Source organism: Clostridium sp. HGF2, from assembly GCF_964240115.1.
Classification (GTDB): domain Bacteria; phylum Bacillota_I; class Bacilli_A; order Erysipelotrichales; family Erysipelotrichaceae; genus Clostridium_AQ; species Clostridium_AQ innocuum.
The window spans coordinates 461,371-570,663 of the sequence record NZ_CAXSSO010000002.1; the positions used below are offsets into that span (position 1 = coordinate 461,371).

Sequence of the window (109,293 nt, forward strand, 5' to 3'; positions counted from 1 at the left end):
GAGGTACGCTGTCCTACGGTAATTCCGTGAAGCTTAAACATATCATGAAAATGGTAAAGCAAAAAGATTAGAGGCGTTGTCATTGGAATTCATCATGTATGCCTTTCTGGCGATGGTGCTTTTGATGCTGCTGTGGGCACTGCGCCTTTGGTACCGTATGCATCAGGAAGAGACAGTGTATGCTGTTTATAAGAAATTGAATTATATTTTCTGTGCTGCCTTTCTGTTACTTGGCATTTTAAATCTGTACGATGAGAGGCGGCTGCAGTATGGGATCATCCTGATGGCACTTGGTATTCTGTATGGAATGAGAAGAAGCGGCATCTCACAGCACAACCTGTATGTGGACGGAAGAAGAATTCCTTTGCAGCCGGGGAAGCTCATCACACAGAAGGAACAAGATGGCTGTCTGCAGCTGTATTATGAGCTGGGTGTTCATTACGGCACACTGAATTTTTCAATCGATAAAAAAGAACAGATAACTCAGATTCTGAAGAATCAGGGATATTGAACATCATTGTATAGCGGCTGTGAACAGGAGGTTTCTCTTTCTATCATATAGGAAGAAGGCCTCTTTTTTCTGTTTGTATCTATAGAGCACATTCCGGCTTGAAATAGGAGCTTTTAGAGTTCGTAATCAGACTTATCAAAGCATTTTGTTTTTCTTCTGTTTGCATAGGGTTAAGATTTTGTAAAATGATGATGTTTGCACTGATGCCATGATAAACTATCAGGGAGGTGAAGTTATGATGACAAGCTGGGAACCGGTGGTGGATTACCTTCTGGAGAACATGCAGAAGCAGACATATAAAAAGGATGAGCGTCTTCCAAGCGAGCATGAGCTGGCACAGCGTTTTGAGCTGACAAGAATCGAAGTGCGAAAGGCCTATGACCGCTTAAAGGAAATGGGCTATGTATACTCTCGGCAGGGAAAGGGCAATTACTATGCGGGATATCTGGAGAAGGTGGAGCTTGTACTGTCCTCCACAGACAGCTTTTCCATGAAGATGAGTCCATTGGCAGGCCGCTTTTCTACACGCCTGCTAAGCTGTGAGCGCATCGCCTGGCACAAGGATATTCATGAGCGCTTAGCGGTGGTGCAGGGAGAGCCTGTCCTCTGTGTGAAACGGCTTAGATATCTGGATCATATGCCAGCGGCAATGCATATTTCCTATGTGCGGGAAAAAAGCTTTCCAAACATCAGGGAATGTCTTCAGAAAAATCCGAGCCTGTATGCGTATTTTCAAGGCAGGGGTATTCAGGATATCGCCACTGAGGATACACAGCTAACCATTTCCACACTGAATACGGATGAGCGTCTCTACATGAAGGTCAGTGGAATCGTACCCTGTCTCATGCTGAAGGGCGTAAGCAGAGATTGTAAAACAAAGGAGATACTGGAGCTATCCACCATTATCTATCGGGGAGATAAGTTCATTTTCCGTCTGTGATTGTTGGAAATATAACAATTTGTTTACCCGGCATTCACAAATTTACCGCAAAAAAGCCTTATCATATGCATGTGCTGAGAAAGCATGAACAAATGATAAAAGGAGAAGAATCAGTGATGAAAAAGATGGTGAATCTATGCATGGCAGCGCTCTTATCCTGCAGTATGCTGGCTGGCTGCAGCTCTGGAAAGGATAACAGCGGTACCGGGGAGAAAAAGGATATTACAATTGCCTTTTTGCCGAATGAGGATGAAAATGCAGAACGCAGCAGTGAGGCTTTTCATATGCTGAAGGAAGAGGTACAGGCGGCTTTGGGCGATAACTACAATGTGAAAATCGCAAAGCTGGACAATTACAATGCGGTTATGGAGGCAATGGTATCCGGAACTGCACAGATTGCATGGGAAAGCGGGGCAACGTTTGCGGCTTCCTATATGAAGGATGATAAGATCCAGCCGATACTGTCCTATGGACCAAACGGCGATCCGGAAAAGAGTGGTTATAATGCCTATATTGCGACAAACAAAAAGCATGCGGCTGATTTTCAGGGAATGAGTCGGGATGAAAAGCTGAAATCACTGAAGGGAAAATCCTTCGGATTTGTATCTCCGACCTCTACCTCCGGATGTCTGGTACCAACAACGGCGTTCTGGAAGCTGTTTGGCCCGGATGGTGATAAAACCGTGTCCAAAAAAGAACAGATCAATATTAAGAATGCGGCTGATGGAGGTGTTTTCTCCGAGGTGCAAAACGGAGGAGATCATCAGGGGGCAGTTCAGCTGCTGGTGAATGACAAGGTATATGCCGGTGCTTTCTGCTGTACGTATGGCGACAGCTTTAAGGATCAGCTGGATATACTGGATACGACCTTTGTTCCAAACGGACCGCTCTGGGTAAATACCTCGGCACTGAATAAAGAGGAAATCAGTAAGCTGACGGATCACTTTGTAAACCTGACAGCGGATACCGCAAAAAACAAGGATTTCTTCGATCAGGAAAAGGGCTTCTTCTTTGAGGCAGAAGAGGATCCTGCGACCTTCAAATTCTTCAAAACCGATGTTTCCCGCTATCAGTTTATTCTGGATATGTATAAGGATCAGTAGGCGTACACAAAAGGTATGCTCCTTATGGGGGATATGAAATCAAATTGAAAAAAGGGAATCCAATGCTATTGTATACATCAATCGCGCCGGATTCTCTTTTTCATAAACCGCAGATGTCAATGCTGTTTTACAGATGAAGGGAATGCATACAACAGACAGTATGGGAAAAGGAAACACGATGCCTTTCTTCGTTAAAGGAAGGATTACGAAGGCTTAACAGCCGCTTAACACACAACAGGCAAACCCGGGGTACAATAACCATGTGGTATAAAAAAGAAAAGGTGGTATCGTGAATGAGTGATATATTACGTGTTCAAAATGTTTCAAAGACATATGAAGACAATGCGGTTCAGGCCCTGCGTTATGCCAGCTTTGAAGTGCATGAGGGTGAGCTGATCTCGGTGATCGGACCAAGCGGCTCAGGGAAAAGTACATTGCTGCGCTGTATCAACCGGATGATTGATGTGAGCGAGGGCAGCATTCAGTTTCTCAATTATGAGGTAACGTGTGCAAATAAACGGCAGATCAAGGATATCCGCCGGAATATCGGTATGATTTTTCAGCACTACAATCTGGTCTATCGGTTGAATGTTCTGGAGAATGTACTTCATGGAAGACTTGGCTATTATCCGACATGGAAAAGTACGCTGGGAATGTATTCGCAAAAGGATATCGAGCAGGCCGCAAAGCTCTTGGAAATGCTGGGACTGGGAGATAAGCTGTATGATAAATGCTGTGATCTTTCCGGCGGACAGAAGCAGCGTGTCGGAATTGCGCGGGCTTTGCTTCAGAATCCGAAAATAATGCTTTGCGATGAACCGATTGCTTCTCTGGACCCGCAGTCAAGCAAGGTGATTATGGAGCATTTAAAGGCGATTACCACAAACATGAGGATTCCCTGCATTGTGAATCTGCATCAGGTGGATGTTGCCCTGCATTATTCGGACCGCATTATCGGTATGCATCAGGGAAGCATTGTTTTCAATGGAAAACCGCAGGAGCTGGGAAGTGATGTAATTGAAAAGATTTACGGAGTCCCTATGAATGAGCTGATCAGTAAGGTGGAGGAGGTGAAGGCATGAGCTATTTTACGAAAAAAAGACGGTCCCTGGGCATGTATGCTGCTGTCACCATTGCTCTGCTGGCACTGTGTACCTGGCGTCTGGAAATTGACTGGGGTCTCATTCTTGCGAACTTTCAGGTATCCGTTGTGCGCTTTACAAAAACGTATCTTCCAATGGACTTTTCACAGTTGCGGGAACAGCTGTATCAGCTTTGGATTACCGTTGTGATATCCATTGCCGGAGCGTTTGTCGGCATGCTTCTTGCCTTCTTCTCCTCTCTGGCTATCTCCAGCAAAACCTCCCGTTACCGGGTTCTGAAATATCTGGTCCGCGCTCTTGCGTCATTGACCAGAAATATTCCGGAGGCTGTCTGGGCGGTTCTGCTTCTGCCACTGCTGTGGTACGGTGATTTTCTCGGCTTCCTCGTCTTGTGTATTATCTCCTATGGCTTTTTAACCCGTTCCTTTGCGGATTCCATCGACGAAACAAATGCCAGCTGTATCAAGGCTCTGGAGGCAACCGGTGCCAATTACTGGCAGATTGTCGTTCATGCTGTGATTCCGGAAACCATGCCGTCTCTGATTTCCTGGACACTGTACGCGGCGGAAAACAATATCCGAAGTGCTACGGTCGTCGGAATGCTTGCGGGGGGCGGTATCGGGTATCTGATGAGTATTTATCAGGGAGGACTGTATATCGGCTATACGGGGTATCAGCTGATGGCATCCTGCATTCTGCTGATTATAATCACGGTGATTATCACGGATCAAATATCTGCACAGATTAGAAAGAGGATTATCTAATGGAAACATATACGCTGACCTCTCCTGCCGCCCCGACGCTGAAAAAAAAGAAAAAGGGACGCTATATCCTGCGCAGAAAAGATACCTCGCGCCTGTTGTCACGGAGTGTGGTGCTTGTCTTTGCTTTTGTCTTTCTCTATTTTATCCTGTTCATCTGCCCCTATCAATGGGATCAGGTACGGCCGCAGCTGATTGCCACGTATCTAAGCAGCTTTCTGGATTTCACTGCCGTTACACAGAAAACGGCGATTGAGGTATTCACCAGTCTGATCAATACAATAGCACTTGCCTTTGTCACGACGATTATCGGAGCATGTATCGGATTCCTGCTGGGACTTATGGCAGCCCGGAATCTTTCACATCCATGGGTGTGCAGTATGGTACGCGGTTTTGCAGGGCTGATTCGTGCCGTGCCGACAATTATCTGGGTGCTGATCTTTATTTCCGGCTTCGGGTTAACAGCTACCACAGCCATTGTGGGGATGAGTTTTCACAGTGTCGCCTACTTCATCAAATCGTATTCCGAAGCCTTTGAGGAGGTAGATCCTGGTGCGATGGAGGCGATGAAGGCAAGTGGAGGAAGCTGGTGGCAGATCGTATGGAGTGCTGTCATCCCGGTATCCTTTACAAAGCTTTTATCCTGGATTGCCATGCGCAGTGAAATGAATTTCGCAGCTGCGGTGATCATCGGTCCTGCTGTAGGTGTTCCGGGGACGATTGGCTCCATTTTGAATTCCTATCAACGAAGCGGCGGTTATGGTACCGTGGGGCTGTGTGTACTGGCAATCTTTATGACAGCGCTGCTGTTTGAAATCATCATCACCCTGTATAAACAGAAAAGTATCGTAAACGACTAGAAGCCGATACGTTCTGCAGAAGCATTATCAGGAAAAAAAATAAATCTGTATAGAAAAAAAGAAGCTCTTTCGCTGCAGATTGCGATGCAGCTGAAAGCTTCTGATTTCAGAAAATCATGGCAGCACCACACCGATTGCATGTCGGACAGGCTACCATTCTTTTTGTGTGATTGTACAATGCTCAGAGTCAGTCCTGCACTGCCTGCGGATGCTTTTTGATCCAGCGGCGATGGGAGGTATTTCGCTTGACCTCCAGAAATTTTTCTCCGGGGAAATGCAGTGGATTCTCTTTTGTTTCGGCATAGATTTTCAGAATATCCTCTGCATCCTCACGCAGGTATTCCAAATTCATGGAACCATACAGACGTGCAGGGATTACATACATGGGAAGCTGAATTTCATTTTTTCTTGCCATTTCCTGAGCATGGTGCATGGTATGCGGACAGAGCATCGCAATATCAAATTCCTCCTGATGCTTTACGAGAAACAAGAGTGGCATGAAGGCCACCGATATTTCATCCTCCCACCCCTTGTCCTCAATGGCTTTTTTGATTTGTACAGAAATTACACTGGAAGACATGCCCCCACCGCAACAGATAACCATTCGTAACATAAGCTCCTCCTTTGTGTCGCTATCTAGCGACATTATTGTATCACGATATTTGAAAAAAGGAAAGCGTATTCAGTCAATATATACAAGCCCCTGAATTTATCGTATAATAGGAAAAGACAAAGATGAAGACGGATATTTCTGTAGCAAAGTAAGCGGGCAGTGTAGATATGCAAGTTGATAGGAGTGAATGTATGATCAATCTGGATGAGGTGCTGACATTTACAGAGGCAGCGGACAAATGGGGACTGGCGGATGGAAAAACCATTCGCAAGGCAGTGGAGCGCGGACGGTTTGAGCCGCACGAAATTAAAAAGAGCGGGAATGTCTGGCTGACAACCTATGCGGCCATGCAGCGTGTGTTTGGAAGTCCGAGAACCTCTCCCTCCGTGTTGTATTATACAGAGCTTTACGAGAATACAAGAGAGCGTCTGGAGCGTTTTTTTGAAGAAGCTGGTCTTGCCCTGCAAAGAGGGGATATGATTTCCATCGTGGAAAGCAGGGAGCATCCCGAGCGGATATTCTGTATTTTAAAGACAGAAGAGGAGCTGGAGGGCTTGCAGCGGCGATTGAAGTATTTTATGAAGTCGTAGTGCTGATAGGTGAGAAAGAAAGGAAGGTCTGCAAGTGAGGATTCTTTCTCGATTGTGGATAAACATAAAACAGGGAGATTCAACATGATGGGTTTTATCAATAGAAACTGAATTCTCCCTTTTTCATATACCCTAAAGTAAGAAAGAGACCAAGTGAGCCTTTCTTTTTTTTGAATCAGCTTTGAAAATATCTGGTAATAAAGCAAGGTTTTATCCGAATTTTCGTTTCATAAGTATTCGTACCTGCACGATTGCATAAACAGCAGCATAAAGCAGCATCTGCAATGTGTATATGCCTGTTTCCCTCATGGGCACCTGTGTCCATTTTGCACTTTGGATACTGATATCGGAAACCGGAGGAAATACACAGGCAAATATTTCTGGCAGCTGCATATCCTGCAGCAGTGCGGAAAACGTCATGGCTGCTATGATGAGCATACAGGCAAGGGGCAGCGCCAGCTTCTGGTTGGAAACAATACGCGGGTGCAGCAGCGAAATCATCATCCCACCGCACAGGCCGGCACTGACATGCAGGTCGAAATATCCGAACAGCATATCCGCCCGGATGGGATACAGTGTAAAGGCTGCCCCGTTGATCAGATAAAACAGACAGGGGATAAGGAGGATGAGGAAGCTGAAAAACAAATCGCACAGCAAAAAGAAAAACAGACGGCTGACGTAATACAGCAGTTCATTTCCCCTGCTTTGTAAAATCAATATCTGTTCCTCCAGGGCTTCCTGCTTCTGCAGGGAATGTACGATCCAGCCCATGATGGCGAAGGTCAGCATGATGGTTGCCGCAAAGCTGCTGTAGGGATTGATTCCGTTCTCATTATAAAAGATACCGCAGAAGACAACGGTAACCACCAGCGGCATAACCAGCCTGGTTGAGGTCAGGGTTCTGCGTATATAGTATCGGTTTAATTCAAAGATTGTTTTCATGCCGAAGCTCCTCCAGATGCCAGCCCTGCATCAGATACCGCTGAATGCAGGCATCGCTTTCCTCTCTTGCACACACAAGCTTCTTTTCCTCCTGCTGTCTGCTGAAACGCACATAGACCTGTTCCATGACAGGAAGTGAAGCCATCAAACGCAACACACCATCATGCAGCTCATATACGATATCTGCCACCTCCTTGATCAGGCGCTGCTCATGCACGGCCATTAGGATACATACGTCTTTTTTCTTCAGTGCCTCCATCAGTTCGACGAAGACCCTCTGGGAAGCGATATCCTGTCCGTTAAGTGGTTCATCCATCAACAGAATATCAGGGGTCTGCAGCAGTGCCTGTATCACTGCCACCTTTTGCAGGCTTCCCTTTGAAAGATAGTGCATCGGTGTTTTCAACAGGTCATCCATAAAAAATTTATGCGTATATTCCCGAATGACAGCCAGTGCTGCATCAGCATCCATTCCCTGTATGGCACCCATATGCATCAGAAAATCACGGGCATTCATGCGGGTCGTGAAAAAATGATCCGGTATATACTGCAGAACAGCGTTTTTAAGCTGCAGCTCTCCGCTGTCGATTCGTAAAAAGCCTGCCACAGCATTCAAAAGGGTGCTTTTTCCGCAGCCGTTGTGTCCGCAGATTGCAATGCATTTTCCGGGTATCAGCTGCAGCGAAACGTCCTGCAGAACCACATTGCTTCCAAAGGACTTGCTTATATGTATTATCTCCATCGTATCACTCTTTTCCATATACTGTTATGATAGCACAAAGGATAGGACTTGTCTGAAAAATACAGAAGCAATATAAAAAAGAACAGCAGCTGCTGTCCTGTATAAGCTTATTTCTCACTGATATCCTTCATTTTCTGAAGTCCGAAGATGATGGCACCGCCGATAATGAACCAGAGAATTTCAAAGGTTTCAAGGCTGAGTGGGGCCTGTGGAGTTTCCAGTGTCTGCGGTCCCATGATAATTGCATAGAAAGAGCCGAGCATCATACCGATAATCAGAAAGACCATGATACTGCGGTGCTTATCCAGTGCAAACTTAATCAGCCGTACAACGGTAATCACACCGGTTATGATTCCCAATCCAAAGACAAACAAAATCGGTACATAGGAGAAATCAAATCCCATCAATGCCTTGATTGCAGAGATAATCGGTACATACAGCCCAAAAATCAGCAGCAGAGTGGAACCGCTGATTCCCGGCAGAACCATTGCGGAAATCGCAAACATTGCAGAAATAAAGACATAGACGATCAAACCGATATCCAGCTGAGCCAGATTGACACTGGAGCCGCTGCCTGCGACCGGATTGAAATAGGTGATCAATGCAACGACGGCGATACCGACAAGAAGCGCTATCATGCTTGCTGCATTGAGTCTCATGTTTTTCTTTTCTTCCCGAATCACGATTGGAATCGCGAACAGAATAAATCCCATAAACAGAGAGGATATGGCATAGATCTGTGTATGAAAGATGCTGGCGAGCACAGATACCGCCATCAGGAAGCCGACGATCCAGCCGATTCCCAGCTTCAGCAGAAAGATGACCGCCTCTTTTTTCTGCTGCATATTACCGCTCATCAGTGCATCCAGTGAACCGATGAATTTATCATAAAAGCCGAGCAGAAATGCAATCGTTCCTCCGGAAACTCCGGGAACACTATCTGCCAGCGCCATACAGAAGCCTCGAATAAAGTTTAATACCACTATGAAGTACCTTCCTTTCGTATCAAGGTTTATTATACTGTATATTTTGTAAAAGCCAACCGCTTTTTTATTAAATTTTCCTAAACAAAGGAAGGGAAAATATTTACCTGTGAGGAACCCTGTACGTTTTTTTACATAGTATGTCCAAAAAGGAGGTAGTTTCATGGCGGTAAGAATCTATGTGGATCAGGGGCATAACCCGGGGAATATCAATGCGGGGGCTAGTGGTAACGGGGTTGTGGAATCGGAGGTCACCTATTGGGTGGGAATCTATCTTGCAGGCTTTCTCTATGCAGATCAGCGCTTTGAAGTAAAGGTATCCAGACCATTTCCGGATACAGTGCTTGGCTATGATCAGGCGAGCAGTCTGCGAGCAAGAGTAGATGAGGCGAATGCATGGCCGGCAGATTATTTTGTCAGTATTCATGTCAACTCCAATCCGAATCCTGCAATCAACGGCTCGGAGGTGTATGTATACCGGGAGAATTCCACTGCTTACGATCTGGGCGTCAATGTTTTGGAATCCATTGTCGATCTGGTGGGAACACGCTACAATCAGGTGCGGACCAATCCATCCCTTTATGTTCTGCGGCGTACAAGCATGCCGGCAATTCTGGTGGAGCTGGCGTATCTTTCCAATCTTCAGGATGCCGAAAAGCTGTTGAATGACCAGTATCTGTTTGCTTTTTCCATCTATATCGGAATTCTGAATTATCTGGGTTATTCCTATGATCCCTTTCCCAGACGCTGATGGAAGGAATTGGAAAAAAGAGTGCATTTCTCTTGCATAAAAGTGGAGTTTCTGCTCCCTGTGGAGTGTAAGAGGTTACAAGGTAAATAATGTAAATAAAGTAGGAAAAAGTTTTAAAAAGGTTAGTATTTGGGGAGAATTTAAGGTATAATTATGAATCGTTGAGAAGTGAGTGGTGAATGTATGGATATGAATGAATTACTGAAGGAATATAACGTAGAACTGGATGAAAAAAAGCGGGAGCTGTGTTGTGAGCTGCAGCATCCTCTTCTGATTAATGGAACAACAGGGAGTGGTAAAACATTCCTTTTATTAGCCCGTAATGCGTATCTAATGAAGGTTGAAGAGGTGGAACCGTCAGCTATTTTGAATATTGTGCATGATCCTGCCATTGCAAAGAGAATGGCGAAGGATTACCGCTATCTATACTGTGATGATGAACGCATGCCTTCCTTTGTGGATATGCACAGCTTTGCTTATCGGATTATCCGCTTCCATGATAAAATGATACAGCGGGAATCCTGTAAGGCGTATCGTGATATGGAGAAGGTGGTTCGCCGTCTGATCAAGGATATGTTTGCAATGGAGCTTACCGGTGTACAGCTGCGCCGTTTGATGCGGCAGATCAGCACCTGCCGTACTATGATGATGAGTGAGCGTGAAATTGCTTCTATCAGCTTTGAGGGAATTGATTTTCCGGCTTTTCTAAAGGCTTATGATAAATTTAAGAATGAGCGTAATATTTATGATCAGGATGATATTCTGTGTGAATGCGCCCGTATTTTAATGAGTACACCGGCCGTTTTGCAGACCTTTTCCTCCCGGTATCAGTATGTGCATATCGATGATGCACAGGAGCTCTCCTTTGTTGCCCATGTCATCATCAAGCTGCTGTTTTCATCGGATTGTCAGATGATGATGCTGGCAGATCGTGATCAGTGTCTGGATTTTGATAAGGCGGCGTATCCGCAGGCACTGGACAGCTTTTCGGAAGCATATGTGCAGGCGCGCATTGAACAGCTGGAGGGAAACTGGCGCAATAATCAGACCATCAACGCTCTGGCAAATGAGTTTTATTATAAGAATGAGGCAGCTATGAGCTGCAGCAGTGAGGAAACCTGCGAGGTGAAATTCAAGGGCTTTGCACAGCTGGAGCGGATGTATGAGTATGCGATGCGCATGGTGGTAGAGGATGAAAGTGATATTGCCTTCCTGTATCGTGACGGCGCAATGGCGATGCCTCTTGTGGAGCTGTTCATGCAGCATCAGGTGCCGTTTCACCTGCATGGAAGCGTAAAAAAGTTTTTGCAGGAGCCGGTTGTCAAGGATCTATGTAATATCATTGAGCTTCTGATCGATCCAAAGGATATGCGTGCCTTTTATGAGGTATATGAGAAGCTTGGCTTTGATATTTCAAAAAAGGTGTTGCTGGAGGTTGCGCAGCGTCTGCGGGATGATGAGCATGTGGATGTCTACCAGGCGATGATGGAAAGCAGCTATCGAGCTGCCGGAAAGAAAAAGCTGGCGGCTTCCATGGAGAATATTCGAACTGCCTCCACATTGGAAACACACACGATGATTACCTTTATTCTGGACAAGCTGGGGTATCGGGCACGTCTGCTGAAGGCGAATATCCTGATGAATGATTCCAATCTGCTGGCCCTGCGCGTGATTGCTGCTCGCTACAGTGATCCGGCACAGTTCCTGAATCGTCTGCGGGAAATGGGGGAATTCCTGTGTGAGCCAATCAGCCGTATCCAGATTCGCAGTGTAGCTTCTGCCAGAGGTATGGAATTCAGTCGTGTGGCACTGCTGGATTGTCTGGGATCGACTTTTCCAAAAGCCGGTCTGCAGGAGGAAGAGCTTCAACTGGAACGCCGTTTGTTTTTTACTGGGATCACCAGAGCCAAGCATCAGCTGGAGTTTTTTACAAGCAAGCGCTGTGATGTAACACGTCTGGAAATATCTCCATTCATATATGAGCTGCATGCGCCAAAGGAAGAAGAAGCAAAGGTGGCAGGGGAGCGACCTGTAGCACAGCCGAAAAAGCTGCGAGAGGGTGGCTTGCGTCGCGGTATGCGGATTACACATGCCACGCTTGGAGAAGGCCGCATTATGAAAATCAGCGAAGGCATGATGCAGGTACAATTTCAAACAGAAAGCAAAACACTGAATATTCACCACTGTATCATGAATGAGCTGATTGATCTGGTATAGAAGAAGTGCTGCTTAGCAGCTATGTTGGAAGCTAAAATAGGGAAGTCCTGCAAATGTCGTTGACAGTAACGCGGGTCTTCCCTTTTCTGTACTTTTTACTCCAGATATTCAGAATAAGAATGTATATGCATGTGAGGGTCCTGCTGTTTTGAACAAAGGATTCTGCATACTGTAAAGGAATGGCTGTTTAAGCTTATAAGTAGGCGGTAACATGACCTTTTTTCAGCCTCTGCAGAAGAAAGATATACACTTTCAATGTGATATTTGTTCATGATTTGAGGCATTATAAAACATTCATTTCTTACAGGCAATCATCGATTGTGAAGATGCAGAGAGCTGTTTAGTTATCGTATCCAATAGGAATATGGAAACTATTGTCAGGAAAGAACAGCCCTTTTTAGGTCAACAGGGTGTTGTATGCAAGAGGAAGCTGACAAAAAAGGGTTGTCAGTTATTACTGAAAGTAAAAAAAACCCCATTATTCATGGGGTTACCTGTTATCATGGCGCCTTAAACAGGACTTGAACCTGTGACCTGCCGGTTAACAGCCGGATGCTCTACCAACTGAGCTATTAAGGCATTTCTTAAATGCTTAATTATAATACCATAGGTGTTTTGTTTTTGCAAGCTATAAAATCAATTTTCATGCAATTAAAGTCATAAAAAAGGATGGAAACCGAAAATAATATTTCGGTTTCCAGTAACAGAAAGTCCTAACCCTTCAAGCCTCTGGACTGACGATCCATGTCCTCAATTACAATATCATAGATTTCTCCAAGGGTAGCGCAATATTTTAGCACATCCCAAGGTGCATTTGTATGAAAATGGATTTTGATGAGCTCAGCATCTCCAACAGCAAGCAGGCAATCTCCCTGAAAATTCTCCATGAAATAATCGTGTATGGAATCCTCACATAAATCATTTCCTTCAATCAGCAGCTGAGTGTCATAACGGTATTCCAGCATATGCAAATCTCCTTTCCTAAGCATGATTATATCATATCATAATGAGATGCAAAGCTGTGTAGTTTTTATTTTGAATGCAACAGGTGCTTCAAAATTCTTGGTATTTATGTTTAAAATATAATATTTAACGATAAACGATAAAAATCTATTGTAAAATATAAAAAGTATGCTAGAATGTAATTAGATGGAGGTGTTCCTATGAAACTGAAACAACCTGTAAACTGGAAGCATACGACGTTTCTCTGGATACTTAGATTCATGCTGAGTGGTGTGGCTGTATCCATTGTTTTTCAATGCCTGAAGATAATTGAACTCTTTCAAATGCCGGAGCAAAGTCTGCAGTTTATTCCATGGGAGGTCAACAATGTTGTGACGCTGGCTCGTCTATTGGCAGAAAGCGGACTCTTTTCCAGCAGATTTTATGCCGTTTTTGACTCCCTGCTTGCAATTACAAATGCCAGCATATATGCTCTTTTGCTTCTGTGGGGCATACAGGCAGTAAAGGAAGCCGCAAAGACAACACCGTTTTTAACAGATATATTGAAAAAATTAAAGATCAGTATACTGCTGCTGGCAGGCTTTCGTTTCCTTTTAGTCTTCCTGGAATTTCTTCTGGCTCTGATATACCAGCCGCCAATTGATTGGTCTAGCCTATTTTTCGATGTTGTTCGTAATCTTTTTGAAAGCCTGATCATGCTGGGAGCATTATGGTGTCTGATACATGTCTGGATGTATGGGGCAGCTTTGCAGCATGAGCTTGATGAAACAATATAAGGGGACAGGACTATGAGAAAAAATAAGAATAGACTTATGAAGGTATTGCTGTACTGTCTCGTCGTATGCGGAATCATCATAATCAGCTTAAGACTATATACAATTTATACCATCTGCATATCTCCGGAATCCTGCTTCGAGCCAAACCTGCCGCGGGAGCAAATTATTCAGGTTACCGGGAAAAGCTTGAGCAATGTGCTCATGAGCGTAGGGCTTATTTCAGATAAAGCGGCAGCTCTGATGGAAGTTGCTGTCGGTTTACTAGCTGAGCTTATACAAATTGTTATTTTAATTCTTGCCGTATACATCTTTCAGAGAAACTCTATTCATCGACCTTTTCAGGTGAATATGATAAACTGGTTACAGGGCTTCGCTATTCTCCATTGTATTCTTCCTATTGTACAGGGACTGTTTATCATCTGCGTTCTGGGTTTGAATCAGGTTAATTTATATCCAAGGCTTATACTGTTTCAAATTTTCGATATCGGTGTACAGGTGTTACCGGGTTTAGCGATTATTGGTATTGCAAAGGTGTTCCGGTATGGATATAGCTTACAAAATGAAGTGGATCAGATTCTCTAGGAGGTGAATTATGGCTATCATATTAAGACTCGATCGTGTCATGGCAGATCGTAAGATATCGCTGAATGAGCTGGCAGATCAGGTAGGCATCTCCAATGTTAATCTTTCAAATTTAAAGCGCGGAAAGGTAAAAGCCATACGGTTTTCAACCCTCGATAAAATATGTGAGGTACTGGATTGCCAGCCAAGTGATATTCTGGAATATCAGCGAACAGAAGAGCAATAAATACAGATATGAAAAAGGAAATCCATCATGTCACCTTCTCAGCATCTGCGAATGTATGTGAATCGCAGATACTGTACCTGATAATGTGGACTTCCTTTTTTATTATTTCGTAGGCAGTTTGTGCATATGCCTGCTTTTATCGTGAGCAAGCAACAACAGCACCATGCTCACCTCGAACAGTGTCATGAGGATATAAGGAAATTCATTTCCTGCATTATCCGCAGGATTGATGGCAAACAGGTGGATGCAGAGATTCCATGAGAAATGATATGTCATCGAGGATAAAAGATTTCCCTCACTCCACTGAAGCAGATACTCATATACAAAGCTTTCTGCGATACAGCCGATGAAGAAGGAAAGCAGAGGGACCTCTATGCCATTTTGATAGAAATAATGATAATGCCAGAGAAACCAGATGATACCGATACTGACAGGGACATGCCATTCCTTTTCCATACGTTCTCTCAAATAAGATCGTAAGTATCCACGCCATCCGATTTCCTCTGCAAAAAATGCCCATACAATGACAATAAACTGCAGATCATAATTCAGAAAATGTCCAGATGAAGAAGAACCTGCGAACAGCCTTGCGAGCAGCATGGGGGCAAGGGAAAACACGCAGGGGAATAGGAGTGCGGTGCCAGATTTCCAGCCTTTGAAATTCTTCTTAAAAAAACTCAGGAGCTGTCTGTTCTTCGATAGAACGAGAAGAGCGGCGATACTGGGAGAGGCTGCTTCCAGTCCGTAAAACAGAAGCTGTAATACAGGAAGCCCGGTATATCGCTGACACAATACAAAAAAGAAGGGCATGAGAAAAGTCAGTAAGAGAAACATGCATATGTCGTTTGTTTTCGTCTTCATCAGCACTCAGCCCTTCATGTTCGAATATCAGTAACTATTTTTAAACAATCTGGAAAATATAAAACTTCAGATACGAGGTTTCTTCCATTGTCCATAGGATAGGATGGTCATGATTCTGCTGTGTAACGGATACCTGCTTCAGGGTGACTCCTGCTTCCTGTGCAGATTCACGCAGCATCTTTTCAAAATTTTCTATTTCCATAAAACGGGAACAGCTGCAGGTGATGAGATAGCCGCCTCTTCCCAACAGCATCATAGCCTGTTTGTTAATGCGTTTATAGCCGCTGTAAGCATGGTCAATCGTTCTTCTGGATTTTGTGAAGGCAGGGGGATCCAGCACAATAATGTCGAACTGTCCCTCTTTACAGGTATCCAGGTATTTGAACACATCCGCTTTCACAAAAGAAATCCTGTTTTCAAGATGATTCAGCTTTGCATTGGCATATGCCTGATCCAATGCAGTCTGCGATACATCGACAGCGACAACCTGACTGGCATTTCCATACGCCGCATTTAATGCAAAGCCGCCGGTATGCGAAAAGCAATCCATGACACGTTTTCCATGTGCCATTTCACGAAGCAGAACACGGTTGGCTTTCTGATCCAGAAAATATCCGGTCTTCTGTCCGTTTTCAACATCCACATGAAGCTTTAATCCGTTTTCATCAATGATGGTTGTGGTTGGCAGCTTCATCTGCTTCCAGTATCCCTTTTCCAGAGGCAGACCTTCCTTGGCACGCACCCTGATATCATTGCGTTCGTAAATTCCTTTTACATCCTGTCCGTCTTCTCTTAATACTTCCAGCAGCACCTCATACAGCATATCCTTTCGCTGTTCCAGTCCATAGGAGCTGATCTGTGATACCAGAATATCATTATAGCGATCCACTGTAAGACCGGGAAGCTGATCGGCTTCTCCGAAAATCAGGCGGCAGTTGGTTATATTCTTACTTTCCAGCGTTTTGCGAAACGCATACGCAAATTGGATTCTTTCTTTGAAAAATGCTCTGTCAAATGTATCTGCTGTATCCTTTGACAGTATTCTTACAGTGATATGACTGTTTCTGGACAGAAAGCCGGTTCCAAGATAGCGATCCTTGGTTGTTACGATGTCAACAAGTGCACCGTTTTCTATTTCCTCAGAAAGCTTAACAACATTATTCTTATACATCCACATCTGTCCGTTGTCCAGCCACTTTTCTCCTTCTTCGCTTATTGTAATCTTTGGATAATTTCTATTCATATAAATACCTCACTATTTCAATTCCCCTGTATTATATCATATATTCCGTTTCTGCTGTATGCTAAGCCGGCAGGTATTACCGTGTATGGTCATTTCTCTGTTTAAAAAGCCAGAGAGACATTAGAGGTTTCCGTATCATAAGATAACAGCATCCTCTTGCATGCTTTATTTGAAGGGAAAAGGATATAATCCTTGCAATTGAAAGGTAAAAACATTTAATCATGCTCGTTATGGATAAAACCATTTTTTATATAACGATCCTTGTTCTGCTTTTTGCAATACACAAAATAACTGCTTACAATGAAAAATATCTGTGCAAGGGTCATTGTAATACCGGTTCTTAAAATGTTGGATGGATGAAACATACTGCATAGTACAATACCGGTCACAAGCAGCCCCACGTATGCAACATAATCCTTTAAGACAATCTTTCTTTTCATGAGCAAATAGTAGAAAAGACATATGATAAATAAATCCATCAGACCGAATGAAGCTTTTACATCATACAGCAGCATATATATTTGTGAACATATTAAAATCACAGCGCATATAAATTTTTGATAGACATTTTTCATGCACAACTCCCTCGCTTTTCACTCATTCATATCGTATTCAGGTAATTATAAGGATACTTCTTTGTGTATCTTTATTATAGCATAGCTATGATAAGGTATAGAAGGCAAATAAGCTTCACTTTTATTATTTGATTGAGATAGATAATTCATGACAGCTTAAAGGTATTATTAACGCTTAGAAAAATATGCAAATTTATGCGTGATATAGGGTACATTGATGACGCGTGCGGGAATCAAAGCTACATGCATCACCGACTAATAAACTCTGCCCTAATTGATGCTTAACGTACTAAGACACCATTGGTTTGTCCCTATTGACATAAGTAATGTACCTTTCTTCAGGTATGCTTAAATATCTTAAATAAACTCTAACAAGCGATATAAATCAGTATACCTCATCATATTTATTTTCAACACAAGAGATAACTCTTATATTGTGAGCTATATTTGACTATGAACGAGCTTCACAACCTTGTGATTTATGATAATACCATTGAATCTAAAGAAAAATGATGATTTACATATGAACAGGTTATAAAAATAATAGCTGATAATGCAAAACTCAATGATAAGCAACAGCTAAGTGAACCAGATGATTACAATAGCATTTTAATAAAATAAAAATGACCTTTGTTTGCGAGGTCATTTTTCTGGTCTAAAGGTTACTATATCCTGTATATCACAATCGAGTATCTTACAAAGGTCATGTAATGTATTTATTGTCACACTGTTTCCTTTACGAAATGCATCTAATGTTCCAGTGCTTACATGATACTTATTTATTAAGGTAAGGTGTATTGCGATATATGCTTTTCTTTAAGTGTATTCCACAGTGGCTCATAACTTATCATGTAATCACCTCATTCCAATATAGATTATAATGCAGATCATCATATCAAATATTGCCGAAAATTAGGCTATATAGTAAATGAATTATAATAATTCATTTACAAGGAGGTAGGACATATCATGAACAGAGAAAGCTTGCATATTGACGCTGTCAATAGAGATGCTTAAATCAAGTTTTATAACGCTTTATCGAACGAAAGAAAGGATAAATTTATGGGCTTGGTAGAAACACTTTCAGGACTTCTGACAAAAATAAAGATACTGAAATTTCAAAACCATCGTCAAAAACTCGTCAATCGTGTTATAAGCAGTAAAAAAGCCCTTGTTTAGGGCTTTATCTGTCTATTGGTGACGCGTACGGGATTCGAACCCGTGAATGCTTGCGTGAAAGGCAAGTGAGTTAACCGTTTCTCCAACGCGCCATCATTTAATCGCGAATGCCAGTTAATAATACCACAAGAAGAATTAGTACGCAAGTCTTTTTTTTGAAAAAAACAAAAAAATGAATGCTTACATAAAAAGCAGAATATCGCAGAAACTAATCTGGTAAGGAATAAGAATTATAAAGAAATAAAGCTTTTCAATATATCGAAATAGCGCGTATAATATATGCGGTTAGATAAATGAGGTAGGAAGATGAAAAAGATATTATTTTTAACAACCGGTGGAACCATCGCATCCAGCTCCAGTGAAGAAGGTCTGGTGCCATCCCTGACAAGCGAGGAAATTTTGCATTATCTCGGTGAGCATCATGGTGATATTGAAATAACCTGTGAGGATTTGCTGCGGCTGGACTCCAGTAACATGCAGCCGGAGGAATGGCAGCTGATTGCAAGGCGTATTGCAGAGGCGAAAAGCGGATATGACGGTATTGTTCTGAGTCATGGTACAGATACGATGGCCTATACAGCCGGGGCGCTTTCCTTCATGCTGCGCAATCTGGACATACCCCTGATCATAACAGGAAGTCAGCTGCCGCTGCTTCATCCGCTGAGTGACGGTGTGGAAAATATTCGTGTGGCATTTACCGCTGTATGTGAGGATATGCAAGGTGTTTATGTATGCTTTAACAGAAAAATTATGCTGGCAACACGTGTTGTTAAGGTTCGAACGATGAATTTCGACGCCTTTGAGAGTGTAAACATAGAGCCGTGCGGACTGGTGGATGCCAGAGGTCTGCGTATAAACAGGCAGCTGCTGATTCATCCAACGAATGCGTTTGCTTTAGAGGATGATCTGTGTAAGGAGGTCGTGCTGATTAAGCTGATACCGGGCATGAACCCGCTGCTGTTCGACAAGCTGGCGGAAATGGATATCCGCGGTATCGTCATCGAAGCCTTTGGTGCCGGTGGAATCAATTTTGTGCGTCGTGATTTGATCAGCAAGCTGGAAGAAATCGTCGCCCGCGGAATCAGTGTAGTCGTATGCAGTCAGTGTCTTTACGAATACAGTGACTTCTCTATCTATCAGACTGGTCAGAAGGTATTGCAGCACGGCGTGATTCAGGGCTATGATATGACAAGCGAGGCCTGTGTTACCAAGCTGATGTGGGCATTGGGAAAAAGTACGGATACAAAGGAAGTAAAGCGGATATTTGAAACCAATTATGTCAATGAGATAACATTGCCATAGGCCTGTGTGCTGTTTTGCTTAAGGATTCATGTTAAACAGAAGCTGTTATCAATCGATGACCCGTAGCTGGTTGAAGGCTTCTGTTTTTTATGTCTGGCAAACAACATGAAAGCAGAGACCGGCCTTTTATATTGCTTCTTTCTGTTTGATAAAAGGATGGCTGTCGCAGGGGAGTATGAGCTGAATTTCCCTTATTTTATCGGTTTTCAGCTATAGTAAGCTAAAATATAAGGATTGGTATCATTTAGTATTGAAAAACATATAAACTGGTACAATATATTAGTTGACAATTCATTGACAGAATGCTACGATATGCTTGGTGATAATGATGATAGAGAAAAGAAAAGCACCGGCGTTTCATTGCCCCCGCTGGGAAGAACTGCCGGATATGGATTTATATATGGATCAGGTCGTAACCCTGTTAAATGAATATCTGAAGCCGTTTCATGCGAAGGATCAGGAAAAGATGGTAACCTCCACCATGATCAATAATTATGTGAAGCACGGAATCGTTTCCCCGCCCGTCAAAAAGAAATATACGAAGAACCACGTTGCCTATCTGATGGTGGTCTGTATCTTAAAGATGGTGTATCGCATGGATGAAATCAGCAAGCTGATTCGTGTGCAGATTTACAAATATCCCATTGATCAGGCTTATAACTATTTCTGTGCTGAGCTGGAATGCTGTCTGAAATGCATTTTCGCCCATAAAAAAGTGCATCATGCGCCAAGTGATGATGAGGGAAGTCTTGTGGTCGACCTGATTCGTAATACCGTGCAGGCTGTGGCGTACACGATTTATGTACGGCACGAGCTGGAGCATCCCCAGATTATGATACAGGAGGAATCCGATACATAGGCGGCTTTCACAGTAACATGTGGAAGCTTTTTTATTTTTTGTTTATTTCCTTCCATCAGCCGCATATAGTATAGCAAGAGGGATACCAAATGAACGAACTGCTTGTGATTGCCTGGCTGCTGCTTCCTGCTTCCGCTTTGCTGATACAATATTATCTGATACAAAAACGACAGAATTTGCTGTGGATCCTGCCGCTTTTGAGTCTGGCCGTCACCTTTTTTATCGGACTGGCGGCTGTATTGTATGCTTTTTTCCTGATTATATTTACAAAGGTTCTGATGGCAGAAGATCCGCATCAAAGCTGATGACCTCACTCGTTTTCATATCGAGAATATATTCATGGGAAACGATCCAGCACCGGGTTTTATAATTCCGTGTCCGCAGATACAGAAAATCCGCATAAAAACGAAGCTGGAAACCGATCTGATCCTGTGAATCCCCGTGCTCTATACGTACGAAGGAAGGCAGATTGATCAAAAACAGATTGCGTCTTGCCAGAACCTCGCATAGGGCGAAGCTGTTGTGCAGATGTCCGCTGATGAAAATGATATGAGGATGTACATCCTTCAGCATGTCCACCTGCAGGTGCTGCTGCGTACCGGTATGATCTTCACTCATAACATGGGTATCCTGCAGCGGCTGGTGTGCGATGATGCATACCGGCTTGTTTTTATCATCCTGCTTTAATCCGTTTAACAGCCAGTCCACCTGCTTTTTGGTGAGAATCATATCGTTCTTGCTTGGCCGCTCACTATTCAAAATATAAAAATGGACGCCTTCTACATACCGGTCAAAATAAATACTTTCCGCATGTCGTGGCAGCAGCTTCCGGTATTCCGGATGAATGCGGTTTTGTGTGCGTGAAAACAGATTATAGAGATCGTGGTTACCCAATGCAGGCAGAATATGAATCGGGAATTCCTGCAGCTGCGTAAGCACCTGTTTCATCTGAAACGGATAGCCGTTATTTGTCAGATCACCGCAAATTGCCACATGGCGAACCTTGCGCTTCCATATATCCTCCAATGCGGCTTCCAGCTTTTCATTCTGTCTGGGGAAAGCGATGTGCAAATCTGACAGCAGCTCCATTTGCAGATAGCTTTTTTCGTTGCAGATCCGATTGGCAAAGGCCGTTCTTTTTTTATCCATAGCAAATCTCCTCCTGCTGTATATTGTGGACAGAAAACGCTCTTCTATAACGCATAGAGAAAAAGAATTACAGCTGTCGAACAGCTTTTCCACCGCTGAAAATCACAATTTCTGTTTATATCTTTTTTCGCTTGTGATACTATAATACTGAACGAAAAAGAAAGTTGAGGTATGCGAAGATGGATTATGCAAAAGAAGCGCTGCGTCTGCATGCAGAGTGGAAAGGAAAGCTGGATGTCAATCCCAAAATGGAAATCAACACCAAGGATGATCTGAGTCTGGCGTATACACCGGGAGTTGCTGCTCCCTGTCTGGAAATCGAAAAGGACATCAACAAAAGCTATGAGCTGACCGGACGTGGAAATCTGGTAGCGGTTGTAACTGACGGGACGGCGGTTCTCGGCTTGGGAGATATCGGACCGGAGGCAGGGATGCCGGTCATGGAGGGGAAATGTGTTCTGTTTAAGGAGTTTGGCGGTGTGAACGCAATCCCTTTATGCATCAAAAGCAAGGATGTGGATGAAATCGTACATACAATTGCCCTTTTATCCGGCAGCTTTGGCGGCATCAATCTGGAAGATATCGCAGCACCGCGCTGTTTTGAAATCGAGGCGAAGCTGAAGGAGCTGTGTGATATTCCGGTATTCCATGATGATCAGCATGGAACTGCCATCGTTACCGCAGCTGCTTTGTTGAATGCAGTGAAGCTGACAGGTAAAAACATGGGGGATTTACGTATCGTCATTAACGGTGCAGGCTCTGCCGGTATCGCGATTGCCAGACTGCTGCTGAATATGAAGTTCGGTGACGTTATTTTGTGTGATTCCAAGGGTAGTGTTTATAAGGGAAGAGAAGGCATGAATGCGGGCAAGAAGGAGATTGCCGAGCTGACGAACAAGGGAATGCTGAAGGGAAGTCTTGCGGATGCCATGAAGGGGAGCGATATCTTTATCGGTGTATCTGCCCCGGATGTGGTGAGTGAGGCTATGGTAGCCAGCATGAATGAGAAATCCATTGTCCTGCCGATGGCAAATCCGGTACCGGAAATCATGCCGGATAAGGCAAAGCATGCCGGAGCCTTCGTCGTGGGAACAGGCCGCAGTGACTTTGCTAATCAGATCAATAACGTTCTGGCATTCCCCGGCATTTTCCGCGGTGCTCTGGATGTTCGTGCAAGCGATATCAATGAGGAAATGAAGGTTGCTGCTGCATATGCAATCGCTTCCTTGGTAAGTGATGAAGAGCTGAGCGTAGATTATATTATCCCAAGCGCTTTGAATAAAGAGGTGGGTGCTGTTATAGCCGAAGCTGTTGCACAGGCGGCAAGGGAAAGCGGTGTAGCGCGCATATAATTGAATAGAGAATACGGTGACCAGTATGAAGTATAGAAATCGCCGTATTTTTCTTTGGTAAGCAGGTGGAGGGAGCGTGCCGTCCGACGGATATGGGAGAATAAGCCTTCATCTGTAAAGCTCAGCCTGCGTTTTCTATTTCTATCATAAAAAAAGAGCTCCTATCAGCCTGATTGCGGAGTTCTTTTTCTATCTGTATGTTATGTAAAAAATATTATACCATGTTTTCTGCTATGACATAGGCATCAAATTCTTCCGCACTCAAAAAGCCGAGTGCCACACAGGCTTCTTTTAAGGATATCCCATCCTGATAGGCTTTTTTTGCTGTTTTTGCGGCATTCTCATAGCCAATATGCGGATTCAGAGCAGTAACGAGCATCAGTGAATGCTGCAGATATTCCGCCATTTTTTCTTCGTTTGCCCGGATACCCTCTACACAGTGGATGCGGAAGCTGCGCAGACCGTCACTGAGCAGGGTGATGGATTGCAGGAAGTTATAAATGATTACCGGCATGAAGACATTCAGCTCAAAATTTCCCTGACTGGCCGCAAAGCCGATGGCCGCATCATTTCCCATGACCTGTACGGCTACCATGGTCATCGCTTCACATTGTGTCGGATTTACCTTTCCCGGCATAATGCTGCTTCCTGGCTCATTTTCCGGTATCCGAATTTCCTGCAGACCACAACGCGGACCGCTTGCCAGCCAGCGTACATCATTTGCCATCTTCATACAGTTTGCCGCCAGTGCCTTCAGCGCACCATGGGCGAAGCAGATATCATCCTTCGCAGACAGAGCGTGGAATTTGTTCGGGTCGCTGATAAATTGAGTAGCCAGCTGATCGCTCAGCCTTTCACAGACGAGATCGCCGAATCCCTGCGGGGTATTCAGTCCGGTACCGACTGCCGTCCCTCCAATGGCAAGCTTACGCAGGGAATCAATTGCCTTTTGCAGCATATCGATATTGTTCTCCAGCATGCCTCTCCATCCGCTGATTTCCTGTGAAAAGCGCAGTGGTGTCGCATCCTGCAGGTGTGTACGTCCGATTTTGATGATATGCTGATTCTCTTTTTCCAGACGCTTTAAAGCATGAATCATTTCCTCCAGCTGGGGCATTAGCTGTTTACGTAGTGCTTCAATCGCTGCGATATGCATAGCAGTAGGGAACGTGTCATTGGAACTTTGTCCCTTATTCACATCGTCATTTGGATGCAGCAGCTGTTCCCTTGCAATTTCATTTCCGCGATTGGCAATGACCTCATTTACATTCATATTGCTCTGTGTTCCACTTCCTGTCTGCCAGACAGAAAGTGGGAAGTGGGCATCCAGTCTGCCGCATAAAATCTCATCACAGGCAGTGGCAATCGCATCCAGCTTACGCTCCTCCATACGGCCAAGCTCATAGTTGACCTTTGCGCAGGCCAGCTTCAGATGTGCAAAGGCACAGATCATGCTCAGAGGGATTTTCTCATCCCCGATTTTGAAATTCTCATAGCTGCGCTGTGTCTGGGCTCCCCAGTATTTATCTTCCTCCACAGCGATTTCACCCATGGAATCATGTTCCATTCGTGTTTTCATAAGACGCACTCTCCTTTTTATCTCTACACTGATTTTATCATGTTCCGGTATGAAAAAAAAGAGCCGGACAGGAAAGAGCGGCTCAGAAAGCTATGCACAAAAGTAAAAGACAGAGAAGCAGAAGTCCCGAAATACTGGTACCGATGATGCCCAGCACCAGACCGGCAATCGCTCTGCCTGCCGGACGTAGCACCCTGGCTCTGGCTCCCATGACAATAGCCAGAATTCCGCAAGCCAGAGAAACAAGCACAATCAGCATTCCCGGCAGCTACCGGAAAAAGGAAAACAGGATAGCAGGCACACAGAATGATACAGAAACAATGCCGAGAACCATGGATGCAATCGCTGTACGGATTGTCGCGCTGTTCATATCAAATCCATCCTTTCAATATAAAACGGGCCATAGCCCGTTTAACCGCCAATCTGATAATCGTCATCCAGTACCTTGATTTGACTGTCACCGATAATGAAATAATGCGGATAATGATACAGCAGATTCTTATTCACAAAGGAAATGCTGCCCAGCAGAATATCCACAGCCTCAATGGATGTACGTGTCATAAGATCGGAAATAAAATTGAAATCTGTTTTCATGTCCTTGTAATGTGCATCGGAGAATGTGTAGATGGTGTTTTCCGGAATAAAGCCGGTTGCTCTACTCAGCGGTTTCACAATATTTCTTGCATAAGCCGGAGCACTGATTTCATAGCCGTTCATACTCAATGGGGTACCATATTCCACGATAGCCTTTAGAATACGCGCATTACCAATCACCTTTTCCAGAGAATCATCCTTGACATTGATGACAAATTTACGACCTTCGGCAAACTGATTGATATGATATTCGTTCTGAAAGAACAGATACATGTGATGATTCAGTGTCTTTGCGACATCCTCTCTCACCGGCTCATATCCAACCCAGCCTCCAAAATCATTTACATCTGCAATTTCGATTCCATACATAACCTGTTTCATATGAATTCTCCTCTCGTGTGTAGTTCTTATCTATATTATATACTGAAATGAATGTAAAAAACAGATTTTACGCACAAATTCTCCATGCTTTTCCTTATACAGAAGTGTTTACAGTCGCAAAGGTATGCCATCATATGCGAATTCCTTCGAAAAATACTGACTGCGTGGCATACAAAGCAGTATCCTACAGATACCCGGAAGTGGTCTTCCCAAACTGAATGTAACAGGTAGTAAATATTCCGCTAATAGTGCTCTCTGATTTTTTTACAAATTTCTATTATTTCCTATCCACATATGATAAAATTATACAAAGGTTTACCAGTGCTTTTACAGAGTCTGCATGCTGTATGCACAAGCGATAGCATAGGCTTTTGATAGAGAGAGAGGATATCGGGGATGAGTAGAAAACGGATTTGTGAGGATTGCGGAAATAAGTGCAATGATGAATATTGTCCGATTTGCGGAAGGAAAACAAAGGTATACAACGAAGCTTCCCGTCAGGAGGATACGCTGTATGATGCCGCAAAGTATCGTACCACGGCTGATACGAAAAAAGCGGAGAGTGGCGTGTTTGAAGAAAAGAAGGAGCGCATCGATGACAGTGAGCGTGTAAGGGAGCACCGCTATAATCATCCCAATGCGAAGAATTTGCGCCTGCGCATGGAAAAGGGTGGACATCCGTATTATGAGCATATCAAGGGAGGGGGTACGCAGAAAAATATCCGTTTGGTTCAGCTGTTCAGCCTGCTGCTGATTATCGGTATCGTGGTTGCGGTTGCTGTGGTCGCTGTGACCTCCTTTCGCGATGAGCCTTCGACATTCACAGACAATGAGGACATTGGTGACAGCTTTGTGAGTGGAAATATTTCCAAGCATGAGGTGGATGAGAAGGTTTCCCTGACCTGTATGGTAAAGGATTATGAATATGCCGAAGGTGTCCAGACGGTCATTGTGGAAAATAACAGTCCGTATTTTGTGAAAACGGATTTGATAAAGAACGGAGAACCGGTGGGATATTTGAATCTGCCTTCCCATTCAAAAACGGAGAATCTGATTTATGATGAAAATCTGTCCTCCTGTGAGAATAAAATCTACGGGGTGTATGAAATGGATATCGAAAAGCCGCAGGTAGCCTACACATTTACGGATACGTATGTGGAAGACTATACGCTGCAGGCAAGGATGGATGTAAAGGAAGCTATTGATGAAAAGCAGCTTGCCGTTCTCATGCGTTATCTGTATGCACAGGCCAGTGAATCCTTTCTGTATGAGCTGTATGAGGTGAACATCTATCAGGGCGATCGATACCTGTTCGATTCCTGTTTTGACTTTACACGAGGAACCATCAAATTCAATTCCGTGGAGGCATCTTTTACTATGGAGGACATCGTTATCGAAAATTAGGACTTTTTCTAATAATGAAAACGTGGTAAGATAGTAAGGAATATGAAGGAGAAATAGGTTATGAAACATACAGTGCGTTTACAGGAAGAGATTTCAAAACATGTGTCCGCAAGAAAACATATTACAACACAGATCGAATACTTCTGCGACAGCGAAGAGGATACGAAGCATCTGACACAGAATATCACAGAGGTGCTGACAAAGCATCTTGGTGACAGCAGACTTGCCAAAATCACCTACGACTATCATCCGGCTGAGAAAAAAGTGGAAGTTGTGATTATCGAACACCAGTAAGAAGCTTTGCGATGTCTTGATGGCATCGTTTTTTCTTTTCCTGGTGAATGCCATGGAAAGAAAAGGATCAAAAAAGCATTTTTTATGCACATTCCTACACGCAGTGGGATTCAAGCGAAAAGGAAGAGTGAATTCTATGAGGCAGGAGATTTTCCGCTCCTTCATTTTATTGCGGCTTTACGGATTTTCCATTACCATATAGCATCCTTATACGAATTGTGCACCTGTTATCAATGATACACAATGTGCAATCGATGTTCCCTTATAAGCAGGTGGTTATATTGCTGAAATCGGTTGAAAAGGAAGAATCCGGATAGGATGAAAAAAGTCGGTAAACTATACTGTTCCTTCATATCGGGGATGTATAGCTTATTAGCTATAAAAAAGAAGCTGTCATACAATTGAGAACCGATTTGGTCTCTCCTGTATTCCAGCTTTCATGCTGTCGTATATTCCCAACACGGATAAGAAGCAGGAAGGAAAAGAGGCTGTTTCTCTTTTTATACTTTCTGCTTTTTATTACTGTTATTTTTGATAGACGTGCTCAATTTCTGCGACATACATGGTATGATAATCCTTCTGCGGATAATTCTTTTCAATCAAGGCGGCATCCAGGAAGCAGTCCTCCCGCATTTCCTGCGCATACAGCTTGCGGCATACAAGCACCGTGTTTGCTTCTGTGAAATAAGGTGCATCGTTTATGAATGCGGTATGCAGACCGGCTTTTTCTATCTTTTGCTCATCTCTGCCACTGACCGTGCCAAGATAGGAAAGTGTTTTGCGGTATTCCTCATCGTAAAAGGAAAGGGTAAAGCAGTCTTTCTGATCAATAAATTCCTTGGTATAGCGCTGCGGACGCAGAAATACGAAAGCAACCTTCTTGTTCCATAAAATTCCCATGCCTCCCCAGGAGGCTGTCATCGTATTCACAATACCGTCCCTTTCGGCGCTGACCAGCATCCATTCCTTTCCGATCATCGTAAACGCATCACTGTGCAGCTGACTTGTTTGTATCTCTTTAAGCTCCATAATATCAGATCCTTTCTTTTCCATTATTATAGTGTATGCAGATTCCGTTTACAAGTTGAATATAGCGGGTAATCACTTGCAAAGCTGCGCTGTGTGCATTATGATAGCCTTATGAAAAGAGGGAATCTGTTTATGAACATAACCTATATTACACACAGCTGCTTTCTGGTGGAGCTGGATAGCTGTTATCTGCTGTTTGACTATTACAGGGGCACGCTGCCGAGGATGAAAGAGGACAAGCCACTGTATGTGTTTGCCAGTCATGCGCATGCCGATCACTACAGCACCAGGATTTTTAAGCTGAAGCACCCGTCTATTACATGGATTTTATCCAGTGATATCGCAGCTGCGCATCCCCATATACAGGTGGAAGCAGGGAAGTGCTATACAGTGAATGAGCTGCAGCTGCGCACGCTTGCTTCTACGGATGAGGGTGTTGCCTTTCTGGTGACAGCTGAGGACAATTGCATCTATCACGCCGGTGATCTCAACTGGTGGGACTGGGGCGATGAAGATACGCCGCAGGAACATGCAGAGATGAAGGAGCGCTATTTCCGGGAGCTGCAAAGCATCAAAGGGATGCATTTTGACGTTGCCTTTCTACCGGTGGATCCCAGATTGAAGGAGCGTGCGCTGAAAGGAGCCCGGGCTTTTCTTCAATATGCCTCCTGCGATCTTCTGGTACCGATGCATTTCTGGAAGGATACTGCCGTCTTTACATGGCTGCGGCATTCAGAAATCCAGAACATAGAAGCCATGCAGCTCTGGCTGGGATTCCAGGAACTGGAAACGTTTACAAAAGTATAAGGTTTCTTCACCTTCCTGTGGAAGTTTTTTCTGAAGTATGCTACTATTGTACTATATAAACAATAGAAAAGGGAGTATGGATAATGGAAACAAAAGAAATCATCAAACATGCCTTAAAGGATTATCAGAATATTACCGGACTGCGCAGCTATGTGGTATATGACAATACGGTAATTCAGAGTGCTTCGGAGAAAAATTATTTCTGCAAGTGTTTGAAATCCAGCAGTAAGGCTTTGAAAAAGTGTGAGGAATGTACAGAGGAAACATATGAGAATGCGAGAAAAATCGATCATGAATGTGTGTATTCCTGTCATGCAGGTCTCATCAAATGGGCGGTACCGGTACAGCGTGGAGATTTCCACTGTGTTATCGTCAGTGAAGGTGTTCTCGCCATGAAACAGATGGAGGATGCTGATAAATGGGCAAAATATCTAAGCAGGGAGTATCAGCTGGATGAGAGTATGCTGCTGAAGAATTTTAAGGTCATTCAGACGATGGATGAGGATCAGATGAATGCTTCGATTGAGCTGTTAAAGGATTTGTTGTCCTATCACTTTGCCATGGCGGAAAAGCAGGCGTAGCGTTATATTTTCATACAATGGAAGCGTGTATGTTCAGTCAGGGAATCGCTGAAGGGATAAACATACATGCAAAAGGGATCGATACCGTTTCGATGATATCGATTCCTTTTTTGACTTTATGAGATGTATCCTGTCCATTTCTGATAAGAAATTACGCATCCTTCAAGCTTGGCTGTTTTATTGCTTAGTGTCAATTGCTCTATGGAATATATGGGAAATATGGCATAAGAAAGCATTTTGATATGAATCGCAGGATTCCCGAGACATATGAATGGCGAAAAGAAAGTGTATCCTTTATAATAAAGACAGCTACAATAATAGAGAAGAGGGTGATTTTATGACAATTACAAATCCATATATACTGGCAGCGATTGGAACCGGGTTCACATTTTTGATGACTGCCCTGGGCGCTGCGACAATCTTTTTGATCCGCAAGGAGATGAAGAAGGGAATGCAGTCTGCCTTTCTCGGCTTTGCGGCAGGTGTGATGATTGCGGCTTCTGTCTGGAGTCTTTTGATTCCCAGCATGGAACAGGCAAAAGAACTGGGAATACCGGAATGGCTTCCGGCAGGCGGCGGCTTTGTGTTAGGCGGTCTGTTTCTGCTGGCACTGGATAAGGCGCTGCCGCATCTGCATCCGGGAAGCGATGAACCCGAGGGACCGAAAAGCTCCCTGAAGAGGACGACGATGCTGGTATTTGCCGTTACGCTGCATAACATTCCCGAGGGCATGGCAGTCGGTCTGTCCTTTGCCTTATCCACATCGGCGGGGGCCTCTACAACATTGGCTGCCGCTGTCGCATTGGCAATCGGAATCGGCCTGCAGAATTTTCCGGAGGGTGCCGCCATCTCCTTACCGCTGTACAAGGAGGGCTGCTCGCGTGCGAAAGCATTTCTTTACGGCGCATTGAGCGGTATCGTGGAGCCGATTGCAGGAATCGCTACGGTTGCTATCGTCGGCGGGGCCACCATTGCCATGCCATGGCTGCTGTCCTTTGCGGCAGGGGCAATGATTTATGTGGTGGTGGAGGAGCTGATTCCGGAAGCAAATCTGGATGCGCACTCCCATGCCGGGACCTACGGTGTCATGATCGGGTTTCTGATTATGATGATCATGGATGTTGCCTTGGGATAAAACGATTTCTAAATTATCGTAGGGTCCTGAAGAAAAAACAGCAAAAACGGGTCGCACTGACCCGTTTTTCTTTGTACTGTATCAGATATTTCTTGCAAGCTCATAGGCATCCCAGATCGCATACATGATATTATGTACCCGGTTGGAATCTCCGATATTGTATACCTGGATATCCATATCCTTCAGTTCCTCATAAATCCTGTTGTTTGCGATATAGCCGATAGAGGTGATGATGCCGTCCGCAGGCAGCAGCTTTTCACCCTGTGGCGTAGAAATGACAATACCCTCATCGCTAGATTTCACTACGCTGGATTTGGTGTGCACATCGATCCTGTGGTAGGTAATCAGATCCTCCAGCATGAAATGATTCATATGCGGCAGAGCACCGGCTCCTCCCAGAATTTCGTCCGCTATTTCCACAACTGTGACATGGCTGCCCTGCTGTGCCAGCCAGATTCCTGTTTCACAGCCGACAAGTCCGCCGCCGATGATGACAACATTGCCACTGATGTTTTTCTGTCCCAGCAGCACCTCGTCCGCGCTCGCAACTGGCAGAGGTCCTTCAACCTCCATATGTCTCGGTGTTGAACCGCTGGCACATACGATGACATCCGCATGATAACTGTCGATTGTATCTGGAGTAACCTCATGATGATAGCGGACATCAACCTTCAGCAGCTCCAGCTGACGCTTGTAATAGGAAATCAGCTTGCGGTCATAGCGTTTAAAATGCGGAACACCGCCGGGAATCAGGTTACCTCCCAGCTGATCGCTTTTTTCACACAGAATGACAGAATGACCTCTGAGTGAACACACCCGTGCTGTTTCCAGTCCTGCAACACCTCCGCCGATAACGAGTACGGTTTTCTTTGTACAGGCTGCAGTAATGCCGTAAATTTCCTCACGTCCGCACGCCGGATTTACTGCACAGCAAATCGGACCATTGGCAATTCTTCCCAGACAGCCCTCATGACAGCCCAGACATGGCCGGATTTCATCCGTTCTTCCCGTTCTGACCTTTTCTGCGAACTCCGCATCCGCCAGCAGCGGACGTCCGTAGCTGATAATATCACAGCAATCCTTCAATGCCTCCACTGCCATATCCGGATCATCCATCCGCCCGGCTAAGATAATCGGTACGTCGACCTCTTTTTTCAGAATTCTTCCGAATTCGCGGTACATGCCGTCTTCAAAATACATCGGTGGGTGATTCCAGTACCAGGAATCATAGGTTCCAGCATCCACATTCAATGCATCATAGCCGGCATTAACCAGGATCTTCGCAGCTGCAATGCCTTCCTCGATATCCTTTCCGACCTCCGTGTATTCCTCCTGCGGCAGACCTCCCTGCCGAAGACCCTTCATACAGCTTTTCAGACTGTAGCGCAGCGATACAGGAAAGTCAGGTCCGCAGACCTTTTTGATTCCCCTGACAATCTCTGTGGCAACACGCAGACGGTTTTCCAGAGAGCCGCCGAATTCATCGCTGCGTTTATTAAATAAAGCAATGGCGAACTGATCCAGCAGGTAGCCTTCATGCACCGCATGGATTTCCACACCGTCAAAGCCTGACTTTTTCGCAATCGCCGCAGATTCGATGAAGCGCCTGATCAGATTCATGATTTCCTCTTTGGTCATTTCACGATGTGTGATACGCGGATCAAAGCGGTTGGTGTTTTCACTTGGAGCGATATGCTTTGCCGTAAAGCCGGGCAGGGCACTGCGTCCCAGACCGCCGGTCAGCTGAAGAAAAATCTTGGAGCCGTATGCATGAATGCGGTCATTCATGCTATAGGTACTGTGAATGAAAGCAAGCGGATTGCTTGTCGGGCATGGCAGACCGTTTGCGGGGATGCCCTCGATACTCATATCGACGGAGCAGATACCCGTGATGATCAAACCAACGTTGTTTTTTGCGCGCTCTACGTAATAATCCTGCAGGCGCTGGTTGAAGCCGCCGAAGGAATCCGCATACCCGACCGGCCCCATGGGTGCCATGGAAATCCTGTTTTTCAATGTACAGGAGCCAATGCCTGTTGGTTGAAACAACTCTCGATGATGTGTCATAAAGTCCTCCTTACCGAATACGTTCGGTCAATATCTAGTTTCATTCTAACAGGCAATGTAAGCGTTGTCAACACTTGCCGAATACATTCGCTGAAAGGATTTGTATGTCTGTGTCAGGTATGATATAATCAACTGGAAATCGGGTGAAGAGGATACCGGAGAAAGCTTTTGAGGCGAATCGTCATTAGGCAATTTCAGAATCTTGCTTTACCCACAGGAGGTCAGTTGGATGGAAAAAAAACAAACGCGGAAGGAACAGGCATTGCAGACGCGCTCCAATATACTTACTGTATGCACAGGACTGCTGCGTGAGCATACCTTTGATGAGCTCAGCATATCCATGATCTGCAGGGAAGCGGACATATCCGTGGGTGCCTTCTATCATCATTTTAAAACGAAATCCGACATCATTGTGGAGCTGTACCGCGATGTGGATGATGTCTTCGTGAACGATATTCTGCCTGTCTGCAGGCAGCTGCCGCCGCTGGAAGCGATTTTGCAGTACCTGTGTGAGCAATGCGGCTATGCGGAAACGATGGGGATTGACAGTATCAAAAATGTGTACAAGGCGCAAATCGACAATGGAAATACCTTTTTTGCGTCCAATGCACGCGGTCTGCCCGACGGTCTGCGCTGTCTTTTGCAGCGTGCGGTGAGGGAGTGCTGTCTGAAAACGGATACGGATATCGAAAAGCTTTTGGAGGATCTGCTGATTATGAGCAGGGGGGTAATCTATTACTGGTGTATCCGAAACGGAGAAATCAATGTGCGGGACTATATCTATCATATGGCAGAGGGATATTTGCAGGCATATATTGCGAATCCGTCCATTTCTTTGTGATTATCATACAAAACAGGTATACATACAATGCGGATAGCACGAAATTCACAGAAAAATGAATAAAAAGTACAGAAATTTGAAAAAACTGTACTTTTTTTAAATTCTTCACGTATTCCTTAGTGATTTGTGTTAAAATATTGATAAATGATAAACGCTTACATATTTGTGTAAAGGAGGCAATTTATGACGTTCATGAGACAGGAACTGATTCAGGATATACGAAATGCAGCGGGATGCAAGCCAACTGCCGGGACACTTTACAAGGCAATCAACCGTGCGGTGCGCAAGCAGATGGCAAAGCTGGAGCCTGTTGTATCAAAGCGGAAGCTGTACTATATCTCCGCAGAGTTTTTGCTGGGAAAAATGCTGACAAGCAATCTGATTCATCTGCATGCTCTGGAGGATGTAAAGACTCTTGTCGGGGAATATGGCTGGACATGGAAGGAAATACAGGATATTGAGCAGGAGCCAAGTCTTGGTAACGGCGGTCTTGGAAGACTGGCCGCATGCTTTCTGGATTCCATTGCAGAGCTGAATCTGTGCGGGGACGGGATCGGTCTGTATTATCACTTCGGCCTGTTTGAACAGCGCTTTCTAAATCATAAGCAGACAGAGCTGCCAAACGCATGGATCGACACGGTCAGCTGGTTTGATAGGGTGCCGGTTGATTTTCAGGTTAAGCTTCCATGCTGTACCCTGCAGCCGGTGCGCTACGATATGGATGTTATCGGCTTTGACGGGAAAAAGAACCGTCTGCATCTGTTTGATGTGGAAAGTGTTGAGGAGGGCATCGTTAAAGAGGGCATTCAGTTCGATAAAACGGATATCCGACGGAATCTGACGCTGTTTCTGTATCCGGATGACAGTGATGAGCAGGGCAGACTGCTTCGCATTTACCAGCAGTATTTCATGGTAGCCTGCGGTGCGCATATGATTCTGGAGGAACAGAAGCAGCTAGGGCATGATCTGCACAGACTGTATGAGCATGCCGTGATTCAAATCAATGATACCCATCCATCTCTGATCATACCGGAGCTGATATATCAGCTGATGCAGGAGGGTATTCGTATGAAGGAGGCGGTGCGCATTGTTGAAAAAACGTGTGCATACACCAATCATACGATTCTGGCAGAGGCTCTGGAAACCTGGCCGATGTCCTATCTGAAAACCGTAGTTCCGCATTTGTGCGGCATTCTGCAGGCACTGGATACCGCAGCAGATCAGCGCTGCAGTGCAGCTGGTGTGGCATTGATCGATGCGGACAATCGCATGCATATGGCACATATGGATATACATTTTGGAAAAAGCGTCAACGGGGTTGCGGCTTTGCACACAGAGATACTGAAGCAAAGCGAGCTGCATGCCTTTTATGAGCTGTATCCTAAAAAATTTAAAAATAAAACCAATGGTATCACCTTTACCCGCTGGCTGCATGCCTGCAATACACAGCTGTATACGTATCTGATGGAGCTGCTGCATATGGATTCCTGGCAGGATGAGCGCCTTGCAGAGCTGCATGCCTATGCACAGGATGCGGATGTCATTGCACATCTGCAGGCCATTAAACAGGAAAAGAAACGGGAATGGTGTACACATATCCGCAACAAGCAGAGGGTGGCAATCAATCCCAACAGTATCTTCGATACGCAGGTCAAACGGCTGCATGAATACAAGCGCCAGCAGATGAATGCGCTGTGGATTATTTATAAACTGAAGGAAATTCGCAAAGGAAATCTGCCAAAGCGGCCGATCACCTGTATTTTCGGAGCCAAGGCGGCACCTGCATATACGATTGCCAAGGATATCATTCATGTGCTGCTCTGTCTGCAGGATATCATTGAACACGATGCCAGGGTATCTCCGTATCTGCAGGTCTGCTTCATTGAAAATTACAATGTGAGCGAAGCGGAGCTGATCATTCCGGCAAGCGACATATCCGAGCAGATCTCACTGGCAAGCAAGGAAGCCAGCGGGACAGGAAACATGAAGTTTATGCTGAACGGTGCGCTGACGCTGGGAACTCGGGACGGTGCCAATGTGGAGATTGCCGATCTGGTTGAGGAAGACAATATTTATATCTTTGGAAAAAGCAGTGAAGAGGTCATTGCGCATTATGAAAAGGCAGATTACTGTTCACGGGATTATTATGAACAGGATGCTCTGCTGCAGGAGCTGGTGGATTATCTGATCGGTGAGGAAATGCTTGCGACAGGAGATCGAAAATCGCTGCATCGCTTTTATCAGGAGCTGCTGAACAAGGACTGGTTCATGACGCTGCTGGATACCAGAGAGTATATAGCATGTAAGGAACAGATGCTGAAGGATTATGAGAACCGCAAGCTTTGGGGACGGAAAATGCTGCACAATATCGCATGCAGCTCCTTCTTCTCCAGCAAACGTACGATTGAGGATTATGACCGTGACATCTGGAACTTAGGATAGGAGGAATTATGGAGAGACAAACTGGAATTTTAATGCCTATTTCGTCATTGCCTGGAAATCAGGGAATCGGTGATTTCGGCAAACACACCTATCGGCTCATAGATGCCATCAGTAAACAGCATATCCGCATCTGGCAGATTTTGCCACTGAACCCTGTAGGCTATGGGAATTCGCCCTACCAGCCGTTTTCATCGTACGCAGGGGATGAAATCTACATCAGTGTGGATACACTGGCAGATTACGGACTGCTTAAGCAAAGCTCTATCCGCAATTATAATAAATTTTCAGAAAAGGTGGATTATGACGGGGTTCGTGCTTTCAAGGCACCGTATCTGAAAAAGGCATACAAGACCTTTTTGAAGATGCAGGATACCTTTGCTCAGGAATACCAGCTGTTTTGTTCCACTGCTCCATGGCTGTATCCATACGCTGTTTTCATAACGCTGAAAAAGCATAATCAGATGGCAAGCTGGACACAGTGGCCAAAGGAGCAGCGTGAATGGATTCGCAACCGCCGCTTTTCGTTGAAGGAGTTTGAAGAGGAAATCCGTTATGAACAGTTTCTGCAGTTCATCTTCTATAAGCAGTGGAATCAGGTAAAAGCATATGCGAACGCACATGGTGTGGAAATCATGGGCGATCTTCCGTTTTATGTCGGACTGGACAGTGCGGATGTCTGGCAGAATCAGGAGGATTTCCTGCTGGATCCGCAGGGAAATCCAAGTCATATCGCAGGAGTACCGCCGGATTATTTCAGTGACGACGGACAACGCTGGGGAAATCCAATCTATAACTGGAAGCAGATGAAAAAGGATCACTATGATTTCTGGATGGAACGGCTCGCCTGGAATCAGCAGCAGTATGATATCATCCGTCTGGATCATTTCCGTGCCTTTGATACCTATTGGAAAATACCGGCATCCTGTCCGACTGCAAAGGATGGAGAATGGATCATGGGACCTTCCTATGAGTTTTTTGATGAGGTGTTCCGCCGATTCCCGGATATCCGTCTGATTGCAGAGGATTTGGGCGATCTGCGCAGACAGGTTGGCAAGCTGCGTGATCATTACAACCTGATGGGCATGAATGTCATATCCTTTGAGCTGCAGCCTAAGCTTTTGAAGAAGCCGCGGAAAGAGCATATCGTTTTATATACGGGAACGCATGATAATGATACACTGGAGGGCTTTTATCAGCTATTGACACAGAATCGGCGTATCGCCCTGCGCAGATTTTTCCATAACTGCGGCTATGATAACCGAATGTTTCACGAACTGGTGATTCGTTATTGTCTGGATAGTGCCGCCGATGTGGTCATCCTGCCAATGAGTGATATCCTTGGCTTGAAAAGTGAGGGGCGCCTCAATACACCGGGAACGATCGGCAGTCCGAACTGGGAGTGGAAGGTGAAAAACCTCAAGGAATTTTATGCACTGCTGCCAAAGCTGGGAGAATGGATGCAAGCAGGCGGGCGCAGCTGATTGAGATAATCAATATATTGAACATGGAAGCTGAAAAAAGGGTATCCTGTCTGTCGTATGGATAGAACCGGATTGCCCTTTTCGTTATGATGATAGATATCTTCACTGTTTTTCTGTTTTCAATTCGTTTTACATACATACTGAATTCCTTTTACCAGGCTGTAGATCAGGAACCAAAAACGATACAGCATAAAAAGCTTTTTCATACATTTTAGATTTCATGGATGAAAAAGCTTTTTGTTTTATTGCTGCGTTAGGAAAAATATGCGAGCTGATAAGTATCAGCGATTCTGGTTTGGCGTCTGCCGGGAAGTGCCCTCATCCGAGGAGGAAGTGGTATTGTCAGCTTCTCCAAGTGTGACTGTAAAGGTCTTAGTGGAACGATCCCGCAGGACGGTAATTTTCATAGTTTCTCCAGCCTTGTGGGAATTTACCACGGTTTTAACATCGGAAATACTTTCTACATCCTTGTCATCTACTTTTAAAATCTGATCACCGGCCTGCAGTCCTGCTTTATCAGCTGCCTTACCTTCCACGACACTTGCGATATAGACCTGTGTGCTGGTATCGGAGCTGAATGGATTGTTGCTGGTACCCAGGGTCAGTGTAACTCCCAGAGATGCGCGTCCCTTTACATAACCGTTTTCAATTAGATTTGTGATAACATCCTTTGCACGGTCGATAGGAATTGCAAAACCAAGACCTTCGATATTGGAACCACTGGATTTGGCATTAACAATACCGATCAGTTCACCCTGATCATTGAACAAACCGCCACCGGAATTTCCCGGGTTGATAGCAGCATTTGTCTGTAGAAGATGCATTGTCTGATTATCTATCGTCACTTCCCGATCCAGTGCGGAAATGATGCCGCTTGTCACGGTACCGCCAAGTTCACCAAGTGGGTTTCCAATCGCAACTGCGGTATCCCCTACTTCCAGCTTGGAGCTGTTGCCCAGTACAGCAGGCTTTAGGTTGCTTGCCTCGACCTTTATAACAGCCAGATCGGTGGAGGAATCATTGCCTATCAGTTTGGCATCGTAAGACTTTCCATCCTTGGTTGTTACCTTGATTTTGCTTGCACCGTCAATTACATGATTGTTTGTCACGATGTATCCATCCTTGCTAAGAATGACACCGCTGCCGGCACCTGACTGAACTGCCTGTTGGAAAAACTCATTCGTGGAAACTGATTCTGTTTTTATCTCCACAACGCTTTCCATGGCCTCATTCGCGATATCCTTGACTGACATACTGGTCGCGTTTGCTGTATTGCTTTTGGAAGAATTCGTTTTCTCAACTGCCTGATAAAGCACGGTTCCGTTTCCATTCGATTTGCTCAGCTGATATGCCAGTGTTGCTCCTCCAAATCCGCCTCCGATGGAAATCAGCAGACATCCGCTGATGATGCAGGCATTTTTGTGACGCTTCATAAACGATGGCTTTTTTTCCTTCTGCAAAGGTGCCCCTGCAGCTGCATCATCCATGTTCATTTCCGTGTTTTCTGATTTTTCATTGAACGAATTTTTTTTAACATCTTCCTCATTATGTTCTTCATATACTTCAAAGTCTTCCATATGTGTGTCCTCCTTCTATGCATAAGACTACAAGTGACATAGTCATTTTACGAGTCTTATTTTACAAAAACATTATCTCAGAAAAATATAGTAAATGTGTGAATTTCTTATGAATTCTGGATGGAATGTGTGAAAACATGCCGGAAAAAATCGAAAATAAAAGATTTTACAAAGAAAAACACGGAAACTTCCTTAACCATACAGACATGTTGTGCTATAATGAAAAGGGATTTTCTGAAAAGAAATGAATATCGTCTGTATTATGCGATTAACATAAGATAAGAAAAGTGAAAATGTCGGAGGGTAAAAACACATGGCTAAAACTACAAAAAAGAAAACATTAACAAAGAAAACAGCCAAGGCTGCAGCTAAGACAGAATCAAAGACAGCACAGGAACAGCTGAAGCTAACAGCGGAACCGGAAGCGAAGAAAATAACAGCAGAGAAGGAACCGGAAAAACTAACAACGAAAAAGATTGAAAAAATCACGACTGCGAAGGAAGCAGAAAAGCTGACTACAGCACCTGCACCAGAGAAAATCGAAACAAAGGATACCGTGAAGCTGGAAACAAGTGCAGCGAAAACTACAGGGGTAAAGAAGCCGACAGAAGCAAAAGCGGAGACTAAGAAAAAGCCGGTAGCGAAAAAAACTGCGGCAAAGAAAACAACGAAAAAAGAAGAAAGCAAAGAGGAAGCAGTAAAGGCAGAGGATAAACCGGTAAAGAAAGCTGCAAAGAAAACAGCAGCAGCGAAAAAAGCAGAGCCGACAGCGAAAAAGGCTGTGAAGAAGACTGAGGAAAAGAAGGCAGAGAAGAAGCCTGCGGCAAAAAAGGCAGCAGCGAAAAAAGCAGCACCGAAAAAGGCAGATAAGGAAAAGCTGGAGGCTTATGCAGCACTGTCCCTGGATGAAGCAATTCAAAAGGCACAGGCAATGGGTGTGCAGCATGTATACGAGGACTATACAAGATTCCTGCTTGATGAGGCAGACAGTAAACAAATTGCGAAAAACATCATCGATGGAAATGCTCTTTTGGAAAAGGGTTTCACATATGATAAGGACGGCTTTGATACGGATTTGATTTCTGTCGTTCTGGAAAAGGTAGCGGATACCATGGATGTAAAGGCTATGGATTATAAAGAACTGAAAAAGGATATCACGGCATGTCTGAAGGCTGAGATGACAGCAGATGCGGAAGCAAATGCTGCGGAATACCTGAAGGAGTTCAAGGTGTGTGAGAAGCTGCTGATGATCGGGCAGCGCAAAAACATTACAGATGCAGCGATCGTCAGTGATTTGATCGGTGCGGATGTGGATGCGTTTGTAGCACACTTCTTCCAGTTTGCATATGCAATTCTACCAGGCTGGCAGTATGATGATGTAAAATTCTATGAGGACTTTGCATTTGCGGTGCTTTCCCAGTACAGTGATCTGTATGAGAAATATCAGTTGAATATCCTGCTGGATGTTGCAGACCTTTACATCAAGCATGGTGATTTCGGTCATGGTGATGAATGCTATGGCTATATCCTGCGTGACAACCAGATTAAGGACTATATTTATTACCGTTTTGCTTCTGTGTATGAAGACATCGACTTCAACAAGGCGAAGGCACTTGCCTATGAGTCCCTGCAGTATGTTGACGGACGTTATACGTACTACCAGAACATCATGGATATCATTAACAAATAAATGAAAGCTAAGACCGGGAATCGTATGATCTACCGGTCTTTCTTTATGCTGCTTTGCTGAAATCCAATGCAGATAGTGATTGCAGGATTTACGTTACGATATGGAGCTTACAAAACATGATAACATAATAGGTCATTTATAAACTTGGTGGGTGTTTCTCATGAGAGACGTTATACATGGATTTTCTGAGAGAATCCTGATGGGGAATATTTTTTTCTAAAAAATGAAGAAAATGCTTGACGTAAGGGAATATTATTTGTTATACTATACAGGCAGTTAGAAGTATGGCGCGTTGGAGAAACGGTTAACTCACTTGCCTTTCACGCAAGCATTCACGGGTTCGAATCCCGTACGCGTCACCAAATGCAATTTGGACGAACTATGACAAATAGTTCGTTTTTTTATAAATCTGTGGTATCTGACTATAATCTTTCCTTAAAGTTTATAGTTGGGTACCACTTTTTTGTTATTCGGAGGTATGGATATGGCTGACAAAACGGACATTATACGCAATAAAAGAATCGTTTCTAACTTCACTCCGCAAGAAATGAACCAAGTTGAAGAACTTAGAACACGGTTAAATATCAATACTTATGGAAAATTAGTTCGTGTTATCTTACTTGCCGTTGCCAGAAATCCTGAGTTTGCGTTCCTTGCTTCTAAAGATAACACTTGGGATGACTTACCTGAGGATGTCAGAGAAAATATTGCATTGATCAGTAAGGTTGACGACACATTGGATATTCTGAATGATCATGGGTTGTTCAATAGAGATGGAGAGGAGGTAAAGAATGATCCCGGGACTTGAGTTGATAAAAAAGATCCATGCCGGTGCTGATGATACCTGTTATTCATCCATCCTCACCACTTGGGAGGAAAAATCGAGGTATGAACGATTGGAAGAGCTGATGTCTCTTTTATGTAAAGGTATGGATATGCAAACGGCTGTAAATCAGCTACATATCACTCCGGCCGGCGCAAAAGCCTTGCTGAAAGATTGCGAACATATCCGGATGGATAAAGGAAAACGATGTATGTATGATCATATGCTGCAGACCTCTATCTTTCTGGACCAATGTGAAGAAATGATGTTCACTCAAGCGGAAGATGTCTATTATTCACTCAATAGCTTTTATAAGCCTGAGAAAGCAGGCAGTAATGTCAGACATATCAATGCTATGGTATTGGATTTTGACTATTACAAGGATGACAGGTTTATGGACTGGGAAGCTGAAAGATTTTATAAAAAGAAGATTAAGGACAAGCTTCCCTTCCCTCCGACTGCTGTCATGGATTCCGGTCGTGGTCTTTATGTCATCTATGCATTCCAGCACTGTTCCTACCATATGGAAGGTCTCTACAGAGCCATCATGAAGGCGTTCTATATCCGTTTTGAAGAATTATGCATCGATGCCGGTGCGATGCTCATCACGCAGGTGATACGACTACCCGGTACGATCAACAGTAAATCCGGAAGACAGGTAAGGATCCTGCAGTATGAGGATACGGATTACCGTATCCAGGATTTCATTGAAATGCTCCCCTGGTCAGTGGAGGAGGTCAAGCAACATCGGCTGAAAAAGGAAAAAAAGAAAAAGCCGGAGAAGGAAGTGAAAAAGGACATATCGGCAAGGAAACCTTATTTTAAAGATTTCTATGAAGACATGCGAAAGCTGATCATCCTAAGGAATCATAACTGCCAGTATGAAGGATACCGAGAGTTGCTGCTATATCTTGTAAGAGAAAGAGCCGTCTGGTCGGGATATACGATCAAGGAATCGGTCGACCTTGCTATGGAGCTGAATAAGGAGATGCATCAGCCCTTGTCTGAAAAGGAAGTGGAAACTGTTTGCAGACCATCGCCGGGGAGACACAAATGTTCGATTGCGAAGATTATCGAAAAACTGAATATCGCGATGGTTGAGCAAAAAAGGCTAAGAGTGCTTAAGCGGAAGTGGTTGAAGAAATCAGAGTATGCCAAAAGGAAACGCAAGAATACACTGACGAATCTAACACCCAAACAGCAGGAGATCCTGGAAAGGAGAACGAGAGTATGTGAACTGAAGAACGTACATCATCTGAAGAACAAAGATATCGCCGATATCCTTGCGGTCGACAGATCTCTAGTCACGAGGGACCTGCAGCATATCAAGCAGAATCCCTCCAGATTCAAGATCTTATTAAAAGATTACATGGATAGGCTGAAGGAAAGAAGAGAAACAGATGACTATCGACTACGGCTCACCTATCAAAGGCAACAACAGCTTGAAAAATGGATGGGGTATGCACAGACAGCCCTGGATTACCTAGTCCGTGATCTGGATGTGTCCGTGACCTAAACACAAGCGGAAACGAGGGCTATAGAAATACGTTAATTTAGCAGGTATGCCTATAACCTATATCGAAGAAACAACTCCTAAAACGGCTGAAAACAAGCCGTGGTGCATGTACTCAGATGTGCAGAGATAAGGGAGTTGCAAAAAAATAGGCAGCATTGAAAAATCTGTGCAAGGGTGTTTTCGCAGAGATAGAACAACCATAAGTTTCCCCATTGATAGCCTTTTGAGGGGCATCCCCTTGCTGACGAAAACGAAAGAAAGAAGGACAAGAACATGAAAGAATACAGCATAAAACTAAGACTTACGGCAACAGAGGCAGAACAGCTCGTAAAAGCTGCAGCACAGCACGATCAGAAGGTTTCCAAACTCCTGGAATCCTTCATATACGACTTGGTCTCTTCCGATGAGCATCGTGGAGGAGATGAGGAGACGGAAGCAGCACAACAGTGGTATCAGCGACGCAATGAGGCGTTATACCCACATCATACGACCCCATTGACAGAAACGGATGCACTCCAACAGGCGGAATCGGATGCGCAGAAACGCTGTATACAGGAGGCATTCCGCTATACTCCCCTTTACTTCGAATGGATAAAAGCAACAATGGTAGAGAATGGCGTGATCATGGAAGACCAGGATCATGAGTGCGTATACTTTTTTATCAATACATATAATACTGTCGAATTTGACGGTGGATACGGAAACAGCTGTAATGACCTGCAGCGCGTTTGTACATATGAAAAGATCTCGTGGAAGGAAGTGGAAACTCGCCTACGCAGCTATACGAAAGAACATCAACAGGAATTACAGTATCACCTGCGAGAATGTTTCAAACAACTGCCAAAACAAGACGACAGTATCGACTATGTGCGGATAAAGATGACGAGGGATATATATCGTCTGGAAGCTATGCTGCGTGAGATCCTTGGAAATTTCTGTTATGAGTGAGTCACTGTTCGAACTGGATGAAACAGGAGAAGGAGGTAGTGTGACATGAAGAAATCAAAAACTGGAAGGGTCCCTGCATGGGTACTATCACATCTGAAAAGATACGGTAATTGTGCCATCGGAAGGAAGATCGCAAAAGAACTCGGAGATGAATTATTGCCCCTCCTACGAGAAGAGGGTTACGATTGTGAGTTCCTCACGATCGATCATAGCGGGGAAGGAAAAAGCGGAACGACCTACCTCGTCAGATGCCTATGCGGAAACAGAAGATAACAGCTGTACTTCATATGTTGCGCTACTTACATCAAGGCTGTGTCGGATATGCACAACATATTGAAATGCAGAAATGGATTCGACAAAAAGGATTGCATAACGTCTATCACTTCATGTGGGAAACCTTCCAAGATGCTTGGAAGAGGTGAAAGCGTCATGAATAGAAAGGAAAAACGGAAATGATGAAAAAAATCAGATGTATCATCATCGTATCGGCAATCATACTCTCAGCAGCATTACCCGGGTTAAAGAAACTGCAGCCGTTGGAACAGGAAGGCGTGAAGCTGACAAAATGTACGGATGGCGATACCGCACATTTTATGATCGATGGGCAAGATACGAAGGTGCGATTCCTAGCTATCGATACACCGGAGACGAAAAAGCCAAACACGCCGGTACAACCCTATGGCAAAGAAGCAAGCCAATATACATGTGATGCCCTTAGCAGCGCAAAAGAGATCCGTTTGGAATATGAAAAAGAAAAGACCGATACGTACGGAAGGTGCCTGGCGTGGGTGTTCGTAGATGATGAATTACTGCAGGAAAAGCTCATACGAAAGGGATACGCCAAAGTAGCGTACCTATACGATGAGTATACGTATACCGGCAGATTGCAAAAAGCAGAGAAAGAAGCGAAAGAGCGAGAGCCGGGTCTATGGGATAAGGAATAAGGAGAATTTTATGAATGAAAAAGAGAATCCACACGTATAAGTTTACGATTTATTTTGATAGTAATGCAAATTGTGAATGTGAGACTGAAGAAATATCTTACGAGGAACTCACAAAGATGTTGGATATGCCAGTGAAACAGGCATTGAATAAGTTTGGATATATAAATTTAAGAATAGAAGTATTAGACCATGAGGAGATGAAATTATGTCACATACAAAACAATATGAGCTGATCATAGAGCGTGCAAAGGATATGCAGATCATACAGATGGAGGAGGATCTTCTTGGAATCATGATGGATCTTGAAAGTGCAGATGAGACGTTCCACGTACGTTGGGATGACTTATTGGCCGCAGATGATTTCAACTTCGTACATGATGTTTGCGGCATCCGGAATCACATCGTCCGGGATAACTTCCCATCACATGATTTTGGATACTTCGTACCACGTTTTGCGGGAGATAGGACATGATGATCCTACGGTTAGAATTCGTACACGAAAGTGAAAGGACGCAGCTTCTAAAGAAGATCCGGGAGGATTATATCATCGTGGAAGAAAGTAAGGTGACCCCTTCCAAAAAGAAAAACAGCAAGAAGCTGCTGCAATTCATAGAAATAGAGAAACGGATCTAGCGGTACCACTCACTGGTACAACGAAAACGAAAACAAAAACGTAAAGAGGAGAAATAGAAATGAATAAAATCATCGCTATAACAAACAGAAAAGGTGGCAGTGGAAAGACGACAACCGCCAAGAATCTAGCATACGATCTCACACTGAACAGGAAACATGTGCTGCTCATCGATCTGGATCCACAATGCAATGCGACCGAAGGGCTGACGAGTAGAAAGTATAGCCGGACTGTCATCGGGATGCTGGAATGGATGCCGGTACGAAAGTGTATCTACAAAACAAGGTTTAAAGATCTGGATATCCTGCCGGGTAATGATTATCTTGCCAGTACAGAGGTACAGGACGATATCTTGATAAAACAGGTATTACCAATCCGAGAGGATTATGATCACTTCATCATCGACACATCGCCCTATTTCAATAAGCTCACCGCAGAAATACTGAAGATCAGTGACCTGGTCATCATCCCAACCCTGCTGGAAGACGATTCTATGAGAGGCGTCATGACGACAATCCAGGAACTGATGGCATTGTTTGGGGAAAGCATCCGCTGCAGGGTCCTGGCAACGATGGTGGACAGAAGCAAATATGCAGAGAATCTATTTACAGCTTTGAAAGAGGATATCGGAACATTATGCTTCGACACCTATATCCGGGAGAATCGGATACCAGTCCGAAGAGCAAGGCAGCATCATGCGCCGCTCTCTTATCGCTACCGGTATACATCGAAGGCTGCCAGAGACTACGAAAGGCTCACAAAAGAAATACTGGAGGTAATATGATATGGCGAAGAAAAGTATCCTCGGGGAATTCATGCAAAGCTCTGCAGGAAAAAAACTGGGCTTTGACAATCACATCATGAATATCCATTACACGAAGATAAAGCGACCGCAACGGAATCGCGAATTAAGAAGAATCGATGAATTGGCTGAAGATATCCAGGAGGACGGTCTGGAAAACAACCTTCTGGTGCGAAAGATAGAAAATGACAGATACGAAGTAGAACTGATCGGAGGGGAACGCCGATATTCTGCGATCCTGCGGAATATCGAACATGGAGATATGACCTACGAATATATCCCCTGTAAGGTCTTGACGATGAGTGATATAGACGCACGGAAACGGCTGATCCTCAATAATATTGAAAATGATCCGTTGACGAATGCCGAAAAACTGGAAGCTGTCGAGGAACTGAAAGAGATATACAAAGCAAAGAAGGAGGCCGGGGAAAACATCCCGGGGCGTATCCAGACGATCATCGCAAGTGAGATGGGGCTGAAGAAATCCCAGGTAGCCAATTATGAAAAGATCCTGAATCATGCATCAGAGGAAGTCAGAGAGAGCATCCGGAAAGAAGAACTGCCTCTTGATGCCGCTGCGACACTGGTGGATCTGGATGAAGAGGAACAACGCCGATTTCTAAACGAACATGATACCTACAGTAAGAAAGCGGTGGAATCCTACAAAGAAGCAAAGCATGCGCAAGAGCAGCCGATCGAAAAGCAACTCTATTATGATGAACACGATGAGATTCAAGAAATCGATATAGAGGATGTAGATCAAAGGAAGGATACAGAGGATGAGGAAGCCTTAGAAAGTGAAGCATGGGACAGCATAACAGATACGCCCCCTGTAGAAACGATCGAGGATATCATGACGGATATCGTCAATAACATGGAGAAACTGGAGCCGAAACTCCGTGGTGTCGAATTCCGTAATGAATATGCACAGTTTCAAAAGATCCAACGAGAGATCGATACATTGATGGAAGGATTAGGTCTGGTCTGTGAAGAGGCGTAGGTCCTATATCTTTGTACCAGTGACTGGTACAAGGTCGTGCATAACATGGAAACACATAAGGAGGAGAAATGAAAAATCGCAGAACGGATATATCCTGCAGGATAAAAAAATCAATCGTAAGTGTAGCGATCAATGTGACCACGATCGTACAAGAGCTATACGCAGAGGACCGAAAAGAGCTGATCGCTCAGATATCTGAAAGGAAAAGAAGAAAATATAAAGTTGCTTTGCATATGGTCAATATAAGCAAAACGATCACACACCTTGCGATGAATTATCTGCTCATGAAGATCATGTGGCAGATCGTCATGGACCCACCATTCGGCAAAGAAAAATACATGTTCTCATTCGAAGGCTGTCGTGCGTTGTTTGCTTGCTTCACTGTGATCATCGTCGATATTGAATGCACGAGGTGGATGTGTAAAAAGAAATCTATCAATATAGATAAATACCTTCGTATGCTCCCCTACCTGCCGATTAGTGGTGTCATATATCTATTCATAGCAGATATTGGAAACACAGATATCCTTTATCATATATTCCTTATCTTCCTTCTATTTTCGATATGTAAATCTCTGTCGAAAGCTATGGAACCTATCGTTTATCCATATTCCTCTATATCTCAGTAAACAACGAAAGATCAAGTGTACCAGTGAGTGGTACAGCAAAGAAAGGAGTACGTGCATATGATATTCTGGAAAAGATTCTATATCGTAAGGGAAACAAAAAGGCTCATGTCTACTCTGCCGATCACGAAAACACCTGTTTCTTACTTGTATTTTCAAATAGAGAGGATCGATTTCTATCGAATGAAGTATCGCTTCATTCTGGAGACCGATGCAGCCCACGGTCATCGAATCACAACATCCTAGAGAAAAGCAAGCCATCGATATTTGTACTATGATATGCCGGATAGTTTGCAGTATACGAGGACAGAAATTTGGAAATTGAGAATGCAAAAAAACAGTCAGCAAACGGTGAGGATCCCTTTCTACACCGATGCGATGCATTTGTTTGAAAATGAAGATATATGCTTTTTCAGTTGGTGTGATAATGGCATCACACCAACGAAGCCGGGATTGTATATATTGGGATGAATCTGTAGTAACAGGAATGCAAATCAAGGAGTCTTATACATGAAGATAAAAGAGAATCTTGCATACTGTAGAAGAAAAAGGAAATTGAGTTATCGTGAGCTTGGAGAGTTGACGAATATCAACTATGTTACTCTTTACTATATAGAATGTGGTAAAACTCCAAATCATCAGATATTGGTCATCGTTACATTAGCTCAGTTTTTCAATATCAGTCTTGATGAATTTGTAAATGTTGATTTGAAATGTAAAAACAATATAGAGGATAAAGCAAACGATACATAAAACGGAATACATATAGAGCGTCATTATAAATGTACCAGTGAATGGTACAAAAAAAATCTGCTGTTGCAGTCGGCAGAGAATCACCATAGCCTCATCTTCTGTAAAATAAGTGCTATGGAAATGGACAGAGCCTCAACGAGAATCATTACTACCGAGATTATAAATCTTTATAAGATTTATAAATCGCGAGAATACTAGAAACTATTGTTAAGATCTTAATTATGTAATCAAAATATTCCATAATCATCGGCTCCTTTCTACAGGAGACGATATCTGTCCAGATTCCCTGCCGACTGTAACAGCAGAAATGAACAATTACTTGTTCATTATAGAAAGTATATCATGGAAAGTGAGGATTTTAAATGTATTTACAAAAAAACTTCAATTATTTAAAAAAGAAAAATAATCTTACTTATCGAGATATCAGATCATTCCTCAAATGTGGTACAGAAACGATAAATATAGTAAGTAATGGTGATCAAAATAATGTGCGTATCGAGATAGTAGTAAAACTTGCTGAATTGTTAAATGTAAGTCTAGATGAATTGGTTAAAATAGATCTTGAAAATCTAGAGAAAAATACATAATTCAAAATATGTACCAGTGAGTGGTACAAAAATCTGTTGTAGAAGTCGACAGAGTAGCGATTACAGTCTATACATCTCAAGGATTTTTGAGATAAGAACTGTAATTTGAACTGATACTTATGAAAACCAAAAAACTAATATGAATCATATCTTACTTCTTAGAAGTTTTATATAACTCAATAAGAGTCCTGATAATCAATAAAATTATATTTACAAAATTAAAAATTCCATAAACATCATCTCCTTTCTACCAGGAGATGACATCAGTTCCGTTTCTCTGCCGGCTTCTACAACAGATCATAGTCGTGTAATTCGCTACAGCTTTCAAAACAGAAAGGATGAGTATGATGTATCTACAAAAAAATTTCAATTATCTAAAGTTTAGAGAAGATCTATCCTTTAGAAAAATTGCAAAAGAAACAGGTATCAATACAAATACGCTTCAGATATTATCTAAAAAAATGATGGAAATATGAGGATAGAAGTAGTTTTGAAGCTTGCCGATTTCTTTCAGGTATCGTTAGATGAATTCGTAAAAAAGGATCTAACGACGAATTTCTAAGAGGATGTACCACTCACTGGTACAGGAACGTATATCGGTTTTTATAGATGAGGTCACAGTGAGGAGGAATCACATGAAGATTGAAACATATACAGAATTATCAAAAACATTACCAAGCGCAAAGATGTGCTATGAACAACTGCCTAATGAAGAAATCGATAAGGAAATGTTGGCACCATTCGTATGTTTGATACAAGTGTGTGAAAGCGTCTTTGAAGAGGAAACGACACGCAGGGAGAAGCAGCGTATCGGGATACAGAATGCGCAACAGAATGGTGTCCGTATAGGACGCCTTGAGGTTCCTTGTAGTAAGAAATTTTTGAAGCTGGCATATCTGCAATCTAAAAATAAAATAACAGCAGCAGAAGCTGCTGAACAATTGCATAGATCTCTATCTACCTATTATAAGCTACAGAATAAATATTGTAAGGAAATAGAGCAATGGAAGAAGCAAGAAGTCTGATCATATTTCTGATCATCAATCTATCTGCCTTCCTCTGTTATCTGCTAGGAAAAGCAGATACGGAGAAGCGAAAACATCATGAAGAAGAATAAGCAAAAAAAACTCATATAGACTTTGTTATGAAAATGTACCAGTCACTGGTACAAAGGAAGGAGGCTATCGATGGTATGGATCCTTATCATTGGAATCGTATGCATTTCATTCAGCATATTGTCATATGCCCTTTACAAGGTAAGTGATGAAGCTGATAGACGAGCAGGATATGACGAATAAAAAATGTACCAGTCACTGGTACATTCGAGCATTCCTACCAAACATCTTATGAAAAAGATCCGATAAGATGGATATTCATATGAAAAGGTGTCATGAGCCATATCTCGGCATAAACATAGGAGCTTACATACGGAGCGGAGAAAATCATGCTAATGTTCCCGGAATACATCATCGTTCTCGGAAACAGATGAAATTGTGAAAACCAGTCAGTACTGTAAAAAGTTGAGATTCTTTTCCGCAATATCCCATCTTCTGGACGATCGTAGAAACATGAGAGTAAAATGTAATAAAGAAGTTCTTCTGTATGCATGGATCAGGCCTCTACGATCGGCTACAAGCTAGGATATGATCCGCTTATAATTATAACAGATAAGAAAGAAAAAGCCAGAATAATGCAAGGCAATCGTACCAGTCACTGGTACATGTCATGTGCAAGTGGAAATGATACATTTGATCAACAAATAGGAATTTAACATAAAAAGAGATATCGAAGGGTATATGTAATTGTTATCCCCTTACGATAGTGATATACTAAAAATAGATAGAAAAGTGGAGGGAATATATTATGAAGAAATTATTAAGTATCGCTGCAGTGGCAGCGCTCGTATTGACAGGTTGCAGTAAAGAGCTGAAGGTAAAGACGGTTGATAAACTGACTGTGGAGTATGGCGATACATTGGATAACAACAAACTCTTTGACGCAAAAAAATCTGATAAAAATATCAAAGTAGATAAAGTACAGGATTTCAATGCAAAGAAAGTTGGAAATCAGACCTTGAAGGTCACATTTACTGATGGGGACAAGACTATCCAGAAAGATGTGAAGATCACAGTTAAAGATACGAAGAAACCTGAAATTGTACTGAAGAAGGATAAAGTCACGATCACTGCAGGTGATAAACTTAATCTGAAAGACAATGTAAAATCAGTAAAGGATCCCGTAGATGGTGCTTTGAAATACAGTGATAAAGAAATAAAAAAATCCGGCTACTACATTGATAAAGGAAAATTAAACACAAAGAAAGCCGGAACTTATGAAGTCATTGTAAAAGCATTTGATGTGAACGGAAACAAGACGGAGAAGAAATTCAAAGTCATCGTAAAGAAAAAAGAAAAGGCAAAAGCAACTACTGAAGGACAGAAATCTGAAGCAGCCCAGAATAACAATAATGCTGGACAACGATCAGAGACATCCTCTCCATCTACAGGTAATCAAAATGCAGGGACAAGTGGAGGACAAGGAAGCAGCACTGCGAATACCGGAAGCTCCCACGGTTCCAATGGAGCACAGAGTTCCGCTCCTTCCCAGGCAAAGCCATCAACACCTGCTCCAGCACCTTCAGCTCCGCATATCACATATGATGGTAGAAAGCAAGGTTTACCTATTTCTATGCAATCACCTATATTTGATGATCCAAGGGCTGCAGAAGCATGGGCCGATCAATTCTTTGGTACTCTGGATGAAAGTAGTCCATATTATAATTTAGGATATAGCTCTTGTTATATAGGTTACAGTGATGGAACTGAAAAATATTCAATATATTGGTATTAAAATCATTTAACAATAAGGAAGCGAAAATATCGCTTCTTTTTTGTTAATAGAAAATCAAGGCGGACAGAGGTTCGTCTTTTTTTATTGGAGGTGACCATATGAATTACTACAAGGTAAGTTATGACTCGCAGCTGCTCGCAGCGTAAGGCGAATACAAGAAAAGGTTTCATATATGTCATCGTATGAGTAATTCCTACATCAGAAAATATGTAAAAATTTATGGAGGAAAACAAGATGCGGAAGAAATTAAAAAGTATCGTCATGATATTCGCTTCGATCTTGCTATGTGGATCCAATATGTTGTCCACGATAACGATCAAAGCCAATGTCACAAAGTTGGAAGATACCGGATACTGGCATAGTGGACAAGCACATAATCCGGATAATCCTGTACAGACCGCATGGTTCGATCATCAAAAGATTGAAAAGATCCATGTCGAACAAGGTGTCGGTGTATGCAGTGAGCCTTGGGAAGTAATCAATGGTTGGAGCGGATATTCAACATCTTATTCGGATAAAGAACATATCGCTAAAATTTGGTACTATGCCTACGTCAACACTAATCAATCTAAGTGGAATTATGCAGTTGGCCAGCTGATGGTATGGGAATATCTAGGATATAAACCTACAGATCATAATATCTCCAATTATGAGAAACGAAAAGCTGAAGTCAATACAATGATTAAGAATATGAAAAAGCGCCCTAGCTTCAATGGAAAAACAGTTACCTTGAATGCTGGTGAAAGTACTACACTAACAGACACCAATAACGTCCTGCAGGATTTCAAAGGTAAAGAAAGTATTCCGAAAGGACTTAGTGTAAAACGAAGTGGAAATAAGCTAACGATTACTACCAGCTCCAAAGCTAATGATAACAGTACATATAGTTTGGATAAGATCAAGCCGGAAATGATCGGACAATCCATCGTCCATCGAAAACCAGGCGGACAAGATATTATCAAACCCATGCTCTTAGACCCAGGAACATTCAAACTAAAAATTCAGGTCAATAAGTATGGTGCACTAAAGATCACCAAGCAAGACGAAGATGGAAATCTAGTCCCGAACACATCCTTCAAGGTATCAAAAAATGCCGATATGTCTTCCCCGATCGGAACCTACCAAACAGGTTCTGATGGTACTGTTACGGTAAATGATCTTGCCCCTGCGACTTACTATGTCCAGGAGAGCGCTGTACCAAGTCATCTGATTCTGGACAAGACGATCCATACGGTAAGCGTATCTGCCGACAAGACGACCTCTTTCACTGCTCGAAACGAATGGAAGAAAGGTCGTGTCCAGATCCGTAAGGTCGATACGGATTCCAAGAAACAAGTCGCAGGTGCGACGTATGCGATCTTCAACCAACAAGGTCAAGAGCTTCAGCGCCTCGTTACGAAGGCATCCGGGTATTCCATGTCCGGGTATCTGCGTGTCGGAGCGTATTATGTGCAGGAGGTCATTGCGCCGAAAGGATATACGCTCAATAAGACGAAATATCCTGTCACGATCTCCAAGAATAACCAGACAATTACCGTGACAGGCACAGATAAGCGCCAGTCCGGTACATTGAAACTATCCAAGGCAGATAGTAAGACGAATAAAAAACCACAGGGAGACGCAACGCTACAGGGTGCTGTCTATGAGTTGCGGGCGAAGGAGAATATCCTGGATCCTGCTGACAAATCCGTAAAATACAAAAAAGGTGCGCTGGTCGCAACGCTGACCACGGATAAGAATGGTAATGCCACGAAAACAGGTCTCTATCTGGGAAAATACACCATGAAGGAGACGAAGGCCAGTCCGGGATATCGCCTGGATCCTAAGTCATATAATGTGACGATCAATCCTGCAGCACAAACGACCAGCGTTATCACAGTTTCAAAAAATGTCCTTGAGGATATCATCAAGCTGCGGATCCATAAGGTCCAGGAAGAACCGAAGCTGAATATCCCGAATACGCTCTTCACCTTCACAAAACCGAATGGAACTGTCTCAGAAGTAAAAACAGATAAGAACGGCTCCATCCAGTTTGTCGGTCTTCACCCGGGCGTCTATACATTGAAGGAAAAAGCTGTCATGGATGGCTATGATATCAATCCTACCGAAGTACGTTTTGAAGTGGTATCCGGTGGGGGCGTCAAGGTACTGACAGACCTGACGAATACAGGCATCACCTTCCAGAAGACAGATGCATTCGATGGCATCATAACCGTGCGTGATAAGGTATCTCCGTTTACGTTGAAGATCACGAAGCTCAACGACCACAAGCAGCTGCTGGACGGTGCGGAATTTACGCTATACAGCGATAAAGCCTGTACGAAGGTAGTCGCAAAGAGGACCTCATATAACGGTGTATTGAGCTTTGCCGGACTGAAGGATCGAACGAAGTATTACCTCAAAGAAACGAAAGCACCGGATGGATACCGTATCCCACTAGATCCGGATACGAAACAGCCGCATATCTATGAGATCGAGACCGTCTCTTCGCCGGTCAATGACCTGTTCGAGTTATGGGTAGACGGTAAGAAATATACACCGAAAGATACGGTCACGACAGGTGCTATCCGCATCGAGGGTACGAAGAAAGCAAGAGTCGTACATATGGAGATCGTGAATATGGTAGGTATCAAATTACCGGAAACAGGCAGTGATCTCATGTTCCCGATGTTTATCATAGGCATGGGATTGATGTTCTTAGGGAGAAAAAGCTTACGAGGAGGAGTTAGAGAATGAATAAAAAGAACGTAATGAAATATCTGGGGATCCCTGCTTTAGCGACAGGGATGCTGTTATCCGGTGCACTTCCGGCATTGACCATCACTAGTCTGGTAATCCATGCAGCTCAGGAGATCACGACGCCGGGCGGTATCGTAGACCTGAAGAAAGGCGGTGCCGCCATCACCATCGAAGCGAATGAAGGACAATCGCTCATAGGAAAGAAGTTCCGGCTGTATCAGCTGTTTTCTGTAAAGAATGCAGCGCACCTGGAAAGTGTGAACTATACCTGGACACCTGCCTATCAGGATGTCCTGCAGAAGGTCATCGGGAAACGCCTGAACAAACCGGCAAAGGATGTATCGGAATATGAAGCAGTGGATTACATCCAGTCCTTGAATCACCACAAGGTAGAAGGCGCTGCGACAGAACAGAAGTTGGAAGGAAGATACAGCGAGTTTCGTTATTTCATAGAGGAAGTGACGACAGAGCTGCGTGCCCAGAAGAAACAAGGGACCGATATCCATATCACGCAAACGATGGATAACGGCAATATCCGTTTCGACGGTCTGGATTTCGGATACTACATCACCGATGAGATATCCGATAATGCAGGGACGCACTCCGCAAGCTCTCTGTGTATGGTAAACACGGCTAATCCGAATGCTTCGGTACAGATCAAATCCGACTATCCTTCGATCACGAAGAAGATCCTGGAGGATGACCACAAAGAAGAGATCGGTGCAGATGGATGGAACGATATCGCAGATTATGAGATCGGTCAGACTGTTCCGTATCGTTATGATACAGCTGTACCGGATATGAATGGATATCACAGCTATTACTTCGCTTTCCATGACAAGATGGATAGAGCACTGACCTTCGACCCGGATACCGTAAAGATCCAGATCATGGATGGAAAGAAGACCTATGATGTCGATCCAAGCGAATACAACATATTGGAAAATGTAGGAGGAACGACGTTCAAGATAGAGATCGAAGACCTGAAGAAGATCGTAGACCGCGAGTTTCCGGAAGGCATGAACAAAGACAAGGAGAACATCTATGGACAGAAGATCGTCCTTCGCTATGATGCCAAGCTGAACGATGAGGCTGCCAAGGATACCGGAAGACCGGGCTTCGAGAACAGTGTGAAGCTGGAGTTCTCCAATGACCCGGATGTGGATGGTGTCGGAAAGACCGGAGAGACACCGTGGGATACGGTCGTGTGCTTCACCTATAAGCTGAACGTATCGAAGGTCAATGACCATGACGCACCGTTGAAGGACGCAAGATTCCGTCTGTACAGCGATGCGGACTGTACGAAGGAAGTATATCTGAAACGTACTCCTGACGGTTATAACGTGATCAACCGTGATGCTGTAGGCGGTAATGATCATGACGGTGGAACACAGCCGAAGGAAGCCGTCGAGATCGTCACACCTTTGGATGGCAATTTCACGATCTATGGTCTCGATCAGGGGGTGTATTACCTTTCGGAGGTAGAAGCACCGGATGGATATCGCCGTTTATTGGATCCGATCGTATTGACGGTAAGACCGACCTATACGAACGATAGAAACAGCTACGCAGCCGGCGAAGGCGCAACGGATAAGATCCTGCAGAAGCTGGAGGCGACTGCACATTTTAAAGAATTCTATGATGGTGCAACTTCTGAAAAAGATAATAAACTGGAGACAGATGCGACGCAAGGTTCCATGAATCTAACGGTAGTAAACAAAGTAGGAAGTAAGCTGCCGGTCACAGGATCACAGCTGACGATCGTCATGGTCGCTCTTGGGGCAGGGCTGATGATCGCCGGTTATGGTATCCACAGAAAGAGAAGCCATGTGGATGATGGGAAATGAAGAGTAGAAAAAGATCCGGAAGACGATGGTGGAGCATAGCGATCATCCTCGTCGGCTTTCTGATCTGCAGCTATCCCATAGTGAGTGGTCTGTATCAGCGAAGTGTACAGTCCGATTCCCTGAAGACATATTCCAAAGCGCTGCGCCGCAATGAAGATCAGGTGGAAGGTCTGTTGAAGGCGGCAGATACCTATAACGATATGTTGTTTCAAACTCAAGGGAACTATATCCAAGGTATCAGTGACAAGTATCTGACAGAGAAGGCTTATGAAAAACAGCTGCGATTGAAGGACAGCGATGTCATGGCACGCATCGAGATACCGAAGATCAGTGTCGATCTTCCCATCTATCACGGTGTGAGTGAGAGCGTCCTGTCAAAAGGTGTGGGACATCTTCGATCCAGCAGTCTTCCTGTTGGTGGTGAGAGCACACATACGGCATTGAGCGGACATCGTGGTCTTCCATCATCAAAGCTATTTACCAGATTAGATGAATTGGAAAAAGGCGATCTCTTCTACATCGATGTACTCGGCAGGACGCTTGCCTATCAGATCTGCGATATCCAAACGACAGATCCGGATGATATCGATAAACTGAGCATACAAGAAGGAAGAGACCTCGTGACGCTCATCACCTGTACGCCATACGGGATCAATACGAAAAGGCTGCTCATAACAGGAGAACGGGTAGCTTATGAGAAACAGGAAAAGGAATCGATCCAGGGATCGATGATGTCGATACGAGAACTTATCTTTACGGCAGCACCCTTTGTGATCATCACGCTCCTGTTGGGAAAAGAAATCTATCATTATAGAAAAAGGAGGTCAAAAGAACATGAAGAAGCGTAATAAGATAGTTCGCATCATGACATTATCGTTGTTGTCATTATGCTGCATCCGGCCGATAAGCGCACAGGAAGCACTTCCCCAGCCTATGGATCTTTCTACACAGGAGAAAGGCAGTATCCATGTGGAACTGGAGGAAACACAAGACAAGTTATCCAGAGAAGGCGTCGGTCTTTCTCTGGCCTATGTCGCAACGATAAAGGAAGGGAGCTATCAGCTTACCGAGGACTATAGCTCTGCGAATGTGGAACTGAATGCCATCGAAACGGCAGAAGGACTGCAGGAAGCCGCAGATACGTTGCGGCCACTCGTGAAAGACGCGATACAGACGAAACAGACAAATGTGCAGGGTATCGTAGATTTCACAGATCTGGAGGTAGGTGTCTATCTGTTGTATGTGAGTGATCAGGCGGGCTATGAAACGATACAGCCGACACTGATCAGCGTACCGATGTGGGATGAGACCGTCAAACAGATGAACTACCATATCGAAGTATTCCCAAAACATGCGCCTTTACCAGCATTACATGTGCGGAAAGTCGATTATTATGATCATAAGAGCATTTTAAAAGAAGCTGAGTTTACTCTGTATTCGGATGCGGAGTGCACAGAAGTCATCAAAACAGAAAAGACAGATTCGAAGGATGGGGTCGCGTCATTCGATGGACTATTATATCAGACAGTATACATAAAGGAAACGAAGGCTCCTGCCGGTTATCAGCTATCGGATGAGGTCGTGAAGGTCACGATCGATGACGAATGGGTCAATGGTGACGATAATCTTCGTACGATCGTCTATGCGGACAGGCCGCTTGCGACATCCGGCGGTCCTGATACCGGCGATCACACGAGTGTAGTTGGATGGATCTTCCTGCTTGGAGTATCCACATGCACTGCCTTCTTCTTATTGCGTAGAAAGCATGAGGCACAGTGAAAAAAAGCCAGTATATGACATTCATCCTCTGTGTCCTCCTACTCTGCCTGGGATGTTGGTATCTCTTATTTCCGAAATCGGCAGATAAAGATGACCTGTCAATCACATTCAAGGATACGGAAAAGGTGAAACTGAACGAAAAGATCGAACCTGTCGATCTGATCCGTTCCACGACATCTGTGAAGATCCTATATCCGACAATCGACACCTCATCCCCGGGGGTAAAGAAGCTCTTATATATCGCTGTGGGAGAGGATGGAGAACAAAAAGAATTCATGAAGGAGATCCGGGTGGTGGCGCCGACACCACCTGTCCTTGAACTCAAGAAGGATACGGTCGAGATCTATGTGAAGGAAGCATTCGATGCAAGAGGATATGTAAAGAAAGCCTATAGTGATTATGACGGTGATCTGGACGTGTCGATCCGTGGGAGCTTCGATGTGAAGAAAGCCGGTACGTATACGATCACGTATCAGGTCAAAGATTCCAGCGGCCATACTGCCACGAAGGAGCTGCGGCTCATCGTCAAAGATAAAGATAAAGAAGAGGCGCCAAAGGAAAAGGAGCCACAGCATCCACAGAAGACAGAACGGCCATCAACTGCACAGCCGCCGAAAGAACAAGATACGATGACAGGCTCCGCTTTGTCTCCGAAAGCAGAGAAGCCACAGGAACCAGCCTCATCGATTGGCGTACAAACATGGCTGTTTGCCAATGGAGAGAGTTTCTCCTCCGCACTGGAGAAATGTAATGCCGCAGGAGCGGCAAGTGGAAGGAGGTACCAGTGCAATGTGTTACAGGATGATTCCGGTATCTATACAGGCTATCGGCTCGATCTACGATGATGTACTAGTGACTGGTACATCTGCCAATAGAAACGATGTAAGGATGATAGAAAGGAGTGAGGAAGATGCTGTTCAAACGGCTACATAAACAACCGGATAAGGATATACAAGAGCACCCGGAAGGAAATGAGGAACGACAGGTAGAACATACAAAGGAAGAGTTGGAAGCACATCTACAGAAGCTGATGAAGCGACAACGGCGTATCGTGCGATTGAAGAAAGCAGTTCTGTATCTGACCGTAGGCATCGGTCTGCTAGGAGGCTTCCGTTCCCTTGCTCAGGAACGGCCGGACATAACGCCTGCAGTAGCGGTGAACGACTATAGCTTCCTGGAGGATTATATAAAAAACTATTATAAATATCCGCAGGATGAAGAAAGTCAGCAGTTCTTACAGGAATTCACGACCGGAGGAAGCTGGAACGTATCCTATGATCAAAAGATCAAGAGTGCCGAGGTAGGAACCGTAGAAGTATATCAGGTGGAGCCATCCGATACAGAGGAAGGCCGGCTCACATCCTATGCCAGAGTATCTCTCGATCTGAAAGACGACGAAGGCAAGAGTAAACGACAAACGGCATATATCGCGATACGTTCTATTCAAAAAGATGGTCACTATATCGTGGATCGTCCGATCTCGATGATATCAACTGCGCCAGCTGCTATGAATGAAGATATGAAAAAAGGACTGGAGACAGAAAAAGAAGATATCAAGGGAACGGACTGTACGGAACAGGAGAAGCAGGAGATCACGAATACGATCCAGTTGTTCTTTACGACCTATGCCGCTGATCTGGAACAGGCACGGCTCCTGATGCAGGATCCGGAAACGCTGAAACCATTGGATCCGGATACGAAGCCGGTATTCGTCAGTCTACAGTCCGCAATACAGAATGAGGATGAGATACAGGCAGATGTGATCGTCCGCTATGAAACGAAGGAACTATTCCAACAGGAACGTAGCGTGCGTTTCCTGTTCGATAGAAAAACGAACAAGATCATTTCAAAGGAGGAGTATTAGGTATGGATTTTACAAAATTAGAAGGATTCAAGGTCATTTATTATTTGGTATTGCTCATCGTATTCGTGGCGCTCATGGTGTTCCTGTTGCGCAGCGCAAAGGAATCTCTGCGCCGCACCGGTGGGAAATGGCAGTCCGTCATCGATGAGATCGTCATCGGGTTCATCGTATTGATCGCATTCACCATCATCGCGCAGATAGAGCCATCTTCTATCATCTCCTTCCTGACGAAACCTCTCAAGTGGATATGGGACCTCGTCCTGAAAGCATTGCGGTTCGTAGGCGTCAAGATCTAGAGGGCCATCATGAAGAGCGCCTATAATTATACGGCTGTCGAGACACACAAGCAGAAGCTGTATATCCCCTATATCGGGATCGAACTGAATGGCTGGGGGATGGTACTCGTGATGCTGGGGGGTCTGTTGTTTGCACTGATCCCCATCGGTATCCCTGCGTATCATCTGTTCGGATCCTTGGGGATCCTGTTGTCGATCGCGATCGCTGCGGTACTGGAGATCGGCGCTGTGATGTTCCTGACCGAGATAGACCGAGAGAGCCGCAAGAACAAGCTGATCACGTTCTACTATCGGGATGTGAAGAACTATCGCATCCTGTATGATTCCCAAGGACACACACATAGATTATCGAAGGAAAGAGAAGGGAGAGTGCATCGGTGTGTACGTTGAACCTTATTACAGCTATGGAGAAGGAAACATCGTCTACTGTAAGGAATGTATCTGTTATCACTATGAGATCCGTCCGATGAATAGCCTGTATGCATCCGATCATCAGCTGCAGACATTGATCGATAACCTGCATCGTAAGATCCTTTCCGTCAATATGCCGGGAGCGATCTATATCCTGCCACAGCGCATCGATGAACAGGAGATCCTAAAGCATTATAAGACGTTATATGAGACGAATGGTGATCCACAGACAGAGAAGCTGTATCGCTCCTTCATGAAGGATATAAAAGCGCAGCTGACAAATGGTATCAAGTATCGCTATCGGATACATATATGCTTTACAGATAACCGTGACCCATTGAAGAAGAAGTGGTTGAGTGGTTGGTTGAGTAAGAACAACGATCCGTTGGAAAAGCGGATGGTCGATCTGAGCGAGGTCATCGATGAACAGATATACAAGAAATTAAGTATGGATCTGAGTGTGGAACGACCGGACAAGAAAGAGATACAGCGTCTATATGATTATCTGGCGATCCCGATCGAGATACTGATATCCGATTATTACACGATCCCGCAGGCGACAGAGCTGGAATATCATTATCAGACACTGAAGAACAAAGGTGGATTCCGTGAGTTGTATTCTCGAGTGCTCATCGCAGATAAACTCATCCAGGATCGATTGGAGGATGGGTATCGTGCGAATGTGGCGGTCAATGAGATCCAGCTCTATACCTTCCCTGTCGACACGATCATCAAGTTTGATCTGGAACATACGCAGACCTTCAAGAGCAATATGACCGGAAAACGTGAGGAGATCCATAAGAATGCACGCCGTTACTGGCAGAGCAGCGGGCGAAAGGACAAGGAAGCACAGAAAGCCTTCGAGCTTGCGAAGATCGGTGAAGATGTGGATCCATCGATCGAAGATTCCAAGATCCGCTGGCAGATGATGCTGCGCATCCGTGCCAATACGCAGGACATGCTGATGAAGCGCAGCGACAAGCTGCAGAAGAGATTCGAAGGGAAACGGATCCAGTTGACCTATGCGATCGGCGAACAGGAACAGCTTGCGGAACACCTATTTCCATATAAGAATAGCTGTTACCGGTATGTGAATCTGACCGATGTCCTGTACTTTGCGCATTTTAATTTTTTCGGTGGCTTATACATAGGAGAAGCAGACAAAGGAGTCGTGCTCACATATACGAGACCTGCAGACCTGCCGGTACGGATCGATATCGAGGCTCCGATCAAGGGATTGACGCAGACAGGTTCCTCTACGGTGGCCTTTGTCGGAGAGACCGGTTCCGGAAAATCACAGATTGCCAACTACTTTGCACTCCTCTCCATGATCTTCTATGGGCACCGGCTGCTGTTGGTCGATCCGAAAGGTGACCGTCACAAGCTCGTGAAGCTGTTGGATCGATTCGGTGATCTGACCTCTCACCTCATCATCGGAGACCCATCTTGTCCAAACGGTATGTTCGATGCCTTCCTATTACATCCGGATTCTCCCTTAGATGCATTGGCAGCGGCCAAGAATGATATCATCGCCCTGGTGCGTGCCATCAATCCACAGCAGGAGATCGATCTGATGCAGGTCGATGAAGCATATATGGAGCTGAGCGAAGCGCTCAATAGTGGAAAGATCACACGGATCACGATGCGAAGATTGGTCGATGTCATGATGAACAGGGATCCCAAGCTTGCACGCAGTCTGTATTCCCTGCGCAATGATCCGATGGCTCGCCTGTTCTTCGGGGACGACGATACCGATATCTCGAAGGTGTTCCGTCTCGATCGCCCCTTCAATCTGATCACGTTCGCGAAGATGCCGGTGTATTCCAGAGATTCAGGCACCTATAGCTATGATTCCGGAAATCTGGAACATCGGATCTTCTCCCTCATCCTGGGAAAGGTCAATGAGATCACGAACATGTTCCTGCGTATGTATAAAGGACAAGCAAAGACGATGCTGTTCGATGAGGCAAAACTGTATTCGACAGTCCCGGGTGGTATGTCCGTATTAGTGAACAACAATCTGATTGCAAGATCGGAGCTGTGCAATATGCTGATCATCCTGCAGAACTGGAGCGATCTTCCGGATTCCATCATCAATAATACCGGGCAATTTTTCATCGGCAATATGAAGAGCAAGGACGAGATCCAGCGTATCCTGTGCCATTTCGATCTGGATGGCAATTCCACGCTGTCCGCTATCCTGCAGGATCGAACGAAGGAGGAAGGTGTCGACCAGGCAAAGCAGCACAATTTCTTATACTGTGATTACAACAACCGCAAATGCCTGACGAAGATGGCGATCTTGCCGATGTTCTCGGATGCCTTCCGCACCTTCAAGGATATCGATGAACAGGGGGCGAAGTCATGAGATGGCGTAGATGCCTCACCATCCTGAGCTTGCTGTTCCTGCTGCTGGTCCCGACAGGTATCCATGCGGAATCTATGGATGGAGCGATCGGCAACGGTAATTCTCCGGGAGAGACGACAGCACAGAAGAACGATGAAGAAAAGGCAGATACCAATACTTCGGATTTTCTCTCGGATGCGATCCTCAGTTTAGATAAAGATACGAGAAAAAAAGAAATGGACCAGGATTATATCAAGAATCTCTATAATTCCAGTATGACAGCGAAGACCAAAGGGCTCAACCTGCTTGATGGGGATTCCATCGTCACATGTTTCATGAATTTGATCACGCTGCTTCTGGAAATGATCGGGTTCGTGATCTCCTTCTTCGTGTTGACGATCTATAACTTGGTATCCTCCAGCTTTTTGGGGACCGTCATACAGGGGATCTTTGATATGATCGACAAGGTCATTTTCGATTGGAGCGATCCTAATTCCTGGATCAATAAAGTGCTCCTGATCGCTGCATTGTCATCCATCCTGTATAAGCTCATCAAAGACTTTACCAGGATCGTACGATGGCAACAGATCGTACAGATCGTGCTTACCGCCTTCCTATCGATGACCTTCATCACCTTCATCGGCCAAAATGGACGCAAGATCGCAAATGGGTTTGAGGAAGTGACGACACAGATGTTGACGGAAACGTTCGTATTCGGAGAAAAGAAGGAAGATCCGGAGATCATGAACAAGCAGAACATCTTCGATATCTTGCAGAAACAGCCGTTCATGGTACGACATTTCGGTACGACAGATCTTGCGAAGATCGCCGGTTCGGACGATAAGGATGCTATCGAAAAGGTAGAAAAGCGAGTACAGCGCCTCCTGAACGATCCATCACAAGACAATGCGGAGGATGAATATGACAAGTTCGGAAATCATGCGATCACGCATGATGGTGGTTCCGCAATGCGGGTCTTGGGACTCTCCTTCGTCTTGTTAGTACATCGTGGTGCGATCAGTATCGTCATCGCAGCGATCTGTATCGGCTTAGGGGCTGTAAAGGCCGCAAAATATATCGTTCTGGGATTGAGTGTATATCAACTCATTTGGTGGCTGCTCAAGCATGGACGCAAAGCTCGCCAATGGTTCACAGACAGGCTCATGTGGTGCATGGTCACGATCTTTGCGGATATCCTGTTCAGTATGGCACTGTTCTTCCTGGTAGAATTATGCACGAAGATATCCGCTTACAGTGTCCTGCTCATGCTGGCAGTCGATGTGATCCTCATCGTCTTGCTCAGATTCGTGATCAAGAATCTACCGACGATCATGTCGAAACTGATGGAAGATGGAAAGATCGTGGCAGAAGGAATGCTGTTGGGTACCTCTCCGATGTCGACGTACCGACAGTTGAAAGGCTCTGCTTCACAAAGTGATGCGTTTGATGGGGGCGGTGAAGGAAACGGCAGTGGAACAGGTGGCTATGGAGAAAGTGATGATGGTGATCTTCGTGATCATGATGATCCATATGATAGCAGCTATGATGACGACGCCTTGCGAGATGAAAAAGATCCCGATATGTATGCGGACGATATACAGGATGATGTGGACTCTGCGGATCATGAGGAAGCACCTGCAGATGGTGACAGCGAATCGGCTGGTCCTGCCACAAATAGTGAGGGTGCGCCTACAGAAGCAGAGAGTGAAACAGAAGGATCTGATGAAATGACTTCTGAGACACAGGAAGACATCGATGGTGGGGCACAGGAAACGGATCCGGGAGATGATGGTGAACCATTCGATGAAGAACATGCAGCTGACATACAGAACATGAGCGCAGAAACGCAGGAAGAGGAAGACCTGAGCGATGAAGCGGATATAGCGGAAGAAGATATGTCGGATATCGATATGGACGATGACGATGATCTTATCGAGGATGCAGGAGCCCCGGATATCTCAGATGTGGGAGGAGTTCCGGAAACAGTGGATCCTGAAACAGAAGATGATCTGAAAGATCGCTCGGATGATGATCCTATTCCTACAGAAGCTTCGAAACATACGGATTCTGAAGAGGCAACGGAAGAAACATCGTCAGCTTCTACAGAAGACAGCCCAGATGTAGAAATGAACACAGAACCTACACAAGCTACGCAGCAGCCGGATGATCCAAACAGTGTGCCTGCAGGAATGGATGTCGATGAAGGAGGACAAGAGAGCGGACCGATAAACGAACAGGATGTGCCAGCAGAACATGAGGCTTCAACAAAACCGGAAGAGGATACACTGCCGCAGGAAGAGGAGAACCTCCTGAATGAAGGCGATTAAGAAGCTCCTTCTCCTTTTCCTTCCCCTTATCATTATCATGATGATGTTTCTGATGTTCCTTGGCGGTGGTGTGAGAGATGGGAATGAGACGCCCAAAAACAATCTCAGTTCCTCTGTCGAATATTATCGTCCCTATGTGTCCAAGATCGCCAAGCTGGAAGGCATGGAAGATTATGTGGATCTGATCCTGGCAGTGATGCAGGTAGAATCCGGTGGGACAGGCAGTGATCCTATGCAGGCATCGGAAGGGCCGTTCAACAAAAAATATCCGCAGATACCCAATGGGATCAAGGATCCGCATTACTCGATCCGCTGCGGTATCAAAGAGCTGCAGGATTGCCTGAAAAGGGCGAAGGTCAAGGATGCATCCGATGAAGGTCGCATCCGGGTGGCATTAGGCGGATATAATTTCGGAAATGGATTCATCGAATGGATCGATCGTGAAAAAGGTGGAAGATGGACACTGGAAGCAGCACAGGAATTTTCCGATATCATGAAGGGAAAGACCGGATGGAGCGTCTACGGAGATCCTCCTTATGCCGATAAGGTGATGTCCTACTATGACGCATTGGATTTTATCAGCGGGGACGGTATCCTGATCCCGCCATTGAAGGGCTACACGCTCACCAGTGGGTATGGGAATCGACCATCGATCGGTGACTTCCATTATGGTGTCGATTTGGATGGCTCCTATGGTGCATCGATCTACGCTCCCGGTGATGCGAAGGTATATCAGGCATCCTCGAGCTGTCCTGCAGATGGAGGATACCTTGGGAATATGTGTCCGGGTGGTGCTTATGCAGGTGCCGGAAACTTTATCCAGCTGAAGATGAAGTATAAAGGAAAAGAACTCTATATCCTGTTTTGCCATATGAAGGATGTGGACGTCAAGACAGGACAGACCGTAAAGAAAGGACAGCGGATCGGCAGCCAGGGACATTCGGGTAATTCGACAGCATCCCATGTACATATGGAGATGCATTTCTCAACCCCTGTGATTGCAACGACAGAAGGCAGTGTGGATCCGGAAACATACATCAAATTCAAATAATGGAGGCTACATATGGAAAAGAAAACGATCGTGTCTATGGGGATCCTCATAGCTGTGACGGCAGCATTCCTATGGATGAATCAGCCATCGGAAACGAAGGTGAACTCGCAGCAGAGCAGTACCACGATACAGAAAAAGCCAACAACGGAGCCATCTCCTCAGTCGGATGTTCCCAATGATGTGGAAGAGGCCTGTAAGAGCGCAGCAGAACGCTTCGTGAGAGTGAAGAGCGAAGGCCGCAGCAGTGATATCTTCCTGGATCGTATCGAACCGGTCAAGGAACTTCTCAGCGATGACTTGTACCAGTCACTGGTACCGGATCTGAGTAAGGATGAGCTTGCGGCCATGCGAAGAGAGAGCAAACGTATCAAAAAAGAAGAAACGACAGAAACACAGGTCATATCGATGGACAGCGCTATCGACAGGATAGCGGATGATGACTTTGAAGTTTATGTCATCTACACTGCACAGACACAGCATGCGGACAGGAACGATACGAGCCGGTATCTGGTCCGGATGCGTGTACAGTGGGTCGATGGGAAAGCGAGGATCTATAAGATGGTAGAAGAGAGCAGCCTGGGAAACGGCTTCTATGAAAAGTAAGAGGAGGATCCGATATGATAGGAAGGAAAGCAGACATCATCCATCGCTTATATGAACTACAGGAAAAGATGGAAGAGAGCGAAGGATATTGGAAAGATGCCCTGGAAAGTGATGCCCTTATGGAAAGTGAGGGATACGAGGAACAACATCAGGTCCTATATCAGGAATATTGGGACATCATGATGAAGGAAGTAGAAGAAAGGTGGCGCAAGTATGTGGAGGGGATCCTTGGTGATGGCCATTTTACAGAAAAGATATATGTGGAAGAATTGGAGATGATCATGGAGGCAGACGGTAAGCTCGTGGATGAATATCAGGGATACATCCTGCGCTCCGGCATGGATCCATTCGGTACGCTGACCTATTGGATCAAATCTCCGGATGGTGAACCGGTAGAAGAAAGTTTCGACTTCGTAAGCGATGCAGATGCGATCATATCGTTTCGTGACATGGTCGATCGAAACGAGTTTTATTGAGATGAGGTGAAGATATGGTACTAGAAGAAATATTGAAACATGATGAGACGTTCCGCTATCAGCTCCTCTCCCGGATGGTGGAGGACTGTAACTATTATCTGGGATATGGCAACCGAAATGCCAAGGACCTTTGGGCCAATGATGAATGGGAGCAGATTGAGATCATGCAGGCCTTGTATGAGAGTTTTCCTCCCGAAAAGAAACCGGAATGGCTCACACCGGACGATATCCTGGGATATGGAGAACGGATGCTTACTCCTCTTGGAGAGATATAGGTGTTAGGAGGAAGGCGGAATGTTATATCAGATATTACCAAGATATGATCATCAGTTCCAGGCAGATACGATGCGGATGTTTTTAAAGACATTGTCCGGAACGAAAAGGCGTCGATCGTTGCGAGATCGTCTATCGAAGCTCTTCGATCCAAACTGTATCCTGGATTATCGTTTCATCATCGATTGCGACGGTAAGGATCAAACGGATGGGATGATCTCTTTCTACTTACAGGTGAGTGATGAAAGAGAGAATGGGCTCGTCCTGAACAGTCTGCAGAACATGTTCCAGGATAAGGCGAACGTATTCGAAGCGGTGAGACCGCTCACGCCGTATACGACAGTACATACCTTGTTTACGGATGATGTGCTGGATCATGCGAAAGATACGAAAAAGAGCCTTGCGACCTTCCGGGATGATCAGATCTTCCTGTTCATCCTGGGGACGATGCGCAACAAGACGAGGATCACGATCGATTTCAGTGTCGAAAAGAATTACAGTGCAACGAAGAGCATGTTACGAGGTGTGAGTACGGATGTCGATGTGCAGGTGATGATCAAGGTATCCGGAAAGACGAGATACCAGAGAAACCAGATCCTGGAGATCACGAATACGATCATCAATCTGACAGCAGGAGAAAAGGAGCTTCGGGCGATCTATCGGGATACTTATAAATTTTCCAAACTGACAGGAAACGAACTGATGAACCTGTTTCAGATCCCGACCTTCTACAATAAGAAGGATCTTGAGATCCTGAAACGGATACACAAACTTGAGATCGGTCAGCGGACATTGAAGGAGGAAGAATTTGCGTCCGGGATCAAATGCGGACATGTCTATCATCCGATGCAGGATCGTGTGGTCTTCCTGAAGCAGCTCCAGCTGCGGAAACATATGGTCATTTCCGGACAGACCGGTTCCGGAAAATCGAGCTTTGCGGAGGAGATGATGCGCGATATCCTGACATCCATCGTGCAGGGGAAAAAGAACATACCGGGATTCACGTTCTTCGATCCTGCAGAGACCAGTGTGCTGGGGGTCATCGATATGATGCTGAAGCTGCAGGCGGATGGTCATGATATCACGAAGCTACGTGAAAAGATCCATTATATCGATTTTGGGTATGAGGATTGTATCTTTCCTATCTCCTTATTGAATAAGGATGTCCCCTCTACCGAGATACTGGACTATTTCCGGATGTTATTCGGTTCCGCAGTCACTGTCCAGGTAGACCGTATGATCACCAGTGCGATCAATACGATCCTACTGGATGAAGATGAGCATACGATCATGGATATCCCAAAGATGTTTCAGGATGAAACGATGCGTGAGCGACTGTATGAGCGACTGAAGGATAATGTATATGCGGATGATGCATGTGCCTTCCTAAAAGGGCGCTTCGATAAACAGCAGGTAGATCCCATCCTGAACCGTACCGATCCTTTCATCAATACGCCGAAGAAGAAGCTCATGTTCGGTATGCATAGTAAGTATGATGGGTTGCGGAAGATTTCAGAGTGGATCGAAAAAGGTGACATCATCTTATTCAATCTGAAAGGTCTCAATGACAATGACCTACGGATCATCGTCGGATATATCTCTTTAAAATATTATCTGATCGGTCTGAAGCGGCCGGATACTTCACGGCTGCATCTGACCTTTATCGATGAATGTCACAAGGTGCAATTCGATATCTACGAGCGCTGGCTGGCGGAGCTGAGGAAAGGCGGTATGGCACTGATCCCGATGACGCAATATCTGGAACAGTTCCAGCAAGGCTTCCTGAAGGCCGTCCTTGGGAATGCCGGTACGAAGGTGACCTTCCGACAGGGGCGTGATGGAGCCGTCCGTATGTCCGCAAACCTTCCCGGCCATCCGGATATCGATGGTCTGCAGGGACTTCCCGATCGGATCGGATATGTATCTACAGAAGATAACCGTATTGCGAAAACGGTACTCGTAGAAGTAGATCCACCATATCGGTATAATGCCGGAAAAGTAGTACCACACAAGGAAGGAGAGAATGTGCAGGCGGAAATGAATACAGAGAAGAACCGTAACGAAGCACGCAGCTTGATGCGGCGTGACTTCCTGTCGAAAGAAGAGGCAGAAAAGATCGTATTCCGTAAAATAAAAAGACGAAAGAAAGGTGATGGAGAATGGGACGGATAAGATTTCTGCTGTATAAGATATCGCAGCTCCTCCCAAAGGGACAACGCCGACCGGTGATCCTGATCTCATCGATTCTTGGGTTGTTCGTCTTCTTTCAGTTCATGACAAGGATCAGTGATTCCTACCTGCTGTTGAGTGTGCAGCAGGTATTCCGGGATACATGGAAAGCATTGCAGGATGAGCAGGTCGGAGGACTTACGATCGTATTCATCTGTGCTATCCTGGGATATGGTGGATATCGATACTACGGTAAGATACAGACGGCCATTACCGTCTGTTATTTAATCATCTTCATCCTTGGGATCTTGCCGTTCATCATGTCGATGTAGGATGAAAAACTATGGTATTTATTATGGTATCTGCTATGGTAAATACTATAACACATACACCATTGATTTTTGTCTTGAAACCCTTTATTTAAAGGCTTATTTAGACTTCAAAATTCTGGACAATTACCTTATTTTACCTTATAAAATAATATAAACTATAACAACCTTATGGGACGCGACTTTATGCCTTAAATCAGAGTCTATATTGGCCTGATTTCATATGCTTATATCTAATGATATAACTATTTATAATATGTGATACTACTGTATAGATATAGTAACTATTACTTTAATATAAACTATTTATTATGATAACTAAAGGAGGTGTCTTTTATGGGAAACAAAAACAAACCAAGGATCTTAGATGATGATATCGACCTGATGATTCGCATAGCAAGGCATGGATTTGTGGATATGGACTATATACAGTTATTTGTTTATAAAGGTAGAAAAACACGGACGATCAAAGAAAGATTAAAACAGTTAGCGCTACATGATTATTTAATTGTAGAACGGACATTCATACCTGCGAACCATACAGCAAGTTTCCGGACCGGATACAAGATCGTTACTTTAGGGAAACGAGGTCTCCAGTACATGGAAGATATGGGATATGAGGCCAAGGACAATACAAAAGCATTTTTAAACTACAGTCCTTATTACATGTATCATCAAGTGCAAGTGGCCACTGTTTGTGACATCTTACAACAGGCATACGAACAAGGTGTATCGAACTGGTATGTGGATGAAATACTTAATGAAAGAGAAGCATATCTGGAAAAGGCTTCCAATCGGCCGGATGCTGTCTTGATATTCAAACACAAGGATAGGACAAAGACATCTGCGGTATTGGTGTATTTAGAGATGGAAAGATCGTATCCAAAGCAGGAACGACTGGAAAGAAAAATCAGAGCGTACAATCGCTTGGTCAACGAGGAGTTATACGCAAACACATTATCTCTGACTGTCATAGATCATCGTGTCTTATTTGTCAGCAAGGTAAGAAATGACCGACAGCTCCTGACCCGTAAGATACAGGAATATAAAGGCAAGATCGATTTTAATCTGTTGGTGGCAGGATATGAAGATGTCACAAAAGATCCTTTGAACGATATATACGAGATGCCTTTACATGTAGAGGAAACATATAAACTCATGGGGCAGCTGCCATGATGAAGGAACTATATGAACGCCGTCGATAAGTATTATAGAACGAAGCATGAACTGCTTCAAGAAGGTTCTTATGCAGTAAAGATATTCTGTGATGCCAGCTTAAAGGATGGTGTCCTCGTCAGCGCGATCTATATCGATGATCATATCCGAATACATACCAAAACTAAATACCTAAAGAATGAAAAGAATATTCAGAAAGGAGAAGCCTATGCGATCAAGATGGCATTGGATCATATAGCTAAACATTTTTATAAAGAAGCCGTCATATATACAGAGATCGATTCTATCATACATACACATCTATTCAGTGTCGTATTAGGGAAGACAAAGATTCAAGAGATTCCTAAGCAGCTCTGCCCTACTGCCCGGATGCATCAAAAACTCTGGTCGCAGTTTCGCTATGTGTACCGGATGAATAAAAGGATCGTACTGCAGAAAATAGATAGCAACAAAAATCTTGCACATGCGATTGCTTGTCAAAAACGTGAAGAATTCTTGCATCCGCAGGTACGACCTGCATGGAAACGTTGGATGATATTCTTATGTAACCGATTGATAGCGCAGCTCAGTAAATAAGTAGATATAAGTAACAAAAGTCACAGTTGAGATAAACATTACATTTTATGTATCTCAACTACGAAATATATGATATAATTTTGTACGAAGATAGATTATTCCACTTCGACTGTGAACCCTTTCCAGTGAATAGTTCGGAGGTGGTCATTTTGAATATTGACTTATATATCAGCTTTCTGATCATACTAGTTATATTGGAAACTGTGAAGCTAATAAAAAAGTGATCGCCCTCTAAACACTAGCACCGTTTAGGGCGATCGCTTTTGAACCAGGAATAATCTATCTTCACTATTGTGGAGGAGATCATCTTCATTTATATTATACACGATATTTAAGAGGATTCAATACAAAAAGCCTAAATAATAAAAACTTAATTACACCTATCAGGTGTTTTTTGTGCTAGATAACGAAGCAGCTATATCGTAATAATCTTTCATTTTATCCGGAAAAGACATATACATAAACAGGAGTCTATCATACAGTGAACAGGCAAAATAACAATACTACACTTTCCCACAATTAAGAGCTATAATGCATATCCGTAAAGGATGTGATCAAAATAGAAGATATGAGGTTGATCCTTGGGAATGCGTACGAGGAGATTAAGAAGCTACCTGATAAAAGTGTGGATCTGATCATCACAGATCCACCTTATGACATCGATACAAAATATACATCTTGTATGAGAAATGATATCGGAAAAAGTTATCATTCTGTGATAAGAGAGCTATCTGCGGATGATCTTACTTCAGGAATAGAGCTATCCATATTGGATGACTTTCTTCGTGTGCTGAAGACAGTTAATATTTATATATGGTGCAATCGCCGACAGATCATCCCCTATCTTGATTTTTTCGTGAAAGAACACGGATGTAATTATGATATCCTGGTGTGGATCAAAACGAACCCGATTCCGGGGTGTGGCAGAAATTATCTAAACGATAAAGAATATTGCTTATATTTTCGGAAATCCGCACGATTACATACTACATACCAAAGAGGTCACACATACTGGATCACACCTACGAATAAAAAAGATAAGACGCTATATGGCCATCCAACTGTAAAACCACAAGCAATCATAGAGGACCTAGTGCTCAACTCTTCTGAAGAAGGTGATGTGATTTTGGATCCTTTCAGTGGTTCCGGTACAACAGGAGCAGCTGCGGTTAAATATCATCGCTCTTTCATAGGGATCGAAAAAGAGAAAAAGTATCTGAATATTTCACAACAGAGGATACATGAAATGAGACTATTCAGTTAATGTACTCCAGCATTATTCCAAAGTCACACTTTCATAGCTTATACATTGACAATGGGATAAAAGCCGGCTATATGCCGGCTTTTAAAATATGATAAACAAATGAAAAACTAATGTGATTAGATGAAGAAACTTCTTGTAGTGAAGTAACACTACAAGAATAGTATGACTATGTAATCACGTATTATTCACTATTTTTTTGATTGTCTTTTCTATTTGAAGCAGGATAATCTGTTTGAAATAGGATAATGCTTATAAAGAAAAGAGCTACCATGAGCAGCTCTTTTCAAGAATTAAGAAATTGAGGTGTGAGTAATAACTATCACTCAATATAATATATGTATGATCACAAAAAAAGTGCAGATAAAATAAAGCACTGGAAATTTGATAAAAAATATATGATAAAACAGCGAACGGACTTTAATTTTGAATACCTCACATAATTTCACATAAAATTATTACAGGTAGATATTGAAAAAATATTTTTCTATGAATATAATATAGTTTCTTATATTCTTATCTGATCTAAGCGTTTATCGACAGAAAGAGATACCAATCATCGATATGATGAGGGCATCTCTTTTTTTCTGTCTCTTTTATCCAAAAGGAGGAACATAAACAAAATGCTAAATGCAGGGATTATTAGAAAGACAGAATTAAAAGGAAATTTCATGATGGGAACAGATAACCAAAATAGAAAAGCCATCGTTGTCATGGAGGATACATTAGAAAAACTAAGCTGCAATCTTATCTGCAAATGAATAATTATCAAACACATAATGTATGTTTTATACAGAAGGAGAATACCTACCCTATATTCTTATTGCGATGATCCACAGCTTCTGCCCGGATGATCTAATCGTTTTACGTGCGGATGAGCTATCGTCGGATCCTGCAACTGTGCAGGACATTCTCGACATATCGTTCCGTATGAAAATAAGAGTCATTTCTATCCTAGATCGCATTACGGTCAAGGCTCAAGGTGCTTATCTACGCAAGATGGAACATATGACTTTCACAAGTGTTGTCAGACAGAGGACCGGCTATTTCTAGAGAGCCGACATTTATGATAAATTAGGTATAGAAAGTAAAGAGATAAAAAAGAAAAAGCGGATCAGCATATATTGTCGTGTATCCACTAGAAAACAGACGCTCGGCTTGGAAAAATAAAGATCGTAAATGGTCATAACTGGAATGAGCTGACTGACGGAGAAAAACGAGGATTTGTCGAACAGTCCTTTCAAGAAACCTTTGAAGTGGACGAGTATATACCCCTGTTGCTTCATAAACGGCACATACTTCACTACCTATTTCTTGTTCAATATAGTCTCGTTGTACATACTGACAGAATCATGAATAATCGTCATTTTAGATATAAGCGCATTCATATACAAGAATAGAGAGAATGACGTTTCTTTTATACTAACTAAAAGGTTTATAAAGCAGTCACATCATTCCTTCTCTTTCGGCTTTATTCTAAATTGTATGCCTACAAAAAGAGAAAGCTAGAAATAATGGATATCTAAATTATCATAGGGATAAGTTACCCCTCTAAATTATCAGAGGGTCAAGACGAAGGTTAGCTCTAAATTAGATAGGGTCAATCTTTTTGTTCATTTATAAAAAAAACTTTCGCTGTATGATGTAATTGTCAAATAACATATCCAACGAAAGGAGTGGTTTTCCACTATGGACATTATAACAGATTTACTCAATCTTCCTCAAGAATCAACTTTAGATGTCTCCTCACGTATTGAGAATGATATTCTCATTATCCAGCTTACCTTAAAGCCATTTCCCTGTAATTGCCCTATTTGTGGTACACCTGCTTCACGCATAAAAGAATACAAAATCAAACGTATTAAGCACTCCGCATTAAATCATAAAAAGTGTGTGATCGAATACCATGCAAGACGTCTTGTCTGTAATCAGTGTGGGAAAACTTTTTATGAGGATAACCCTTTTGTACCTCCTGGTCACTCTTTAAGTAATTTAACTATTATCAATACTTTACAGGAGCTTAAGGAATCTAATGCAACTTTTGCCAGTGTAGCCAGACATAATATCATATCGCCCACAAAAGTACAGGAGATATTTGATCTATATGTACGGATACCCAAAAGCACTTTGCCAGAAATCATCTGTATTGATGAGGTTTATGCAATGAAGGATAACCACAGTAAGTATGTTATAGTGTTTATCGTGATATTGTCCATATAAAATTCAAAAATGCATCTATCGCTGTTGATTCTTTTCATGTAATGAAAAATATCAATGCCGCTTTAGACAAGGTCAGAATTCGCATCATGAAAGGGAAGAAGTCTGATTCTGTTGATTACTATTTACTTAAAAAATTCCATTGGCTGTTACTCGCTGGAGAAGTGAGAGAAAATAAACGTAGATATAATAAGCGATTGCGCAGATATATCAATTATCCCCAGTTGCTTGATCTAATCTTAGATATTTCAAGTGAACTTAAGGAGACGTATTTATTCAAAGACTCCTATGCAGTTTTTAACATGACCAGTGATCACAAGAATGCAGATGAAAAGATTTCAGATTTTATGAATATGAACAAGGACTGTAAAATACCTGAAATGGTTGAAATCCTCCATATGTTGAAAAACTGGCATGACGAAATCATTCATTCTTTTATAGTGGTTGATGGCAGACGTCTATCCAACGGCATTATGGAATCAAGAAACTCCATTGTTAAATTGATCAAGAAAACAGGAAATGGATATGTCAATTTTGCCAGATTCAGAAATCGCTGTATGTACTGTATGAACAAGGATGCGATTCCTAATATGGCTGGTATCGATATACCATTAAAAATGAAGGGGCATAAGCGAGGTAAATATAAAAAATAGTCTTTCTCACAAGATGTTATTTGACACTATAAAAGGCAGTGCATGTTCATACTCTGACATTTCCACTGCCTTTTTGAAACCCTATTATACTTTAGAGCACACCTCAATCATCATAAAAACCAACGTTTATTTAGAGCGTTTTTTTTCAGAACCCTATGTTAATTTAGAGATCCGAAATAATTATACACCCTAGCTCTCTATCATCAAATGTTGAATTTATAGTTGATTCTCTTCCTTATGAAATTTATTCTTTCTACTTCAATTTTATAGTAAGCAGGTTGTTTTTCTTCCTGCTTTTATTGTCACAAGATCAGTATATCACTTAATGAATTGGGGATACTGGTAATACATAAATAGATGATGATTAGGCATGTTACATACCTAATTCTGTCGATTATTACTTACACCTAATTCTTCATATTCCATCTAAGGAACATTACCATGAACCATGACATGGAATGTTGTATTGATCTAACATTTCTTTTATTGATGCGACCACATGTTCATTAGGCATTTGAACAGGTTTTCTTGTAATTCCAGCATGTATACCCATCATATTTAATGTTTGCTTCATAACAGAAGGCGCCACACATTTTTTTAAGACCAATCTCAATGGGTCCATTAAATCCCTTTGTACCTGTGCAGCATCTAGGTTCCCCTTTAGAAATTCTTCATACAATTTTACTTCAATTTCTGGAATGATATTCGATGTTGCCGCTACACTGCCTTTTGAACCGGCAATAAATGATTTCAACATTAATGAATCTGATCCATTTAAAACAATAAAATCTTTTTCCTTAGAAATCTTAATATATTCTAATTGAGTATCAAAGTCTCCACCACTATCTTTAATTCCAATAATATTTTCAATGTCTGCTAAATTATAAGCAGTCTTCGGTTTAATTTTACAACCAGTCTGTCCGGGTATATTGTATAACAAGAACGGAATATCTACATTTTCTGCTATTGTTTTAAAATGAATATATAAATCCTCTTGACTTGGAACTAAATAGTATGGAGTTACCAATGATAGTGCATCAGCACCAGCATCAACTAATTTCTTACTTAATTCAATCGTATGAATAGTACCGCAACTGCCTGCTCCAGCAATGACAGGCACTCTTCCTGCTGCAGCCTCAACAACTGCTTTTGTCAAAGAAACTCTTTCATTATCAGTTAGTAAATGAAATTCTCCATTTGTACCTGCAATAAATAAGCCATTTACTCCTTTCTCAATTAACCAATTTGTCATTTTTTTTGCTGATTCTATGTCTAAATCCTCATTTTCATAAAAAGGAGTAACCATTGCAGTAATTATACCTTTAATCTCCATTTTTTATTCCTCCAATCCTCTTAAAATATTCCCAATTGCTATTTGCATCGTTTTTTGATCTGCTTCTTTGGTAAAACTAGCAGAATGAGGTGTTATATTGTATGTGGGTAAAGTTATCAACTCATCAGAACGTTCTTTTAATTCTATATCCTCTGAAACAAATCCTAAATGTCCAGAAAGTAGATTTTCATAAAGAGCATCTTCATCTATTAGCCCTCCTCTTGCTGTATTTACAATAATTGCTCCAGTTCTCATTTTAGAAATTACATCTTTACTTATGATTTTTTTTGTTGTTTCAAGTAAGGGCAAATGTAGTGAAATAATATCTGCTTTAGAAATCACCTCTTCAAATGTGTTTAACTCAATATAATTTTTTAAACTTTCTTTTTGAACGAAAGGATCATATCCGCATATTCTCATTCCCAATGCATTAGCATATTTTGCTACCTTTTTCCCTATGCTTCCTAACCCAATAATGGCGAGCACTTTTCCTTCAGCCTCACTACCTAGAATTCTTTTTTCTATATGGTTTTTTGAATTTTGACATAACTGATAATATTTTCTCAAACTTGTTAAAATCATCATCATTGTTGTTTCTGCAACAGATACAGAGTTTGCATTCAAAGCTTTACAAACTTTGATATTTTTCTCTTCAGCAAACTTCACATCAATATTATCTAAGCCAACACCATATTTTGAAATTATTTTTAACTTTTTTGCTTTCAAAATCACTTCTCGATCAATCAGATCATTTCCAGTTAAAATTGCATCTACATCACCAACTAAATTTAATAAGTCTGTTTTGGAGTATCTATTTCCAGTATCATTTACAATCACTTCATATCCCAAAGATTTCAAGTAGGTTATTTCATTTTTTCCTTGCTCATAAAAAGGGCGAGGTGTAATTAAAATTTTTCTCATATACCGCTCCTATAAGACACCAAAGAAAGATAAAGCAAGTGAAAGGATCACCACTGTTAAAAGAATTCTTAAATAATGAGGTCCAAATTTTTTAATATAGAAATAAATTGCAAATACTGCAAGAATTGGCAAGAAACAAGGAATGATACTATCTAATGTCTGTTGTATATTAATTGAGTTACCTCCATTCGTAGTAATTATCAATGGTGTTGTTATTTTAACATAAGTTGCAGATAAAGCTCCCATCATGAATAATCCGAACATTCCAAAACCATCAATGATTTTATGTATTTTACCTGACTGTAGAATATTCATTATTGAATCACGGCCTTTTTCATATCCAATATTGATTAAAATTTTACCACAGAAGAACATATATACTACTTGATAAATCAATGGAATGAATGAAGCAAGAACAGAACCACTCATAACGAAAGGAACACAAATACCTATAACAATTGGTCGAAGTGTACCAAAATCTAAAGAGTCACCAATTCCTGCAAGCGGTCCCATCAATCCAGACTTTAAACCAGTAATAAACTCCATACTACTGTTTTTCGTTTGCTCGTCATTTGATAATGCAATTTGTTCCTCTAGAGCAATCGTTATCCCATTAATGACAGCTCCCCAGTTTGCCTGGGTATTATACATGACTAAGTGTCTTTGTAACGCCACAGATAAGTCTTCTTTTTTAGGGTATAACTTTTTCAAAATTCCAATCATTGAATTACAATAAGCTAATGCTTGTAAACGCTCAAAATTCAAAGATGTTTCTGAAAAAGCATGCCATAAGATATATGAACGTATAATATCTTTTTTTGTAACTACCTGATTTGTAATATACTTTTCCATTATTCAAGACCTTCACTTTCTTCTACAATTACATTATTTGTTTTCTTCATTTGCATAAGCATTAGGACTAGGCATGCCCCAAAGATAGATACGCCAATTGTACTGAGACCAGAATAAGCGACAAGGAAAAAGCCTGAAATAAACATAGGGATATACTGTTTCTTACCAATAACAATCATGGTTATTGCAAAACCTAAAGCTGGTAAAATATTTCCTGCAACAGAAAGCCCATTTGTTGCCCAAATTGGAAGTGAATTGACAAATGTTTGTATTGCTTCAGGACCAAATAAACAAGCAATAAATACAGGTAAAAATCTCATAGGAAAAGCTAATAAGATTGGGTATACTGTTGCACATAGCTGAATTCCTTTCACATTTCCTTTAACTGCATAGCGATCTGCCATATGAACAAAACCTGAATTTAAGGTTTTTCTAACATTTTCAAGAACAACTCCTAATAATCCTAAAGGAATAGCCAATGAAATAGCTACTGTTGGGTCAATATTGGAGGTAATAGCGATTGGAATAGCGATACAGGATGCCAGTCCTTCATCTGCTGGTGGATTTCCTCCTGGTGCAATAGAGCCTATGTATATCATCTGTAGTGTAGCTCCAACTTGCAAAGCAGTTTCCATATCATTGAATATTAACCCTATAAACGGTGCAATTGATAATGGCATGCGCATAATAGAAAATCCATACCATACTTTTGCTTGTGAAATCCAATACAATAATCCGATAATCAATGCTTGTAAAATAGTCATTTTAATCTCCCTTCTGCCGCTCTCACTTGCGGCACAAATATCAATCAAGATATAACCAACACTACTATTGTATACAATATTTCTTATTATTACGCATTCTGTTAGCAGTTTCACCTTTACCTAATGTTAGCTGATATACAGGTGCGCATCTTCTTTACAGATGGGAATATTTTAAATGTTTTCCTATCATAATTTTAGCCTAATTTTCTTTTTTTGTTCTAACCTCCTAAATATATATTCACATTAAAATGCAAACTATACTTGATTTAGTTTAGAAAATTAACAAAGAATATATTTTTTTAGATTTTAATATCAATTTAATTTTTTTAAAATTTTATCCAATTCCTCTATCTCTTCCCCTGGAATCGTTTGAAAATATATTCTTACTCCTGTTTCTGCAATACCCTTTAATTTTTCTCCATCCGATGTACTCATATATATCCCATAATGAACATTTTTTCTATCATCCTTCTGCTCATACCCTCCCAATTGAAGACTATTTAATCGCAATCCATCTCCAATTGCAGCTATTGCCATCTCAATGGATTTAAATAAAAGAAAAATTCTCCCTTTCACCGTTTTATTAGGCAGCCATAAATTTTTTGCTTGTGCCACGGACACAATATCTACTTGAATCCCTGTGGGGGCGGCCATTTTATAAATCTGTCCCATAAATTTATCTTTCGATAAATTATCATCAATTATAATAATCCGATCCGCTCCACACTGCTTTAACCATTTTGTAATCACTTGACCATGAATCAAACGATAATCAATTCGTGCATGTACAATCTGCGCTGTCATTTTTTCTCCTCCTCTTGTATATATTGATATCCTTTGCAGGATTCTTTACCTGCTAAAACTGCAGCTTGCTGCAATTCCTCCAATGAGATTTGCATATTTGCCTCTCTTTTGATAAGTACTTCAATTAACATTCCCATATTAATACCACTCACACACCTAGCATGATAATTGCCAGTTAATGCAAATCCTACATTCGACGGTGTTCCTCCGTATAAATCGACTAAAAATAAAGTTGGACCTGGATTGTTTCGAATTGCTACTTTTACCTTATTCATTAATTCCTCCATAGACATGCCGGGTAATAATGAGAAACATTGGATATCTTGCTGTTCTCCTATAAGCATCTTTGCACTCTCATATAAAGCTTCTCCTGCTTGACCATGGGTCATAATTATAATTTTTACTGCCATCATTTACTCCTTTCTAATTACATATTCATTATATGAAAACGCTTAACTTATTTAAATGGGCATAGAATCCAAAATTTTCATCTTTTTTTTGGATATATAGTACAGACTTTTGTAACATCGTTTTTTTCACTTGATATAAAACACTAATTGTTTTATGATAGTCACATGATAAATAAGGATATAGTAGAGGAATTTATAAATACATTAAGTGAGATTCCAGATTATCAAGTTTTTATTTACAATCATAAAGGCGTTTTGATTGGCAATACTTTGAAGAACACAGAAAGACGATTGTCCTCTGAGATATTGGCATTTTTATATAGTAATACTCCTACGACGGCTATCAAAGAAAATGGACATAATAGTGTTCTATCAAAAATATATAAAAACAGCAAACTAGCGGGATGCATTGAAGTTTCTGGAAAAGATGATGCTCTTTTTCCTATTGCTTTAGCCTTGAAAATGAGTATTGAAATCCGTTTAAAATATGATCAAATTCAAATTGAAGAAGAGCAGATATTAAATATCAATGAGAAGCTTTTTGATGTATTACTTAATGATGTCAATAACATACAAAAAATTAAAAATTTATATGAACAAAGCCAACGTTCGATCAATATACCTCGCCGAATGTTTATATTAATTCCTGTACAGCCTAACATTAAAAATTTAAGAAATATGGATTTTTTTTATGATTCATCTGAAGATATTACGATTTTAAAAGATGACTGTGTAATTATTCTTAAGGATATGACTAAAGCAAAAGATAGTGAAAACGAGTATTCTAAAGAATTTATAAAACATATTTATGATATAACTTCTTTTGAAGGAACTATTCTTATTGGCTATACCTCTAAAACATATGATACCATTAAAGAATCTTTTAAAAACTTAACTTGGTTACGAGATTATATACACACTCATAAGATAAAAAGTGGATTTATATTCTTCAAGGATTATATTGATGATTATTTTTTATCCAATTTTCCATTTGAAATATTGGATAATATTTTTAGAAACTATATATATGAAGATGATGAAAAAATTTTTGAATTCATTGAGACAACAAATGCATTAATACATAATAATTTTAATATTGTGCGATCAAGTAAAGAATTATATATTCATAAAAACACATTAATGTATCGTTTAGAAAAGATAAAAAAAGAATTCGATTTAAATCCAAGTATTTCTGAAGCAGATCGAAGTTTTCTTAAATATCTTAATTATTACATGAAATATATTATGCAAATGAGGAGAGAAAATGTATGAAAGAGATTAAACTTGTTCGAATTGATGATAGACTTTTACATACACAGATAATTTTATTTTGGTTAAAAAAATTTAACATCAATACTATTTATATTATAAATAATCAGTTAGCAAAAAATAAATACTTGTGTCAAATATATCAACTTTCTACACCTCCACATATTAGTTTGAAAATCTTTTCGATTGAACAAGCTGTTGCATACGTAAACAATCAAAAGAATCATAGGTCCTCCTTAAGAATTATGGTTCTTATAAAGAATCTAACAAATTTAGTTACTTTACATAAAGCTGGATTCCTAATAGACACAGTCCAAATTGGAGGAGGTATTCTAGAAAATGTCAAAAGTAAACGTCAAGTTACCAATTATATACTCACCAAATACCATGACGAGATTTCCTATTTGATTAGTTCTAATATAAACATATACTGTCAAAATGCAACTGATAGTGAAAAAATATATATACATACAAACCACAAATAGCTTTTTATGTTACTATTACCCGATAGAATAAAACGCTGAAACACAATATGTGGTCATAAATGAACACATAGCTTTCTTTATTATCACAGCAGAAGGAAAGGACCTTGTTCTTTTTGTGCTAGATAACGAAGTAGCTATATCGTAATAATCTTCCATTTTATCCGAGAATGACATATACATAATCAGGAGTCTATCATACAGTAAACAGGCGAAATAACAATACTGCACTTTCTGACAGATAAGAGCTATAATGCATATCCGTAAAGGAAGTGATCGAAATGGAAGATATGAGATTGATCTTGGGGAATACCTACGAGGAGATTAAGAAGCTACCTGATAAAAGTGTGGATCTGATCATCACAGATCCACCTTATGACATCGATGCAAAATATACATCTTGTATGAGAAATGATATCGGAAAAAGTTATCATTCTGTGATAAAAGAGCTATCTGCGGATGATCTTACTTCAGGAATAGAGATATCCATATTGGATGACTTTCTTCGGGTGCTGAAGACAATTAATGTTTATATATGGTGCAATCGCCGACAGATCATCCCCTATCTTGATTTCTTCGTGAAAGAGCACGGTTGTACTTATGATATCTTAGTATGGATCAAAACGAACCCGATTCCGGGGTGTGGTAGAAATCATCTAACGATAAAGAGTATTGTTTGTATTTTCGGAAATTCGCACAATTACATACTACATATCAAAGAGGTCACACATACTGGATCATACCTATGAATAAAAAAGATAAGATGTTATATGGTCATCCAACAGTGAAGCCACAAGCGATCATAGAGGATCTAGTGCTCAATTCTTCTGAAGAAGGAGATGTGATCTTTGATCCTTTCAGTGGTTCCGGTACGACAGGAGCAGCTGCTCTTAAGCACAGAAGAAAGTTTATCGGTTTTGAAAACAATCCTAAACACTTCGATACATCTATTAGAAGAATAGATTCTATGCGGTTACTTTGTTAAAATAGAAGGACACCTGTATAATATTGATTAAATCTGAAAAAAACGATAGCAACATTTCTCTCATACCGATTGATGAAGTCATGTTCCATATGCTATACTAATCTTACAAGGAGTGATATTATGGATAGACCTAGTAGGATAACGATCGATGGGATCGAATACAATTTATTAACTGATGAGGAACTGGGAGAACTAGTCTTTATAGAGAAACTTGAAGCACAGGTGGATGATATCCAAGCTGGAAGGATAAAAAGTATACCCTTAGAAGAATTGAGAAATAGATATGACGAAAAGATACGCAATAAAGGTCTCTAATCTATTTGAAAGAAAGCTTGATGATTTGAGTGATTATTTTGAAGAGACTGATTATAGATATTTCAACTATATCTATAACCTGATCTTAGATAAATTTGATTTAATATCTGAGAATCCGTTGATGTATCCTGCTTTGTCAAAAAAATTAAGAAAGATCGTCATTCCTGAAATCAAGTATAATATCTACTATAATATCTATGAAGATGAAAAGATAATATACGTTGTTAATATGTTTTCGTTCAAGGAAGAACAAACTGAGAAAATCATCCGAAGAGGCTTATAAAAGCCTCTTTAATTCGTATTTTTCACATGATTTCACATAAAATTATTATAGGTAAATATTGAAAACATGCTTTTTTATGCATATAATATAGTTGCTTATATTCTAATCTAATTTAAGCGCTTAACGTCAGAAGGAGATACCCATCATTTATACAATGAGGGTATTTCTTTTTTTCTCTGTCTCTTTTATCCAAAAAAGGAGGAACATAAACAACATGTTAAATGCAGGGATTATTAGAAAGACAGAAATTCAAAAAAATTACATGATAGCAAGAGACAACCAAAACAGAAAGGCTATCGTTGTCATGGAGAATACAATAAAAAAAAACCAGACTACAATGCTATCTGCAAATAAATGATTACCAAGAACATAACGTACGTTACGTACAGAAAGGAAATAACTACCCTACCGCGCTTATTGCGATGATTCACAATTTCCAACCAGAAGATTTGATCGTATTACAAGCTGATGAGTTATCATGTGATCCTACAACTGTACAAAATATTCTGGATCTGTCATTTCATATGAAAATAAGAGTCATCTCCATTCTAGATCGCATTACGATCAAGGCTCAAGGCGCTTATCTACGTAAGATGGAGCATATGACTTTCACAAGTGTCGTCAGACAGAAAACCGGCAATTTCTGGAGAGCGGATATTTATGATAAATTAAGTATAGAAAGTAAAGAGGTAAAAAAGAAAAAGCGGATCGGTATATATTGTCGCGTATCCACTAGAGAACAGACGCTCGGCTACTCCATAGATAATCAAAAAAATAAATGCCGGGACTATATGAATCTATTTAATGATGACTATGTTGAACCGGTTTTCTATATAGATGAAGGTCATTCTGCTTCAACACTTGAGCGTCCTAGCATCAAACAAATGCTGCAGGATGTCAGAAATCATCAGCTCAATGAAATCATCATTTACAAGCTTGATCGCTTAACCAGGAATGTAATTGATACATATGAACTCCTGAGTATGTTTACAGAAAACGATGTAAATCTTGTAGCAGTCATGGATAATCTGGATATCACTACTGCGAATGGGATGCTAGTGGTCGGTATCTTGGCTATTTTTGCTCAATGGGAAAGAGAAACGATCATCGAGAGAACGAATGACGGTCTTTTGCAGATGGCAATGGAAGGAAAATATCCGAAAAGCGGAGTTCTTCTTGGTTATACTAAGGATAAAGATAAATATCTATCCATTGATGAAGAAACTGCCCCGATTATCAGAAGTATATTCATGTATGCAAGAGCTGGTTATCCACTATCCGATATACGAATAAAGATCAAGGAAATATACGATTACAAATTACGCACGGATCGAATAAAAAGAATTATTTTTGAAAATGGATATTATGGTGAATTTACCTATAAAGACTATGTCTTCCCCGATGTGATGCAAGCAATCGTTAGTAAAGAAGAAGCAATGGAAGCTAAAAAAGTAGTTGGGAAAAGAAGCGTTGCATATGGTAAAGAACAGAACAAATTCTATTTTAGAAATAAAATAACATGTAATAACTGCGGGGGATTGTTAGGTGGTATTCCAACGTATAAAAGTAATAAAAAATATTATTACTATTATTGTAAAAAGTGTAATCAGAGGATCAATCAGGATGTGATCAGTCATCAGATAATACATGATATGATCACATATACAGATAAGACGGATTATAAAAATGAAGCAGAGGTTATTCTACTAAGCATCAATAGGCTGCAGCGTAAGCTTAAAACAGTCTCCAAACAGTATGCAGAAGATTTCATATCGGATGAAGCATATGATACTGTCGTAAGATCTATCAATTTAAAATTGAATAAAGAGAAAGCAAGGTTTGGGAGAATAAAAATAATAAATGGTCATAATTGGAATGAGCTATCTGATGATGAAAAACGAGGATTTGTCGAACAGACTATTTTAACAATGCGTGTTGATTTAAATAAAAAAGAAATCATTAAAATCGAATATCATGAGAATGATAGCAAGAAAAAGTGACTTTTTTTGAAAAAGGTATGGTAAATTGACACGAATCATGGTATAGTATTCCTGACGATAAGCCAAGAATTAGAAAAGAGTATAGGAAGATACAAAAGAGGCAGAAATATAAATAATACTAGGAATGGTTCGTGTATGTAACGCACGTGGCACCATTTAAACCATACCTCATACATGAATTTGTGTGAGTTTTTATTTGTTGCATATAAAAGGCACACTCTGTATGGATGATTAAGAACCATCTTTTGCGTAGTGTGCTTTTTTATGTGCTTGCGTACGGGTTGGGATAATACATGATTTCTATTCTTTACTTTTTTAAACATACAAAACGAGCCTTATGATGTTACTTTGACCCTGGGAAATAAGAGTCACAATATCCCGTCGCAATTACTGTATGTTTGTTTTCAAAAGCGGAAATATATATCACCCATATTATTATACAAAATCCTTCTTTATTTATCTATCTTTGCTTTTTGTCTTTCGGAATGTCCTTGGACATTTTTCTTCCATGTACACCGCGGATACATCATGGTCATCAACGGTATGAAAAGCGGTTTTTTGTTTGAAATAGATGTTTTCCCTACCTTTTCTGTACAGAATATATTATAATAAAAAGCAGTGTTAGCGGGTGCCTTCGTGCACATGACACATAAAGGAAAGGTGACGTTATGGTTGATTTCATCGCAACACCATTTGCGTTTGGTGATATAGAAAAATTAAAGACGGCAGGTGCGCAGAGTGTACTGATTGCGGTACCGTTTTTCTCGGCGAGAGGAGCTGCCTGTTTTCCAATAGAGGAGCTGCCGGATATCAAAGCGGAATGTGTCCGTTGTCAAATCAGCATGTATGTTCTGGTCAACCGCATTTTTGTGGAGGAAGAGCTGGAGAGGCTGCGTGACTTTCTGAAGCTTTTGAAGGAGCTGGATGTGGAAGGCATCTATTACGGGGACGAGGGTGTTCTTTATGAGGCAGCGCGTCTTGATATGAAGGACCGGCTTATTTACAACCCGGACACCCTGATTACCAATGCCATGGATATGCAGTATTATCTGGATGAGGGAATCCGCATGGCAACCATATCCAAGGAAATCACCCTGCAGGAAATGTGCACAGTGGCACGGGATGTACAGGGGGAATGTGAAGTCGTTCTGCATGGCAGATTGAATATGATGCATTCCAAGCGGAAGCTGCTGAGTGCCTATATGGAGTTTCTGGGGAAAGAGGAAGCGGTAACGGACAATCATCAGCTGTATCTGATGGAGGAAACACGGGATGATCATATGCCGATTGTTGAGGATGCGCTTGGAACCCATGTGTTTACCGGATTTACACTTGTCTCCTTTGAAGAAATACGGGAGCTGTATGAAGCGGGTGTACGGCATTTTCGCATTGACGGTATCTTCCATGATATCGAGTATGTATGTGAAGCGCTTCGTCTGTATCAGGATGTGTTAAAGGGCGTGCGGGACGGCCGTCAGACCTATCAGGAATATGAAAAGAAATACAAAGAGGATCATGTGAGTCATGGCTTCTATTATACGAAAACAAGCAAGGTAAAGTAGGTGAGAGCTTGAAGAAGATAGAATTGCTCGCTCCGGCAGGTGATCTGGAGCGTTTGAAAATCGCGGTATTGTACGGTGCGGATGCCGTATATCTGGGAGGCAAGCAGTTTTCCCTGCGCTCCCGTGCCAGTAATTTCGGATTAAAGGAGATTGCAGAGGGGGTTGCTTTTGCGAAGGAGCATGGCGCCCATGTGCATGTGACTGTGAACATGCTGCCCCATGAAGAGGATTTACACGGCTTAAAGGAATATCTGATGGAGCTGGAGCGAATCGGTGTAACGGCGATCATCGCTGCCTCTCCCGGCATCATGATGTGTGCCAAAAAATGGGCACCGAAGCTGGAGGTTCATGTTAGCACCCAGCATTCCTCCACCAATTCCAGCGCCGCAAATTACTGGCAGGAGAAAGGCATGGATCGTGTCGTTCTCGGCCGTGAGGTTACGCTGGAGGAAATCAAAGCAAGTGCTGCTCATACGCAGGTACCTTTGGAGGTCTTCATCCATGGCGGTATGTGTATCTCCTATTCAGGACGCTGTGTACTCAGCAACAATATGACGGGCCGTGATGCCAATCGCGGTGGGTGTGCGCAGAGCTGCCGTTGGAAATATCGTCTGTATGAGGGAGATCGTGCACTGCATGATGAACAGGATCTGTTTTCCATGTCCAGCAAGGATCTGATGGCTGCCAAATATATTCCGGATTTGATTACGGCGGGTATCGCCAGTCTGAAAATCGAAGGACGTATGAAAAGCGCGTATTACATCGCCACCCTGATCAAAACCTACCGCATGCTGATTGATGAAATTTATGCGGAAGGCGGAAGACTGAGTGACAAACGGATGGAATGGTATTATAATGAACTGGCAAAGGCGGAAAACCGACCCACCGGGTGCGGCTTCTATGAGGGTATGCCGAGCTTTCACGGGCATTTGTACGGTGTCAACGGAGCCGGTGTGACACAGGAATTTATCGCCTATGTTCTGGATTATGAGGAAGAAAGCGGCATGGCAACGCTGGAGGTGCGCAATAACTTTCGCGGACATATCGCTGCGGAGGTTTTTGGACCGACGATATCCGCCACACGTTTTGAGCTGCAGGAGCTCTATGATATGGATGGAAATCTCTTGGACGTTGCCAAAACACCAATGCAGAAAATCAGAACCCATGTACCCCTGCGTCTGGAAAAGGACGCCATGATTCGCAAGGTTGTGACAAGGAATCGCTCCGGTATATACTGAACGGTGTGTGGATATGTGGGTATGCGGTATTGCGGCATAACGAAGGTGTCGGATATCGCAGTGCTTTATAAAGGATACTAAGGAGAGAAGATTATGAAACTGAGTAAGTCGTATTTTTATACATTGCGGGAAAACGTGAAGGATGAAGACAGTACAAGCGGAAATCTGCTGGTGCGTGCGGGAATGATCAAAAAGAGCAGCAGTGGAATTTATATGATTATGCCTATGGGGAAACGCGTACTGAAAAAGATTGAGGAAATCGTACGTGAAGAAATGGATGCCGCAGGTGCACAGGAGCTGCTCATGCCTGCCATGATACCGGAAGAAATTTATGAGAAAAGCGGACGCCGTGAGGCTTTTGGTTCCAATATGTTTGCATTAAAGGACCGCTATCAGAAAAATTATGTGCTGGGACCGACCCATGAAGAGCTGTTTACCATGGCAGCGATGATGAAGGGAAGCTCCTATAAGGATTTTCCATATAACCTGTATCAGATTCAGACAAAATTCCGTGATGAGACAAGACCGCGCTATGGCCTGATCCGTGTGCGTGAATTCATCATGAAGGACGCGTATTCCTTTGATATTGATGAAGCCGGTCTGCAGGAATCCTATATGAAGATGTTTCAAGCATATAAGAATATTATGGATCGCTGCAATCTGAACTATAAGATCGTCAAGGCGGATACCGGAGCTATGGGCGGTTCTCTGTCTGAGGAATTTCAGGCAATCACCGAAATCGGGGAGGATGTCGTGGTGACCTGTGAGGGCTGTGACTTCTCCAGTAATCTGGAAATCACCGAGGTTATCGATACCGGCAGGCCATCCGATGTAGAGGCGCTGGATATGGAAATCGTGGAAACTCCGGATGCGAAAACAATTGAGGATGTTGCGGCATTCTTCCAGAAATCCGTAAATGATTTTGTGAAAACACTGATTTATTTCATTGATGGGAAAACGATGGCCTTCCTGTTGAAGGGGGATCGGGAGCTGAATGAAACCAAGGTGCTGAAGCTGCTGCAGGCAAATGAAATGGAGCTTGCGTCCTTTGATGAGGTGGAACGTGTTACCCATGCAAGGGTTGGCTTTGCAGGTCCGATTGGACTGGAGTGTCCGATTATCATGGATCGTGAAGTGGCAAATATGAAAAACTTTATCGTTGGAGCAAACAAAACCGATCATCATATCAAAAATGTAAACCTGAAGGATTTCACAGTGGAAACCGTTGCGGATATTGCACAGGTTCATGAAGGGGATATTTGTCCGAAATGCGGAAAACCGCTGAAGTTCTGTAAGGGCATTGAGGTAGGCAACACCTTCAAGCTGGGAACCAAATATGCAAAGGCACTCGGTCTGGAATATCAGGATGTCAACAATAAGCTGCATCCTGTGGAAATGGGATGCTATGGCTTTGGTCTGGAGCGCTGCATGGCGGCAATCGTGGAACAGCATAACGATGCATCCGGTATCATCTGGCCAACAAGCGTGGCACCGTTTGAGGTCGCTGTGGTGGTTGTGTCCAGCAAGGATGATGAACAGATGCGCATTGGAAATGAGCTGTATGAGGCACTGAAAAAAGAAGGCATTGATGTTCTGCTGGATGATCGCAAGGAACGTCCGGGAGTGAAGTTCAAGGATATGGAGCTGATCGGTATTCCATACCGCATCACCGTCGGCAGAGGAATCAAGGACGGCAATGTGGAATTCCGTGCCAGAACAGCTGATGAAAACAGTGATGTTTCCCTGCATGAGATTGTTGACATGGTCAAGAAGGAATTACAGAAATAAGTCTGCGTGAGACTTTCAGGCAGTCTGAATATGCTGTGAAAAAGTTCGAAGGGGATTCGGACTTTTTTCTAAAGCTTAGAGCGCGAAGTGATGCATGCGAAGAGCAGGCTGCCTATGCAAGTGCTGAAGCTTTTAATAACTGCTGTAAGGTACATGGGAAAGGTACCTTACAGCTACAGATGAAAGCCGGTTGGATCACTTGACGATGAGAATCCCCATCATCGCTTTCTATATATGGAAGACCGAAGTGCTTCAGGATTTCAAAAAAAATACGGTCTTTTTACAAGCGTGTGACAAAATTGCGGTATACTTTTCCCGGCTCTCGCATATCATGTAATCGTTACCAGTATGCTGTGCCGACAGATGAGCACAGCTGCGAAACAGAAATTGGAATTGAAAAAGTTTTCATAAAATGAAAATATTACAAAAACTACTTTCTTATTTTTTCTTTTTATTGTATAATATAACCCGATAGGGTTATTTAACTTTATTTTCCAACTTCATTTTTGAATTTGAAAGGAGCAGATTATGAAAGAGACATTGTATTTAACAAAAGAACTTGCAATACTGAACTACAGCGCAGGATACGCACATTCCGGTGACCAGCTGCTGAATTCTTCCACGTTCAGTAATTATGTTCATAACTACCTGGATTACTTAAAAGCTGATAACGAGGCTTTATACTTCTACGCATTGAACGGCAAAACAACCAGAGAGGCAACCTTTGAAATTCTGAAGCTGTTCCGCATGCTGCGTGTATTCAAAGCGGAAGAGGTGGATTCTCCATATCTGAACGATAAAGCGAAGCTGCTGGAGTTCGTGGAGGAAATGTACAACTTCTGGAAAAAGCATCAGCGATTCTCCGTAATGTCGATCGGACAGGGAAATGCATTGCAGGATCTGACCTTTGTGGGCGCAGATTCCAGCTTTACCAGTCTGATTCTTGGATTGTACCGTAACATCGAGGAACAGATCATGGGAAGAAAAAACCGTGTATACCGTCAGCTGCAGGCTGGTACCAATGCATCGATTGCAGTGAAAAACATTGATAATCCAAAGCTGAGCCCTAAATACGATGCATTAAAGGATATCGAATTCATTCAGTCCGTTATGCTGCGGACACCGATGATCCTTCATCCGAAGTCAAACAAGCGTACCGGGATGTTTACAGAACGGGATACCAATCCGATTACGGAATTTACCGGAACACCGGATGAATGGTTCTGTTATCCATGCAAGGTCGGAAGCCTGCTTGCTTTTATCTACTTCCACCGTGACTTTATTTCCTCTGCCGTATCTCTGGCAAATCTGTTTGAGCTGGCGAATGAGGATGAGTGCCGCAAAAAACCGGATCTGATTTGTTTATTCGGTAATCAGGATGACAAGGAACAGACAACCTTCCATTATGATGCTGAGGATGATGTATGGATCGGATGTGTCAGCTATCATGAACGTATTGAATACTTCGGTTATCTGAAGAAAATGACACTGACACTGCATAACGTAAGAAAAATGCAGAAGGGCTGGCTGCCGATTCACGGAGCATTCGTCAATATTACCTTAAAGAGCGGAAAACGCAAGGGTATTATGCTGATGGGGGATTCCGGAGCAGGTAAGTCCGAATCCATTGAAGCCTTGAAAATTGCCGGTGCGGATGTCATTAAGGACATTGAGGTTGTCTTTGATGATATGGGTACCATTCATCTGGAGGACGGTGTTCCTTATGGACAGGGTACGGAAATCGGTGCCTTTATCCGTCTGGATGATCTGGATCCGGGAACCCCGTACCGTGATATGGACCGCTCCATTTTCATGAATCCGGAATCCAGCAACAATGCCCGTGTTATCACACCGGCTGCACCATATGAAATCGTAGCGATGAATCATAGAATTGACTTATTTGCCTATGCAAATAACTATGATGATAAGCTGGGGCTGCATCGTTTTGATACTCTTGAGGATGCGAAGGCAACCTGCAAGGAGGGAAAACGTATGGCCAAGGGAACGACACAGGAGGTCGGTATTTCCACAACCTACTTTGCGAACCCGTTTGGACCGATGCAGCAGCAGGAGGTTTGTGAGCCTCTGATTGACCAGATGTTTGTCGCACTGCGCGACAGCGGCTGCTTCGTCGGAGAAATTTACACCCACCTGGGACTTGATAAAGAAAACCGTGACGGTATTAATATCGCGGCCAAGGAGCTGCTGGACTTCATCGAAAAAGACTAAGTCTGTAAAGCTGCTGTTCTCCAACTGGAGACGGCAGTTTTTTTACGGTTATACTTCTATAAGGAGAATGGCTGCGGACGGACGCGGCTATTGGTATGAAGGAAGATCGGCGGGGAATACTGAAACAGATACGATATACAGGATTCTAAGATATATATACGATGAAACAAATATGTATGCATAACATAGATGATTGTATGCAATATAAAAACAATGTGAATAAAATGTATCCAAATTGTAGAAAAACACTCTTTTCGAACGGTGATATTCATAGTACAATACAGATAAGGATACAGGAGGAAATTGTATGGATATTTCAAATATTTATGATGCCAAGGAAGTATTGAAGGATGTTATTTCCAAAACACCGCTGGTGCATGCGGATAAGCTGCATGAAAATCTGTGGATCAAGGCGGAAAATCTGCAGGGAACCGGTGCCTTTAAGCTGCGTGGAGCTTACCATAAGCTGCATTCTCTGACACAAAAGGAGCGCGAGAAGGGCGTGATAGCCGCAAGTGCCGGAAACCATGCACAGGGAGTCGCTTATTCCTGCATGAAGATGGGAATCAAGGGAACGATCGTTATGCCGAAAACCGCTCCGCTATCTAAAATCGAAGCAACGCGAAGCTATGGTGTTGCGGTGGAGCTGCAGGGAGATACCTTCAATGATGCCTATGAGTATGCAAAGAATCTGCAGGAAATCACAGGCGCAGTATTTGTGGAGCCCTTCGATGATGAATATGTCATTGCCGGACAGGGAACGATCGGTCTGGAAATTCTGGATAAGCTCAGTGATGTGGATACGGTAATCGTACCGATTGGCGGGGGCGGTTTGATCAGCGGGATTGCCGTTGCAATCAAAGCAATGCGTCCCAGCTGCCGAATTATAGGCGTACAGTCCGAGCATGCACCGAGCATGAAGCAGTCGCTGGAAAAGAAGGAGATTATCAAGCTGCAGAATGTAAGTACGATTGCGGATGGAATCGCTGTAAAAACTCCGGGAAAGCTGACCTATGAGCTGTGCAGCAAGTACGTGGATGAGGTGGTAACCGTCAGTGAGGAGGAAATTGCGGCCGCCATACTGACACTGCTTGAGAAAATGAAAATGGTCGCTGAGGGAGCCGGAGCCACCAGTGTTGCGGCGGCGATGTTCGGTAAGGTGGATCTAAAGCATCACAAATGCGTTGCAGTTCTTTCCGGAGGAAATATCGATGTCAATCTGCTGTCTAAAATAATCGACCTCGGCTTGATGAAGACCGGACGCAAGGCAGTCATCAATATGAACGTTATGGATAAGCCGGGGAATCTGTCCCGTATGATTGAGCTGATATCCAGAACCGGAGCCAATATCATTTCTGTAAATCATAACCGTATTCAGAATGCCATGCTGTTTAATCAGTGCAGAGTCGGCGTTATTATTGAAACCAATGATAACAAGCATATCGCAGATGTGCTTGCAATTCTGAAAAACAACGGCTATGACCCGCATCTGGTCGAGCATGTCTGATATTTATATCGATGCGGACGGCTGTCCGGTGATTGAGGAAACCCTGCAGGCAGGAGAGGATTTCGGTTTTCCTGTAACACTGGTATGTGATACCTCCCATGTCTTTCCCTATGAGCATGTCGTTATCCTTATGGCGGATAAAGGAAGAGACAGTACGGATTTTCTGTTGCTGTCGCATGTAAAAAAGGGAGATATTGTTGTTACGCAGGATTACGGTCTGGCTGCACTGGTTCTCAGTAAGGAAGGATATCCAATCTCCTGCAATGGAGTCCCCTATACAACGGAAAATATCAATCGCCTTCTCACAATGCGTCATGTCTGCAGTGTGGAGCGTAAGCATGGCAATTATGGAAATCATGCGAAAAAGCGGACACAGCAGGACAATGAACGGTTTCTGGATGGTCTGTATGCATTGTGTGAAAGTCTGCAGGATAAATAAAAACGGATATACCGGCTGTTTTCCCCATTTGTTTGAATGGGGTATACCATAATAGAAAGCACAGAACCATTTCACAGTCCAGTGGAAGCGATTCTGTGTTTTTGCATTTAGAATCGTAGTGAATCACTGTTTTGTATAAGTCGCTGTCAAGACAGGGTGTTGGATGCCTGAACAATCAAGGAAATCACAAGCTGTCTGTGCACTGCATACACTTCACCAGCAATATTTTTCATAAAGAACACCATCAACGGTATGGTAAGCTGTCAGCTGTGTCAGTCAATCGGAGAAAGGCCTTTCAAAAGATGGCAGAGAGAACATGGGTTGCAAATTTGTAAAAAAAATGATATCGTTATGACTCGGGATTTGAAAATTCCAAAGATAAGTAGCATCGGACAATCAAGTCCGGTACCACCCCGGGAAGCTGCAGGAACGAGAAATGGAGTGAATCGTATGAAAGAGCTGTATCTGCAAAAGGTTACGTCGCAGGACATGGTGAACAAAATCAGAGGTATGCGCAGTGAAGAAATCAATACGTATCTTACGGAGCTTGGGTGTACGCTTACCTGTGAGGGTATTCGGGGGCGTCTGGAAGCCACCTACAACGATCTTGCAGTCGCGGATGCTATCTTTGAAACACAGAAGATTGACGATACCCATGCAACGTTCCCCAAAGCCTTCATCGATGAAGCGGTGCTGGAGATTGCAAGAAGAGAGGACTTCGGCTTTACCCATTACGGTCTTATATCCGATGCGATTCTGGATTTGATGGAACAGGGCAGTGAACAGGTTGCGGCGGATTTGCTGGAACAGTTCCGATTGCTGTTTAAAACTGCGAAAAGATTTCATATTGACAGCCTGGAAGCTATGATGTATCAGGTTAACGATGGCTTGGATATGATTGGTGTGGTTACCTTTCTGCTGGATATATTGATGGAGCAGGGACGCAGGGACAAGGAACAGTACCGTGTACTTATCGCATTTGTCGATAAGTTTCTGCATGTATTTTCCAAAACGAGCGATTTCTTCCGTGTCGGGATGCAGTATGAACAGGCAAAGGCATATATCGCACTAAAATCAAAAAAAGGAGAACAGATGTTTCAAAAGCTGTTAGCCACACACAGTGATGTAACCGACGTGGTGTTGCATTATGCTCTGGCATATCTGGATGATGATGAAAAACGTACACGCAGGCTTCTGGAGCGTTATGCCTCACGGCTGGATAAGGAAAGTCCGGCATATGAGGAGATTCAGGAGCTGAAAAAAGATGTATATAACTAACATGAGGTGATTTCATGCAAAAGAATTTTGTACAGCGACATGCTTTGTTCTTTTCTGTCATTGTATTCTGTTTCGTAATCGTACCCTTTATACGAAATGCCTATGCACAGGAAAAAGCAGATAAAAAGCAGCAGGCGGAAACACTGGTTATCCGTACACAGAAGCAGGCTGAAGAAAAGAAGGTCACAAAGCGACGGGTTGTTCTAGATGCCGGTCACGGCGGCTATGATGACGGCAGTGTTGCGGCGGATGGCACAAAGGAAAAAAACATTACACTGCAGCTGACGAAAAAAATCGGAAAGCTGCTGGAGAAGCAGGATGTGGATGTTGTGTATACACGAGTGCAGGACAAGGTGTCCTGGCCGTCGGATAATGAAAAGGATTTGCTGGAGCGTTCCCGCATTGCCAACACATCAAAAGCGGATTATTTTATATCGATTCATATGAATTTTTCGGATACAGCGCAGGATTCCGCAAGGGGTGCGGAAATCTGGGTAAGAGAGAGTGATGCGAAAAGCAGGGCACTGGCAAAGCAGGTAAATAAACAGCTCACGGGTCTGAAGGGGATGAAAAGCAGAGGGCTGAAGGATGAGGCGGACGCCCCGCTTTCTCTGATGGAATATACCGATATTCCGACTATTTTAGTGGAGGCAGGCTTTTTATCCAATGATGGTGACCTGTCCTATCTGAAATCAGAGAAGAATCAGGAGGCAATGGCTAAGGCGATTGCGGATGGTATTGTGCATGCATTTGATAAAGAATCATAAAATACCGCAAAATCTTTCTATTTTACTGTAAAAATGATACAATATGACTTATACTATAGGAAAAGGAGGAATATTTATGTTTGAACGCAATGAAGATTATTTTGAGCCGCAATATGCAGCAACCAGCCTGCAGAAGCATGCTGTACGTACATTTGGATGGATGACATTGGGTCTTCTGGTGACTACGGCTACTGCCTTTGCTGTATACTCCACAGATTTGATTTATTATATTTATACTATGCGATTTGCGCCACTGATTCTGATTGCCGCACAATTCGGTGTGGTCATCGCTCTGGGGGCACGTCTGATGAAGATGTCCGCCACAAGTGCCAAGATTTTATTCCTGGCGTACTCTATGCTGACCGGTATCACCTTCTCAACGCTTGCTCTTGTATACCTGCCGGGTACACTGGCTATGGCGTTTTTGATGACGACTGTGTATTTCGGAAGTCTGGCTGTCATCGGATATACGACGAAAATGAATCTGCTCCGCTTTGGACCGATTCTCTTTGGCAGCTTGCTTGCTTTGATCATCACTGAGGTTATTATGATGTTCATGGGGGCTGATACCAGCACAATGCTGATGAGTGCCATCGGTCTGTTGATTTTTACCGGACTGACTGCCTATGATGCACAGAAGATGAAGGCACTGTATGCAAGCTATGAAGGGGATGAAGAAATGCTGAAAAAGCTTTCGATCTATTCTGCTTTTGAGCTGTATTTGGATTTCATCAATATCTTCCTGTATATTCTGCGTTTTGTAGGAAACAGAGACTAGCTGTATAGGTTAATAGAATGCTTCCCGCCGTCATGAGAACGGTATGGAAGCATTTTTTTGTGTACAGGATACAAAAAAGCCAACATGTCATAAGGCATGAGGGTACTCGGCGTATGAAATCATAATCTTCTCTGAATAGGCAGGTGTATACAGTAGGCGTATATGTGTATCCTATATGGCGGTTTTCTGCAATCCGCTTTTGATTCGAATGGTTCATAGATGATACCGGCATATGAAAACAGCCGCAGTACATATCCAATATGCTGCAGCTGGTATAGTTATTTTATATGCAGATAGTTTGCGATATTCGCGTTTGGATCCAGAATCGGCTCAATGCTTCCGCACCGACTGCTCATAATCACAGCCAGTCCGGGGCCGTGTCCGCTTGTATAGGAATCCGCATGCACAACAATACCGACAGATACCGCTCCCCTGCGATAGTGCGGACCGTTGTGGTTATCATGATCCTGAATCATGACCAGATCACCAAAGCGCAGCTCATTGATTCCGAATTCCTTATTTGCCTGTGCATCCTGCGTCATAATGTCGTAATCCCCCAGCATGGTGGTCGCACTTCCCAAACCGCTTCCCATGAGATAGGCCGGAACACAGGTCACAACCGGTATTTTGATTCCCTGCTCCTCCTCTACGATTCCCAGTCCTTCAAACAGCGCTGGATCGATGTTCATCAGCTGTATCTCTTCATGATCGATCAGTTTAAGTCCCTGTCCGCAGGCTTTGATCAGCACCTTATCCTCTGTTGTCATCAGCTCCAGCGTTTCTTCATCGAAATAAACCATTACATGATCAATACCGCCATGCTTTCCGGTCACATAGCCCTCTTTGCCCTTTGCATCGCCGCTGATGACCTTCGCCCTGTTTCCGATACAGGCAAAGGCCTGCAGTGCATTGTTTTCTTTTTCTACAGGATTCTTCAGACTAACGCCCGGCTCTATGTGATCTCCTGCAATACCCATGCAGGAATCACCGATTTTATAGTTGTAAATAATACCGCCTGTCGCCATCGGGATTCTGCCATATCCGTCATAACCGACACGATATCCGTTTCCACTCATGATGGGATGATCCACCTTTCCCTGAACACTCATCACAGGCAGTGAAGCTTTATTTGTCTGCATATCAATCACTCCTTTTCCATGTTTTTACCATGCATCCATTTTACTATACCATGAAGAACTCTTCAACATGAAAACGTAATCTGTGGGTATTCTTTCCAACGCTTCCATCATTTTATGCCAGGATGCGTGTACAGCAGGCTGTACCGGAATTGCTTGAACAGGCAGCTGCAATCGAAAAACTTGAGAAATTGATAAAAATCCGCACCATAAGGAAAGTAACCCACAATTCTCACATATGCTTATGATATAATCGAACACAAAAGACAGGAGGTGATGGCATGCATAGCTGTAAGGTACAAAGTCATCCTGCCGCTCATGTGCAGCCGGCAGAATATGAGGAACAGAGGAAACGGGTATCCCTTGGTCTGTTTCCGAGTGCATTATTAAAAGCGCAGGAGCAGGTGATGGGGAAGGAACATGCATGGGAGCTGCGCTATTATCAGCGTGAATTTTCCCTTCCGCTTTCCCGCAATATCTTCGGACTGTTTACAATTCCAGTCTATATCAATCATGTACGGGCTGTTTTTGTTGTGGATACAGGAGCACAGATCAGCGGCATCAAGAGTGAAAAAATTGCACAGCTGAAGCTGAAAAAAACAGGAGGTAAACTGCAGATTGGAAGTATCGGCGGAACCCGGCGGGATATGCAGGGGCTGGTAGCGGACTCCGTCCAGCTGGGGGGACTGGAGGTTTTAAACATGGCGATGATTGCACTGGATTCCTCAGATTTTTCCCTGCGCTTCGGTAACATCGATCTGTTCGGCTTCGACGGGATTCTTGGCTGGGATATTTTGCATCAGCTTGACTTTGAGCTGGATGATGTCGCAAAGCAGTTCATCGTTTTGAAAAACAGGTTTCGGATCCCCTATCCCAATATGCTGAAGGGAAGCTTTCCCTGCTTTCTGGTAAAACGAGCCGATCAGGAGATTTCGCTGTTTGGCTTTGACAGCGGCTCCCGTGTCAGCTGGATTGGGGAACAGGCGATTCAGGAGCATGCGCTCACGGTTGTACATGAAGGCAGTGCCATGGGCTTTGGCGTGCATGGACTGGAAAGGATGGATTTAAAGATTATCAAGCAATGGACGCTTTATCTGGATAAGGCTGAAATCACCCTTAAGGATACGATGACAGGGCGGGTCAGGCTGTTTGATGATTTTGCATTTGACGGAGTATTCGGAAACGAAATCTTCAGAAAGCGCAGAATACGCATCCTGAACAGTGCCAATATGGTACTGCTGGCATAACCCTTTTCCTTTTGGAGGGCTGAAAGTCAGGGAACTGCAGGAGTTTGAACCGACGCTTCCGTTTGTATGCTTTCCACCGCCTCAGCTTCCCGGCGGTTGTTTTTTTTGTCGGATTATAGTATATTTATAGAATGAAATAGGAGGAATGAACATGATATACCATGGAACAATAACAATGGAGAACGGGGCAGAGCTTCCCTTTGAGCTGTATCCGGAGGATGCTCCGCTCACCGTTGAGAATTTCGTCAAGTTGGTGAAGGAGGGCTATTACGATGGCAAAACCTTTCACCGTGTCATTAAAAACTTTGTATCGCAGGGCGGCTGCCCATATGGAACCGGTGCCGGGGATCTGGGCTATACGATTCCCTGTGAAACGGCAAACAACCCGCATAAGCATGAGGATGGAAGCTTGTCTATGGCACATCGCGGTAAGGATACCGGCTGTTGTCAGTTTTTTATCTGCCACTGTCCGCAGCCGCATCTGGATGGGGTACATACCGTATTCGGCAAGGTGACAGACAATCTGGGCGCTGTACGCAATATGCGCAACGGCGATGTTATGAAAAAAGTGGTCATCGAGGAAGTATAAAATGGATGATGTCAAACGACTGGGAACACCGCTGCTGATCATCGTACTTTCAGCCTTTCTTACCAAACTGGTGGAAACCTGGCTGAAGGGCGGCTTTGTACATACGCTGCTGATCATCATCATGGTTGCTTCTCTGTTTATGTTCGGTGTTTCACTGAATCGTAAAAAGCGAAGCAATGCTGTTTTTCGCAAGGTGGTCGCAATCGTTATCGTTCTGCTGCTGCTCTTTATGCAGCTGGGTTATCTGGATCTTGCCATTGTGAACCGCTGGTTTGCATACCTTGGCATGGGGTCCTTTTACATCAATATGCTATATATATTCTGCGGCTATCTGTTCGTGGATTAGGAGGCGGCTATGTTTGGATTTTCTTTTGATAAAACAATGGAGGAAGTAAAGCAGGAGCTGGATGCAGGGAAAGACATCCAGCTGATCGACGTGCGGGAAACGGATGAATATCGGGATGGTCATATTCCCGGAGCGGATCACCTTGCCCTGAGTGAGCTGGAAGACAGGGCAGCTGCTGTTGTGGCGAAAGGGAAGCCGCATTATCTGTACTGCCGCAGCGGGCAGCGTTCCAGGACGGCATTGAAGAAGCTGCGGGCTCTTGGTTATGATGAGCTGTATAACATCGGCGGTATCGTTCACTGGCCCTATGAACAAAAAACAGGGAGTCAGAAATGAGGACAGCACGCCGTATGCGTTTGCAGGGAGCCGGCAATGTACGGGATCTCGGCGGCTATCCCTGTGGGGAAACGATAACGGCATGGCAGTGCTGCTATCGCAGTGATATGCTGAATAACCTGACACAGGAGGACTGGAAAAAGCTGCAGGAAGCTGATATTCAGCTGATTCTGGACCTTCGCAGCAAAACGGAACAGATACAGGCACCCTATGACAGCGAACGCTATGGAATTGCGCGGGTATCGCTTCCCTTTATGAAGGAGGAGGTGCCACTTGCGGATTCATTGGATGAGCAGGCTCAAAAGAGGTTCCTTGACAGTATGAAGCTGGATTATGTGGATATGGTGAGAGCAGTACCGGAGGCGGTATGTGCAGCACTTCGCCATATACGAAATACAAGAAAAGCGGGACATGCGGTCTTGTTTCACTGTACGGCAGGCAAGGATCGCACCGGCATACTGGCAGCACTCCTGCTGAAGCTGTGCGGTGTATGCAATGAGGATATCCTTGCGGATTATCAGGTGTCCGCCACCTATAATGCATTGGGTGTAAACCGGATGCTTCCGGCGGATGTAATGGCGATCCCGGCAGTGCGCGCATTGCTTGACAGCACACCGGACATGCTGCAGCCGCTGCTCACCATGCTGGATGAAGCAGGCTGTTTTTCCTATCTGAAATCCATCGGCATGCGTCAGGATGAGCTGGAAGAGCTGTCTGCACTGCTGCAGGAGCCGTAACGAGCCAGTGCATGCAGGAACCTCATGCTTACTGACAGCTACGCAAATACCACTGTATGTGCAGGTCTGAAATGTCATTGCGACATTCTCCTGCAGATACAGTTTTTTTGTATCGGCGCATATAAAAAAGAAAAACCATACAGCCGAAGCTGCATGGTTTGGATGGTTAGTCTGCTGTTTTCTGACGGACAAGCTCAAAGGCGAAGATTGCCGTAGATGCCGCTGCCGTCATGGCATTGCGGAAATCCTGACGATAGGGAATAAACAGATTCTGGTCGCTGTGATTTTGCACATGCTTACTCAACCCGCGCATTTCACCGCCGATTGCCAGACACAGCTTTAAAGGAAAGGCATAGTCATACAGGGAGATTGCATCCTTGCGCTGTGCACATATAAGCTGTATGTCTGCCTGCTTCATTTCATGAAGCAGAGCCTCCATATCCGTTGCGACAATCAGATTCAGATATTCACTGGCGCCTGCACTGGCTTTGGTAACAACTCCTGCAGCAGTAGTCCAGTTCCGCGGTGGAATGATGACGCCGTCGCAGCCTGCCGCATACAGCGTACGCAGTATGTAGCCGAAATTAAAGGGATCCTCCACCCCCTCGATCAGTGCCAGAAAAACTGAATCCTTTTCAGCGACAGCCTGCAGTGTCTGAAAGCTGCGCTCCCCGCAAAGTGCCAGCAGCCCGCCATGCGTTTTTCCCTGTGCAAGCTCATCAATGGCTTCCCGGCTGTTTTGTTCGATCGGGATATTGCGCTGTGCTGCCTGACGAAGAATAAAGGCGGTATCGCGATCCTTTTTCTTCTCATCGACCATGATTTTTATGATATCCCGCTTCTGAGCGAGTAAAACGGCTTTTACAGAGATATTCCCCTCTACGATATATTGTTCCATACAACAACCTCACTTTTCCTGTTTCTATATTATATAGGAGATGCCGCAACTTTAAAAGGGAATTCTTCAATTCTCGTACGATTCATGGTATGATACTCATGTTGAAGATGAGGAGGGATATCATGAAGGTTGCCGTTGTGACCATGCATGTCAAACAGGGAAAATGTGAGGAAAACGTTTCCTATATGAAACAGATGATTCAGAAGGCCAGAGAGGAACAGGCGGATATGATCGTATTTCCGCAGAATGCCGTCAGCGGATATCTGCTCGGTGATCAGTGGCTGGATGATGACTGGTGCCGCTATGTGGACAGCTTCAATGAAGCACTGCTTGCGGAAAGTGAGGATATTGCCATTGTCTGGGGAAATATCCGCTATCGCAATCGCAGAAGATTCAATGCGGCATTTTTTGCGTATCGCAAGCAGACGCATATGCGGGTTAAGCGGAATACGCCCTATACGGATGATGCGCGCTATTTCGAGGAAAACCCGATCAACAGCGCCATTGAATTTAAGGGACACGTCTTTGCATTGAATTTTGGACGTGAGGTTCAGTTAACAGATATCAATATCAATCTGGATGCCGCAATGTACGAGCTTGATCAGACATACAGCTTAAAGGGCAATGTCATTTATGCCAATGCCCTCGGTATGCAGAACAGTGGCAAGGATGTTGTGGTCATGGCCGGAGGCAGCGGTGTCCGCATGAAGAAGAAAACCATTTATCAGGCTGCTTGGTTTCATGAGGAAATGCAGATTGTAGATCTTGCGGAAACAAGGGAAGTGGAATCCACACAGCCGCAGCTGCTGGATGCGCTGCTTCTGGGAATCCGGGATTTTGATGCGCAGATATTTAATCGTGCAATTCCCTGGATCGTCGGTATGAGCGGTGGGTTGGACAGCAGTGTGACGGCTGCACTACTGGTTGCCGCCCTGGGGCCAAAGCGTGTTTACGGCTATAACATAGCAACACGCCACAACAGTACGACGACCATTTCCAATGCTGCTGCGGAGGCGAAGGCTCTGGGCATTGCATATCAGGAGGGAAACATGGAAACACTCGTGCAGGCAAGTGTTGAGCTGTTTCATAAGGAATACGGCTACGCGGTGGAAGCAATGCCTTCGCTGGTAATGGAAAATGTACAGGCACGCTCCCGCGGTTATCTGTTAAGCGGCTTTGCAGGTATTCTAGGCGGTGTTGTTGTGAATAATGGGAATAAGGTGGAAACCGCTCTGGGCTATTGTACCCTCTACGGGGACAGCATCGGGGCATTGTCGCTCATCGGTGATTTGACCAAGGTGCAGCTGTTTGATTTGTCAAAAGCATTGAATGCGCACTTCGGCAAAGAGGTGGTGCCGCTGAATCTGCTGCCGTGCGTGCATGAGCATGGGATGGATTGGACAATGCCGCCGAGTGCGGAATTGAAGGATGCACAGTTTGATCCGATGAAATGGTTCTATCATGATTATCTCATCGAGCATCTGGGTACAGACCTCAGCCTTCGCTCATTTATGGAGAGCTATGCAGACGGCAGTATCTGGAAGCAGGACATTGCACGCTGGATGAAATATTATCATCTCGATGACCCGGATGCCTTTTTAAAGGATTTGGAGTGGCTGCTGACCACCAGGGCAAAAAACGCTTTCAAGCGTCTTCAGCTGCCACCGCTGTTAAGTGTGCATAAACGAACACTGGCCAATACGAGGGAAGCGCAGATGCGTGAGGACCGCTATGTGTTTGAAGAGCTGAAGCAGAGGATCCTGAATGACTAATACTTTCGAATTTGTAAGAAATGAAACAGAATTTTCATGATAGAATAGATAGGGATGGAGGCGATTTATATGAAATTTAGATTAACCGAGGACATGAGAAAGAAAATATGGCTGTATGTGATTGTGATCGCCATAGGAATCAGCATATATTTCGCTTTCGATAAAATTGATTTCATCATTCGCTCACTCAGACGCGTCTGTTCTCTGACAACACCGTTTATCCTTGGATTTGCGATAGCATTTCTGTTAAATAAACCGATGGAGCTGATTGAAGTAAAGCTGCTTGGAAGGCTCCGCATGAAGCCGCAGCATAAACGAAGCATTGCCGCCGTACTGGCGGTTCTGCTTGGAATCATCATTGTATGTGCCTTTCTGGCACTGCTGCTGCCGCAGCTGTTTGACAGCATCTTTTCCCTGGTGAAGGCATTTCCGGGCTATGTGGAGGATTTCCAGAAATTTGCATTGGATTTTGTTGAAAAGTATGCCATTGATACCCAGCAGGTCACCAATTACATTACGGATACCGATTTCTTTGAAAAGCTTACCGGCTTTGTAACGGATGCACTACCGCAGATGGCAAAGGCCACCTATGCCTTTGGAAGCACACTGCTGAACATCCTGCTGAGTATTATGGCTGGTCTGTATATGCTGATCGACAAGGAACGTCTGTCCGGCTATGCAAAAAAAATCAACTATGCACTGTTTCCGAAGGAAATCAGCGAGTATCTGCATCGTATGGTACTGGCAAGCGGTGATATCTTCAATAACTTTATCGTGGGAAAGGCGATCGATTCCCTGATCATCGGAATCCTCTGCTATATCGGATCTCTGATTTTTCAGTTTCCGTATGCACTGCTGTTATCGGTGATCGTCGGTGTTACCAATATGATTCCGGTATTCGGACCGTTTATCGGTGCTGTACCGGGGATTGTAATTCTCTTCATCATACATCCGATTACCGCATTATACTTTGCACTCTTTGTCTTCGCCCTGCAGCAGTTTGACGGCAATATTCTGGGACCGCTGATTCTGGGGGATAAGCTGGGACTGCCTAGTATCGGTATTCTGTTCTCCGTCTGTGTAGGGGGCGGACTGTTCGGTATCATCGGTATGTTTATCGGTGTACCATGCTTTGCTGTGATTTATATGGCGGTGAAGGAATTTGTAAATTACCGTTTAAAGAAAAAAGAAATTGATCTGGAGAGTATTTCCAGAGAAATGAAGAAGGAAGCGCTGGAGATTGAAGAGCGTATGGAGCAATTGGAAGAATAAAGGCAAGCGGGGATTCTGTGTTCAACAGGCACCGCTTTTCTTTTGGGAGGATCATATGCTGAAAACAGATAGATGCAGTATATATGAAATAAAGGAATCGGATTTAGCGGATGTACGAATTCTTTTTACAGATGATGAGGTACGTACCTATCTTGGTGGTGCTTATGATAAGGCCAGTGCAGAGGAAAAGCTCCGCAATATGATGATGGGGATAGACAATCAGGGCTTTACAGTGCGCAGGACAAGTGATTCTGATTGAAATCGGACCTTATCATAATGGCATGGAGCAGGAGATTTCCTATCAGTTTGCACCGGAGGTTTGGGGACAGGGCTATGCGAAAGAGGCAATCCAGGCTGTTCTTGTATTTCTTTCAGAACAGGGAACGCTGGAAAGCATCCTAGCAGAAACGCAAAAGAAGAACATTCGCTCCTGCAGACTGCTGGAGGCTCTGGGCTTCAAAATGCGGGAATCTTTGATACGCTTCCGCCAGCCGCAGGTGGTATATATGAAGCGGTTATGCAAAAGTATCAAAGCGTCTAAGGCATTTAATGAAATGCTTGAATAGAAGTAAGCGGGTAGTGCCTGAATGCAGTATAGGATAGTGAATGGGGAATCTCCTGAATCGGATAAGAAAAAGAGGCTTCTAAAGCATTGCTGTACGCAATGGTTTAAGAAGCTTTTATCATCTGTTACGATGAGACTCTATACATCCTGATTTAGCGGATAGCGGGGTTCCATGCGCCGCCTTACTTTGCACTGAATATTTCCAGTGTCTTTTCATAGGCGAAGATACCCTTTAGATGGTGCATCTGGAACCGTTCGCAGAAGTAGTCGCATTTGCATAAAAGCAGATAATAGATTGGCAGGCCGCAGCCATACAGGGATTCAAAGTTTGCCTGTCCCTTGGCGATAATCATATCGCTGGATGCAAGTAGTGCTCGTGCGTCTTCACCAATATGACGCAAATCGCAGCCGGCAAGCGGTACCTGGCTGCTTGTACATGTACACACCTCATCCAGATGTATCTGCCGGACATCACGCATCGTCGCGTCATTGAGCACCTCGCCGCCGCGTACCATGACCGCGATCTGTAAATGCGGAAAGTGCTTTTGCAGCTGCAGTATGAGTAGCTTATCCAGTACGATTTCTCCGCAGTTATCACAAAGATAGAGCAGACTGCTGCTATTTGCCGCCTGTGATAGGAAGCGTTGATAGACACTAGCATCCAGTGTTTCCTCTTTTACCTGCTTCAACAGGGAGTACAGAATATCCTCATCCACATGATCCATGGCACCAAAATCGATGTAATTGCCGCAGCGGGCAAGCCGCAGAGCATAGGAAAGAGGATCAAACTCCTGCTCAATGGCATTTTTCAGCATCGGCTCCATTTCTAGCAGGATGGTATTGAAATACGTTTTTATTTTCGCATAATCCGGAAGACTTCTTGGAACAGGTGGCTGTAGCTGACGAATCTGATCGGAAATCCAAGGCATTGTATCTGCGGGGTCTGCCTCCAGCATGATCCGCATGACGTCCTTGAGATACTCTGCTTTCTGATGCTCATCCAAACAGGCCCGTATGCCTGCCTCCTCTTTATTTAAAAGACATAGAATACAGCGGGAACTGATATTCATAACATCACCTCTGTCTCTAAGTATAGCATGCTCCTGCGCAAAAAGACACCTTGTGTTCCTTATCCTGTGAAGGGTTTATCATAACTGCAGGCTGTATCAGAAAGTAAGGTGTTCATTTGAAGCACTTCCTGCAGATTGCTGTGAATTTGATATCAGCCGGTATGCATAGGATGCGCATACCGGTTCAGCATTTGACTGTATACATAAGTAGGACCCTATAAACGGATATATCAGACACAGCTGAAAAAGGGAGGGATGAAAAAAGACACCATTCGGTGCAATGTCATTAAGTTAAAGAAAAATAGATGAGAGACATTTATACAAAAAGTATAGGTGTCTTTTTTATTTAGGCTTGACAAAAT

112 protein-coding genes and 3 tRNA genes (1 of these 115 only partly in view) are annotated in these 109,293 nt (G+C 43.2%); 90 read left to right on the forward strand and 25 right to left on the reverse strand.

Going from position 1 to position 109,293, the window contains the following annotated elements; all coding sequences use genetic code 11:
- From ACESPQ_RS05975 to ACESPQ_RS06005, 7 genes are all read left to right on the forward strand, one after another.
- Positions 1 to 71, forward strand: the final stretch of a protein-coding gene (locus tag ACESPQ_RS05975) for an ABC transporter permease (RefSeq protein ID WP_109770397.1). The gene continues 1,150 nt to the left of window position 1, outside the view; only the last 71 of its 1,221 coding nucleotides appear in the window; its start codon lies beyond the left edge, outside the window; the stop codon is at positions 69 to 71.
- 11 nt (positions 72 to 82) lie between these two features.
- Positions 83 to 511: a hypothetical protein gene (locus tag ACESPQ_RS05980; protein WP_257376959.1), complete on the forward strand. Its 429-nt coding sequence runs from the start codon at positions 83 to 85 to the stop codon at positions 509 to 511.
- A 235-nt stretch (positions 512 to 746) separates the two neighbouring features.
- Positions 747 to 1,451: a GntR family transcriptional regulator gene (locus ACESPQ_RS05985; protein ID WP_002608295.1), complete on the forward strand. Its 705-nt coding sequence runs from the start codon at positions 747 to 749 to the stop codon at positions 1,449 to 1,451.
- A 116-nt stretch (positions 1,452 to 1,567) separates the two neighbouring features.
- Entirely contained in the window at positions 1,568 to 2,554 is a 987-nt protein-coding gene (locus ACESPQ_RS05990; protein WP_002608296.1) for a phosphate/phosphite/phosphonate ABC transporter substrate-binding protein, read from the forward strand.
- Between the two features lie 293 nt (positions 2,555 to 2,847).
- Positions 2,848 to 3,636, forward strand: coding sequence for a phosphonate ABC transporter ATP-binding protein (gene phnC, locus ACESPQ_RS05995; protein ID WP_002608297.1), 789 nt, complete (start codon positions 2,848 to 2,850; stop codon positions 3,634 to 3,636).
- A complete protein-coding gene (locus ACESPQ_RS06000; protein WP_002608298.1) occupies positions 3,633 to 4,421 on the forward strand; it encodes a PhnE/PtxC family ABC transporter permease in 789 nt (262 codons plus the stop codon). The genes phnC and ACESPQ_RS06000 overlap by 4 nt, the downstream gene beginning before the upstream one ends.
- Positions 4,421 to 5,278 (forward strand): PhnE/PtxC family ABC transporter permease, encoded by an 858-nt coding sequence (locus tag ACESPQ_RS06005; protein ID WP_109770396.1) that lies wholly within the window; start codon positions 4,421 to 4,423, stop codon positions 5,276 to 5,278. Before ACESPQ_RS06000 ends, ACESPQ_RS06005 begins: the two co-directional genes overlap by 1 nt.
- A gap of 187 nt (positions 5,279 to 5,465) precedes the next feature.
- Here ACESPQ_RS06005 and ACESPQ_RS06010 read toward each other — a convergent pair whose 3' ends face one another.
- On the reverse strand, positions 5,466 to 5,891 hold the full coding sequence (locus ACESPQ_RS06010; protein ID WP_002608300.1) for a hypothetical protein: 426 nt from the start codon (positions 5,889 to 5,891) through the stop codon (positions 5,466 to 5,468).
- Between the two features lie 191 nt (positions 5,892 to 6,082).
- Between ACESPQ_RS06010 and ACESPQ_RS06015 the strand changes: the two genes are divergently transcribed.
- Positions 6,083 to 6,481: a helix-turn-helix domain-containing protein gene (locus ACESPQ_RS06015; RefSeq protein ID WP_002608301.1), complete on the forward strand. Its 399-nt coding sequence runs from the start codon at positions 6,083 to 6,085 to the stop codon at positions 6,479 to 6,481.
- A gap of 210 nt (positions 6,482 to 6,691) precedes the next feature.
- Here ACESPQ_RS06015 and ACESPQ_RS06020 read toward each other — a convergent pair whose 3' ends face one another.
- The 3 genes from ACESPQ_RS06020 to ACESPQ_RS06030 all read right to left on the reverse strand — a co-directional run bounded on the left by ACESPQ_RS06020 (position 6,692) and on the right by ACESPQ_RS06030 (position 9,151).
- Entirely contained in the window at positions 6,692 to 7,423 is a 732-nt protein-coding gene (locus tag ACESPQ_RS06020) for a hypothetical protein (protein ID WP_109770394.1), read from the reverse strand.
- Positions 7,407 to 8,165 carry an ABC transporter ATP-binding protein gene (locus ACESPQ_RS06025; RefSeq protein ID WP_002608303.1) on the reverse strand — a complete coding sequence of 253 codons (759 nt, stop codon included), beginning with the start codon at positions 8,163 to 8,165 and terminating at the stop codon, positions 7,407 to 7,409. The genes ACESPQ_RS06020 and ACESPQ_RS06025 overlap by 17 nt, the downstream gene beginning before the upstream one ends.
- Positions 8,166 to 8,272: 107 nt before the next feature.
- On the reverse strand, positions 8,273 to 9,151 hold the full coding sequence (locus tag ACESPQ_RS06030; protein WP_318250643.1) for a DUF368 domain-containing protein: 879 nt from the start codon (positions 9,149 to 9,151) through the stop codon (positions 8,273 to 8,275).
- A gap of 160 nt (positions 9,152 to 9,311) precedes the next feature.
- Between ACESPQ_RS06030 and ACESPQ_RS06035 the strand changes: the two genes are divergently transcribed.
- Both ACESPQ_RS06035 and ACESPQ_RS06040 read left to right on the forward strand, forming a co-directional pair.
- Complete coding sequence (locus ACESPQ_RS06035; RefSeq protein ID WP_002608305.1) at positions 9,312 to 9,899, forward strand: N-acetylmuramoyl-L-alanine amidase family protein; 588 nt, start codon at positions 9,312 to 9,314, stop codon at positions 9,897 to 9,899.
- A gap of 183 nt (positions 9,900 to 10,082) precedes the next feature.
- Positions 10,083 to 12,116, forward strand: coding sequence for a UvrD-helicase domain-containing protein (locus tag ACESPQ_RS06040; protein ID WP_373144074.1), 2,034 nt, complete (start codon positions 10,083 to 10,085; stop codon positions 12,114 to 12,116).
- Between the two features lie 503 nt (positions 12,117 to 12,619).
- Here ACESPQ_RS06040 and ACESPQ_RS06045 read toward each other — a convergent pair.
- Both ACESPQ_RS06045 and ACESPQ_RS06050 read right to left on the reverse strand, forming a co-directional pair.
- Positions 12,620 to 12,695: transfer RNA gene (locus tag ACESPQ_RS06045), tRNA-Asn, on the reverse strand.
- A gap of 134 nt (positions 12,696 to 12,829) precedes the next feature.
- Positions 12,830 to 13,081 (reverse strand): hypothetical protein, encoded by a 252-nt coding sequence (locus ACESPQ_RS06050; RefSeq protein WP_008819117.1) that lies wholly within the window; start codon positions 13,079 to 13,081, stop codon positions 12,830 to 12,832.
- A gap of 198 nt (positions 13,082 to 13,279) precedes the next feature.
- Between ACESPQ_RS06050 and ACESPQ_RS06055 the strand changes: the two genes are divergently transcribed.
- The 3 genes from ACESPQ_RS06055 to ACESPQ_RS06065 are packed head-to-tail and all read left to right on the forward strand — an operon-like array spanning position 13,280 to position 14,663.
- Positions 13,280 to 13,855, forward strand: a complete 576-nt coding sequence (locus ACESPQ_RS06055) for a hypothetical protein (RefSeq protein WP_373144075.1) — start codon at positions 13,280 to 13,282, stop codon at positions 13,853 to 13,855.
- Positions 13,856 to 13,867: 12 nt separating this feature from the next.
- Positions 13,868 to 14,437, forward strand: a complete 570-nt coding sequence (locus tag ACESPQ_RS06060) for a hypothetical protein (protein ID WP_373144076.1) — start codon at positions 13,868 to 13,870, stop codon at positions 14,435 to 14,437.
- A gap of 10 nt (positions 14,438 to 14,447) precedes the next feature.
- The gene (locus ACESPQ_RS06065) at positions 14,448 to 14,663 is read left to right on the forward strand and encodes a helix-turn-helix domain-containing protein (RefSeq protein ID WP_009269461.1); all 216 of its coding nucleotides are present in this window, start codon (positions 14,448 to 14,450) and stop codon (positions 14,661 to 14,663) included.
- Between the two features lie 102 nt (positions 14,664 to 14,765).
- On the opposite strand, the gene ACESPQ_RS06070 is transcribed toward ACESPQ_RS06065, so the two are convergent.
- From ACESPQ_RS06070 to ACESPQ_RS06085, 4 genes are all read right to left on the reverse strand, one after another.
- Positions 14,766 to 15,524 (reverse strand): CPBP family intramembrane glutamic endopeptidase, encoded by a 759-nt coding sequence (locus tag ACESPQ_RS06070; RefSeq protein WP_002608311.1) that lies wholly within the window; start codon positions 15,522 to 15,524, stop codon positions 14,766 to 14,768.
- A 40-nt stretch (positions 15,525 to 15,564) separates the two neighbouring features.
- On the reverse strand, positions 15,565 to 16,767 hold the full coding sequence (locus tag ACESPQ_RS06075) for a class I SAM-dependent rRNA methyltransferase (protein WP_118002064.1): 1,203 nt from the start codon (positions 16,765 to 16,767) through the stop codon (positions 15,565 to 15,567).
- Positions 16,768 to 17,984: 1,217 nt separating this feature from the next.
- On the reverse strand, positions 17,985 to 18,146 hold the full coding sequence (locus ACESPQ_RS06080) for a helix-turn-helix domain-containing protein (RefSeq protein WP_373144121.1): 162 nt from the start codon (positions 18,144 to 18,146) through the stop codon (positions 17,985 to 17,987).
- A 391-nt stretch (positions 18,147 to 18,537) separates the two neighbouring features.
- A tRNA-Glu gene (locus ACESPQ_RS06085) sits at positions 18,538 to 18,613 on the reverse strand.
- 214 nt (positions 18,614 to 18,827) lie between these two features.
- Here ACESPQ_RS06085 and ACESPQ_RS06090 point away from each other — a divergent pair.
- The 3 genes from ACESPQ_RS06090 (at position 18,828) to ACESPQ_RS06100 (ending at position 20,987) form a co-directional block, all read left to right on the forward strand.
- Positions 18,828 to 19,823 carry an asparaginase gene (locus ACESPQ_RS06090; RefSeq protein WP_109770389.1) on the forward strand — a complete coding sequence of 332 codons (996 nt, stop codon included), beginning with the start codon at positions 18,828 to 18,830 and terminating at the stop codon, positions 19,821 to 19,823.
- Positions 19,824 to 20,151: 328 nt separating this feature from the next.
- On the forward strand, positions 20,152 to 20,682 hold the full coding sequence (locus ACESPQ_RS06095; protein ID WP_009587840.1) for a DUF1836 domain-containing protein: 531 nt from the start codon (positions 20,152 to 20,154) through the stop codon (positions 20,680 to 20,682).
- A gap of 89 nt (positions 20,683 to 20,771) precedes the next feature.
- On the forward strand, positions 20,772 to 20,987 hold the full coding sequence (locus ACESPQ_RS06100) for a hypothetical protein (protein WP_002608317.1): 216 nt from the start codon (positions 20,772 to 20,774) through the stop codon (positions 20,985 to 20,987).
- Here ACESPQ_RS06100 and ACESPQ_RS06105 read toward each other — a convergent pair.
- On the reverse strand, positions 20,947 to 21,831 hold the full coding sequence (locus ACESPQ_RS06105; RefSeq protein WP_373144077.1) for a metallophosphoesterase family protein: 885 nt from the start codon (positions 21,829 to 21,831) through the stop codon (positions 20,947 to 20,949). The two genes, ACESPQ_RS06100 and ACESPQ_RS06105, sit on opposite strands and share 41 nt — an antisense overlap.
- Before the next feature lie 179 nt (positions 21,832 to 22,010).
- On the opposite strand from ACESPQ_RS06105, the gene ACESPQ_RS06110 reads away from it, so the two are divergent.
- Positions 22,011 to 23,183, forward strand: coding sequence for an NAD(P)-dependent malic enzyme (locus tag ACESPQ_RS06110; protein ID WP_002608319.1), 1,173 nt, complete (start codon positions 22,011 to 22,013; stop codon positions 23,181 to 23,183).
- Between the two features lie 214 nt (positions 23,184 to 23,397).
- Here the strand turns inward: ACESPQ_RS06110 and fumC are convergent, their stop codons facing one another.
- Positions 23,398 to 24,762 carry a class II fumarate hydratase gene (fumC, locus tag ACESPQ_RS06115; protein WP_257337710.1) on the reverse strand — a complete coding sequence of 455 codons (1,365 nt, stop codon included), beginning with the start codon at positions 24,760 to 24,762 and terminating at the stop codon, positions 23,398 to 23,400.
- Positions 24,763 to 24,854: 92 nt separating this feature from the next.
- Here fumC and ACESPQ_RS06120 point away from each other — a divergent pair, with 92 nt between their 5' ends.
- Positions 24,855 to 25,211, forward strand: a complete 357-nt coding sequence (locus ACESPQ_RS06120) for a hypothetical protein (protein ID WP_373144078.1) — start codon at positions 24,855 to 24,857, stop codon at positions 25,209 to 25,211.
- Here ACESPQ_RS06120 and ACESPQ_RS06125 read toward each other — a convergent pair.
- Positions 25,174 to 25,737 carry a hypothetical protein gene (locus ACESPQ_RS06125; RefSeq protein WP_002608322.1) on the reverse strand — a complete coding sequence of 188 codons (564 nt, stop codon included), beginning with the start codon at positions 25,735 to 25,737 and terminating at the stop codon, positions 25,174 to 25,176. The genes ACESPQ_RS06120 and ACESPQ_RS06125 overlap by 38 nt on opposite strands.
- A gap of 396 nt (positions 25,738 to 26,133) precedes the next feature.
- Between ACESPQ_RS06125 and ACESPQ_RS06130 the strand changes: the two genes are divergently transcribed.
- Positions 26,134 to 27,141 (forward strand): hypothetical protein, encoded by a 1,008-nt coding sequence (locus tag ACESPQ_RS06130; protein WP_373144079.1) that lies wholly within the window; start codon positions 26,134 to 26,136, stop codon positions 27,139 to 27,141.
- A 60-nt stretch (positions 27,142 to 27,201) separates the two neighbouring features.
- Entirely contained in the window at positions 27,202 to 27,435 is a 234-nt protein-coding gene (locus ACESPQ_RS06135; protein WP_002608324.1) for a hypothetical protein, read from the forward strand.
- Positions 27,436 to 27,960: 525 nt separating this feature from the next.
- Here the strand turns inward: ACESPQ_RS06135 and ACESPQ_RS06140 are convergent.
- On the reverse strand, positions 27,961 to 28,464 hold the full coding sequence (locus ACESPQ_RS06140; protein ID WP_002608325.1) for a flavin reductase family protein: 504 nt from the start codon (positions 28,462 to 28,464) through the stop codon (positions 27,961 to 27,963).
- 132 nt (positions 28,465 to 28,596) lie between these two features.
- On the opposite strand from ACESPQ_RS06140, the gene ACESPQ_RS06145 reads away from it, so the two are divergent.
- The 3 genes from ACESPQ_RS06145 to ACESPQ_RS06155 all read left to right on the forward strand — a co-directional run bounded on the left by ACESPQ_RS06145 (position 28,597) and on the right by ACESPQ_RS06155 (position 30,987).
- On the forward strand, positions 28,597 to 29,271 hold the full coding sequence (locus ACESPQ_RS06145) for an MBL fold metallo-hydrolase (protein ID WP_257334302.1): 675 nt from the start codon (positions 28,597 to 28,599) through the stop codon (positions 29,269 to 29,271).
- A gap of 83 nt (positions 29,272 to 29,354) precedes the next feature.
- Positions 29,355 to 29,852, forward strand: coding sequence for a PocR ligand-binding domain-containing protein (locus tag ACESPQ_RS06150; protein WP_002608327.1), 498 nt, complete (start codon positions 29,355 to 29,357; stop codon positions 29,850 to 29,852).
- 337 nt (positions 29,853 to 30,189) lie between these two features.
- A complete protein-coding gene (locus ACESPQ_RS06155) occupies positions 30,190 to 30,987 on the forward strand; it encodes a ZIP family metal transporter (RefSeq protein ID WP_002608328.1) in 798 nt (265 codons plus the stop codon).
- 81 nt (positions 30,988 to 31,068) lie between these two features.
- Here the strand turns inward: ACESPQ_RS06155 and ACESPQ_RS06160 are convergent, their stop codons facing one another.
- Positions 31,069 to 33,054 carry an FAD-dependent oxidoreductase gene (locus tag ACESPQ_RS06160; RefSeq protein ID WP_257379567.1) on the reverse strand — a complete coding sequence of 662 codons (1,986 nt, stop codon included), beginning with the start codon at positions 33,052 to 33,054 and terminating at the stop codon, positions 31,069 to 31,071.
- A 229-nt stretch (positions 33,055 to 33,283) separates the two neighbouring features.
- Between ACESPQ_RS06160 and ACESPQ_RS06165 the strand changes: the two genes are divergently transcribed.
- The 3 genes from ACESPQ_RS06165 (at position 33,284) to malQ (ending at position 37,818) form a co-directional block, all read left to right on the forward strand.
- On the forward strand, positions 33,284 to 33,895 hold the full coding sequence (locus tag ACESPQ_RS06165; protein WP_002608330.1) for a TetR/AcrR family transcriptional regulator: 612 nt from the start codon (positions 33,284 to 33,286) through the stop codon (positions 33,893 to 33,895).
- Positions 33,896 to 34,078: 183 nt separating this feature from the next.
- Complete coding sequence (gene glgP, locus ACESPQ_RS06170) at positions 34,079 to 36,337, forward strand: glycogen/starch/alpha-glucan family phosphorylase (protein ID WP_118002073.1); 2,259 nt, start codon at positions 34,079 to 34,081, stop codon at positions 36,335 to 36,337.
- A gap of 8 nt (positions 36,338 to 36,345) precedes the next feature.
- Positions 36,346 to 37,818, forward strand: coding sequence for a 4-alpha-glucanotransferase (gene malQ / locus ACESPQ_RS06175; RefSeq protein WP_002608332.1), 1,473 nt, complete (start codon positions 36,346 to 36,348; stop codon positions 37,816 to 37,818).
- Positions 37,819 to 38,099: 281 nt separating this feature from the next.
- Here the strand turns inward: malQ and ACESPQ_RS06180 are convergent, their stop codons facing one another.
- Complete coding sequence (locus ACESPQ_RS06180; RefSeq protein WP_373144080.1) at positions 38,100 to 39,395, reverse strand: S1C family serine protease; 1,296 nt, start codon at positions 39,393 to 39,395, stop codon at positions 38,100 to 38,102.
- 313 nt (positions 39,396 to 39,708) lie between these two features.
- On the opposite strand from ACESPQ_RS06180, the gene ACESPQ_RS06185 reads away from it, so the two are divergent.
- From ACESPQ_RS06185 to ACESPQ_RS06370, 38 genes are all read left to right on the forward strand, one after another.
- Positions 39,709 to 41,085, forward strand: coding sequence for a neurofilament protein (locus ACESPQ_RS06185; RefSeq protein ID WP_373144081.1), 1,377 nt, complete (start codon positions 39,709 to 39,711; stop codon positions 41,083 to 41,085).
- Between the two features lie 286 nt (positions 41,086 to 41,371).
- Positions 41,372 to 41,447 (forward strand) — tRNA-Glu (locus tag ACESPQ_RS06190).
- A gap of 122 nt (positions 41,448 to 41,569) precedes the next feature.
- Positions 41,570 to 41,893: a hypothetical protein gene (locus tag ACESPQ_RS06195; protein ID WP_373144082.1), complete on the forward strand. Its 324-nt coding sequence runs from the start codon at positions 41,570 to 41,572 to the stop codon at positions 41,891 to 41,893.
- Positions 41,877 to 43,424, forward strand: a complete 1,548-nt coding sequence (locus ACESPQ_RS06200) for a hypothetical protein (protein ID WP_373144083.1) — start codon at positions 41,877 to 41,879, stop codon at positions 43,422 to 43,424. The genes ACESPQ_RS06195 and ACESPQ_RS06200 overlap by 17 nt, the downstream gene beginning before the upstream one ends.
- Before the next feature lie 273 nt (positions 43,425 to 43,697).
- Positions 43,698 to 44,372, forward strand: coding sequence for a hypothetical protein (locus ACESPQ_RS06205; RefSeq protein ID WP_373144084.1), 675 nt, complete (start codon positions 43,698 to 43,700; stop codon positions 44,370 to 44,372).
- Between the two features lie 45 nt (positions 44,373 to 44,417).
- A complete protein-coding gene (locus tag ACESPQ_RS06210) occupies positions 44,418 to 44,645 on the forward strand; it encodes a hypothetical protein (protein WP_257275914.1) in 228 nt (75 codons plus the stop codon).
- Positions 44,646 to 44,824: 179 nt separating this feature from the next.
- Positions 44,825 to 45,316, forward strand: coding sequence for a thermonuclease family protein (locus tag ACESPQ_RS06215; RefSeq protein WP_373144086.1), 492 nt, complete (start codon positions 44,825 to 44,827; stop codon positions 45,314 to 45,316).
- Between the two features lie 205 nt (positions 45,317 to 45,521).
- Positions 45,522 to 45,788 carry a hypothetical protein gene (locus tag ACESPQ_RS06220; RefSeq protein WP_021420971.1) on the forward strand — a complete coding sequence of 89 codons (267 nt, stop codon included), beginning with the start codon at positions 45,522 to 45,524 and terminating at the stop codon, positions 45,786 to 45,788.
- Entirely contained in the window at positions 45,785 to 45,949 is a 165-nt protein-coding gene (locus ACESPQ_RS06225; RefSeq protein WP_002609150.1) for a hypothetical protein, read from the forward strand. Before ACESPQ_RS06220 ends, ACESPQ_RS06225 begins: the two co-directional genes overlap by 4 nt.
- 59 nt (positions 45,950 to 46,008) lie before the next feature.
- The gene (locus ACESPQ_RS06230) at positions 46,009 to 46,731 is read left to right on the forward strand and encodes a ParA family protein (RefSeq protein ID WP_373144087.1); all 723 of its coding nucleotides are present in this window, start codon (positions 46,009 to 46,011) and stop codon (positions 46,729 to 46,731) included.
- A gap of 1 nt (position 46,732) precedes the next feature.
- Positions 46,733 to 47,749: a ParB N-terminal domain-containing protein gene (locus ACESPQ_RS06235; RefSeq protein ID WP_257369439.1), complete on the forward strand. Its 1,017-nt coding sequence runs from the start codon at positions 46,733 to 46,735 to the stop codon at positions 47,747 to 47,749.
- A 68-nt stretch (positions 47,750 to 47,817) separates the two neighbouring features.
- Positions 47,818 to 48,378, forward strand: a complete 561-nt coding sequence (locus ACESPQ_RS06240; protein WP_373144088.1) for a hypothetical protein — start codon at positions 47,818 to 47,820, stop codon at positions 48,376 to 48,378.
- Positions 48,379 to 48,435: 57 nt separating this feature from the next.
- A complete protein-coding gene (locus tag ACESPQ_RS06245) occupies positions 48,436 to 48,621 on the forward strand; it encodes a hypothetical protein (RefSeq protein WP_008819086.1) in 186 nt (61 codons plus the stop codon).
- Positions 48,622 to 48,885: 264 nt separating this feature from the next.
- Positions 48,886 to 49,128 (forward strand): helix-turn-helix domain-containing protein, encoded by a 243-nt coding sequence (locus ACESPQ_RS06250; RefSeq protein ID WP_373144089.1) that lies wholly within the window; start codon positions 48,886 to 48,888, stop codon positions 49,126 to 49,128.
- Between the two features lie 362 nt (positions 49,129 to 49,490).
- Complete coding sequence (locus ACESPQ_RS06255) at positions 49,491 to 49,715, forward strand: hypothetical protein (RefSeq protein WP_008819084.1); 225 nt, start codon at positions 49,491 to 49,493, stop codon at positions 49,713 to 49,715.
- Positions 49,716 to 50,350: 635 nt separating this feature from the next.
- On the forward strand, positions 50,351 to 50,740 hold the full coding sequence (locus ACESPQ_RS06260; RefSeq protein ID WP_373144090.1) for a hypothetical protein: 390 nt from the start codon (positions 50,351 to 50,353) through the stop codon (positions 50,738 to 50,740).
- Positions 50,741 to 51,578: 838 nt separating this feature from the next.
- Positions 51,579 to 52,565, forward strand: coding sequence for a bacterial Ig-like domain-containing protein (locus tag ACESPQ_RS06265; RefSeq protein WP_373144091.1), 987 nt, complete (start codon positions 51,579 to 51,581; stop codon positions 52,563 to 52,565).
- Positions 52,566 to 52,799: 234 nt separating this feature from the next.
- Complete coding sequence (locus ACESPQ_RS06270; protein WP_373144092.1) at positions 52,800 to 55,301, forward strand: SpaA isopeptide-forming pilin-related protein; 2,502 nt, start codon at positions 52,800 to 52,802, stop codon at positions 55,299 to 55,301.
- A complete protein-coding gene (locus tag ACESPQ_RS06275; protein ID WP_373144093.1) occupies positions 55,298 to 57,151 on the forward strand; it encodes an isopeptide-forming domain-containing fimbrial protein in 1,854 nt (617 codons plus the stop codon). Before ACESPQ_RS06270 ends, ACESPQ_RS06275 begins: the two co-directional genes overlap by 4 nt.
- Positions 57,148 to 57,999 carry a class C sortase gene (locus tag ACESPQ_RS06280; RefSeq protein WP_373144095.1) on the forward strand — a complete coding sequence of 284 codons (852 nt, stop codon included), beginning with the start codon at positions 57,148 to 57,150 and terminating at the stop codon, positions 57,997 to 57,999. The genes ACESPQ_RS06275 and ACESPQ_RS06280 overlap by 4 nt, the downstream gene beginning before the upstream one ends.
- On the forward strand, positions 57,986 to 58,930 hold the full coding sequence (locus ACESPQ_RS06285; protein WP_373144097.1) for a SpaA isopeptide-forming pilin-related protein: 945 nt from the start codon (positions 57,986 to 57,988) through the stop codon (positions 58,928 to 58,930). Before ACESPQ_RS06280 ends, ACESPQ_RS06285 begins: the two co-directional genes overlap by 14 nt.
- A 125-nt stretch (positions 58,931 to 59,055) precedes the next feature.
- Complete coding sequence (locus tag ACESPQ_RS06290) at positions 59,056 to 59,775, forward strand: immunoglobulin-like domain-containing protein (RefSeq protein WP_373144098.1); 720 nt, start codon at positions 59,056 to 59,058, stop codon at positions 59,773 to 59,775.
- A gap of 65 nt (positions 59,776 to 59,840) precedes the next feature.
- Positions 59,841 to 60,794: a conjugal transfer protein gene (locus ACESPQ_RS06295; protein ID WP_373144099.1), complete on the forward strand. Its 954-nt coding sequence runs from the start codon at positions 59,841 to 59,843 to the stop codon at positions 60,792 to 60,794.
- A 2-nt stretch (positions 60,795 to 60,796) separates the two neighbouring features.
- Positions 60,797 to 61,090: a hypothetical protein gene (locus ACESPQ_RS06300; protein WP_002609134.1), complete on the forward strand. Its 294-nt coding sequence runs from the start codon at positions 60,797 to 60,799 to the stop codon at positions 61,088 to 61,090.
- Positions 61,091 to 61,099: 9 nt separating this feature from the next.
- Positions 61,100 to 61,480 carry a hypothetical protein gene (locus ACESPQ_RS06305; protein ID WP_002609133.1) on the forward strand — a complete coding sequence of 127 codons (381 nt, stop codon included), beginning with the start codon at positions 61,100 to 61,102 and terminating at the stop codon, positions 61,478 to 61,480.
- Entirely contained in the window at positions 61,470 to 63,869 is a 2,400-nt protein-coding gene (locus tag ACESPQ_RS06310) for an ATP-binding protein (RefSeq protein WP_373144100.1), read from the forward strand. The genes ACESPQ_RS06305 and ACESPQ_RS06310 overlap by 11 nt, the downstream gene beginning before the upstream one ends.
- Positions 63,866 to 66,175, forward strand: coding sequence for a hypothetical protein (locus ACESPQ_RS06315; protein WP_373144101.1), 2,310 nt, complete (start codon positions 63,866 to 63,868; stop codon positions 66,173 to 66,175). Before ACESPQ_RS06310 ends, ACESPQ_RS06315 begins: the two co-directional genes overlap by 4 nt.
- The gene (locus tag ACESPQ_RS06320) at positions 66,162 to 67,226 is read left to right on the forward strand and encodes a lysozyme family protein (RefSeq protein WP_373144102.1); all 1,065 of its coding nucleotides are present in this window, start codon (positions 66,162 to 66,164) and stop codon (positions 67,224 to 67,226) included. The genes ACESPQ_RS06315 and ACESPQ_RS06320 overlap by 14 nt, the downstream gene beginning before the upstream one ends.
- Positions 67,227 to 67,238: 12 nt before the next feature.
- Complete coding sequence (locus tag ACESPQ_RS06325) at positions 67,239 to 67,829, forward strand: hypothetical protein (protein WP_373144103.1); 591 nt, start codon at positions 67,239 to 67,241, stop codon at positions 67,827 to 67,829.
- A gap of 14 nt (positions 67,830 to 67,843) precedes the next feature.
- The gene (locus ACESPQ_RS06330) at positions 67,844 to 68,305 is read left to right on the forward strand and encodes a hypothetical protein (protein WP_373144104.1); all 462 of its coding nucleotides are present in this window, start codon (positions 67,844 to 67,846) and stop codon (positions 68,303 to 68,305) included.
- A 14-nt stretch (positions 68,306 to 68,319) separates the two neighbouring features.
- Positions 68,320 to 68,580, forward strand: coding sequence for an LPD11 domain-containing protein (locus ACESPQ_RS06335; protein WP_009270415.1), 261 nt, complete (start codon positions 68,320 to 68,322; stop codon positions 68,578 to 68,580).
- A 19-nt stretch (positions 68,581 to 68,599) separates the two neighbouring features.
- Entirely contained in the window at positions 68,600 to 70,750 is a 2,151-nt protein-coding gene (locus tag ACESPQ_RS06340; RefSeq protein ID WP_373144105.1) for a hypothetical protein, read from the forward strand.
- A complete protein-coding gene (locus tag ACESPQ_RS06345; protein WP_373144106.1) occupies positions 70,738 to 71,079 on the forward strand; it encodes a hypothetical protein in 342 nt (113 codons plus the stop codon). Before ACESPQ_RS06340 ends, ACESPQ_RS06345 begins: the two co-directional genes overlap by 13 nt.
- Positions 71,080 to 71,412: 333 nt before the next feature.
- Positions 71,413 to 72,252, forward strand: coding sequence for a replication-relaxation family protein (locus tag ACESPQ_RS06350; protein ID WP_002609124.1), 840 nt, complete (start codon positions 71,413 to 71,415; stop codon positions 72,250 to 72,252).
- 12 nt (positions 72,253 to 72,264) lie between these two features.
- Complete coding sequence (locus ACESPQ_RS06355; protein WP_373144107.1) at positions 72,265 to 72,828, forward strand: hypothetical protein; 564 nt, start codon at positions 72,265 to 72,267, stop codon at positions 72,826 to 72,828.
- A 574-nt stretch (positions 72,829 to 73,402) separates the two neighbouring features.
- Positions 73,403 to 74,092: a DNA-methyltransferase gene (locus tag ACESPQ_RS06360; protein WP_373144108.1), complete on the forward strand. Its 690-nt coding sequence runs from the start codon at positions 73,403 to 73,405 to the stop codon at positions 74,090 to 74,092.
- A 1,686-nt stretch (positions 74,093 to 75,778) separates the two neighbouring features.
- Positions 75,779 to 76,309 carry a hypothetical protein gene (locus tag ACESPQ_RS06365; RefSeq protein WP_373144109.1) on the forward strand — a complete coding sequence of 177 codons (531 nt, stop codon included), beginning with the start codon at positions 75,779 to 75,781 and terminating at the stop codon, positions 76,307 to 76,309.
- Positions 76,310 to 76,326: 17 nt separating this feature from the next.
- Positions 76,327 to 76,959: a transposase gene (locus ACESPQ_RS06370; protein WP_373144122.1), complete on the forward strand. Its 633-nt coding sequence runs from the start codon at positions 76,327 to 76,329 to the stop codon at positions 76,957 to 76,959.
- Between the two features lie 436 nt (positions 76,960 to 77,395).
- On the opposite strand, the gene dapA is transcribed toward ACESPQ_RS06370, so the two are convergent.
- The 6 genes from dapA to ACESPQ_RS06400 form a co-directional block, all read right to left on the reverse strand.
- Positions 77,396 to 78,292 carry a 4-hydroxy-tetrahydrodipicolinate synthase gene (gene dapA, locus ACESPQ_RS06375; protein WP_117444985.1) on the reverse strand — a complete coding sequence of 299 codons (897 nt, stop codon included), beginning with the start codon at positions 78,290 to 78,292 and terminating at the stop codon, positions 77,396 to 77,398.
- Between the two features lie 3 nt (positions 78,293 to 78,295).
- Positions 78,296 to 79,213: a phosphoglycerate dehydrogenase gene (locus ACESPQ_RS06380; RefSeq protein WP_117444986.1), complete on the reverse strand. Its 918-nt coding sequence runs from the start codon at positions 79,211 to 79,213 to the stop codon at positions 78,296 to 78,298.
- A 9-nt stretch (positions 79,214 to 79,222) separates the two neighbouring features.
- A complete protein-coding gene (locus tag ACESPQ_RS06385) occupies positions 79,223 to 80,065 on the reverse strand; it encodes a PTS system mannose/fructose/sorbose family transporter subunit IID (protein WP_117444987.1) in 843 nt (280 codons plus the stop codon).
- Positions 80,065 to 80,829, reverse strand: coding sequence for a PTS mannose/fructose/sorbose/N-acetylgalactosamine transporter subunit IIC (locus tag ACESPQ_RS06390; protein WP_117444988.1), 765 nt, complete (start codon positions 80,827 to 80,829; stop codon positions 80,065 to 80,067). Before ACESPQ_RS06390 ends, ACESPQ_RS06385 begins: the two co-directional genes overlap by 1 nt.
- 312 nt (positions 80,830 to 81,141) lie before the next feature.
- On the reverse strand, positions 81,142 to 81,633 hold the full coding sequence (locus ACESPQ_RS06395) for a PTS system mannose/fructose/N-acetylgalactosamine-transporter subunit IIB (RefSeq protein WP_373144110.1): 492 nt from the start codon (positions 81,631 to 81,633) through the stop codon (positions 81,142 to 81,144).
- Positions 81,630 to 82,043: a PTS sugar transporter subunit IIA gene (locus ACESPQ_RS06400; protein ID WP_181968935.1), complete on the reverse strand. Its 414-nt coding sequence runs from the start codon at positions 82,041 to 82,043 to the stop codon at positions 81,630 to 81,632. Before ACESPQ_RS06400 ends, ACESPQ_RS06395 begins: the two co-directional genes overlap by 4 nt.
- Before the next feature lie 165 nt (positions 82,044 to 82,208).
- Between ACESPQ_RS06400 and ACESPQ_RS06405 the strand changes: the two genes are divergently transcribed.
- The 17 genes from ACESPQ_RS06405 (at position 82,209) to ACESPQ_RS06485 (ending at position 98,963) form a co-directional block, all read left to right on the forward strand.
- The gene (locus tag ACESPQ_RS06405; RefSeq protein ID WP_373144111.1) at positions 82,209 to 83,315 is read left to right on the forward strand and encodes a PucR family transcriptional regulator; all 1,107 of its coding nucleotides are present in this window, start codon (positions 82,209 to 82,211) and stop codon (positions 83,313 to 83,315) included.
- Positions 83,312 to 83,797: a PTS sugar transporter subunit IIB gene (locus ACESPQ_RS06410; protein ID WP_373144112.1), complete on the forward strand. Its 486-nt coding sequence runs from the start codon at positions 83,312 to 83,314 to the stop codon at positions 83,795 to 83,797. Before ACESPQ_RS06405 ends, ACESPQ_RS06410 begins: the two co-directional genes overlap by 4 nt.
- Before the next feature lie 278 nt (positions 83,798 to 84,075).
- Positions 84,076 to 84,543 carry a hypothetical protein gene (locus ACESPQ_RS06415; RefSeq protein ID WP_373144113.1) on the forward strand — a complete coding sequence of 156 codons (468 nt, stop codon included), beginning with the start codon at positions 84,076 to 84,078 and terminating at the stop codon, positions 84,541 to 84,543.
- Positions 84,540 to 84,779, forward strand: a complete 240-nt coding sequence (locus ACESPQ_RS06420) for a DNA methyltransferase (protein WP_373144114.1) — start codon at positions 84,540 to 84,542, stop codon at positions 84,777 to 84,779. The genes ACESPQ_RS06415 and ACESPQ_RS06420 overlap by 4 nt, the downstream gene beginning before the upstream one ends.
- 120 nt (positions 84,780 to 84,899) lie before the next feature.
- Positions 84,900 to 85,094: a hypothetical protein gene (locus ACESPQ_RS06425; RefSeq protein WP_036745383.1), complete on the forward strand. Its 195-nt coding sequence runs from the start codon at positions 84,900 to 84,902 to the stop codon at positions 85,092 to 85,094.
- On the forward strand, positions 85,063 to 85,377 hold the full coding sequence (locus tag ACESPQ_RS06430) for a type II toxin-antitoxin system RelE/ParE family toxin (RefSeq protein ID WP_021421008.1): 315 nt from the start codon (positions 85,063 to 85,065) through the stop codon (positions 85,375 to 85,377). The genes ACESPQ_RS06425 and ACESPQ_RS06430 overlap by 32 nt, the downstream gene beginning before the upstream one ends.
- 214 nt (positions 85,378 to 85,591) lie before the next feature.
- On the forward strand, positions 85,592 to 85,735 hold the full coding sequence (locus tag ACESPQ_RS06435; protein WP_021421009.1) for a hypothetical protein: 144 nt from the start codon (positions 85,592 to 85,594) through the stop codon (positions 85,733 to 85,735).
- Between the two features lie 166 nt (positions 85,736 to 85,901).
- Positions 85,902 to 87,377, forward strand: coding sequence for a recombinase family protein (locus ACESPQ_RS06440; protein ID WP_373144115.1), 1,476 nt, complete (start codon positions 85,902 to 85,904; stop codon positions 87,375 to 87,377).
- A gap of 668 nt (positions 87,378 to 88,045) precedes the next feature.
- Positions 88,046 to 88,939 (forward strand): peptidase U32 family protein, encoded by an 894-nt coding sequence (locus ACESPQ_RS06445; RefSeq protein WP_002608335.1) that lies wholly within the window; start codon positions 88,046 to 88,048, stop codon positions 88,937 to 88,939.
- Between the two features lie 8 nt (positions 88,940 to 88,947).
- Positions 88,948 to 90,177, forward strand: coding sequence for a peptidase U32 family protein (locus ACESPQ_RS06450; RefSeq protein WP_002608336.1), 1,230 nt, complete (start codon positions 88,948 to 88,950; stop codon positions 90,175 to 90,177).
- A 93-nt stretch (positions 90,178 to 90,270) separates the two neighbouring features.
- Entirely contained in the window at positions 90,271 to 91,965 is a 1,695-nt protein-coding gene (locus ACESPQ_RS06455) for a proline--tRNA ligase (RefSeq protein WP_257334305.1), read from the forward strand.
- Between the two features lie 528 nt (positions 91,966 to 92,493).
- Entirely contained in the window at positions 92,494 to 94,194 is a 1,701-nt protein-coding gene (locus tag ACESPQ_RS06460; RefSeq protein WP_002608338.1) for a hypothetical protein, read from the forward strand.
- Between the two features lie 307 nt (positions 94,195 to 94,501).
- A complete protein-coding gene (gene ilvA / locus ACESPQ_RS06465) occupies positions 94,502 to 95,701 on the forward strand; it encodes a threonine ammonia-lyase (protein ID WP_002608339.1) in 1,200 nt (399 codons plus the stop codon).
- Positions 95,694 to 96,140, forward strand: coding sequence for a YaiI/YqxD family protein (locus tag ACESPQ_RS06470; RefSeq protein ID WP_002608340.1), 447 nt, complete (start codon positions 95,694 to 95,696; stop codon positions 96,138 to 96,140). The genes ilvA and ACESPQ_RS06470 overlap by 8 nt, the downstream gene beginning before the upstream one ends.
- A gap of 450 nt (positions 96,141 to 96,590) precedes the next feature.
- Complete coding sequence (locus ACESPQ_RS06475) at positions 96,591 to 97,418, forward strand: hypothetical protein (protein WP_002608341.1); 828 nt, start codon at positions 96,591 to 96,593, stop codon at positions 97,416 to 97,418.
- Between the two features lie 14 nt (positions 97,419 to 97,432).
- Positions 97,433 to 98,185, forward strand: coding sequence for an N-acetylmuramoyl-L-alanine amidase family protein (locus tag ACESPQ_RS06480; protein WP_009269451.1), 753 nt, complete (start codon positions 97,433 to 97,435; stop codon positions 98,183 to 98,185).
- A gap of 76 nt (positions 98,186 to 98,261) precedes the next feature.
- Positions 98,262 to 98,963 (forward strand): Bax inhibitor-1/YccA family protein, encoded by a 702-nt coding sequence (locus tag ACESPQ_RS06485; RefSeq protein ID WP_008819033.1) that lies wholly within the window; start codon positions 98,262 to 98,264, stop codon positions 98,961 to 98,963.
- Between the two features lie 278 nt (positions 98,964 to 99,241).
- Here the strand turns inward: ACESPQ_RS06485 and ACESPQ_RS06490 are convergent, their stop codons facing one another.
- Positions 99,242 to 100,102: a DUF4438 domain-containing protein gene (locus tag ACESPQ_RS06490; protein ID WP_002608344.1), complete on the reverse strand. Its 861-nt coding sequence runs from the start codon at positions 100,100 to 100,102 to the stop codon at positions 99,242 to 99,244.
- A 278-nt stretch (positions 100,103 to 100,380) separates the two neighbouring features.
- Here ACESPQ_RS06490 and ACESPQ_RS06495 point away from each other — a divergent pair, with 278 nt between their 5' ends.
- From ACESPQ_RS06495 to ACESPQ_RS06515, 5 genes are all read left to right on the forward strand, one after another.
- Positions 100,381 to 101,346: a retropepsin-like aspartic protease gene (locus ACESPQ_RS06495; RefSeq protein WP_074747584.1), complete on the forward strand. Its 966-nt coding sequence runs from the start codon at positions 100,381 to 100,383 to the stop codon at positions 101,344 to 101,346.
- A gap of 151 nt (positions 101,347 to 101,497) precedes the next feature.
- Positions 101,498 to 101,935 carry a peptidylprolyl isomerase gene (locus ACESPQ_RS06500; RefSeq protein WP_002608346.1) on the forward strand — a complete coding sequence of 146 codons (438 nt, stop codon included), beginning with the start codon at positions 101,498 to 101,500 and terminating at the stop codon, positions 101,933 to 101,935.
- 1 nt (position 101,936) lies between these two features.
- A complete protein-coding gene (locus tag ACESPQ_RS06505) occupies positions 101,937 to 102,281 on the forward strand; it encodes a hypothetical protein (RefSeq protein WP_002608347.1) in 345 nt (114 codons plus the stop codon).
- 9 nt (positions 102,282 to 102,290) lie between these two features.
- Positions 102,291 to 102,617 (forward strand): rhodanese-like domain-containing protein, encoded by a 327-nt coding sequence (locus ACESPQ_RS06510; RefSeq protein ID WP_002608348.1) that lies wholly within the window; start codon positions 102,291 to 102,293, stop codon positions 102,615 to 102,617.
- Entirely contained in the window at positions 102,614 to 103,354 is a 741-nt protein-coding gene (locus tag ACESPQ_RS06515; RefSeq protein ID WP_008819029.1) for a tyrosine-protein phosphatase, read from the forward strand. Before ACESPQ_RS06510 ends, ACESPQ_RS06515 begins: the two co-directional genes overlap by 4 nt.
- 166 nt (positions 103,355 to 103,520) lie before the next feature.
- Here the strand turns inward: ACESPQ_RS06515 and ACESPQ_RS06520 are convergent, their stop codons facing one another.
- A complete protein-coding gene (locus tag ACESPQ_RS06520) occupies positions 103,521 to 104,252 on the reverse strand; it encodes a TrmH family RNA methyltransferase (RefSeq protein ID WP_002608350.1) in 732 nt (243 codons plus the stop codon).
- Between the two features lie 122 nt (positions 104,253 to 104,374).
- Between ACESPQ_RS06520 and nadE the strand changes: the two genes are divergently transcribed.
- The 4 genes from nadE (at position 104,375) to ACESPQ_RS06540 (ending at position 107,862) form a co-directional block, all read left to right on the forward strand.
- The gene (gene nadE, locus ACESPQ_RS06525; protein ID WP_109770376.1) at positions 104,375 to 106,024 is read left to right on the forward strand and encodes an NAD(+) synthase; all 1,650 of its coding nucleotides are present in this window, start codon (positions 104,375 to 104,377) and stop codon (positions 106,022 to 106,024) included.
- A 69-nt stretch (positions 106,025 to 106,093) separates the two neighbouring features.
- The gene (locus tag ACESPQ_RS06530; protein WP_002608352.1) at positions 106,094 to 107,296 is read left to right on the forward strand and encodes an AI-2E family transporter; all 1,203 of its coding nucleotides are present in this window, start codon (positions 106,094 to 106,096) and stop codon (positions 107,294 to 107,296) included.
- Between the two features lie 55 nt (positions 107,297 to 107,351).
- Positions 107,352 to 107,555, forward strand: coding sequence for a hypothetical protein (locus ACESPQ_RS06535; protein WP_233105621.1), 204 nt, complete (start codon positions 107,352 to 107,354; stop codon positions 107,553 to 107,555).
- Positions 107,542 to 107,862, forward strand: a complete 321-nt coding sequence (locus ACESPQ_RS06540) for a GNAT family N-acetyltransferase (protein WP_233105622.1) — start codon at positions 107,542 to 107,544, stop codon at positions 107,860 to 107,862. The genes ACESPQ_RS06535 and ACESPQ_RS06540 overlap by 14 nt, the downstream gene beginning before the upstream one ends.
- 181 nt (positions 107,863 to 108,043) lie before the next feature.
- Here the strand turns inward: ACESPQ_RS06540 and ACESPQ_RS06545 are convergent, their stop codons facing one another.
- Positions 108,044 to 108,931, reverse strand: a complete 888-nt coding sequence (locus ACESPQ_RS06545) for an ARMT1-like domain-containing protein (protein ID WP_257271132.1) — start codon at positions 108,929 to 108,931, stop codon at positions 108,044 to 108,046.
- Between the last annotated feature and the right edge of the window lie 362 nt (positions 108,932 to 109,293).

Excerpts from the sequence above, each read along its gene's own strand:
- ACESPQ_RS05985 (WP_002608295.1), top strand. The coding sequence starts at position 747 with ATGATGACAAGCTGGGAACCGGTGGTGGATTACCTTCTGGAGAACATG.
- ACESPQ_RS05990 (WP_002608296.1), top strand. The coding sequence starts at position 1,568 with ATGAAAAAGATGGTGAATCTATGCATGGCAGCGCTCTTATCCTGCAGT.
- phnC (WP_002608297.1), top strand. The coding sequence starts at position 2,848 with ATGAGTGATATATTACGTGTTCAAAATGTTTCAAAGACATATGAAGAC.
- ACESPQ_RS06000 (WP_002608298.1), top strand. The coding sequence starts at position 3,633 with ATGAGCTATTTTACGAAAAAAAGACGGTCCCTGGGCATGTATGCTGCT.
- ACESPQ_RS06005 (WP_109770396.1), top strand. The coding sequence starts at position 4,421 with ATGGAAACATATACGCTGACCTCTCCTGCCGCCCCGACGCTGAAAAAA.
- ACESPQ_RS06010 (WP_002608300.1), bottom strand. The coding sequence starts at position 5,891 with ATGTTACGAATGGTTATCTGTTGCGGTGGGGGCATGTCTTCCAGTGTA.
- ACESPQ_RS06015 (WP_002608301.1), top strand. The coding sequence starts at position 6,083 with ATGATCAATCTGGATGAGGTGCTGACATTTACAGAGGCAGCGGACAAA.
- ACESPQ_RS06020 (WP_109770394.1), bottom strand. The coding sequence starts at position 7,423 with ATGAAAACAATCTTTGAATTAAACCGATACTATATACGCAGAACCCTG.
- ACESPQ_RS06025 (WP_002608303.1), bottom strand. The coding sequence starts at position 8,165 with ATGGAGATAATACATATAAGCAAGTCCTTTGGAAGCAATGTGGTTCTG.
- ACESPQ_RS06035 (WP_002608305.1), top strand. The coding sequence starts at position 9,312 with ATGGCGGTAAGAATCTATGTGGATCAGGGGCATAACCCGGGGAATATC.
- ACESPQ_RS06040 (WP_373144074.1), top strand. The coding sequence starts at position 10,083 with ATGGATATGAATGAATTACTGAAGGAATATAACGTAGAACTGGATGAA.
- ACESPQ_RS06050 (WP_008819117.1), bottom strand. The coding sequence starts at position 13,081 with ATGCTGGAATACCGTTATGACACTCAGCTGCTGATTGAAGGAAATGAT.
- ACESPQ_RS06055 (WP_373144075.1), top strand. The coding sequence starts at position 13,280 with ATGAAACTGAAACAACCTGTAAACTGGAAGCATACGACGTTTCTCTGG.
- ACESPQ_RS06060 (WP_373144076.1), top strand. The coding sequence starts at position 13,868 with ATGAGAAAAAATAAGAATAGACTTATGAAGGTATTGCTGTACTGTCTC.
- ACESPQ_RS06065 (WP_009269461.1), top strand. The coding sequence starts at position 14,448 with ATGGCTATCATATTAAGACTCGATCGTGTCATGGCAGATCGTAAGATA.
- ACESPQ_RS06070 (WP_002608311.1), bottom strand. The coding sequence starts at position 15,524 with ATGAAGACGAAAACAAACGACATATGCATGTTTCTCTTACTGACTTTT.
- ACESPQ_RS06075 (WP_118002064.1), bottom strand. The coding sequence starts at position 16,767 with ATGAATAGAAATTATCCAAAGATTACAATAAGCGAAGAAGGAGAAAAG.
- ACESPQ_RS06090 (WP_109770389.1), top strand. The coding sequence starts at position 18,828 with ATGAAAAAGATATTATTTTTAACAACCGGTGGAACCATCGCATCCAGC.
- ACESPQ_RS06095 (WP_009587840.1), top strand. The coding sequence starts at position 20,152 with ATGATAGAGAAAAGAAAAGCACCGGCGTTTCATTGCCCCCGCTGGGAA.
- ACESPQ_RS06100 (WP_002608317.1), top strand. The coding sequence starts at position 20,772 with ATGAACGAACTGCTTGTGATTGCCTGGCTGCTGCTTCCTGCTTCCGCT.
- ACESPQ_RS06105 (WP_373144077.1), bottom strand. The coding sequence starts at position 21,831 with ATGGATAAAAAAAGAACGGCCTTTGCCAATCGGATCTGCAACGAAAAA.
- ACESPQ_RS06110 (WP_002608319.1), top strand. The coding sequence starts at position 22,011 with ATGGATTATGCAAAAGAAGCGCTGCGTCTGCATGCAGAGTGGAAAGGA.
- fumC (WP_257337710.1), bottom strand. The coding sequence starts at position 24,762 with ATGAAAACACGAATGGAACATGATTCCATGGGTGAAATCGCTGTGGAG.
- ACESPQ_RS06120 (WP_373144078.1), top strand. The coding sequence starts at position 24,855 with ATGCACAAAAGTAAAAGACAGAGAAGCAGAAGTCCCGAAATACTGGTA.
- ACESPQ_RS06125 (WP_002608322.1), bottom strand. The coding sequence starts at position 25,737 with ATGAAACAGGTTATGTATGGAATCGAAATTGCAGATGTAAATGATTTT.
- ACESPQ_RS06130 (WP_373144079.1), top strand. The coding sequence starts at position 26,134 with ATGAGTAGAAAACGGATTTGTGAGGATTGCGGAAATAAGTGCAATGAT.
- ACESPQ_RS06135 (WP_002608324.1), top strand. The coding sequence starts at position 27,202 with ATGAAACATACAGTGCGTTTACAGGAAGAGATTTCAAAACATGTGTCC.
- ACESPQ_RS06140 (WP_002608325.1), bottom strand. The coding sequence starts at position 28,464 with ATGGAGCTTAAAGAGATACAAACAAGTCAGCTGCACAGTGATGCGTTT.
- ACESPQ_RS06145 (WP_257334302.1), top strand. The coding sequence starts at position 28,597 with ATGAACATAACCTATATTACACACAGCTGCTTTCTGGTGGAGCTGGAT.
- ACESPQ_RS06150 (WP_002608327.1), top strand. The coding sequence starts at position 29,355 with ATGGAAACAAAAGAAATCATCAAACATGCCTTAAAGGATTATCAGAAT.
- ACESPQ_RS06155 (WP_002608328.1), top strand. The coding sequence starts at position 30,190 with ATGACAATTACAAATCCATATATACTGGCAGCGATTGGAACCGGGTTC.
- ACESPQ_RS06160 (WP_257379567.1), bottom strand. The coding sequence starts at position 33,054 with ATGACACATCATCGAGAGTTGTTTCAACCAACAGGCATTGGCTCCTGT.
- ACESPQ_RS06165 (WP_002608330.1), top strand. The coding sequence starts at position 33,284 with ATGGAAAAAAAACAAACGCGGAAGGAACAGGCATTGCAGACGCGCTCC.
- glgP (WP_118002073.1), top strand. The coding sequence starts at position 34,079 with ATGACGTTCATGAGACAGGAACTGATTCAGGATATACGAAATGCAGCG.
- malQ (WP_002608332.1), top strand. The coding sequence starts at position 36,346 with ATGGAGAGACAAACTGGAATTTTAATGCCTATTTCGTCATTGCCTGGA.
- ACESPQ_RS06180 (WP_373144080.1), bottom strand. The coding sequence starts at position 39,395 with ATGGAAGACTTTGAAGTATATGAAGAACATAATGAGGAAGATGTTAAA.
- ACESPQ_RS06185 (WP_373144081.1), top strand. The coding sequence starts at position 39,709 with ATGGCTAAAACTACAAAAAAGAAAACATTAACAAAGAAAACAGCCAAG.
- ACESPQ_RS06195 (WP_373144082.1), top strand. The coding sequence starts at position 41,570 with ATGGCTGACAAAACGGACATTATACGCAATAAAAGAATCGTTTCTAAC.
- ACESPQ_RS06200 (WP_373144083.1), top strand. The coding sequence starts at position 41,877 with ATGATCCCGGGACTTGAGTTGATAAAAAAGATCCATGCCGGTGCTGAT.
- ACESPQ_RS06205 (WP_373144084.1), top strand. The coding sequence starts at position 43,698 with ATGAAAGAATACAGCATAAAACTAAGACTTACGGCAACAGAGGCAGAA.
- ACESPQ_RS06210 (WP_257275914.1), top strand. The coding sequence starts at position 44,418 with ATGAAGAAATCAAAAACTGGAAGGGTCCCTGCATGGGTACTATCACAT.
- ACESPQ_RS06215 (WP_373144086.1), top strand. The coding sequence starts at position 44,825 with ATGATGAAAAAAATCAGATGTATCATCATCGTATCGGCAATCATACTC.
- ACESPQ_RS06220 (WP_021420971.1), top strand. The coding sequence starts at position 45,522 with ATGTCACATACAAAACAATATGAGCTGATCATAGAGCGTGCAAAGGAT.
- ACESPQ_RS06225 (WP_002609150.1), top strand. The coding sequence starts at position 45,785 with ATGATGATCCTACGGTTAGAATTCGTACACGAAAGTGAAAGGACGCAG.
- ACESPQ_RS06230 (WP_373144087.1), top strand. The coding sequence starts at position 46,009 with ATGAATAAAATCATCGCTATAACAAACAGAAAAGGTGGCAGTGGAAAG.
- ACESPQ_RS06235 (WP_257369439.1), top strand. The coding sequence starts at position 46,733 with ATGGCGAAGAAAAGTATCCTCGGGGAATTCATGCAAAGCTCTGCAGGA.
- ACESPQ_RS06240 (WP_373144088.1), top strand. The coding sequence starts at position 47,818 with ATGAAAAATCGCAGAACGGATATATCCTGCAGGATAAAAAAATCAATC.
- ACESPQ_RS06245 (WP_008819086.1), top strand. The coding sequence starts at position 48,436 with ATGATATTCTGGAAAAGATTCTATATCGTAAGGGAAACAAAAAGGCTC.
- ACESPQ_RS06250 (WP_373144089.1), top strand. The coding sequence starts at position 48,886 with ATGAAGATAAAAGAGAATCTTGCATACTGTAGAAGAAAAAGGAAATTG.
- ACESPQ_RS06255 (WP_008819084.1), top strand. The coding sequence starts at position 49,491 with ATGTATTTACAAAAAAACTTCAATTATTTAAAAAAGAAAAATAATCTT.
- ACESPQ_RS06260 (WP_373144090.1), top strand. The coding sequence starts at position 50,351 with ATGAAGATTGAAACATATACAGAATTATCAAAAACATTACCAAGCGCA.
- ACESPQ_RS06265 (WP_373144091.1), top strand. The coding sequence starts at position 51,579 with ATGAAGAAATTATTAAGTATCGCTGCAGTGGCAGCGCTCGTATTGACA.
- ACESPQ_RS06270 (WP_373144092.1), top strand. The coding sequence starts at position 52,800 with ATGCGGAAGAAATTAAAAAGTATCGTCATGATATTCGCTTCGATCTTG.
- ACESPQ_RS06275 (WP_373144093.1), top strand. The coding sequence starts at position 55,298 with ATGAATAAAAAGAACGTAATGAAATATCTGGGGATCCCTGCTTTAGCG.
- ACESPQ_RS06280 (WP_373144095.1), top strand. The coding sequence starts at position 57,148 with ATGAAGAGTAGAAAAAGATCCGGAAGACGATGGTGGAGCATAGCGATC.
- ACESPQ_RS06285 (WP_373144097.1), top strand. The coding sequence starts at position 57,986 with ATGAAGAAGCGTAATAAGATAGTTCGCATCATGACATTATCGTTGTTG.
- ACESPQ_RS06295 (WP_373144099.1), top strand. The coding sequence starts at position 59,841 with ATGCTGTTCAAACGGCTACATAAACAACCGGATAAGGATATACAAGAG.
- ACESPQ_RS06300 (WP_002609134.1), top strand. The coding sequence starts at position 60,797 with ATGGATTTTACAAAATTAGAAGGATTCAAGGTCATTTATTATTTGGTA.
- ACESPQ_RS06305 (WP_002609133.1), top strand. The coding sequence starts at position 61,100 with ATGAAGAGCGCCTATAATTATACGGCTGTCGAGACACACAAGCAGAAG.
- ACESPQ_RS06315 (WP_373144101.1), top strand. The coding sequence starts at position 63,866 with ATGAGATGGCGTAGATGCCTCACCATCCTGAGCTTGCTGTTCCTGCTG.
- ACESPQ_RS06320 (WP_373144102.1), top strand. The coding sequence starts at position 66,162 with ATGAAGGCGATTAAGAAGCTCCTTCTCCTTTTCCTTCCCCTTATCATT.
- ACESPQ_RS06325 (WP_373144103.1), top strand. The coding sequence starts at position 67,239 with ATGGAAAAGAAAACGATCGTGTCTATGGGGATCCTCATAGCTGTGACG.
- ACESPQ_RS06330 (WP_373144104.1), top strand. The coding sequence starts at position 67,844 with ATGATAGGAAGGAAAGCAGACATCATCCATCGCTTATATGAACTACAG.
- ACESPQ_RS06335 (WP_009270415.1), top strand. The coding sequence starts at position 68,320 with ATGGTACTAGAAGAAATATTGAAACATGATGAGACGTTCCGCTATCAG.
- ACESPQ_RS06340 (WP_373144105.1), top strand. The coding sequence starts at position 68,600 with ATGTTATATCAGATATTACCAAGATATGATCATCAGTTCCAGGCAGAT.
- ACESPQ_RS06345 (WP_373144106.1), top strand. The coding sequence starts at position 70,738 with ATGGGACGGATAAGATTTCTGCTGTATAAGATATCGCAGCTCCTCCCA.
- ACESPQ_RS06350 (WP_002609124.1), top strand. The coding sequence starts at position 71,413 with ATGGGAAACAAAAACAAACCAAGGATCTTAGATGATGATATCGACCTG.
- ACESPQ_RS06355 (WP_373144107.1), top strand. The coding sequence starts at position 72,265 with ATGAACGCCGTCGATAAGTATTATAGAACGAAGCATGAACTGCTTCAA.
- ACESPQ_RS06365 (WP_373144109.1), top strand. The coding sequence starts at position 75,779 with ATGGACATTATAACAGATTTACTCAATCTTCCTCAAGAATCAACTTTA.
- dapA (WP_117444985.1), bottom strand. The coding sequence starts at position 78,292 with ATGGAGATTAAAGGTATAATTACTGCAATGGTTACTCCTTTTTATGAA.
- ACESPQ_RS06380 (WP_117444986.1), bottom strand. The coding sequence starts at position 79,213 with ATGAGAAAAATTTTAATTACACCTCGCCCTTTTTATGAGCAAGGAAAA.
- ACESPQ_RS06385 (WP_117444987.1), bottom strand. The coding sequence starts at position 80,065 with ATGGAAAAGTATATTACAAATCAGGTAGTTACAAAAAAAGATATTATA.
- ACESPQ_RS06390 (WP_117444988.1), bottom strand. The coding sequence starts at position 80,829 with ATGACTATTTTACAAGCATTGATTATCGGATTATTGTATTGGATTTCA.
- ACESPQ_RS06395 (WP_373144110.1), bottom strand. The coding sequence starts at position 81,633 with ATGACAGCGCAGATTGTACATGCACGAATTGATTATCGTTTGATTCAT.
- ACESPQ_RS06400 (WP_181968935.1), bottom strand. The coding sequence starts at position 82,043 with ATGGCAGTAAAAATTATAATTATGACCCATGGTCAAGCAGGAGAAGCT.
- ACESPQ_RS06405 (WP_373144111.1), top strand. The coding sequence starts at position 82,209 with ATGATAAATAAGGATATAGTAGAGGAATTTATAAATACATTAAGTGAG.
- ACESPQ_RS06410 (WP_373144112.1), top strand. The coding sequence starts at position 83,312 with ATGAAAGAGATTAAACTTGTTCGAATTGATGATAGACTTTTACATACA.
- ACESPQ_RS06415 (WP_373144113.1), top strand. The coding sequence starts at position 84,076 with ATGGAAGATATGAGATTGATCTTGGGGAATACCTACGAGGAGATTAAG.
- ACESPQ_RS06420 (WP_373144114.1), top strand. The coding sequence starts at position 84,540 with ATGAATAAAAAAGATAAGATGTTATATGGTCATCCAACAGTGAAGCCA.
- ACESPQ_RS06425 (WP_036745383.1), top strand. The coding sequence starts at position 84,900 with ATGGATAGACCTAGTAGGATAACGATCGATGGGATCGAATACAATTTA.
- ACESPQ_RS06430 (WP_021421008.1), top strand. The coding sequence starts at position 85,063 with ATGACGAAAAGATACGCAATAAAGGTCTCTAATCTATTTGAAAGAAAG.
- ACESPQ_RS06435 (WP_021421009.1), top strand. The coding sequence starts at position 85,592 with ATGTTAAATGCAGGGATTATTAGAAAGACAGAAATTCAAAAAAATTAC.
- ACESPQ_RS06440 (WP_373144115.1), top strand. The coding sequence starts at position 85,902 with ATGAAAATAAGAGTCATCTCCATTCTAGATCGCATTACGATCAAGGCT.
- ACESPQ_RS06445 (WP_002608335.1), top strand. The coding sequence starts at position 88,046 with ATGGTTGATTTCATCGCAACACCATTTGCGTTTGGTGATATAGAAAAA.
- ACESPQ_RS06455 (WP_257334305.1), top strand. The coding sequence starts at position 90,271 with ATGAAACTGAGTAAGTCGTATTTTTATACATTGCGGGAAAACGTGAAG.
- ACESPQ_RS06460 (WP_002608338.1), top strand. The coding sequence starts at position 92,494 with ATGAAAGAGACATTGTATTTAACAAAAGAACTTGCAATACTGAACTAC.
- ilvA (WP_002608339.1), top strand. The coding sequence starts at position 94,502 with ATGGATATTTCAAATATTTATGATGCCAAGGAAGTATTGAAGGATGTT.
- ACESPQ_RS06470 (WP_002608340.1), top strand. The coding sequence starts at position 95,694 with ATGTCTGATATTTATATCGATGCGGACGGCTGTCCGGTGATTGAGGAA.
- ACESPQ_RS06475 (WP_002608341.1), top strand. The coding sequence starts at position 96,591 with ATGAAAGAGCTGTATCTGCAAAAGGTTACGTCGCAGGACATGGTGAAC.
- ACESPQ_RS06480 (WP_009269451.1), top strand. The coding sequence starts at position 97,433 with ATGCAAAAGAATTTTGTACAGCGACATGCTTTGTTCTTTTCTGTCATT.
- ACESPQ_RS06485 (WP_008819033.1), top strand. The coding sequence starts at position 98,262 with ATGTTTGAACGCAATGAAGATTATTTTGAGCCGCAATATGCAGCAACC.
- ACESPQ_RS06490 (WP_002608344.1), bottom strand. The coding sequence starts at position 100,102 with ATGCAGACAAATAAAGCTTCACTGCCTGTGATGAGTGTTCAGGGAAAG.
- ACESPQ_RS06495 (WP_074747584.1), top strand. The coding sequence starts at position 100,381 with ATGCATAGCTGTAAGGTACAAAGTCATCCTGCCGCTCATGTGCAGCCG.
- ACESPQ_RS06500 (WP_002608346.1), top strand. The coding sequence starts at position 101,498 with ATGATATACCATGGAACAATAACAATGGAGAACGGGGCAGAGCTTCCC.
- ACESPQ_RS06505 (WP_002608347.1), top strand. The coding sequence starts at position 101,937 with ATGGATGATGTCAAACGACTGGGAACACCGCTGCTGATCATCGTACTT.
- ACESPQ_RS06510 (WP_002608348.1), top strand. The coding sequence starts at position 102,291 with ATGTTTGGATTTTCTTTTGATAAAACAATGGAGGAAGTAAAGCAGGAG.
- ACESPQ_RS06515 (WP_008819029.1), top strand. The coding sequence starts at position 102,614 with ATGAGGACAGCACGCCGTATGCGTTTGCAGGGAGCCGGCAATGTACGG.
- ACESPQ_RS06520 (WP_002608350.1), bottom strand. The coding sequence starts at position 104,252 with ATGGAACAATATATCGTAGAGGGGAATATCTCTGTAAAAGCCGTTTTA.
- nadE (WP_109770376.1), top strand. The coding sequence starts at position 104,375 with ATGAAGGTTGCCGTTGTGACCATGCATGTCAAACAGGGAAAATGTGAG.
- ACESPQ_RS06530 (WP_002608352.1), top strand. The coding sequence starts at position 106,094 with ATGAAATTTAGATTAACCGAGGACATGAGAAAGAAAATATGGCTGTAT.
- ACESPQ_RS06535 (WP_233105621.1), top strand. The coding sequence starts at position 107,352 with ATGCTGAAAACAGATAGATGCAGTATATATGAAATAAAGGAATCGGAT.
- ACESPQ_RS06545 (WP_257271132.1), bottom strand. The coding sequence starts at position 108,931 with ATGAATATCAGTTCCCGCTGTATTCTATGTCTTTTAAATAAAGAGGAG.